The organism is Devosia sp. Root685, from assembly GCF_001427875.1.
GTDB lineage: Bacteria > Pseudomonadota > Alphaproteobacteria > Rhizobiales > Devosiaceae > Devosia.
Window position 1 is genome coordinate 1,135,790 of the sequence record NZ_LMHK01000001.1, and the last position, 112,147, is coordinate 1,247,936.

Below are 112,147 nucleotides of genomic sequence, written 5' to 3' on the forward strand. Positions count from 1 at the left end.
ATACAATTTGCCCGCTTCGATCTTGGAAATGTCGAGCAGGCCCTCGATCAGGCCGGACAGATGCTCGCCCGAGCGCAGGATCGTCTGGGCGGCGCGGCCCACCATGGGGTGCTGCTCCCTTTGGCGCTCCAGCAATTGGGCATAGCCGAGAATGGAATTGAGCGGCGAGCGCAGTTCGTGGCTGAGCCCGGTGACATAGCGCGACTTGGCAAGATTGGCGGATTCGGCGGCTTCCTTGGCCAGTTGCAGCTTGCGGTCGGTTTCCTGATGCGCGTCGATTTCATCGATCAGGAGCGCGGTATGGCGGCGCGCCTCTTCTTCGGCAAATTCGCGGCTTTCGTGATTGAGCACAAAGAGCCAGACCACGATGCCGGTGATGATGAAGAAGACGACGAAAATCTTGCCCAGCATCGCATCGATGGCGGTGCGGGCCGTGTGTCCATCGAGCGCGGCCTGATAGTTGAACACCATCAGAATGGCGGCCATCAGCCCGCCCACGATCAGCATCAGGCCCAGATAATGTCCGAGGCGGGTATTGAGCGCCTCGGCAATCGGGGCCGGAAACAGCCTGGTGACGACGCCGGAAAGCTGTTCGCCAAGCCGGGCGCCGGTCTTGCAGCGATCCCCGCAACGGGCATCGAGGGAGCAGCAGAGCGAACAGATGGGCCCGCCATAGACCGGGCACCCTGCCATGTCTTCGGGCTCGAAGCTGTGTTCGCAGACGCGGCAGGCAATGGCTTCGGCATTGGCGGGCGTGATGCTTGAACTACGGGCGATATAGTAGCGCCCGCGGGTGGCGAGAGCGATGATCGGCACGCAGACGAGCGCAGTGATCAGCGCCACATAGGAATAGAGCGCCTCGGCTATCTCGCCGAAAATGCCGAGATAGGACAGCAGCGCCAGCGCCACCGCGATCAGCATGGAGCCGAAGCCGACGGGGTTGATGTCGTAGAGATGGGCGCGCTTGAATTCGATATGGCGCGGCGAGAGGCCGAGCGGCTTGCAGATGACAAGATCGGCGACGATGGCGGCGAGCCAGGCAATCGCCAGGATGGCGTAAAGCCCAAGGATCTGTTCGAGCGCCTTGTAGATGCCGAATTCCATCAGGATCAGGCCGATAAGCACATTGAACACGACCCAGACGACGCGGCCCGGATGGCTATGGGTGAGGCGCGAAAAGAAGTTCGACCAGGCGATCGAGCCGGCATAGGTATTGGTGACGTTGATCTTGAGCTGGCAGACGATGACGAAAATGCCGGTGACCGCGAGGGCGAGTTCGGGGCTTTGCAGCATTTGCCCGAAGACCACGAGATACATCTGGGTCGGCTCGGAGGCGTTTTCGAAATCGATGCCGTGGCGGAAGGCATAGTAGGCGAGGAACGATCCGGCCATGACCTTGAGCCCGCCGATAATGATCCAGCCCGGCCCTGCCCCGATCAGCGCCGCCCACCAGGCCAGCCGGTTCTTGTGCGCCGCGCGCGGCAGGAAGCGCAAATAGTCCACCTGCTCGCCGATTTGCGCCACGAGCGCGAACATGACGGCGGACGCGGCGCCGAACAGCGCCAGGTCGAACCCGCCGCCGACCGGACCCATGAGGCCGCTATAGCCGGTCCACTCGCGCACCGCCGGCATGCTTTGGGCACCAATGAAAACAAAGGGAATGAGTTGCAGCACGATCCAGAAGGGCTGGGTCCAGGTCTGGAAGCGATTGATCAGCGTGATGCCATAGGTGACGAGCGGGATGACCATCAGGGCGCTGACCAGATAGCCGATGGAAATCGGCAGGCCGAAGCAAAGCTCTAGCGCCGTGGCCATGATGGCGGCTTCGATGGCAAAGAAGATGAAGGTAAAACTGGCATAGACCAGCGAGGTAATGGTCGAGCCGAGATAGCCGAACCCGGCGCCGCGCGTCAGCAGGTCAATGTCCACGCCGTATTTGGCGGCGTTGTAGACGATGGGAATGCCCATCAGGAAGATGATGAGGCAGGTGGATAGCACCGCCCAGGCCGTGACCGTGAAACCATAGCTCAGCGTCAGCGCGCCGCCGATGGCTTCGAGCGCCAGAAAGGATGCGGCGCCGATGGCCGTGTTGGCGATGCGGGCGGGCGACCAGCGCCGCACCTTTTGGGCGGTGAAGCGCAGCGCGAAGTCTTCCATTGTCTGGTTGGCGACCCACTTGTTGTAGGTTCGCCGGACCCTGGTGACCTTCGCCTGCGCTGTCATCACTACTCCCACGCATCACCACACCCGCTGCGGCGAAAGCCGGGGCCAACACCGGATCCGCGGTCCAGTCAGCCCCTCTTTCAGCGCAGACCGAGGCGGCGCTTGCCCCACCGCTACCGTTAGCCTCCCCACACTAGGCAGTAAAATCCCGGATCGGAATACGTTAAATGCCCCGTTGAGAAGCATAAGTTCAAAATGCCCAATCCTTGATCAGTTGCAGGCGAATTGCTGCGCCTCAGCCAAGGCAACCAAGGACAGGGCTCACCACATGACTGACGCACCGGCCAACGGCCCCTACACACTCAACCGCCGCAAGCTGCTTGCGGCCATGGCAACCATCCCGGCGCTGGGCATGCTCGGCGGCAGCCGCGCCTTTGCGCAGGACACATCCACGGCCGCCGTCAATACGACCGGCCTTGCCGTGACCGATACCGACGTGACCGTGGGCATTCTCCACTCGGTCACCGGCACGATGGCCATTTCCGAGACGGGCTCGGTGCAGGCAGAAATCCTCGCCATCGAGCAGATCAACGCCGCCGGCGGCGTGCTCGGCCGGCAGATCAAGTACATTCAGGAAGACGGCGCCTCGGACTGGCCGACCTTTGCGGAAAAGGCCAAGAAGCTGCTCGTTCAGGACAAGGTCGCCTCGGTCATGGGCTGCTGGACCTCGGCCTCCCGCAAGGCGGTGCTGCCGGTCTTCGAGCAATATAATGGCATGCTCTACTACCCGACCTTTTACGAAGGTCTCGAGGAGAGCCCCAACGTTATCTATACCGGCCAGGAAGCGACCCAGCAGATTCTCGCCGGCATTGACTGGGTGGTCGATACCAAGGGCGCCAAGAGCTTCTACCTGCTTGGCTCGGACTATATCTGGCCGCGCACCTCCAACAAGATTGCCCGCAAGCATATCGAGATGAAGGGCCTCAAGGTTGTCGGCGAGGAATATTACCCGCTCGAACACACCCAGTTCAATTCGGTCATCAACAAGATCAAATTGACCAAGCCCGACGTGATCTACGCCATTGTGGTCGGCGGCTCCAACGTCGCCTTCTACAAGCAGCTCAAGGCCGCCGGTATCGACCTGACCAAGGAAGCCCCGCTGCTGTTGACGATCTCGGTCACCGAGGACGAAATCCTCGGCATCGGCGGCGAAAACATGGTCGGCGCCTATGCCGCGATGAAGTATTTCCAGTCGATCGAGAACGACAACAACAAGGCCTTCGTCGACGCCTTCAAGGCGCGCTGGGGCGACGGCATCGTTATCGGCGACGTGACCCAGGCAGCCTATCTCGGGCCTTGGCTCTGGAAGGCTGCGGTCGAAAAGGCCGGCAGCTTCGACGTGGACAAGGTGCGCGAAGCCTCGCCCGGCATCGAACTCGCCACGGCGCCGGAAGGCTACGTCAAGGTGCACGACAACCATCACCTCTGGAGCAAGCTGCGCATCGGGCATGCCCGCCTCGATGGCCAATATGACGTGGTTTACGAAACCGCGGACCTGATGGAGCCCGATCCGTTCCCGGAAGGCTACCAATAATCTGACGGCCTCACGACTGAACGGCGGCTCCCCTATGGAGCCGCCCCCATCACTCATCCCGATGCGAGGCTCCGATGATCGGTGACTATACCTACGATCAGTTCTTTTCGATCCTGGCGATGCAGGGCTTTGCCGGGCTGGTCCTGTTTTCCGTTTTCGTGCTCATGGCCCTGGGCCTCGCCATCATCTTCGGCCAGATGGGCGTCATCAACATGGCGCATGGCGAGTTCATGATCCTGGGCGCCTATGTGACCTGGGGCACCGGCCTCTTCGTCACCAATTTCGCGCCGGCGCTATTCCCCATCTACTTCTTTGTCGCCATGGCCCTGGCCTTCTGCGCCAGTTTCACCCTCGGGGTGTTCGTCGAATGGGCGATGATCCGGCATCTCTACAAAAGGCCGCTCGATACGCTGCTTGCCACCTGGGGCCTCAGCCTGATCCTGCAGCAGACCTATCGCTCGGTCTTCGGCGCCCGTGAAGTGGGCGTCACCCTGCCCGACTGGATGATGGGTTCGCTGCCGCTCACCGATATCATCGAAGTGCCGATCAATGGCCTCTTCGTCATGGCACTGACGACGCTCATCGCCATTGCGGTCGCGCTGCTGATGTACAAATCGCGCTGGGGCAAACAGGTACGCGCCGTAACGCAGAACCGCATCATGGCCGGGGCCGTGGGCATCAATACCAAGATGGTCGATCGCATGACGTTCGGCCTTGGTTGCGGCATCGCCGGGGTAGCCGGCTCCGCTTTCACCATGATCGGCTCGACCGGTCCCACGGCCGGCCAGCTCTATATCGTAGATACCTTCCTCGTCGTCGTCTTCGGCGGCGCCGGCAGTCTTATCGGCACCATCGCCTCGGCCTTCGCCATCAGCCAGGCGCAATCGACCATGGAATTCTTCCTCTCCGGGTCCATGGCCAAGGTCCTCACCCTGCTCACCGTGGTCGGCATTCTGATGCTGCGGCCACAGGGCCTGTTCACCCTCAAAATCCGCCGCTGAAAGGAGGCAGTTCCATGTCTTCCACCACCTCCGCTGCACCCCGGACCTTCTTCGGCAAGGATGCAATCGCCTTCATCGTGCTGGCGGCCCTCATCCTCGTCGTTTTTCCCGTGGCGCTCGATATCTTCCGCCTCAATCTCGTCGGCAAATATCTCACCTATGCCTTCGTCGCCGTGGGCCTCGTGCTCTGCTGGGGCTTTGGCGGCATTCTGAGCCTCGGCCAGGGCATCTTTTTCGGCCTCGGCGGCTACTGCATGGCGATGTTCCTCAAGCTTGAGGCTTCCTCGCCGGAAAACACCGCGATCCAGTCGACGCCGGGCATTCCCGACTTCATGGACTGGAACCAGGTGACCGAGCTGCCCTGGTGGTGGGTGCCGTTCAACTCGTTTCCGCTGGCGCTGATCGCCATTTTGCTCGTGCCGACGGCCTTTGCCTATGTGATCGGCGCGGCGATGTTCAAACGGCGGGTGGGCGGGGTCTACTTCGCCATCATCACCCAGGCCGTGGCCGCCATCCTGACCATCCTGATCGTCGGGCAGCAGGGCTATACCGGCGGCATCAACGGCATGACGGACCTGCGCACGCTGCTCGGCTGGGATATCCGCACCGACAGCGCCAAGCTGATCCTTTATTTCGTCAATGCGGTGCTGCTGCTCGGCGTCATCCTCATCGCGCTCTTCGTCAAGAGTTCCAAATTCGGACGCCTCCTCATCGCCATGCGCGACAAGGAAGACCGCGTGCGCTTTTCCGGTTACGACGTCGCCAATTTCAAGATCTTCGTTTTCTGCCTCGCCGCGGCCTTCTCGGCCATCGGCGGCGCCATGTTCGCGCTGCAGGTGGGGTTCATGTCGCCCTCGTTCGTGGGCATCGTGCCCTCGATCGAAATGGTGATTTTCTGCGCCGTCGGCGGGCGCCTGTCGATCTTCGGCGCCGTCTATGGCGCGCTGCTGGTCAACTACGCCAAGACCACCTTTTCCGAGAGCTTTCCCGAACTCTGGCTCTTTGCCATGGGCGGCCTGTTCATCGCCGTGGTCATGGCATTCCCCAATGGCCTTGCCGGCATCTGGAAGAGCCATGTGGAGCCCTTGCTGCCGCGCTTGATGAAACGCCTGCGCCCGCCTGCCATCGTCAGCGCCCCCACCAAAGCCCCAGCGGAATAGGAGCCCTCCATGACCTTCGATACCGAAACGGCACCCAAGGATTTCCTCCTCGCAGTGGAAGGGCTCACGGTCTCTTTCGACGGCTTCAAGGCGGTCAACGACCTCTCCTTCTATGTCGATGAAAACGAAATCCGCGTGATCATCGGCCCCAATGGCGCGGGCAAGACCACGGTGCTCGACCTCATCTGCGGCCGCACCAGGGCCACATCGGGCTCCATCCGCTTTCGCGGCAAGGAATTGACGACGATGAAGGAGCACCAGATCGTCCATGCCGGGGTGGGCCGCAAATTCCAGAACCCGTCGATCTACGAGGACCTGACGGTCTTCGAAAACCTCGAACTCTCGTTTCCGCGTGGCAAGACTGTGTGGGGCTCCCTCGCCTTTCGGCGCGACCGGGAGGTCATCGACCGGGTCGAAGAAATCGCCGAGATGATCTTTCTCAAAGATCATCTCGACACCGAGGCGGCCATTCTCAGCCACGGCCAGAAGCAATGGCTCGAGATCGGCATGCTGCTGATCCAGAAGCCGGACCTGTTGATGCTGGACGAGCCTGTGGCGGGGATGAGCGTCGCCGAGCGCGTCAAGACCGCGGAACTGCTCAACACCATCATCAAGCAGCATTCGGTGATCGTCATCGAGCACGACATGAAATTCGTCGAGGACATCGCCCACCGGGTCACCGTCCTCCACCAGGGCAAGGTCTTGTCCGAAGGCTCGATGGACCATGTCCAGCACGACCCCAAGGTCGTCGAAGTCTATCTCGGACACTAGGAGGCAAGCATGCTCGCAATCGACAATCTGCGCGTTTCCTACGGCCAGAGCGAAGTTATCCATGGGGTGTCGCTCGAGGTGGCGCCCGGCGAAATCGTCGCCATCATGGGCCGCAACGGCATGGGCAAGACGACCTTGATGAAATCGCTCATGGGTATCGTTCCCTCCCGCAGCGGCACTATTCGCGTGGACGGCACCGAGGTGGAGCACGCCGAAAGCTTCAGCCGGGTGAAATCGGGCCTCTCCTATGTGCCGCAGGGCCGGATGATCTTTTCGACCATGACGGTCAAGGAAAACATCGAGACCGGCCTTACGGTCACCGGGGAAAGCCAGGTGCCCGCCGATCTCTACGATCTCTTTCCCGTGCTGCTCGAAATGAAGGGACGCCGCGGCGGCAACCTTTCCGGTGGCCAGCAACAGCAGCTCGCCATTGCCCGGGCGCTTGCGTCGCGCCCCAAAGTGCTGCTGCTCGATGAGCCGACCGAGGGCATTCAGCCCTCGATCATCAAGGAAATGGCGCGCACGCTGCGCCGCATTCGCGACGAGAAGGGCCTCTCCATCGTCGTTTCCGAACAGGTGCTGAGTTTTGCCCTCGATATCGCCGACCGCGTGCTGGTCATCGAGAACGGCGAATTCGTGCACGAAAGCCCGCGCGCGGGCATCGACGGGGCGAAAGTCTCGTCCTTCCTCTCCGTCTGATTTTTCTCTTGTCGCTCTTCCGCACCGCAAACCGCGATCATTTTTGCTGGAAGGGCCTTCGTTTCCAAACCCCAATGAGGACAAAAAGCCATGACCGACACGCTGATCAAGGTCGATCTCAACGAGAGCCCCTATACCAATGAAAAGATCCACAACCGCTGGCATCCGGACATTCCCATGGCCTGCTGGGTCGAGCCGGGCGACGACTTCAAGGTCGAGACCTATGACTGGACCGGCGGGCAGATCAAGAATGACGACGACGCCGCCGACGTGCGCGACGTCGATCTCAAGCAGGTGCATTTCCTGTCCGGCCCGATCGGGGTGAAGGGGGCGCAGCCGGGCGATCTGCTGGTTGTCGATATCCTCGATATCGGCGCCTTCGAAAATTCGCTCTGGGGTTTTAACGGCTTTTTCTCGGTCAATAATGGCGGCGGCTTTCTCGACAAGCATTTCCCCTCCGCGCAGAAATCCATCTGGGATTTCAAGGGCATGTTCACCCAGTCACGGCATGTGCCGGGCGTGAAATATGCCGGCCTCATTCACCCCGGGCTGATCGGCTGCCTGCCCGACCACAAGATGCTCGACATGTGGAATACGCGCGAAAAGAAGCTTTTCGACACCGATCCGGAACGCGTGCCCGCCCTGGCCGCCCTGCCCGACACCTATGCCGCCCATATGGGGGCGCTCAAGGGCGACGCCCGCGAGGCGGCGGCGGCCAGCGGGGCCCGCACCGTGCCGCCGCGCGAACATGGCGGCAATTGCGATATCAAGGATCTCTCGCGCGGCTCGAAGGTGTATTTTCCGGTCTATATCGATGGCGCCGGTCTCTCGATGGGCGATCTCCATTTCAGCCAGGGCGATGGCGAGATCACCTTCTGCGGCGCCATCGAAATGGCGGGCTGGCTGCACATCAAGGTCAGCCTGATCAAGGACGGCATGGCCAAATATGGCATCAAGAACCCGATCTTCCGGCCCTCTCCGATCGCGCCGAAATATGACGATTACCTCATCTTCGAAGGCATTTCCGTCGATGAAAGCGGCACCCAGCACTATCTCGACGTGACGACCGCCTATCGCCAGGCTTGCCTCAACGCCATCGAATACCTGAAGAAATTCGGCTATTCGGGCGCCCAGGCCTATTCGATCCTGGGCACGGCGCCGGTGCAGGGCCATGTCTCGGGCGTCGTCGACATTCCCAATGCCTGCGCCACGCTCTGGCTGCCGACGGATATCTTCGAATTCGACATCATGCCGGGGTCCGATGGACCAAAGAAGCACCTCGATGGGTCCATCGACATGCCTCTTGCCCTCGATCTCTGAAAGGTCACGCCATGGCGATCTACGATTATCAATGCGCCGATTGCGGTCCATTTACCGCAATGCGTCCGATGGCCATGGCGGCGGAGCCCTGCGCCTGCCCCGACTGTGGAGAGCCCGCTCAGCGGGCTTTCTTCAGCGTGCCGTTCATCGCCGGCATGGACCCGGCCAAACGCACCGCGCACGCCACCAATGAAAAGACCCGGCACGAACCCAAGCGCGGGGGATCGGCACATGGGCCGGGATGTTCCTGTTGCAGCGGCGGCAAAAAGGGCCGCTCGACGCTGGTGCGCCCGGACGGTTCGAAGAGTTTCCCCAGCGCCCGACCCTGGATGATCAGCCACTGAAAAGCGTCGCGCGCCTTTGCCGTTCAGCCCGAAATCAAAGCCTCATTGGGCAGGGAAACCTCCCGCAAATGCGGGAGGGTTTCGCCTTGCCGGGGCCGTTGAGCACAGGCAATTGACCACCTAAATGGCTGTCGGGGTTGTGCGCTTGGTTAAAATACGGCAAATTTGGGGACACTTCGGGGGATGCAACGCTGGATCCAAATCTGACGGCACCGACCATCGTACTGTTCGATCTCGATGGAACACTGGTTCATCACGTCAATCCGCGCGTCCTGCAGACGCTGGAATTTCTTGACGATTGCTCGCACCGGGCGGCGCGACTTGTGGCCCGTTTCCGGCTGATGCGCCGGCAATGTGTGGCCGCGCCGCACAAGACACCGAAGCTGCTAGTGCACCGCGCCATTCACCGCGTGCGCCGCAAATCGGTCGAGGAAATGCTGCTGCCCTGCGAGACGCTGCGCTCCGTGCTGGAACGGCTGCGCGCCAATGGCGTGATTCTGGCGGTGGTCAGTAACGGGCTCGGTCGCGGCTATGGCCACGATGTGCTGGAAGCGTTCGATCTCAAGAAGTATTTTTCCGCCTGCGTGTTTCGCGAGGATGTCGGCCGCGGCAAGCCCTGGCCGGATTCGATTCTGGCAGCCCTCGGTGGGCTCAGGCGCGATGTGCGGGCGCGCGACGTCATCTGGTATATTGGCGACCAGCGCAAGGATATCGACGCGGCCATGGCCGCTGCGGCGAGCCTTGCGCGACCCATCGTGCCCGTTGCCCTCGGCCCGCGCGCGGCTCTGAGGGCCGTCGATGGGGATTGCCCGAACCTGCAAATCGCCTGGTCGGCAAATGAGCTGGAGCGGGTGACGGCGGATATTTTCGGGGAACATGAAGAGGCACGCGTGCGCGCGCCCTATCCGGTTGTGTCGGCCTGAACATCCGGGCACGCCCTCGTGGTTCGAGGCTACGCTGCGCTTCGCACCTCACCATGAGGACTACTTGGAATTAAGAGCACTAGAAATCGAAACCCATTTGGCTTGTTGAGGGCGTCTGTGGGATTGGCGCGGAGTCCTGGACGGGCTTATCGGCGCTGACGGTGGGCTTTTGCTTGGGGGTGCGAGGGCGCTTGGGGGCCGCTGGCGCGGCGGGGAGAACTGCATCGGCTGGGGCGGGCAAGGACGCAACGACTGCTACTGGCGCTTCCTCGACGACCTCTTCGGCACTGGCGTCGGCCGAGCGGATGGCTTCGAGCCAGGTTCGGGCGGCATCGAGCCTGGCGGGACGGAAGGCGTAGACGTTTTCGCGGCCCTTTTTCACTTCGGCAACGAGGCCAGCGGATTTGAGCACGCGCAAATGCCGCGAGATGGCGGGGCGGCTGATGGAGAAGGCTTCCGTCAGGACGTGGACCGGGGTGGGGGCCACCTTCAGGATCTCCAGAATCCGGCACCTGGTGGTGTCGGCGAGGGCCGAATAGAGGGCAATCGGGGGTTTGGACTTTCTGCTCATGACATGACGCCTACGTAACAGAGGCGTTACAGGTCAAGCGAGCGCACCCTTTCTTCACCAGAAACGTTGTTGTCCCGTTGAGGATGACATCGGAATGCCTCTTATCGGCAATAGATTGGTCACGTCCTTCGCCGCAGTCTGGCCGCCAAGGAGGAGTTGTCATGAGTTACGCAACGGGTCCGAAATCCTATTCCTGGTGGAGCCGGGAGCAGCGCCCTTTCACGACGGCCGAACTTATTGTCGATGCCGCGGTGCATATTCTGGGGCTCATTGTCGCCATTGCCGCGGGGTCGGTGCTGCTGGCGCTGACCGGCATGCACACGGCGCCCGAGGCTTTTCCCGCCCTGATCGTTTATGTCGCGACGCTGGTGGCGGTGTTGGGCATATCGCTCGCTTACAATATGTGGCCGGTTTCGCCCATCAAGCGGCACCTGGCGCGGTTTGACCAGGCAGCTATTTTCCTTTTTATCGCAGGGACTTATACGCCATTCCTCGCCGTAATCGGCGGCACGCAGGCGGGCTCAATCATGATGAGCCTCGTCTGGGGCGCGTCGCTGATCGGGGTGGCGCTGAAACTGATCGTGCCGCAGCGCTTTGGGCGGCTGGCGATTGCGCTCTACCTCGCCATCGGCTGGAGCGGCATTGTCGTGTTTCAGGCGCTGGCGCAGGAATTGCCGGGTTCGACGCTGTGGCTGCTGCTTGCGGGTGGCGTGACCTATTCGGCCGGGATTATTTTCCACCTGTGGGAAAAGCTCAAGTTTCAGAATGCTTTATGGCATGTCTTTGTGGTGGCGGGCGCGAGCCTGCACCTTTGGGCGGTGCTTGACTGTATGGTCATTCACCGGCTCTGACGGCGCGTTATTTTGGTTTCTTGATGCGGGGGTGGGTGACGGTGTCGCCCGCCTCGATGCCGAGTTCGACGCTGCGGCCACCGGGAATTTCCAGCACGAACTGCACGGGGCCATCGGAGGGGATGCCGGTCGGGTCGTGGGGCCTTGCATTGACGTGGATATTCTTCACGACCCCTTTGCCGGTGATGAACACCATATCGAGCGGTATGAAGGTGTTGCGCATCCAGAACGAGACGTCGCGGTCGCCCAGGAAATCGAACAGCATGCCGGCGTCGGGGGCCAGTTCCTGGCGGTACATCAGGCCCTGGGCCCGGCTTTCCGGGGTATCGACGAGCTCGATATTGAAGGTGTGATCGCCGGTGGCGCTGTGGATGGTCAGCTTGGATTCGTCGCTGCAGGCGGCGAGCGGCAGGCTCACGGCAATCATGGTTGCCGCGACAGCAAGTGCCCGGAATTGGTGCAACATTGGGTATGCCCCTGTTAGCAGACTGTTACCACCGAGCACCGCTTAATGCGAAGACGGTGCATCACCCCAACCGTCGGGCCGAATTTCGGCGACCATAAGGCCCTTCGGACCATTGCCGTAGCGCACGAGCACAAATTGGCCGGGGCGCAGCTCGGTGATGCCGAAACGGCGCAGCGTTTCCATATGCACGAAAATATCGGGCGTGCCCTCGCCGGCGGAGAGGAAGCCGAAGCCGCGAATCCGATTGAACCACTTCACCTCGAGCCGGACCATGCCCGAACTGGGCTCGACCACGACATGGGTGCGGGGAGCAGGCATTTGTGCCGGATGGCGGGCGGTCGATTCGTCCATGGAGACGATGCGGAAGGCTTGTAGGCCACCGGGGCGATTGAGCGCTTCGACGACGATACGCGCGCCTTCATAGGCGGTCTGATAGCCGTCGCGGCGGAGGCAGGTGACGTGCAGGAGGATATCGGCCATGCCATTGTCCGGCACGATGAAACCGAAACCCTTGCCGGCATCGAACCATTTGATCGAGCCGGTGACCTCGATGGTGTCAACAGCGGCTCCGTCCTGTCGCGCGGACAGGTTTTCGCGCTCACCGTCTTCGGTGTCGTGAGACGGATTCGTGGGATTTCCACTATCGCCGTTAATATTGGCCCCCATGCCGCAACGCCCTTTTGCAACTCCCGTGACCACGGGTACTCGACAATACAAACGCACTCTGTCCGATTCAGTCTCAAAAGTTAAGAAGGTGTTGAGAAATAGTTGTATGAGGCGGGCCCGGTTATCGTTGCGGCCAGCCTCCGGGCTTGTTAGGCCACTTCGGAAACGTGCGAACGGAGGCAAAAAATGAAATATCTGCACACGATGGTGCGCGTCACCGATGTCGAGGCGAGCCTCAAATTCTACCGTGACGGCCTCGGCCTCGAGGAAGTGCGCCGCACCGAAAATGAGAAGGGCCGCTTTACCCTGATCTTTCTGCGCGCGCCGGGCGACGAGGGCGGCGAAGTGGAGCTGACCTATAACTGGGACCCCGAAACCTATACGGGCGGCCGGAATTTCGGCCATCTCGCCTATCGCGTGAAGGATATTTACGCGCTGTGCCAGCATCTGCAGGACATGGGCGTCGTCATCAACCGGCCGCCGCGCGACGGGCACATGGCCTTTGTGCGCTCGCCCGACGGGATTTCGGTTGAATTGATTCAAGATGGCACCCTGCCCCCGCAGGAACCTTGGGCTTCGATGGGCAATACGGGCAGCTGGTAGATTTTGGGGGCTGCTCCTAACCCACGGCGTCATTCCCGCGAAAGCGGGAATCTCTCCGCGCGTCAAAACAGAGATTCCCGCTTTCGCGGGAATGACGCCGTGTTTTTGAGGTGCCACGGCAGTTGAGGTGGAAGTGCAGCATCCCCTCCCCTCTGCAGCAATAACGAATCGCTAACCGTGCTGCTTAGCTTGCGGTTAGCGAAACCCTTCTAATTTTAGCGACTGAACCGTTCGGCCCATTGTGTGTGGCACTTCTGCCACAGAGGGCAAATCGGGAAAGTTGCCATGCCCCATTTTCTTCGCTCAATCCTTGCTATCGGCACCGTCGTCACCGCACTGGCGGCCTGCGTGCCCATGGCCATGTTCGCCAATGGTAGCGGCGCCGGCTATTCCGGCCTCAAGGCCGATTGGGGGACCTATGTCTCCTCCAGCACGGTCAATGCGTTCTGCCTGTCGCCAAAACTGCGCTTGCTGATCTGGGAATTCGAGGGACATTTCGGCAAGAAGGTGGTGATGCAGTCGGGCTATCGCGACAACTATCACAACTCCGCTGCCGGGGGCGCCGACAACTCCTACCACACCAAATGCATGGCCGCGGATTTCTACATTCCGGGGGTCGACAAGAGCCGGCTGATCCAGTTCGCAATGCGCACGTCAGCCGTCGGCGGGCTCGGCTGCTACCCCGGCCGCAACTTCATTCACGTCGATGTTCGCGACCGTCCGCGCGGCTACAATCGTCCCGTCACGTTCTCAGGCTGTTGATAACTTTCGGCTTTTTGAAAAAAGTGCGAAAACTCCAACGAGGGGGTTGCGCATGCGAAAAGCTCCCTCTATACGACACCCAGCGTTGAGCGCGCCCTTCGTCTATCGGTTAGGACGGCACCCTTTCACGGTGCAGAGAGGGGTTCGATTCCCCTAGGGCGTACCACGCTTCTCCCACTTATTGTCGGGAAAGCGGGTTGGCTCAGGCGCTCAACAAAGCTTAGGCGCCCTTCGTCTATCGGTTAGGACGGGACCCTCTCACGGTCCAAAGAGGGGTTCGATTCCCCTAGGGCGTACCAGCCAGTTTTAAGATTTTCCATCATTGAGAATGCGATCATCGCCTGTTGGTGAGATGTTTGAGCCGAATGGCCGCCGTTTGGCAAACGCCAGCATGGTCCGAGCGACCGGAAGGCGCGTTGTCGATTGGTTGCTAGCGACGCAGTTGCGGTCATTGGGTCTGGCGGTAGTTGCCATCCAAAAGCCTGTCACAGGCCATACCGCCCACACCATTGCCTTTCGCTATATCCAAGGCACCGCCGCCAACTCTTGAGACTATTGCAGCGGAAGTCCGATACCTGCCATTGTCGAATGCTTTATTTGCGTTGGACATTGAAGTGGCTGGACCTAGTCGATCTAAAAATCATCATTGGTGGCCGGTAGGTCTTCAAAGCTATTGGTCTGACAGGAATGGCGATGTTTCGTGGATTGACCCTGATGGAAGCGTTGGCAAGAAGAAAAGTGCGAATCGTCAGATCGGCTATAAAATTCATGGCCATACAATGCTTCGCGGAGGTGTCTGGGAGACCAATTTCGAAAGCGATTTTGATATCGACGACCAAGTCCACGACATTATCGCATACCTTAGGCAATTAAGTCCGCTCGGTCACACTCTCTCAGAGTTCATGGCACTACTGCGACTGGGTTTGAAAAAAGACAGAAAGCTCGCCGATCTCTGCAAAATCCACCACATTAGCGATCAGCGCAGCCGCGACCTCCTTCTTCTACTTTACTCGCTTTTGATCCGAAGCCCATCCAACCGGTTCAAGAATGCTTCTTTCCCATCCCACTTTGGCCTGCCCATGAGCGACGATGTGGGAAAGGCGAATATGCGTCAAAGCTACTTGCTAGCCAAAGGGGCTTGCCAGAGTGGGGTCCTGACAAATCGGTTCTTCGTTGTGCTGCATTCCGACTGGAAGAATTTCATCTGCGGAGACGGCTATCTCGATTGGTTGTCCGGCAGCCTGCCGTCAGTGCGTGGGCGCGCACTAATACCGTTGACGCCAAACCTGTGCATCTATGTTTGCACGCCGAGGGTAATGCGAAAAGACCGGAACTGCGCGTCTCTTCGAGCAGCACCTTGGATGGTCGATCAGATCAATGAAATTGTTCAGATTTACTCGAAGGACAAACTATTCTTTCGGGGGCGCAGGCCACAACTTACGAACGAATTCACTAAGCGCCAATTTCTGGAGCACAGCGATTACTCGGTCGATCTCCTCGACATGTTCGACGAAATTGCTGAGCCGAAATCCAAGTGGTCATGGAATCGCTTTGGGAGCATTACCCAGTAAGCGTGGAACCACACTGCAGTGGACGGACACGATCGTCCAATTCTGCCCGGTTTTTCGATATCAGTCGGCTATCAATGCTTTGTCGTCCATAACCGGACTGCCCCCTGCCACCCCATTGCATCCGCTCGACCAATCAGCGTCCGTATTGGAAAGTGGTCATTGCCTCCGTCGGGCTGCCGGCCAATCTTGCGCCGCTTCAGCAATACCGACAGCCTTCAGGTCTTCGACAGCGGTTGCGACAGGTGGAAGCGCTCGTGAGGATCGATGAACTGCTGCCTGTAGTCAGGTGTGCCCGAGGTCAGCTCCCACATTGCGCCGTCGCTGTTTTGTGCTAGGGCAAGGCCAAACAGGAGCCACATATGTCGAACGACAAACGTCACGATGAACAGGTGCGCCTTGCTGGCTGGACCGCTGGCGCATCGGAGAAGGACAAGAATACCAATCCGCATCGCGGCAAGAAGAATGAAGACGAGGCCAATTGGGATGAAGCCTGGGAGAAGGGCTTTGCCGGCGAGGACTATACCGTCTGGTCGTGATAGGGTCGATTTTCATTTAGGAGGGCGCTTTGGCACTTTTTGCCGTGAGCTTCATGCTCGAAGACGGAAGCGACTATAATGATCGCTATGCCGCGTTGACCAAAGCGATCGAGAACGCCGCCGACGGGGACGTCTGGTCGGAAACGTCGTCGTTTTATCTCGTCAACTCGACGCGGAATTCGGTTGGTCTGAAAGACGAGATTACGGCGGCGGTCGAGATGCAGGACGGAGACGTGTTGCTGGTGATCAACCTTAGCAAGACCAAGGGCCACGCGACCAGCGGGGTTGCGAAGAAGGCGCTGTTCAAGAAGTTGATCGATCAGCGCTGAAGCTTTTTGTGGGAGGTGCTGAAACATCGGGGCACGCCCTCGTGGTTCGAGGCTTCACTCCGTTCCGCACCTCACCATAAGGGCTACTTGGGGTAGCCCGTTTCAACCAAATTGCGAAAAAATCTAGAAGCGGCGGGCGGCGCTGGGCGGGGTTTGGCTGATGCGGCTCCAGGCGCGGCGGAGCTGGCGGCTGGAATTGAAGCCGGCGCGCTCGGCGACGCGCTCGATATCGAGGCGGGTTTCGGTCAGCAATTGCTGGGCCAGGGCAAGGCGGAGCTTGTTGAGATAATCGGGGATGCTCATGCCGGTGTGGTCGTTGAACAGGCGACTGAGGTGGCGCGGGCTGGCAATGGCGATGGGCGCGAGGATTTCGAGCGACCAATCGCGGGTTGGATCGGCGGTGATTGCATCCTGCACGCGATGGATGGCGGGGTGAATGTGGTTTCGACCTTCGAGCCAGGGCGATAGCTGCGGATCGGTGCCGGCGCGGCGGAGATAGACAACGAGCTGGCGGGCGACGGCGGCGGAGGTCGCGGGATTGGTGAGGCGGCCGATGATGTGCAGCATCAAATCGATGCCGGCGGTGATCCCGGCGCTGGTATAACGGTTGCCATCTTCGACATAGAGGCGGTTTTCCAGCACTTTCGCTGATGGGGCTACAGCGGCCAGTTCGCCGCAATCGGAGAAATGGGTGGTGCAGTTGACGCCATCGAGCAGACCGGCTTTTGCCGCAAGAAGCGCCCCGGAGCAGATGGAGACCAAGAGGGTTTCGGGCTCGACGACGCGGCGGAGCCAGGCGACGGCTTCTTCGGAGCCGGCATCGAGCGGGTCCGTAGGGTGGCCGGCATGCATCGGCTCTTCGGTGTGGCCGGAGAGGATGATCATGGCGCCCTGCTCTATCGTTTCGGGCAGCGGCTCGATGCCGGAAACGCGGAGGCCGATGGAGGTGGTGACCTCCGGGAGGGCGCCGATATAGCGCACGTCGAACTGCACCTGTTTTTGCAGGCGATTGGCGTAGCGCAGGGCTTCAAGCGGGCCGGCGACGTCGAGCAGCAGCGTCCGCGCCGGCAGGACGACATAGGTCGGGATGCGGCGCGGAACGGGTGTCATGCGGCGGCGGCTTTGGGGGCGCCGGCGAGCGCTTCGGCGATGGTGCAGACCCTGGCGAAGCGGCCGTCGAGCACGGCGGCGGTGCGGACCTTCAGCTCTTCAACGGACCAGGTTTTGCCGGTGGCGTCGGTCAGCGGCATGGTGTGGGTGGCTTCGGTGACATAATCGACCTGCCAGCCGAGGTCGGAGCCGTGGCGCGTGGTGGTTTCGCAGCATTGCTCGGTGCGGATGCCGGAAATGACGAGGCGGCGGATGCCGTTTTCGACGAGGAAAACTTCGAGCGGCGAGCCGACGAAGGCGGAATGGCGCTGCTTGATGAATTCGAGGTCGGGGTTTTCGAGGGTGAGATCGCTGATCGGCGTGACGAAGCCGGAGGCGAGGGAAAAGATGCCCTCGGGCTCGCCATGGAGGACACGGACGATTTTCCAGCCTGCTGCCCGGGCGCCGTCTATAAGAGCCTGCTGGTTCCTGAGGTAGGTGGGGCTGTCGACCTCGTGCCAATTGGCGCGCTGGCGAAAGCTTTCCTGGGCATCGATGACGAGAAGAGCGGTGTCGGTCATTTTTGGACACTCCAATATGCGGGATATGACGCGATCTTAGGCTCTGCGTCGAGGTTTTCGAGGCATGGGCGCGACGAGGAGCGGACAGAAAAGGACATAAGTGCCCTATCATCTCAGGATGGGCCCCGGCCTTCGCCGGGGTGACAATCGGGAGCGGGGATGGTTGAGTGCTCGGATGACAACCAATTTCCTTTTCGATGGTCCCGAGGACGCGCGCTTCACCTTGTTGTTGGCGCACGGGGCCGGGGCGCCGATGGATTCGGCTTCGATGACGGCGGCGGCGAAGGCGCTGGCCGATCAGGGGATCCGGGTGGCGCGGTTTGAGTTTGGCTATATGACCGCACGGCGGACGGGGGATGGGCGCAAGCCGCCGCCGAAAGCCGAGAAGGTGATGCCGGAATTTGTTGCGGCCGTGGACGATCTGGGGCCGACCGACGGGCCGCTGTTCATTGGCGGCAAATCCATGGGTGGGCGGGTGGCCAGCATGGTGGCCGACGAATTGTTCGCGGCGGGAAGGATCGCCGGACTGGTTTGCCTCGGCTATCCGTTTCATCCGCCGGGCAAGCCCGAGCAATTGCGCACCGCGCATCTTGAGGGGCTGAAGGCCCCTGCCCTGATCTGTCAGGGAACGCGGGACGAATTTGGCACGCGCGAGGAGGTTTCGGGTTATGCGCTGTCACCGGCGATCGCGCTTTTGTGGCTTGAGGACGGGGATCATGATCTGAAACCGCGCAAGACGGTTTCGGGGTTTTCGGCGGCAGACCATTTGCGGACGATGGCGGACGCCACGCGGCGCTGGATGGAGGAAGCCGGCTAGCTGCCCGAAATCAGGCGCGTGAAAAAAAGCGGGTGTATTGGAACCGATGCAGGAGCGGTGCGTTGTGTCTCTATCGGAAAGCGATTGAAAATATCGACAACCGATAAACGGCCCCGAAGGTGAAAGCCTCCGGGGCTTTTTAGTGTTCAGGCGACCGCTTTTCGACGGTCAGGCCGGCTTGCGGTATTGGTAAATGCCGACGTCGATGGAGCCTTCGGTAAAGCCGGCTTCGCAATAGCTCAGATAATAGACCCATTTGCGCTTGAAGGTTTCATCGTAACCGAGCGGAGCGATGACCGGCCAGCGTTCGAGGAAGCGCTCGCGCCAGAGTTTTAGCGTCTTGGCGTAGGACAGGCGGAAGGTTTCGACGTTTTCGAGGACGAGGCCGTATTTTTCGCCGAATTCGCGCATCACGGTCTTGGTCAGCAACATGCCGCCGGGGAAAATGTAGCGCTGGATAAAATCGGGGCCGCTGCGATAACCGTCGAAATCCGCTTCGTTGATGGTGATGGCCTGAATGGCGGCGGTGCCGCCGGGCTTCAGGCGATCGTGCACGGCCTGGAAGTAGCTCGGCCAGTTGTCTTCGCCCACGGCCTCGATCATTTCGATGGAGCCGATGTGGTCGAACTGGCCCTCGGTGTGGCGATAGTCTTCGAAAACGAGCGTTGCGAAGGTGTCGAGGCCTTGGCGGGCCAGACGCTCCTGGCCGTATTTGAGCTGCTCGGCGGAGAGGGTGATGCCGCGGAGATTGGCTTGATAATCGCGCGCCACGGTTTCGGCAAAGCCGCCCCAGCCGCAGCCGATTTCGAGCACGGAGGAGCCGGGCGTGACGCCGGCCATATCGGCAACGCGGCGATATTTTGCCACCTGCGCCTGTTCGAGGCTTTGATCGCCGGAGGTGAAAAGCGCCGATGAATAGGTCATCGAGGGGTCGAGCCACTGGCCGTAGAAATCATTGCCGAGGTCGTAGTGCTCGGCGATGTTTTTCTTGGAGCCTTCGAGCGTGTTGCGGCGCGACATGTGGTAGTGCAGGTCCGTCGCGGCGCGGCGGAAGAAGCCTTTGCCGGCGCTCTCGAACATGTCGCGGTTTTGCAGGAAGAAGCGGAACAGCGCGGTGAGGTCATCGACCTCGATATCGCCATTCATATAGGCGGCGGCAAAGCCAACCGTGCCGCGGCGCATGGCCTCGGTGATGACGTTGAAATTATTGATCCGCAGGACCGCGTGTTCGCCCGTCTTGGTATTGCCGATGGTCCGCGTGCGGCCATTGGGCAGGATGACGGTTACGGCTCCGAATCTGGGGTGCCCGACCAGGGCAAAGCCGATTTTCTCGACGAGAAAGGAGGCAAAACGCGTCCAGAGCGTTACGCCGGTCTCGGTGTGGTCTACAGCTGTTTTACTCATTGCGCCGCTACATCCAACCTTCGCGAAGCGGGCCGGAGCGAGCAAGGCAAGATGCACAGCTCCGACCGCTGGGACGTCCCCTTGAGCCGAAGCAGTAGTGCTTCCCAGTGGATGCCCATCAATAGTTTAACGGGCATTAAGGGATATGCAAGCAGCAGTTTGATGGGCGTCGCTGAAGCGGCGGCAACAGGATTTGCGGCCGAAAAGAGCTGATGAAAGCGGCTGAAACGATGATTCCGGGAAACAGGCCAAGCGATTGAAAAGCCTTGGTTCCCCATGTTGCCGAAAGCATTGGATGAAGCACGCACGTCACTATCCCTCGCGTAGTCTCAAACAGACTACGAGGCGAGTAACGCATTGGATCAGATAGAGTTTCCGCGCTAACGCGGAATCCGGGCGATATCTGTCAGGCGGAACTGGACCTGCTCGCGGCCCTGATAATGATCGAGCGAGAGACTGCCGGCAAAGTGGAGCGGGTGATCGGCATCGCGCAGCAGGATATCGCCGAGGGGCGTGCTGGCGGCGCGGAAGGCGATGGCCTTGAGCTTGGCGCCGTCGTCGGACGCGAGGGTGAAGCTGACATGGCCGCCCTTGCCGACCACCTGGGCAAAGCGCGCCTTGTGAGCGGGAAAAGCAAAAACGGGGCCGGGATTGCCCGAGCCGAAGGGGCCGGCGCGCTCGATATTGTGGAGGAGATCCACGGTGGCGCCGCGGGCGGTGAGCGCGGCGTCGATCTTGAGGGCGGAGGCGGCGCGGGCCGTGGTGACGCTGCCGCTTAGCCGGTCGGAGATGAAGGAGCGGAAGGGGCCGAGATCGCCGGGGCGCAGGGTGACGCCGGCTGCCATGGCGTGGCCGCCGCCTTTGGGGATCAAGCCTGCCTCGACCGCGGCGATGACGGCGCTGCCGAGATCGACGCCGGGCATGGAGCGGCCGGAACCGGTGCCGGTGCCATCGGGATTGAGGGCAATGGCGAAGGCGGGGCGATCGAAGCGCTCCTTGAGGCGGGCGGCGACGAGGCCGACGACGCCGGGGTGCCAATTGGCGGAAGCGAGGACGAGGATGGGCGGTCCCTCGCCTGCTCCGATTTCGGCCGCGGCGACGGAGGTCGCTTCCTCGACGGCTTCCACTTCGATGCGCTGGCGCTCGGTGTTCAGCTCGTCGAGCTTTGCCGCGATGACGAGGGCCTGGTGCTCGTCATCGAGCGCCAGAAGCTGGGTGCCGAGGGCGGCGTTGCCGATGCGGCCACCGGCATTGATGCGCGGGCCGATGAGAAAGCCGAGGTGATAGGGATTGAGCGGGCCGCTGACGCGCGCGGCAAGGGCCAGGGCGGCCATGCCCTGATTATCGCCGCGGCGGGCAACTTCGAGGCCGCGGAGGACGAAGGCACGGTTGAGGCCGACAAGGGGCACGACATCGCAGACGGTGCCGAGGGCGACGATATCGAGGAATTTCAGCAGATCCGGCAGGCCGGTATCGCCGCGCTGACGCAGGGTGCGGTTGGTGGCGACCAGCACCATGAAGGTGACGCCGGCGGCGCAGAGATAGCCGAGGCCCGAAATGTCGTCGGGGCGGTTTGGATTGACCAGCGCCGTGGCGGGCGGCAGGTCGTGATCGGAAAGGTGATGGTCGATGACGAGGACATCGGCGCCGCGGGATCGGGCATGGGCGATGGGCGCGTCACTGGTGGTGCCGCAATCGAGCGTGATGATGAGCGAGGCGCCGGCATCGATCAGCTTGTCCATGGCGGCGATATTGGGGCCATAGCCTTCGAAGATGCGGTCGGGGATATGCACCTGTGGCGTCAGGCCGAAATGGGCGAGATAGCGCACCATCAGGGCGCAGGAGCTGGCGCCATCGACGTCGTAGTCACCGAAGAGAGCAATGGACTCATTGTCGGCGATGGCACGGGCGAGCCGGTCGGAGAGATCATCCATGGCCGTCAGCGTCGATGGATCGGGCATCAGATTGCGGATGGTGGGCTCGAGATAGGCCTGGGCGCCGTCAATATCGACGCCCCTGCCCGCGAGAATCCGCGCCAGAATGTCGGAAATGCCGGCGCGCTGGGCGATGGCGGTGGCCATGCGGGCGCCTGATGTGTCGAGCCTATCGACCCAGGCGCGGCCGAGGACCGACTGGGTGACATCAAGGAAGTTGCGGCGCGTTTCCAGCATGGGCTGGTGTTAGGCGATTTGGCGGAGGGGGGGAAGGGGTAGTTGCAGGCAGCGGCGACACGACCTCGTGGTTCGAGGCTGCGCTACGCTTCGCACCTCACCATGAGGTCTCAGATGGATCGCCTTTCAGCGCGCATGCCTTGCCTTGATCCAGCGGGTGGTCTGGCTCCAGGAGCGCATGACGACGGTGGAGGTTTCGACCCATTGGCGGCGGAGTTTTACGCCTTCGATGAGGGAGCCGTCGGTGATGCCGGTGGCCGAGAAGAGGACGTCGCCGGAGGCGAGGTCGCCCACATTGTAGATGCGGTTGGGGTCGGTGATGCCCATTTCGCGGGCGCGGGTGCGCTTGTCGGGGGTGTCGAGGATGAGCTTGCCCTGCATCTGGCCACCGATGCAGCGGAGGGCAGCGGCGGCGAGGACGCCTTCCGGAGCGCCGCCGGAGCCGAGATAGATATCGACGCCGGTATCTTCGGTGTTCACCGCGTGGATAACGCCGGCAATGTCGCCATCGCTCAAAAGTTTTACCGAGACGCCGGCCATGCGGAGTTCTTCGAGAAGGCCCGCGTGGCGCGGGCGATCGAGGACGATGGCGGTGATTTCGGAGACGGGCACGCCCTTGGCCTTGGCCAGAGCCTTGACGTTTTCGGTGGCGGACCACTCGATATTGACGGTCTCGGCGGGGTATTCGGCGCCGATGGCGATCTTGTGCATGTAGACGTTGCGGGCAACGTTGAGGAGGCCACCGCGTTCGGCCATGGCGAGGACGACGAGGGAATCGGGCTGGTTCTTGGCGCAGAGGGTGACGCCTTCGAGGGGATCGACGGCGATATCGACCTCGGGCCCCTCACCGATGCCGGCGGGCTGGCCGACATAGAGATCGTCGCACTCGAATTCTTCGCCCTCGCCAATGACGATGCGGCCGGCGATGGAAACGCGGTCGAGTTCGGCCCGCATGGCTTTTACGGAGGCCTCGTCGGCGGCTTTTTCATCGCCCTTGCCGCGCCATTCGGCGGCGGCGATGGCGGCGCGCTCGGTGACGCGCACCATTTCGAGGGTCAGCGAGCGATGGAGGTGCGCCGGCGATTTGCCGTCATCGGCCTTGCTGAGCTTCATTTTTTCTCCCGGTGCCCGACACCGGAGGGTGTCAGAGCGTCTCGATGCGAATGAGTTGCGGTTCGCCGACTATGAAGCCGTCCGCAGCGATTTGCGCAAGCGCTTCGCGCACGGATGATTCCAAAGTCTGTTGGGTAATCATCACGACGGTGCGCGTGGACGAGCCATCTGATGCCATTGCCTTGGCAGCAAGATCGGAACGCTGAATGACCGAATCGATGGAAATCGACTTTTCGCCCATGCGCGTGGTGATGGCGGCGAGCGCGCCGGGTACGTCCTTGGCGGCGAGGCGGAGATAGAAACCGCCCTCATGGGCGCGGGCGGGCGCCTCGCGATAGGGCAGCAATTCGTCGCTCGGCACGCCGAGCGGGGGTACGCGGGTGCCGCGGGCGATGTCGAGAATGTCGGAAAGGACCGAGGACGCGGTGGGCGGGCCACCGGCGCCGGGGCCGGCGAGGAGAAGCTCGTGCACGTGGTCGGTTTCGAGCGCAACCGCGTTCATGACGCCATCGACGCCGGCTATGGCCGAGCCTTTGGGCACGAAGGTGGGGTGCACGCGCTGCTCGATGCCGTTTTCGGTGCGCTCGGCAATGCCGAGAAGCTTGATCTTATAGCCGAGGTCGGCGGCGACCTGGATATCGTGCTGGGTGATGCGCGAAATGCCTTCGATGCGCATCTTGTCGGGCGCGATCTCATAGCCGAAGCAGAGCGTGGCGAGGATCGAGAGTTTGTGGGCGGTATCAAAACCCTCGACGTCGAAGGTCGGGTCGGCTTCGGCATAGCCGAGCGCCTGCGCATCCTTGAGGCAATCGCCAAAGGAGATGCCTTCATTGCCCATGCGGGTCAGGATGTAATTGCAGGTGCCGTTCATGATGCCAAAGACCTTGGCGATGCGGGCGGAGCCAAGACCTTCGCGCAGGGTCTTGATGACGGGAATGCCGCCGGCAACGGCGGCTTCGAAGCCCAATTGGGCGCCGGATTCCTCGGCGAGTTTGGCGAGCAGCACGCCGTGTTTGGCGAGGAGCGCCTTGTTGGCGGTGACGACGGGGCGGCCCTTTTCGAGGGCGGCTTTGACCGCGGCGAAGGCCGGACCATCTTCGCCGCCGATGAGTTCGACGAAGAGATCGATGCTGTCGGATTTGGCGAGGGCGACCGGATCGTCGAACCACTCGAGGCCGGAAATATCAATGCCGCGGTCGCGGGAACGCGAGCGCGCGGCAACGGCGGTGACCTGCAATTGGCGACCAAGTTTTTTGTTCAGCTCGGCGCCGTCTTTTTGCAGGATGCGCACGAGGGTGGCGCCGACATTGCCGAGGCCGGCAACGCCGATGCGGAGCGGGGTTTGCGTTTCCGTTTCGCCGAATTCGGCCATGGCTTTGAGGATGCGCGCGCGCGTTTCGCTGCGCGGCTCGCGGCCATCGCGCAGGTCGAACACGAAGAGCGGATCGCCCGCCACGATGCGGCCGAAACGGGTGGGAGTCCAACCGCGGGCGGAGATGAAAGATTCGACGGATTGGCGGAAGGACTGAATATCGCTCATGGTGGGCGACATGTGCATAGGAACTTGCCTAGAGGTCAATAGGATTTTTGGCCCGTATCGCCCGGTAGCGCGACAAATACAACGGGTTATGGCCGGCGGGCGAGGAGGACCATGGCTTCGTAGTGGTCGGTTTGCGGAAACATGTCGAAGAGGCGGATGCGCTGCGGCGTGTAGGAGGGCAAAGCGGCGATGTCCCGGGCGAGGGTCACCGCGTTGCAGCTTGAGTAGATGATCGTCGGGGCAGCGGTCGCCTCAAGCGTGGCGCAGAGTTTTTCGCCGAGGCCGCGCCGGGGCGGATTGACGATGACTGCGTCGGGCGTGGGGCCAGCCGCCAAGGCGGTGGCGTCGCCGACGGAGAAGGTTACGTCGGTGAGCCCGGCTTCGCTGGCACTGAGGCGGGCCGAGTCGACCGCTGGGGCGCTGAGTTCGACGCCGTGGACGCGGCGACCGGGGGCGGCGACATGGAGGGCGAAGCCCCCTACCCCACAGTACAGATCCAAGATCGACTGCGCGGCAAGTTCGTCGATCCACTCTTTGGCCTGGAGGTAGAGCCCCTGGGCGATCTCGGTGTTGGTCTGGAAGAAGCTGGCGGGGCGCAGGTGCAGGACGGAAGTGCCGAGGCGCATGGGGAGCGTTTCGCCGCCGTGGAGGGTGATCTCCTCATCGCCTTCAAGGACGGCCTTGTGTTCGGGCAGGAGATTGGCGGTGACAACTGCAAGCTGGAGTAGATCGGTCAGGAGGCCGGGTAGATGCTTTTTCATGCGGCCGAGCGCTTCGGTCGAGCGGAGCACGAAACGCAGCATCAACTGGCCATCGGCGGATTCGGTCAGCAGCACATATTTGAGCTCGCCGCGGCGGTTGGGAACGTCGTAGGGCGCGATGCGGACGCGGGAGATGTAAGTCTTGATGGGCTCAAAGGCGGCGCGCAGACCGGGCGCGAGAATGCCGCATTCGGTGAGATCGACGCCGTGCTGGGTTGGATCCAGGATGCCGAGAGTGGGCGCCTCGGGCGTGCCGCCGGCGACCATTTTTGCCTTGTTGCGGAAGCCATCGAGGCGGCTGGCCATGGGCGGAAGCCAAAGGGCATCCGGCCACGCGGCAAGCAGATTTTGGGCGTGCTCGACCTTGGCGGCGAGTTGGGCATCGTATGGCGTGCCCATGAGCGTGCACGAGCGGCAGACGCCTCTATCGTAGTAGAAGCATTGCATTGCGGCGCTCAGATCTGCGTGCACGCGGCTATTCCATTGTGTCGAGGAGGCGGGACGCCGCCCCCTCGAAGCGCAAACTACTTGGTTGCAGCCGTGAGCGGCAACACGTTGCTCTGGTCGCCTTTGCTCCCAAGGAGCTTCTTGATGTTGCGGGCGGCCTGGCGGATGCGCTGTTCGTTTTCGACGAAAGCGAGGCGAATGTACTGGTCGCCATATTCGCCGAAGCCAACGCCCGGCGCGACGCCAACGCCGGTCTCCTGAATGAGAAGTTTGGCGAATTCGAGCGAGCCGAGATGGGCGAACTGGGCCGGAATCGGGGCCCAGGCGAACATAGTGGCCTTTGGCACAGGGATATCCCAGCCGGAGCGGCCAAAACTTTCGACGAGGACGTCGCGGCGCATCTTGTAGACCTTGCGGACTTCCTCGATGACATCATCGGAGCCGTTCAGAGCCGCCGTGGCTGCGACCTGGATGGGGGTGAAGGCGCCGTAGTCGAGGTAGGATTTTACGCGGGCCAGCGCAGCAATGAGGCGTTCGTTGCCGACGGCAAAGCCGACGCGCCAGCCGGGCATGGAATAGGTTTTGGACATGGAGGTGAATTCGACGGTGATGTCGATGGCACCGGGCACCTGCAGCACCGATGGGGGTGGCGCGTCTTCGTCAAAATAGATCTCGGAATAGGCGAGATCGGACAGGATGAAGATGTCGTTGGCGCGGCAATACTTGACCACCTCGGTGTAAAAATCGAGGTCGGCGGTATAGGCGGTCGGATTGGCCGGGTAGTTCAGCACCAATGCGATGGGCTTGGGGATCGAGTGCCGCACGGCCCGGTCGAGCGAGCGCATGAAATCTTCGTTGGGATCGGCGGGCATGGAGCGGACGACACCGCCCGACATGATGAAGCCGAAGGAATGGATCGGATAGGTCGGATTGGGCACGAGCACCACATCGCCGGGGGCGGTGATGGCCGAGGCCATATTGGCAAAGCCTTCCTTGGAGCCCAGGGTCGCGACGATCTGGGTATCGGGATTGAGTTTTACGCCGAAGCGGCGGCCATAATAGCTCGCCTGAGCCTTGCGGAGGCCGGGAATGCCGCGGGAGGTGGAGTAGCGATGGGTGCGCGGATCCTTCACCGTTTCCTGGAGCTTGGCCACGATGTGCTCGGGCGTCGGCATATCCGGATTGCCCATGCCGAGGTCGATCACGTCGACGCCTTCAGCGCGGGCCTTGGCCTTGAGCGGATCGATATGGGCAAAGACATAGGGGGGGAGACGGCGGATTTTGTGGAAGTCGGCGCTCATTTTTTCCTCGGAAGGTCTCTGTGAGACCCTGAACTGTCGCGACGCGCGGTGAGCGCTGCGCCATGATGCGGCGCATATTATCGCGGAATTATGGTTTTGAACGGGTTAAAGGCCCCATTTCGGGACCAAACGATCTATTCGGCTCTTCCCGGCCACACATTGGCCACGCGGGAAGAGCTATCGGGCGCTTGCCGCCGCGGCGGCAGCAGGTGCCGCCACAAGGGCAGCAGAAATCACCTTGCCGGCGAGACGTGCTCGAACCAATGCAACAGTGAATGGAGACACCATGTCTCTTGCCCTTCGAAGGTCGTTTTTGTAAGAAATGCAACAATCGACAGGCCGTTCATAATTCCTCTGCAGGGTCTTGTAAATGGCCCGAAGCGGAACAACCTTCGGGCATAGCGGCGTATGATGAGGTTCCACACTTGAAGCGCATTGCCCTGGTGACGATCGGCACGCAAGGCGACGTTCAACCCTATATTGCGCTTTCGCTGGCGCTGCAGGAACGTGGCTATAACGTCGCCCTCGGCGCAACCGAGGAATTTGAAGGCCTGGTGACAGGCTATGGAATCGAATTTCAGTCTCTCGGACCATCGATCCAGTCGTTCCTCAAGGAAACGCGCTTCGAAAATGCGATGAGCAGTTCGATGCTCATCAATGGCCCGTGGATGCTCAAGCAGGGTCAGCAGATCATCGACACGGCCGCCCGCTCGGCCTGGCGCATGTGCCAAGGCGCGGAAGCGATCATCGTCAACATGAACACCAGCTTCGGCATCGATATTGCCGAGGCGCTGAAAGTGCCCGCGATCATGACGGCGCTGCAGCCGATGAGTTCGACGAGCGAATTTCCGCTTTCGATGTATTACGTCGCGGACGATCTTGGGCCGACGCTCAACAAGCTCTCCTATACCGCTGCGACCATGCAGCAGGCCTATTGGAACCTGCCGCGCAACCGGCTGCGGCGCGAGCTGATGGGGCTCGAGGCGCGTAATATGGGCGGGGTTTTCACCAATACCGATGGTTCGCCGCTGACGACGCTCTATGCCTATTCGACGGCCGTAAGCCCACGCCCGCGCGACTGGCTGAAAACGGCGCTGGTGACCGGCTACTGGAACCTGCGCGACCGCAGCCACTGGGAGCCGACGCCGGAATTTGAGGCGTTTCTTTCGGCGGGCGAAGCGCCGGTCTATATCGGGTTTGGCTCGATGCCGTTTGGTGCCGAGCGCAATACGCGGATTTTGAAAGAGGCCGTGGAGCTTTGGGGCGGGCGGGCCGTGGTGGCACGCGGCTGGGGCGGGATCGATCCGCGCGATCTGCCCGATACGATTTTTCCGATCGAGAAGGCGCCGCATGACCGGCTGTTCCGCTATGTGAGCGCGGTGGTGCACCATGGCGGGGCCGGTACGACTTCGGCGGGACTGCATCTGGGGCGGCCGACCTTCGTCGTTCCGCAGGCCATGGACCAGCCCTATTGGGGGCGGCGCGTCTATGAACTCGGGTGCGGGCCGAAGGCGATCCGGCTGCGCAAATTGACGGCGGAATTGCTGGCCGAAGCGCTGGCCGATCTCAACAGCAATGAGTCTTACCGGCGCAATGCTGCGCTCGTGGCTGAAAAGCTCAGGAGCGAGGACGGCACAGACAAGGCGATCAAGGTGATCGAGCGCGTGATGGCCAATTTCGTGCCCAAGGCTGCCAAGGTGGCGCGGAAATCCAAGGCCAAGAAGCTTTCGCTCAAGAAGGCTGTTTAGTGCCGACCCGCTGAGTGTGGGTGCTGAGGTATTTCACCTCCGCTTCGAGCTGTTCCAGCCGCTCCGCCATCGCCTTGTTCCGCGCGGCAGCGCGATTCTCGAAGGCCTCGATGCTCCGCTTCAGGTCGGAGACACTATCGTTGGGAGCATAGGGCCGGCTTTCGGCAATGGCGAGAATAACGGTGCCCTTGGCGACGAAAACGCCACCAATGCCGGCAAGGATCAGCGCCCATTGCGTGAAGTCGGCCTGACCCATGGTGCTGAGCCAAGCCGCAATCGCGGCGCCAGCAGCGGCCGACGCTCCGATCACATTGGAGACCATACCCAAGGTGACCGCCTTACGACGGACGTCCCACGCTCCACGCAAATCAGCCATTATCATTCCTTCTCAAGGGGTCAGGGATTTTTCCTTAGACAAGGAATCCGGTCAATTGAGGAGAAGTTCCAACTGGGCCAGCGTGATCGTCCGTAGCAATGAAAAAAGGGGAAGGCATGGCCTCCCCCTTTGATCGGCATTATCGGTGCGGCGATTACTGTGCCGGAACGGCCTGAACATCGTCGAGAGCGTCGATGCTTTCGCCGCGGTCGTAAGTGGCCTGATCGAGAATACCTTCGCGCTTGGCGACGATGGTGGGGATCAGGGCCTGGCCGGCGACGTTGACGGCGGTGCGGCCCATGTCGAGGATGGGGTCGACGGCGAGCAGGAGGCCGACGCCTTCGAGTGGCAGGCCGAGGGTCGAGAGCGTCAGGGTCAGCATGACCGTGGCGCCGGTGAGGCCGGCCGTGGCGGCCGAGCCGATGACGGCGACGAAGGCGATCAGCAGATAATGCTCGATGCCGAGGGAGATGCCGAAGAACTGGGCGACGAAGATGGCCGAGATGGCCGGATAGATGGAGGCGCAGCCATCCATCTTGGTGGTGGCGCCGAGCGGGACAGCGAAGGCGGCGTATTCACGCGGCACGCCGAGGTTCTGTTCGGTGATGCGTTCGGTGACCGGCAGGGTGCCGATGGAGGAACGCGACACGAAGGCGAGCTGGATGGCCGGCCAAGCGCTTTGGAAATAGCGGATGGGGTTGAGGCCATGGGCCTGTAGCAGGACCGGATAGACGACGAAGAGCACGATGGCGAGGCCGATATAGATGGCAGCCGAGTACCAGCCGAGCTGGGCCAGCGCGTCCCAGCCATAGACGGCGACAGCATTGCCGAGGAGGCCGATGGTGCCGATGGGCGTCAGGCGGATCACCCACCACAGAACCTTGTGGATGACCTTGAGGAACGAGCGGGTGAAGGCAATGAACGGATCGGCGGCCGGGCCGACGCGCAGGGCGGCAATGCCGACGACGATGGAGATCACGAGGATCTGCAGCACGTTGAAGGAGAGGCTGGTGGTCGCGCCGCTATCGGACACGCGGGTGGACGCCTGAAGGCCGAAAATGTTCGAGGGGATCAGGCCCTTGAGGAAATCGAGCCAGGAGCCAGTGGACGACGGCACCTTGGCAGCTTCGGCCGCGACTTCGGTATTGAGGCCGGGCTGGATGATGAGGCCCAGGGCAATGCCGATAATGACGGCGATGAGCGCGGTGATGGCGAACCAGAGAAGGGTCTGCCAGACGAGCTTGGCCGCGTTATTGAGTTCGCGCAGATTGGCGATGGAGGCGACGATGGCGGTGAAGACCAGAACCGGCACCAGGGCGCGCAACAGCGACACGAAAGACGAGCCGATGGTGGCGAGGGTCTGGGTCAGCCAATTGGCATTGCCGGCGGCGTCGGGGCCCATATTGCGGGCGACGAAGCCTAGGAGGAGGCCGATGGCCATGGCCGCGAGGACCTGGAAGCCGAAACTGGCGTAAAACGGCTTGGGCGCTTTGGGCGCGCGCGCCGCGGAAACGGACGTGGGAGACATGAGGTGACCTTTCGGCTGGCAGGTCACTTGCTCAAAACTTAAGCGTAATGCCCGCAGATTGGCCAAACCATACGCCCGCCACGGTTTTATCGCAGCGCATGCCGTTCCATTTCTTGCCGCGTTAGAAGAATTTTCTCATTCTGTTTGCGGAACGAGGGAATAGAAGTTGTCAGGCGCGGTTTACGGCCAGAGTCACAAGGCCGGCGAAGAGCGGCAAGGCGACGAGACTCACGGCGAAGGCAAGGGCCAGAATGCCGGGGCCGGCATCGAACCAGGCCAGCTCGGCCACCCCTGCCCCGGCCAGCGCCGCGACGAGGCCGCTGGAACGATGCACGATGAGCCAGGCGCGGTCGGAGCGGATGGGCCAGGGCATGCGAAGGCCACCATAGCTGTGGCGTTCGGCATGGAAGAGTACGAACCCCAAAAGGACAAGCACGGCGGCGAAAAGGAAGCCGATGCCCCGGATAACATCGAGGTCCGAGCCGATGCCCATGAACAGCAGACCAAACTGGTAGGCGGCGGGCACGGCGAGAAGCAGGCTTAGGGCCGGATCGAGAATGTGCCGGACCTTGGCCATGTGATTTCGCGTGAGGGCGCGGCCGAGGGCGAAGAAGGCGAGCAGCGATACGGCCTGGACGATGGGGGCGACGGCCAGCGCGGTATTACGCGGCCAGAGCCAGTCGGCGTCCGAGCCATGCCAATGGGCGGGGAAGAGGAAATCGGCCGGTACGCGCAGGATGGCGACGGCCGTGATGGAGAGCGTCACCGAGAAGATCAGGAGGTGGAAGCGGGTGACGAGGCTGGGCATGTGCGAGGGGGGTTCAGGTAGAGTGCTGGCAGTATTGATAGATCGATACCCCTCATCCGCCCTACGGGCACCTTCTCCCACAAGGGGAGAAGGGGAGATCGCGGCTCCCGGGTTTGAGCTTATCAAACCCCAATCCGGGCAAAAAGAAAGGGCCGGTTGCCCGGCCCTTTCCACGAATTTGGGTTTGAAGCTTAGCGCTTCGAGAACTGGAAGGAGCGGCGGGCCTTGGCCTTGCCGTACTTCTTACGTTCGACGACGCGGCTATCGCGGGTCAGGAAGCCACCCTTCTTCAGGGTCGGACGCAGTGCCGGCTCGAAGAAGTTGAGGGCCTTGGAGATGCCGTGACGAACGGCACCGGCCTGACCGGACAGACCACCACCGGCGACGGTGACGTTGACGTCGTACTGGTCGAGACGGTCAACAGCCACGATCGGCTGCTTGACGATGAGCTGGAGCACCGGGCGCGCGAAATAAGCTGCGAATTCGCGGCCATTCACGGTCACCTTGCCCTTGCCTGGCTTGATCCAGACGCGAGCGACGGCGTTCTTGCGCTTGCCGGTGGCATAGGCGCGGCCGAGGGAGTCGAGCTTCTGCACGTGGACCGGAGCCGAGGAGGCAGCGGGAGCAGCAGCGGTGGTGCCCAGGGCTTCGAGAGAGTTGATGGTTTCAGCCATATTACTTCACCCGGACGTTCTTGGAGTTCATCGCGCCGACGTCGAGCTTGCTCGGGTTCTGCGCTTCGTGGGGGTGCTCGCCGCCAGCGTAAACACGCAGGTTCTTGAGCTGGGCGCGGGTCAGCGGGCCGCCCGGCATCATGCGGCGGACGGCATTTTCCAGAACGCGGTTCGGGAAACGGCCTTCGAGGAGCTCGCGAGCGGTGCGGTCCTTGATGCCACCGGGGTAGCCGGTGTGCCAGTAGAAGCGGTGCTGATCGAGCTTGCGGCCGGTCAGCTTCACCTTCTCGGCATTGATGACGATGATGTTGTCACCCATGTCCATGTGAGGCGTGAAGGTGGCCTTGTGCTTGCCGCGCAGACGCGTAGCAATGATCGAAGCAAGACGACCCACGACCAGCCCTTCGGCGTCGATGAGGATCCACTGCTTTTCGATCTCGCTCGGTTTTGCCGAGTAAGTGGTCATTGTTGAAATCCCTAGAAAACTCTGGTTTGTGACCCCATCCAAAAGGACGGATCACAGGTTTCGGAGGGGTCTCTAAGGGGGATTCTCCATGTCGTCAAGCGACTTTAGAAAGCCTTGCAATTTCAATGACTTATGGATGCGGTATCATATTACCGCATTCACAGGACACCGGAGATTCCCGCTTTCGCGGGAATGACGCGGTGGTTGGTGTCGGCCCGTGTTCCTATCGAACCCGGCGCATGTCGGCGATATAGGCGGCTGTGGCGCCGGCGAGCATGAAGGCCAGGGACTGGTGGCCGACGGCCAGCGAGATGGGGACGCTGGCGAGGAGGGTTGCGATGCCGAGGCCAACCTGGAGCAGGACCAGGATGCCGATGCGCGGTAGCCAGCCGTGGACGCCGCCAAAGCCACCATCTTTGGAGCGGCGCCAGACCAGGTAGGCGATATAGGCGACGATGACATAGGCGATGCCGCGGTGGATGAATTGCACCGTGAGGGCGTTTTCAAAGAGATTGCGCCAGGCCGGGTCCATGACGAACAGGCCCTTGGGGATGATGGCGCCATCCATCAGCGGCCAGGTATTGTAGCCCATGCCGGCGTCGAGACCGGCGACGAAGGCCCCTGCCCCGATCTGGAAAATCAGGAGTACGTCCAGGATGATAGCGGTGGTCAGGTGCCAGGAATTGACGCGACCGAGGACGCGGCCGGGCTCGATGCTGCGCGCGACATAAATGAGCGCGACAAAGAGCAGCGAGGCGGCGCAGAGGTGGGCGGCGAGGCGGTATTGAGAAACGGAGGTCAGTTCGGAAAGACCTGAGGACACCATCCACCAGCCCAGAAAGCCCTGGAAGCCGCCGAGAATGAAGAGCGTAAACAGCGGCAGCGCCAGATTGCGCGACAGGCGCTTCTGGAAGAGGAAAACGGCGAAGGGGACAATGAAGATCAGCCCCAGCGTGCGCGCGAGGAGGCGGTGAAACCACTCCCAGAAGAAGATGTATTTGAAATCGTTGATATCCATCCAGGAATGGACGAGCGAATATTGTGGAATCTGCTGGTAGGCTTCGAACTCGGCCTGCCACTGGGCGTCGTTGAGCGGGGGAATCGTCCCCGAGATCGGCTTCCAACTGGTGATGGAAAGACCCGATTCCGTTAACCGCGTGATGCCGCCGACCACCACGATCAGCAGGACAAAGCTAGCAAGCGCGTAAAGCCAGATGCGGACGGGCCGAAGAAGGTCGCTTGCGTAGCTGATCTGTCCGGGTGCGGCATTGTGCTGAGGGGTCACGACGATATTCCGGTATCGATGGGGCTGGCGGAGTGGTAATGCCACCCTTGCTCCGTCGCAACAGTCCAGATGCCGCACATGACCCAAAGCAATCGCAAATTGATCGGCGCGCTTTTGTGCGTGGCTTCCATCGTGGTCTGGGCGTGCCTCGCCACATCGGTCTATCTGGCGTTTCCGCCGGAGCTTCCGTGGTATGTTCTTATTGTCTATTTTATCGTGGCGGGCATGGGCTGGATGTTTCCGGCCATGGCGATCATTCGGTGGATGGCGAAGCCGGACTCCGCCCGATAAAGGCCCCCTCACCCGGCGCTGCGCGCCGACCTCTCCCCCAAAGGGAGAGGTGAAGAAGGGCTCAGCCAGTCAGCTTGCCCAGCACCGTGAAGATGCCGCCACTCGCGAAGACGTCGACGTAGCGCTCGGACTGGAAGTAGCCGTTGAGCGAGACGCGGGGGAGCGCGGTGAGGGTTTCGAGGTGGTGGGGGTAGAGGCCGCCGGGGCGGGTGGTGACGGCGGTTTTGAAGCCGAGGTCCTTTGCCAGTGCGAATTCCCTTGGGCCGCAGGAGAGCGGGCCGCCGAGTGGATAGGAGAAATGGCTCGGGCGGATGCCGAACTGGGCCTGGATCACTTCAACTGATTGCAGCATTTCCTGGCGGGCTTCGTCTTCCGGGAGTTTTGCCAGTTCACAATGGTGCACGGTGTGGGCGCCGATGGTGCAGAGCGGTTCGCCGGCAAAGAGGCGCAGCTCCTGCCAGTTCATGATCAGGTCGCGGCACTGCTTTTCGAGGTCATAGCCGTAGTTGTGGCAGAACTCGGCGAGGAAGGCGCGGCGCTGGGGCTCGGGGAGTTTTCTGAGGTGCCAATAGAGGCGGTTGAAGGCGTCCTTCTTTTGCGCCGTGGTTGATGTATCGACATATTCGACCTCGCCATTTTCGGTGAAGGCGACGGCCTCCTGGCGCGCGATGATGTCTTCGATGGCCTGCCACCAGAGTTCGCCGACACCATCCACGAATGCGGTGGGCACATAGAGCGTGAAGGGCGCTTCGTGGCGGAGGAGAATTGGCAGGGCGTATTCGAGATTGTCGCGATAGGCGTCATCGAAGGTGAGGACGACAAAGGGCTTTGGCTTTTTGGGGGCGGCAAGGCGTTCCACGGCTTCGTCGAGGGTGACGATATCGATGCCGATGTCGCGGACGCGCTCGATAACGTAGTCGAGGAAATCGGGGCGGATTTGGAGGATCGCGTTGGGGGAGAAGGCTTCGGGGGCTTCCGGCAGCACGCGGTGCAGCGTGAAGATGACGCCGCGCGAGCGGGATAGGGCACGCGACAGGGCCGGCAGGCGGGAGAGCCAGAGCAGTTCGAAGGCGGCGCGGATGGCGGCGTATTTCATGGGAACTTCGCCTTTCGCGGATAACTACCGAGGGTCAACTGCAGGGCTCCAGTAGCCCTCATGGTGAGGTGCGGAGCGGTAGCGTAGCCTCGAACCACGAGGGCGTGGCACTCGGGCATCGGGGCACGCCCTCGTGGTTCGAGGCTTTGCGTGCGCAAAGCACCTCACCATGAGGACTACTGGGGCTACTCGAGCCACTGTGGCTACTGGGACCACTGGGCTACTCGAGCTATTGGGAAGGCCCAGGACAATCGCGTCAGGCCGCAACGGCGTCTTCCAGGGCCGAGATTTCTACGCGGGGCAGGCCGGCTTCGAGGAGTTGGCGGCGGAGGGTTTCGGCGGTTTCGGCGTCTTCGTCTTCGCTGGTGACGAGCACGATGCGGCCGCTGAGATCGGCGAAGACCGGCAGGGTTGAGCGACCGCCGACGCGGCCGGTGAGGACGATCACGACTTCGTAGATATCGCCGAGCGCTTCGATGAGGATGGAGGGCTTGGCGGAGGTACGGTCCACGCTATCGCCCTGCCCCCAGGCCACTTCGGCAAAGCTCTGGTCGGCGGACTTTTGGACGACATCGCCGAAGCCGGCCTGGCCGGTGCTGAGATCGGAGAGGCCCGGCGCGTCGCCGGTGCGGCCGCTACCGGCATCGACCAGCACGACGCTGAGGCCTTTGGCGAGGGCATCGGCGGCGAGTGCGTCGGCCATGCGGCGCGCGGGTTCGCGGTTGCCGTGATCGGCAAGCAGCAACAGGTGGGTCTTGCCGAGGACAAGGTCGGCAGCGAGATCGGCGTAGCGCACCATGCCGGTGACCTGGCGGGGTGACTGGGGGCGAATGGGCGTGACGGCGACCGGGCTTGGCGCCGGGGCGGATTCCATGGCAGCGCGGGCGGCGTCGCGCTGGGTGCGGCGGTCGGCCAGTTCCTGGAGGAGACGGCGGGCGCTGTCCGAAGCGGCCTGGGCCGGATCGGGTTCGACATAGGCGAAGGCGGCTGGTCGAGCGGGCTCTTCGTAAAGAGGCTCTGGTTCGACTTCATCGGCCAGGGGCTCATCGTAAGGGGGGGCTTCGGCGTAAGCCGGTTCCTCCTCATAAAGCGGAGCGACGGGTTCTGGCTGCGTGACGACGGCAGGTTCCTGGCGGCTGGGACGTTCCCAGGCATAGGGCTCGATGGGGCTTAGGGCGCGGCCGGACATGAGTTCGCCAAAGACGACAGCGCCGAACTGCACGGCGAAGGTGACGATGCCGACACCGGCAAGGATCAGCGCGGTTTTCGGGAAAGCGGGCGTGACGGAGGGCGCGGCTTCGGTGACGACGCGCACGTCGGGCAGCGCAGAGCCGGCATCGGCGCGGGACGAGGCTTCATTATAGCGCAGGAGATAGGCTTCGAGCAGGTCGCGCTGCGCCTTGGCCTCGCGCTGCAGGCTATCGAGGGCGACGGTATCTTGCGTGGCCGTCGAGGCGGTTTGCTTGAAACGGCTGAGGTCGGCCTGAAGCGAGGCTTCAAGATCGGCTTCGACCTGAGCTTCGGCTTCGAGGGCCGAGGCGACGCGATAGCCCTCTTGGTTGATACGGTTGTCGAGTTCGGCGATCTGGGCATTGAGGGCCCGAATACTGGGGTGGTTCGACAGGAGCGTGGCGGAAAGCTGGGCAAGCTGGCCTTGAAGGCGGGCTTTTTCCTGGCTCAACTGCTGCACGACGGCCGAATTGCGGGCGTCGGCGACGCTTTCGATGGGCTGACCGCGTTCGAGGAGGCCACGAATGACCGATGCACGCGACTGCGCCGTGTTCTTGCGCTCCTGAGCGGACGTGATCTGGGTCGTGATAGTCGAGAGCTGCTGATCGAGCAGGCTCGTATTGTTGGCGCCGACGTAGAGATCGTTATCGACGCGATATTTTGCTACGGCAGCTTCGGCACTGCTCACAACGGTGCGGAGGCGCTCGATTTCCTGGCGGAGCCAATCGGAGGCTTCGGCGGTGTCGGAAAGCGAAAGCTGGGCGCGGCGCGCGACATGCGCTTCGGCCACGGCATTGGCGATGTCGGCGGCCAGCTGCGGGTCGGTCGAGCGCACCAGAATGGAAATGATGCGCGAGTCGCGCTGCTGGATCACCGTCATGCGATCGTAAAGCGTATTGATGACGCGTTCGTCCACGCTGATGGGGGTCGAGCCGCGGCCAAGGAGCTGCATGACGACGCCGAGCGGAGAGAAGCCGGATTGGCTGCCGTTGAATTCGGGTTTTGAGCGCAGATCGAGCTTGTCGATGACGCCGAGGAGCGTGTCGCGCGACTTTATCAGTTCGATCTGGCTGGAAACGACGCTGGCATCGCCCGATGTGCTTGATGGCGCCTGCTCGTTGGCCGAGCGCGTATAAACATTGGAGCGCGGCTCGACGAGGATCGAGGCCGAGGATTCATAGAGCCGCGGCAGCATGGTGAGGACGAGGAACGCGGCCGCAAGAACCAGCAAGGTGACGATGATAATGCGCGGCAGGCGCCTGCCGACCGCGGCAAGCACCGCAGTCACGTCAATTCGCGCATCGCGCATTGTCGGGGCATAGTCGCTCACGGCAAATCCTCATCATGCAGAAGCACTATTGGGCTTTCGTGGTCAAAAATCGGTTAATCGCCGCAGCAAATTCGGAGCAAGCTTGTCCGGCATAAGCAAAATCTTAACCATGACAGGGAATGCTGGGGGTCACTCAAAACGCGCGGATTGACCATGCGCTGGCTGCCCATTCTCGCCTTCACATTGATGATACCGCTTGCGGGCTGCGCCACGACGCGGCCGGGAAGCTATTTCGTCGAGCCGACCGGCCCCTATACGCTCGACACGGGCGATGTGGTACGCGTGTCGGTTTATGGCGACCAAGAGCTGAGCAATACCTACCGGGTCAGCGATAGCGGGGCGATCGCCTTCCCGCTCGTGGGTCAGGTGCAGGTGCGCGGACAGACCACCAGCGTTGCGGCTTCGCGCATCGCCGGGGCTCTCGCCAATGGCTATCTGCGCAACCCCAATGTAGCAATGGAAGTGGCCGAATACCGACCCTTCTTCATCCAGGGCGCGGTGCGGACGTCCGGGCAATTCTCCTATGTTCCGAACATGACCGTGCGTGCTGCCATCAGCACAGCCGGTGGCTATACGGAAACGGCGGATCGTAACCAGGTGACGGTCTATCGTCGCCAGGGCAATGAAATGGTCCGCGGCCCGGCCGACCTCGACTTCCCCATCTATCCCGGTGACACGATCGTCATTTCCGAACGCTGGTTCTAAGCGGAATGGAGCGGCCCCTGCGCATCTTGCAGGTCATGCGCGCGCCCGTAGGCGGGCTGTTTCGGCACGTCGCGGATTTGACGCGCGGGCTAAGTGCGCGTGGGCATAGTGTCGGGCTGATCGTTGATTCATTGTCCAGCGATGCACAGACCGAGCGGCGGCTCGATGCGATCAGGGAATTTGCCGATCTTGGTGTGCATGCGATGCCGATGCCGCGCGTTTTGGGACGCGGCGATCTTTCGACGCCCTTTGCCGTGCGCAAATTGGCGCGGGAACTGTCGGTGGATATTCTCCATGGCCATGGGGCGAAGGGGGGCTTTTATGCTCGTCTGGCCCATATCGGGCGCAAGCGGCCGGTGGCATTTTATACCCCCCATGGCGGGGTGCTGCACTTTTCGGCGCGATCCAGCAGCGGCAAGGCGTTTCATTGGCTGGAGCGGCGCCTGCTCGGGGAAACCGGGGCGATCATTTTCGAGAGCAACTTTGCCCGGGACACCTATAGCCGGTTGATCACGCCGCCAACCTGCCGGACGGAGATCATTTATAACGGGCTCGATGCCGGTGAGTTCGAGCCGGTTGTCATCGCCGAGGACGCGGCGGACTTTGTGTTTGTCGGGGAATTGCGGGAGCTGAAGGGGATTTTTCCGCTGGTCGAGGCCATGGTGGGGCTGAGGCGGACGGATGGAACACCGGCTACGCTGGTGATGGCGGGCGATGGTCCGCAGCGGACGGAGCTGGAAGAGCGGATCGCGGCGCTATCGCTTACGGGGCGGGTGAGGTTGGTTGGGTCGCAGCCGGCGCGGGCGGTTTTTGCACAAGGTCGGGTCGCGGTGCTGCCATCGCTGGCGGAGTCCCTGCCCTATGTGGTGCTGGAGGCGACGGCGGCGCAGTTGCCGGTCGTGACGACCGATGTTGGCGGCATTCCGGAGATTTTTGCCGGGACGGCGGAAACGCTGGTGCAGCCGGGCGATGCCGAAGCGCTGGCGGCCGCAATGCAGGCTACTCTCGACCGGCCGGAGGTGGCGCGGGCGGAGATGCAGGTGCGCCTGAAACGGGTGGCGACCGAGTTCTCGCTGGCGACGATGGTCGGGCGAATCGAGGCGCTCTACCGGGACGTGCAGGGAAAAGGCTAAGGACCCGCTTCACCTGATATAAACGCATTGCGCGCATCATCCGGCCGAGCGTGAGTGAGTTTTCCGGTAGCGTGCGATGTTTCGTGTCGATCCTAAACAGGCCATTGCGGACCATGCCGCGCGTCAGCCCGATGGGGATGGCGCCGAACAAACTCTTTCCGCTGCAGCCACCGAAATTGCCGGCCGGCCGGTAGAGCGCACCTATTCGGGCACCATCATTGTGGGCGTGGCGCAGGTTGTCGAAGGTGTGCTGCTGGCCATTCTTGGCTATGGAATTCATGCTGCCTATGTCGAGCGCGGTCAGGAAGGTTTTTACCTGCTCGTGACGCTGGGGGCGTGCCTAGCGACCAATATCGGCCTCAACCTGTTGCGGGCGCACCGTATCACCACCTACCGGCGCGTGGTCGGGCAGTTTGGGCGCGTGCTCGCGGTATGGCTGACCGTGATGGCGGTGGTGACCGCCGCGATCTTCTTTTTCAAGGCGGGCGATATGGTTTCGCGCGTCTGGCTCCTCAGCTGGTTCCTCTCGGGCGCGGCGCTGCTGATCGTTTACCGGCTGGGACTGCGTTTCCTCGTGCAGCGCTGGACCGATCTCGGGCGCCTCAAGCGCCGCACCGTCATCGTTGGCGGCGGGCGCGATGCGGAAGTTCTTATCGAGCAGATCACCAATGGCGCCGACAAGGATATCGAACTGCTGGGGCTGTTCGACGATCGCTATGACGAGCGTTCGCCTGACTCGGTGGCGGGGCTGGCAAAGCTCGGAAAAGTGTCGAGCCTGATCGAATTTGCACGGGTGACGCCGGTAGACCTGGTGATCGTTTCAATGCCGCTTTCAGCCGAAAAGCGCGTGCTCGATATGCTCACCCAGCTCTGGGTGCTGCCGGTGGATATCCGGCTCTCGGCGCATATGAGCAAACTGAAATTCACCGACCGGGCATACTCGTATGTCGGCGGCGTGCCAGTGCTGGACATGGCCGACCGGCCGATTTCGGACTGGAACCTTGTCTTCAAGTGGGTGTTCGACAAGCTCGTGGCGATCACGGCGCTGATCCTTCTGTCGCCGATCATGATTGCGACTGCCATTGCCATCAAGCTTGAGAGCAAGGGGCCGGTTTTCTTCGTGCAGAACCGGCATGGGTTCAACAACCAGCTGATCCGCATCTACAAATTCCGCTCGATGCGGACCGATATGCTCGATGCGGGTGCGACCAAGCTCGTGACCAAGGGCGATCCGCGCGTGACGCGCGTGGGCAAATTCATCCGCAAGACGTCCATCGATGAATTGCCGCAGCTTTTCAATGTGTTGAAGGGCGAACTATCGGTGGTGGGACCGCGGCCGCATGCGCTGCAGGCCAAGGCCGCCAACCAGCTTTATTATGAGGCCGTGGAAGGTTATTTCGCACGGCATCGCGTCAAGCCGGGCATGACCGGCTGGGCGCAAATCCATGGCTGGCGCGGCGAGACCGATACGATCGACAAGATCATGCAGCGCGTAAATCACGATCTCTACTATATCGAGAACTGGAGCCTGCTGCTCGATCTCTACATCGTGCTGATGACGCCGGTTTCCCTGATAGCCAAGAGCGAGAACGCCTATTGAGCGTCTCCGGCACATTCGATGCCGCGCTCGGATCGAAGTGGGCCGGCGCTGATTTCGTCCGCCAGCGGGCGCTAAAGCTGCTCGATGGCGTGGTGGCACTGTGGATTTTTGCCGGCGGTGTCGTGCTGATCGAGCCATCGCCCTATGAGGTGATGTTTCTGGCGGTGCTGCCGGTGGCGATCATGGCCGGCATCGGGCTCTATCGCTCGACATTCGGGCTGCTGGCGATCATGCTGTGCTTCACGCCCTTTGCGCTGATTGCGGCCATGCAGGTGCGGTTTACCCCGATCAGCGAGGCGCTGATCTTCACGGCGGTGACGATCTTCTTGATGCTGACGAGTTACTTCGTCGCCAACTATCTCGCCGAATCCACCGAGAGGCGCATGCGGGTGATTGTGCGCGCCTATACGGTGATTGCAGTGATCCTCGCCATCATCGGGACGCTGGCCTATCTGCGGCTCATGCCGGGCGCGGATCTGTTCCTCCGCTATGACCGTGCCAAGGCGACATTCAAGGACCCGAACGTCTATGCGCCGTTTCTGGTGCTACCGGCGATGTTTGCGCTGCAGCGGGTTTTGCTGGGGCGCGGCTGGCAGGCGCTGATTGCGGCGGGAGTGTTTTTCGTGCTGTTCGTCGGGGTGTTCGTCAGCTTCTCGCGCGGCGGCTGGGGGCATTTTGCGGCGTCCTCGCTGATCACGCTTGTACTGGTTTTCCTGCTCGAAGCGGGGGCGCGGGACAAGGTGCGCATCCTTCTCATGACCCTGATCGGGGCGGGCATGCTGGTTGTGGCGTTGGGCGGGCTGTTGTCCGTGCCAGCGGTTGCCAATTTCTTCGAGCTGCGCGCGTCCTCGCAGAACTACGATACGGGCGAAACGGGGCGGTTCGGGCGGCAGGGCTATGCGCTGGAACTGGCGCTGGATAATCCCTGGGGGATTGGGCCGGGCGAGTTCCGCAACCTCCGCATCATCGAAGAGCCGCACAACGTCTACATCACCGTCGTTCACGTTTATGGCTGGGGCGGCGGACTGCTCTACTATTTGCTTGTTATCGCCACGCTCTGGAAAGGCACGGTCATGCTGCTGCGCCCTTCCCCCTATCGGCTGATGGCGATACCGGTCATGGCGACGTTCACGATGGTCGTTGCCGAGTCTGCCATCATCGACTCCGACCACTGGCGGCATTTCTTTTTGTTGATCGGGATGGTCTGGGGGCTTTCGACCGCCATCGCCAACGAGCACCGCGTTTCGGCGCGCCGCGCGCAAATGCTGGTCTAAATGCAAAAAGGCCGCGATGTGATCGCGGCCATGCATTCGAACTTTTGGTGAAATGGTCGGAGCGACAGGATTTGAACCTGCGACCCTTTGTCCCCCAGACAAATGCGCTACCAAGCTGCGCTACGCCCCGACTGCGCGGAGACATAGACAAACAGGTGTTTTGACGCAACCCTGATTTTTCCGAGAATGAACACAAAGGGCGATTTGCGTGTGGAAGCGCACATGGCCTCGACGAGGAGACGCCCGCTTTGCCTACCCGGCTCGTGAAAATACTCGGGCATCGCGTTGCGCCACCGCGCTTCGTGCTGTTCGCCGCAATCCTCGTGCTGCTGCTGCTTCTGACAGTGCTGGCCGGGATCGAACCGCAGATCGGCGTTCTGGCCAGTTTCGACGTGGCAACGCTGGTTTTTCTCGCTTCGGCTTTGCCTCTGCTGAACGACGATGTGGCGATGATGCGCTCGACGTCAGCGGCGAACGATGCCAATCGCGTTGGCCTGCTGGCGATCACGCTTCTGGTTTTGCTTGTCGTGCTTATCGCGGTGGGAACGCTGATAGCGCACTCGAACGCATACTGGATCGAGGTGCCGCTGATCCTGGGTTCGCTGGTGCTGGCCTGGGTGTTCGCCAACACCGTTTTTGCCTTCCACTATGCCCATCTCTACTACCAGCAGCGGGAGGGGCGGGATTGGGCAGGGCTGAACTTCCCCGGTGGTGCGACGCCTAACTATTGGGACTTCCTCTATTTCAGCTTTACCCTGGGCATGACCTTCCAGACCTCGGATGCCGTGATCGAGGGGGCCAATATGCGCCGGATCGCGCTGGCCCATGGGGTTGCGGCATTCCTCTTCAATCTCGGCATTCTGGCTTTCGCGATCAATACGGTGGGCAGCCTCTCGGGCTAGGGGCGGCCATGGGGCTTACGTCATCACCAGATGCACACCCGCCCCCACCGACTCTCACCCCGGGCATGACCCCGGGCCCATCCCGAGATCTCAAGATGGGCCCCGGCCTTCGCCGGGGTGACAACCGAGGGTGGGGATGTTCAGAGGGACGCGAGCCGGCTCAACTTCGCTTGATCTTTTCCATCGCCTTGCCCTTGGCCAGTTCGTCGATGATTTTGTCGAGATAGCGAAGTTCGCGCATCAGGGGATCTTCGATGTCTTCCACGCGAATGCCGCAGACGACGCCCTTGATGAGGGACCGCGACGGATTCAGGTGCGGGGCATGGGCGAAGAAATCTTGGAAGGTCGTCTTCTTTTCCAGTTCCTCGTCGAGGGTCTGCTGGCTGTGCCCGGTCAGCCAGCAGATGAGCTCGTCGACCTCGGCCTTGGTGCGCCCCTTCTTTTCCGCCTTGGTGATGTAGTGCGGATAAACGCTTGCGACGCTGATGGAGAAGACGCGGTGATTGGCCGAGGTTTTCATGGCTTTGCCTTTCAGTCGAAGAGCGGCGCCAGGGTCATTTCAGGCACCTTTACCAAACCCTTGTCGGTGATGCGGATTTCCGGGATGACCGAGAGCGGGATGAGGTTGAAGCCCATATAGGGAATGGTGCAACCGACCTGCTGCCAGGCCTTTTTCAGCGCCTGGTTTTCGGCGGCGACTTCGTGGACGCGCTTGTCGGACATGAGGCCGGCGACCGGAAGGGCGACGAAGGCCAGCACCTTGCCGTTTTCGACCACGGCGATGCCGCCATTGGCGGCTTCGATGGTTTTGAGGGCGAGCTGCATGTCGGCTTCGTTGGTGCCGGCGAGGATGATGTTGTGGCTGTCGTGGCCGACGCTGGAGCCGACGGCGCCGTTCTTGATGCCGAAATCATGGAGGAGGCCATAGGCGATGCCGCCATTGGACTTGCCGTGGCGCTCGATGACGGTGACGAAGCTGAGATTGTCGCGTTCGAGGATGGTTTCCCAGTCATTGGCGGGGGCGATGTCGATCTTGCGGTGCGGCAGGATGATGCCGGGCATTTCGATGCCGATGGCATTGGCGGTGACGGCGCCGCTCGGCAGATCGGGGACGAGCTTGATCGATTTGGGCAGGTGAACGGTGCTGTAGGCCGCGTCGGGGTAGCGGTAGCGCTGGTTGAGCGTGTCTTCGAGCAAGGGGGTGACCTTGCGGTCTTCGACCATCAGCGCGCCGCCGTACCAGGTGTTGACCGGCTTCAGGTCATCGTCGAGGAGGACGAGATCGGCACGGCGGCCGCCGCCGAGGCCGCCGATTTCATCGCCCATGCCGAAGCGGGTGGCGCCGTGGAGCGAGCCCATGGACCAGGCCTGTTCGGGTTTGACGCCGCAGCGGATGGCTTCGCGAACGACCCAATCGAGGCCGAAGCTGAGGAGATCGTCGGCGTCGCGATCGTCGGTGCAGACGCAGTAGCGCTTGTGGCTGGCGCCGAGTTCGGTGATCGGCTTGATGGCTTCGACGATGGAATTCCAGGGCGTGGCCGGATTGCCGCCACGGAGGAAGACCCAGATGCCGGCATCGACGAAATCGTCGGAGATGTCGCGGTCGATGGCTTCATGCGTGTCGGTGACGCCGGCCGCCGCGTAGGGAGCGACGAATTCGCGGCCATAGATGTGGCCGGAGACGGGACGGCCGCGCTTGAGGGCCTCGGCGATGATGGCGTGACTGCGCGGATCGCCCATGGCGACGGGCACAAAATCCATTTTTTCGCCGAGGGCGACGGCTTCGGGCCACTTGTCGAAGAGGGCGCCGATCTTTTCGGGAGTGAGGTCACCGCCGGCGGTTTCGAGTTCGGGCGAGGTCGCGGGGACGGTCGACGGGACGGTGAGGAAGATCGAGAGCGGGGCGAGGCGGGCGTCTTCGAGCATGGCCTCGACGCCGGCCACGTCCATGACATTGCCGATTTCGTGGCTGTCGCAGAAGATCGTGGTGGTGCCGTTTAGGAGGGCCGCCTCGGCATAGGCGCAGGCGGTGACCATCGAACTTTCGATGTGGATATGGGGATCGACGAGGCCGGGGGCGATGATGCCGCCCTTGGCGTCGTAGAGGGCTTTGGGGGCCGGGGCGGATTTGTAGGAGCCCGCAGGTTTGACGGCGGCGATGCGGCCGCCGGAGAGCCAGATTTCCTTGTCGGTAGAGATGCGCTCGGAATAGGTCGAGAGCATGCGGGCGCCGGTGATGACGAGATCGGCAGGCGCCCTGCCCCCGGCGACGGCGGCGAGGTTGGTGATCTGGGTGTGGAGCGGGGACACGGAAAAGCGGGTTATCGCCATGGTTCAGGCCTTCGAGAAAGCGTGGAGGATGCGCACCCAGGAGCGAATGCCCTTATGGAAGCTGGAGAGGTCGTATTTTTCGTTGGGGCTGTGGATGCGGTTGTCGAAGCGGGCAAAGCCGATGAGGAGGCTGTCCATGCCGAGGCGTTCCTTGAATTCGCCGAGGATGGGAATGGAGCCGCCGGTGCCAGCGAGTGCGGTTTCGCGCCGCCATTCTTCGGTCAGGGCGTGCTTGGCCTTGTTGAGCAGGACGCCATCGAGCGGCATGGATTGGGCGGCGGCGGTACCGTAGGCCTTGAAGGTGACCGAACAGTCGGCGGGAATGCGGGCGCGGACGAAATCGCGAAAAATTTCGCGGATGCGGTTGGGGTCCTGACCGTCGACGAGGCGGAAGGAAATCTTGGCGCCGGCCTTGGCCGGGATGACGGTCTTGAAACCGTCTCCGGAATAGCCGCCCCAGACGCCGTGGACTTCTGCCGTCGGGCGGGCCCAGACCTGTTCGAGGACGGAGCGGTCTTTTTCGCCGGCGGGAATGGAGAGGCCGATATCGCCGAGGAATTTTTCGGCGTCGAAGGGCAGACGTTCCCATTCGGCCTTGTTGGCGGCGGGGAATTCGGCGGCGCCGTCGTAGAATCCGGGAATGGCGACGCTGCCGTCTTCGCTGCGCAGCTGGCCGATAATGGTGGAAATAAGCTGCACGGCATTGCGGGCGGCGCTGCCGAACATGCCGGAATGGAGATCGCGGTCGGCGGTCGTCACCTCGAATTCCTCGGAGACGAAACCGCGCCACATGGTGGTGATTGCCGGGGTTTCGCGATCCCACATATCGGTGTCGCAGACGAGGATGGTGTCGGCGCGGAGATCATCGGCATTGGCGGCGAGGAATGGCCCGAGGGAGGGGGAGCCGGCTTCTTCCTCGCCTTCGAACAGCATGGAAATGCGGATGGGGAGGCTGCCGGTGACGGTTTTCCAGGCGCGGCAGGCTTCGATGAAGGTGAGTAGCTGCCCTTTGTCGTCGGAGGCCCCGCGGCCGGTAATAAAAGTTTCGCCATCGGGCTGGGGGACGAGGGAGGGTTCGAAGGGCGGCGTATTCCAGAGGGCCAGGGGATCAACCGGCTGCACGTCGTAATGGCCGTAAAAGAGCACATGGGGGCCGGGCCTGGCCGGGCCGTGGCCGACGACCATGGGGTGGCCTGCCGTGTCGCGCACCGTGGCGTCGAAGCCGAGGCCGGTGAGTTCATCGCGCAGCCATTCGGCGGCGCGGCGGCAATCGGCGGCATATTGGGGCTCGGTCGAAACGGAGGGGATGCGGATCAACTCGAACAGGCGTTCGAGGCTGGCGTCGAGTTGCTGGTCGGCTTGGGCGAGAACGGCGTCGAGTGTGGTCATCGGTGAAACTGGCTTGGTGTTCGCGGCATCGTGGGAGGCAGGGTTCGAACGGCAGATTGGTAGAATAGAATAGCGTTTGCAATGACAAACGTCCGCTGTGGACAGGCCGTCTCACCCTTCCACATGGCGGACCATTCATGAATTCTGCTCACAAGGTCTGGTGCATTTTTGTGGATTATCGCGGGACCGGGAAGGCCTATGCTGTTGGTGGAAGGTGGCTGGCGATGCGCGGGCCGCCGATATGCCGCATGGCCTTTTGGAGGAACCAAAATGAAGACGCGTATTCTTGGCAAAGGTGGTCTGGAAGTTTCGGCGATCGGTCTTGGCTGCATGGGCATCAGCCAATCTTATGGCGTGCCGCTGGAGACGGCGGAGGGCATTAAGCTGATCCGGGCCGCTTTTGAGCGCGGGATTACCTTCTTCGATACGGCGGAGGTCTATGGCCCGTACAAGAACGAGGAAGTCGTCGGGGAGGCGCTGGAGCCGATCCGCAATCAGGTGGTGATTGCCACAAAGTTTGGTTTCGACATCGAAGGCGGCGGCGCGCCGGACAGTAGCCCCGAGCGCATTCGGCAGGCAGTGGAGGGTTCGCTTCGGCGGCTGCGGACGGACTATATCGACTTGCTCTATCAGCACCGCGTGGACCACAAGGTGCCGATGGAAGACGTTGCCGGGACGGTGAAGGACCTGATCGCCGAGGGCAAGGTCAAGCACTTTGGTATGTCGGAAGCCGGCGTTGCCAATATCCGCCGAGCCAATGCCGTGCTGCCGGTGGCGGCGCTGCAGAGCGAATATTCGCTGATGTGGCGGGAGCCGGAAGCGCAAATCATTCCGGTGCTGGAAGAGCTTGGTATCGGCTTCGTGCCCTTCAGTCCGCTCGGCAAAGGGTTTCTCACCGGCACGATCGACGCCAACACCACCTTTGGCGAGAAGGATTTCCGCAATACCGTGCCGCGCTTCGATAGGGATAGCCGGATTGCCAATCAGGCGCTGGTCGAGACGGTGACGCGCATTGCGGGGGATAAGAAGATCACCCCGGCGCAACTGGCGCTTGCCTGGGTGCTGGCGCAGAAGCCGTGGATGGCGCCTATTCCGGGCACGACCAAGGTGAGCCGGCTTGAGGAGAATATCGGGGCGACCGAGGTCGAACTCAGCGCGCAGGAATTGGCGGAGATCGAAGCGGCCGTGTCAGGCATCGCCATTCAGGGCGATCGATATTCTGCGATGCATCAGGCGCGTATCGACAGATAAAAACTAACTCAGCCGCAGCATGTGGTTGTCGAAGAGGAAATCGAACTGCTGCTGGGGCCGTTCGGCCCCGGCAATGCCGATCATTTCGCCCTTGCCGCTGGTGGCGATGAAGCCTGTGTGATCAGCGGCGAGGCCGCACCCGTTGCGGAGGGTTTCGACGAGGACGGGGCGTTTTTGTTCGGCGTCGATGGCGACGAGAAGGTCGCCTTCGGGGGAGGAGACGGCGATGGTGTTGCCATCGGCGGAGGCGGCGACGGAGCCGACATAGTTGCGGAGATCGCGAAGCGTGTCGGTGGGAAGTTCGATGAGGCGGATTTCCCCGTCCATGGTCGCGTAGCCGACAAGTTGAGGGCTTTCGCTCGGGGCGCCTTTATATTGGCAGCCGAACCAGACGCGGTGCTTACTATCCACCGCCATGTGGCGGATGGAGAGTTGGTGGAGTCCGGTTTCTAGGCGTAGCTGGCCGACCAAGGTGCCGTCACGGCGGTCGATGAAGACGACCGAGGGGTCCATGGTGTCGAGGTTGAGTTCGGCGCGGCCGTAATCGGGGTGGGTTTCGATGCCGCCATTGGCGACGACGAAGGTTGTTCCATCGGGCATGAGCAGCATTTCATGCGGGCCGGTGCCGTAGGTGGGGAATTCGCCGATGCGGCGGAATCCATCAGCGGCGTCGTAGATGCCGATGACGCCCTGGGCGGCTTCGAAATCGCTTTCGGTGGCGTACAGAAGGCGGCCATCGGGGGAGAAGACGCCGTGACCGAAGAAGTGGCGGCCTTCCACGCTGGTGAGGGTTTGCGGGGCGGCGTGGCCTGAGGGATCGAAAATAACCGCAAAGGTACCGGGCTGGCGGGCGAAGACGACGCCCCTGCCCGCTTCGCGGCTGATGGTGATGTCGTGGCCGCGATCGGGGAGATCGATGGTGGAGATGACGTCGCCGCGTTCGCCCATGAGGACGGCGCCATATGCGCCGGCTGCGGTCTGGATGGAGCTGGCGAAGACGAGGTCACTGGTTTCGAGAGCGAGGATTTGGCGCGGGGCGAGGCTGGCGAGGAAACCGGCGCCGGCGGATTTTAGGAAGGCGCGGCGCTGCCACATGTCAGTCTCCATCCAATGACGAAAAACCGACGCTGAGGCCGAGCGTGGCGGAGAGGTCTTCGCCGATGAGGCGCTGGAGGTCTTGGGTTGATGTCACGAGGTCGGCGAGCGCGGCGGCTTGGACGGGGTCGGTGACGGCTTGGTCGACGGGCGAGGTGACGGCGGCGATGGCGGTTTCGGCGCGATCGAAGGCAGCGGTGATTTCGGCGGCAAGCGCGGGGTCGGTGACGACGCCGGAGAGTTCGACCAGCGAGCGCAAGCTGCGGATATTCGCTTGGAGCATGGGGAGGGTCTGGTTGGAGCGCCAGAAGAGGGCCAGTTTCGGATGGGCCTTGCCGTCGCCCTTGGCGATGAAGGGGTTTATCCGGGTATCGCGCACCGCTTCGATGCCGTGGGAGACGAGGCCGACAATGGCTTCGAGGGATTCGGTGGTGGTGCGATAGTCGGCATAGGCAGGATTGGGCTGGGTCAGGCGCTGGGCGATGCCTTCGGGGTCGGCCCAGCCGGCGGCGATTTCACTGGCCATTTCTTCGAGGTTTTTGGCGATTGCGGCGCCATAAACGCAGCGGAAGGCGCCGTCCGATGTGGTCAGGGTTTCAAAGCCGGTGCCGAAGAGGACGAATTCGAGGGCGCCAAAACCCTGGAGCGCGACGCTCTTAGCCTGGAGGCCGGGTACGGTGGCGGCGGTGAGGTCGGCTTCGGCGAGGAGTTGCTGGACCTGGCGGAGGCCGATGCCTTTGCGGTCGGGGAAGAAGAGAATGCGGTCGGCGCGGTTGGCTTCCATGAGGGGGCCGACGCGGAGGAACTCTATGCGGCCATAGGCGGTGGCGGCGGTTGCGAAGGCCTCTTGAGCGCCGGTCAGATCGCCGTTTTCGCAGAGGACGTACATGGCCTTTGAAAGCTCGGCAGTGCGGATGGCGAAGGCTTTGGTCTGGGGGCGGATGACATTGGTGACGCTGGAGCGGAGCATTTCGGAGGGGGAAATGATCTGCGCACTTACCGGAGTGATCAGAAGCAGCGCGGCCAGAATAGTCGCAAAGAAGCGCATCAGAGGGCACCCAGGAAGGTCAGGAGATCGGCACGTTGTTTGGCCGTCATAGCGGCGAAGGCATCTCGCGACGCCTGCGCTTCGCCGCCGTGCCAGAGGATGGCTTCGGTGAGGTTTCGGGCGCGGCCATCATGGAGGAAGAATGTATGGCCGGAAACGGTTTGGGTGAAGCCGAGACCCCAGAGTGGCGGGGTGCGCCATTCAGTGCCGGTAGCCTGGCCCTCGGGGCGGTGATCGGCGAGGCCTTCGCCCATGTCGTGGAGCAGAAAATCGGCATAAGGCCAGATCAGCTGGAAGCGATGGGCGGGGTTTTCGGCTGTCTTGCTGGTGACGAATTTGGGCACGTGGCAGCTGGCGCAGCCGGCGGCGTAAAAGGCTTCCTTGCCGGCGAGGACGGGCGCGCTTTTGACATCGACGCGTTCGGGGACGCCGAGGGTCTGGGCGTAGAAGGTGACGAGATCGAGGACGGGATCGGGGGCTTCGCTCACGCCGAGGCGGGCTTGTTCGCCTGTGGGCATGGCGAGGCATTCGGGCTGGTTTTCGGTGCAATCGCCGTGGGGAAGATTGACCAGCGGGGTTGAAATGCCGATGTCGCCGGCAAAGGCGGCGGCGGACTGGCTGCGGATGGTGGCCATGCCAGCCTTCCAGCCGAAACGGCCGAGCATGACCGTGTTGGTTTCGGGGGCGACGGTCCAATTGGGGCGGCCGGAAATGCCGTCATTGTTGGTGTCGTCGGGGTCGGCATTGGCGAGGATGTCTTCGGCGGGGATGTTTTCGACGAGGCCGAGGCCGATCATGGGATTGGCGAGGCGGGGGGAGAGCATGACGTTGTCGGCCAGCGGACCGTAGGCGAGATCGGCGACGGAATATTTTGGGGCGCGGAGAGTGACCACGGTGCCATCGCCGAGGGTCACGGGAAGATCGGTGTAGTCGATGACCATGCGGCCTTCGGCGGCTAGGCCCGGTACGGCGAAATCCTGCAACTGGGTGCCATAGGTGGGGTCGCCGACTTCGCCAGCGATAACGCCGTCCATGGCGAGGCGGGTGTCGGGTTCCTTGGGCGGGACCGAGAGGCGGAGGAACATCGAGACGTTTTCGGCTTGGCCTTCGAACGGCGGATGGCCGCGGCCGTCCTTGATGTGGCAGCTCTGGCAGCCGCGGGCATTGAACAGGGGCCCGAGGCCATCGGAGGCCTGGGTGGAGCTGGGGGAACTGACCCAAATTTTGCGGAAGAGCGCATTGCCGAGCTTGAACTGTTCTTCCTGCTCGAAACTCAGGTTGTCCTGAAAATGGCTGAAGGAGTCCTGGTTGACCGAGAGGCGGGTCGTGCCTTTGCCGGCGGGGTTGGTTTCGAAATTTTCGGGTTTTGTGAAGTCGGTCGTGGGGGCGGTGACGGCGCGGACCCGGGCGAGGTCGTCGCCAGTTACGTCGGTGCGGATGCCGAAATCCTGGGCGAAAACCATGCCGCCCATGAGGAGGGCAATGAGCGCGAGAGTGAGACGGACTTGCATGATGGAACCAGACCATTTCACGTTTAGCTGACGCAAAGTAGGCCTCATGGTGAGGTGCGAAGCGCAGCGCAGCCTCGAACCACGAGGACGTGCCGGGATGAGCAAAGCGCCACGCCCTCGTGGTTCGAGGCCCCGGGTCAAGCCCGGGGCACCTCACCATGAGGGCTACTGGAGCAGCGGGATTTTACTCGAACACAGCGTCCGGATTGGAGAGCGAGTCGCTGTCCTCGATGGTGACATCGGCGAGTTGGAGGAGCGCGACGGCGCGTTCGATGCCGCGGGTCTGGGCGATGAGGCCGTCGATGGCGGCCTGGACCACCGCATTGCCTTCGACATTGCCTTCGCCGATCTGCTGGTCATAGGCTTCGCCGGCTTCGGCGCGGTCAGCCATAACGTGCATCTTGCTCAGGGTATCGGCGAGGAGACCCTTGATCTCGGTGTCGAGCGCGGCGTCCTTGGCGGCGATGACGTCGGAAAGCGAGGGGCCTTCAATCACGGTGCCGTCAACGCGGGTGTATTTGCCGAGATAGACGTTCTCGATGCCCTGCGCGTCCTGCAGGTGGGAGATGTGGGTGTTGTCGGAGAAGCAGTCGTGCTCTTCTTCGGGATCGTGGAGAAGAAGGCCGAGCTTCATGCGCTCGCCGGCGAGTTCGCCGAAGCTGAGTGAGCCCATGCCGGTGAGAATGGCGGAGAGGCCAAGCTCGGGGAGCGCGGCGCGGGCGGCGCCGGTTTCGGTCCAGTTGCCGACCATTTCTTCGAGATCGGAGACCAGAAGGGTCGAGGCGGCCTTGAGGTAGGCGGCGCGGCGGTCGGCGTGGTCGGCGGTCGAATAGTCGGTGAAGGGGCGGTTACCGGCGCCGGGGCCCGTGCCGTTGAGGTCCTGGCCCCAGAGCAGAAATTCGATGGCGTGATAGCCGGTCGCGACGTTGGATTCGACGCCGGCGGCTTCCTGAAGCTCGGTCTGGAGGAGTTCAGGGGTGATGTCCGTAGCATCGACTTCGGTGCCGTCGATGATGATCTTTGGATTGGCGATGACATTGGCGACATAGAGCGCGTTGCTGTCACTTTCGGTGCCGTAGCCGGCATCGACATAGTCGATCAGGCCTTCATCGAGCGGCCAGGCGTTTACGCGGCCTTCCCACTCATCGACGATCGGATTGCCGAAACGGAAGGCTTCAGTCTGCTGATAGGGAATGCGGGCGGCCTTCCAGGCGTCGCGTGCAGCAGCGAGGGTTGCTTCGCTGGGGCCGGCGATCAGCGCGTCGATGGCGGCGTCGAGGGCCTTGGCGGTGGCCAGGGAATCTTCGTAGCCGGCCAGCGCGATATTGGCGTAGTTCGCCAGCACATCGGCGTCACTGGGCGCTTGCGCATAGGCGGCGACGGGCGCGACCGAGAGAGCGAGTGTTAGGGCGAGACCGCGCAATGTGCGCTTGCCAATAGAAAGCATCAGCCATTCCTCCGGGTGAAAGCTGGAAAGGTGAGTACGCCCCTCACATTAGTAAATCAACTGCCGATGGACATGGCCTTAGGTTCAAATTAGACAGGGCACATCAAGTTTAGAAAAGCGGCCCTGGGCCGCGGTGTGCGAAATGACCGATAGATTGCCGCTCGTGATCGGAGCGCTGCTCGCCCTGGGTTTCAGCAACCCCATTTCAGCGCAGGAAGGCCCGATCGTGGTCTATAATGCGCAGCACGAAACGCTGGCGCAGGAATGGGCTACGGCCTTTACGGAGGAGACCGGCATTCCGGTGATCATCCGGCAAGGGTCGGACCTTGAGGTCGCCAACCAGATCCTGCAGGAAGGCGCCAATTCGCCGGCCGATGTTTTTCTGACCGAGAATTCGCCCGGCATGGCGCTGGTGGACAAAGCTGGGCTGTTCGAGCCCCTGCCCCAGGACATTCTCGACCAGGTACCGGCCCAGTTCAGGCCGGCTGATGGCAATTGGACCGGGATCGCAGCGCGCTCAACGGTGTTTGCCTACAATACAGACAGGCTGAGCGAGGGTGACCTGCCCAAAACCATGGCCGAGCTGGCCGAGCCCAAGTGGCAGGGTCGCTGGGCGGCTTCGCCGAGTGGCGCGGATTTTCAGGCGATCGTCGCGGCTTATCTCGTGCTCGAAGGCGACGAGGCGACGCTCAAATGGCTCGAAGGCATGCAGGAAAACGCCGTGATCGTGCGCGGTAATCGCGCGGCGCTGGCGGCGGCCAATAATGGCGAAGTCGATGGGGCGCTGATCTATCACTATTACTGGTTCGGCGATCAGGCTGGGACCAAAGAAAGCAGCGGCAATACCAAGCTGCACTATTTTGGCAATCAGGACCCCGGCGCCTTTGTGTCGATTTCTGGTGGTGGTGTGCTCAAGTCGAGCCAGCACAAGGACGAGGCCCTGGCTTTCCTGCGGTTCGTGACGGGCAAGGGGCAGGACGTGCTGCGCGATGGCACGTCGTTCGAATATGCAGTTGGCGTCGATCACGAAGCTAATGCAGCGCTGCCGCCGCTTGCAGGTCTTGATGCCCCGGAGATCGATCCGACGCAGTTGGATACGGTGAAGGCTGCCGAGTTGATGACCGAGGCTGGGCTGCTCTAGTCCCATGGCAGTGTCCGCCGATCTTGCGGCAGCAGAAGCGACAAAAGTGCGTCGCGCGGCTGGCCGCATCAGCCATCCGGTGATTTTGGGCGCCGCTACCCTGACGGGGCTGCTGAGCCTTCTGCCGCTGGGTTTCGTCGTCTATATCGCGACGACGAGCGGCTGGGGCACGATTGCCGATCTGGTGTTTCGACCCAAGGTTGGTGGGCTGCTGGTCAATACGCTGACGCTGATGGCGCTGGTTCTGCCGCTCTCGGCAGTGTTGGCGGTGGCGCTGGCCTGGCTGGTCGAGCGGACGGACCTGCCCTTTGCACAGCTTTGGTCGTGGCTGGTGATCGCGCCGCTGGCGCTGCCGGCCTTTGTGCACAGCTATGCCTGGAATGCCTTCATGCCGCGCTTTCATGGGCTTGGGGCGGCGGTGCTGGTATCGATCCTTGCGTATCTGCCGTTTCTCTATCTGCCGGTGGCTGCGCAATTGCGGCGGCTCGATCCGGCACTGGAGGAGACGGCGCAATCGATGGGCAAGCGGCCGGCGGTCGTGTTTTTCCTGGTCGTTTTACCGCAATTGCGGCTGGCGATCATGGGCGGCGCGCTGTTGATCGGCCTGCATTTGCTGGCCGAATATGGCCTGTTCGTGCTGACGCGGTTCGACACGTTTGCGACGGCGATCGTCGATCAGTTCCAGTCTGCCTATAGCGGGCCTTCGGCCAATCTGCTCGGCGGCGTGCTGGTGTTGCTGTGCCTTGGCCTGTTGGGGCTGGAAACGGGGCTGCGCGGGACCGAGCGATATGCGCGCGTCGGCGCTGGCGCGGCGCGGCGGCGGGGAAGACTGTCGCTTGGGAAGTGGCGGTTGCTGGCGCTGTTGCTGCCGCTGATTTTCGCAGCGCTGTCGCTGGCTGTGCCGGTGCTGACGCTGGCGCGGTGGCTGTGGAGCGGTGGCGCGGTCATTTGGCGGTTCGATTTTATCATGCCGGCGCTGGGGCAAACGGCGATGCTGGCGCTGGCCGGGGCCATCCTTACCACGCTCGCGGCGGTGCCCATGGCCTGGCTTTCGGTGCGGGCGCCCGGACGGGTGCAGAAAATTCTCGAGGCCAGCCATTCCTATGTCGGCGCCCTGCCCGGCGTGATCATTGCGCTGGCACTGGTGACCATAACAGTTCAGGTGGCGCTGCCGCTTTATCAGACGGTGGCGACGCTGATTTTTGCCTATGTGCTGATGTTTCTGCCGCGCGCGCTGGTGGGGCTGCGAACCAGCATCGCCCAGGCGCCGGTGGAGCTGGAACGGGCGGCGGCGAGCCTGGGGCGACCGCCGATCGCGGCCATCTGGCAGACGACTGTCCGGCTGGCTGCGCCAGGCGCCATGGCCAGCGCGGCGCTGGTGGCGCTCGGGATCACCACGGAGCTGACGGGGACGCTGATGCTGGCGCCCAATGGCACGCGGACGCTGGCCATGCGCTTCTGGTCTTATACGAGCGAGCTCGACTTCGCCTCGGCGGCGCCCTATGCGCTGCTGATGATCGTTCTATCCATTCCCCTCGTCATCATGCTGCACATGCAATCCGACCGCGTGGAGCAAGCCTGACCATGCTCGAACTTTGGGGCATCAGCAAAAGCTATGGCGACCACAAGGGCGCGAGCGGGGTCAGTCTGTTTGCGCCATCGGGAAGCCGCACGGTCATTGTGGGGCCTTCGGGCTCGGGCAAGACAACGCTGTTGCGGCTCATTGCCGGCTTTGAAGCGCCGGATGCGGGCACGATCACTCTTAATGGCCGACAGTTGGAGGGGATACCGCCGCACCGGCGCAATATCGCCTATGTGGCGCAGGAGGGCGCGCTGTTCCCGCATATGAGCGTGGGCGACAATGTGGGCTTTGGCATTCCCCGGCAGGCCACGGATCGGTCTCGACGGGTGGAGGAACTGCTCGAGCAAGTCGGGCTTCCGGCTGAATTCCGCAATCGCCGCCCACACGAGCTTTCAGGCGGGCAGCAGCAACGCGTGGCGCTGGCGCGCGCGCTCGCACAACGGCCGGACCTGATGTTGCTCGATGAGCCGTTTTCGGCGCTCGATACGGGTCTGCGCGAGACTATGCGCACCATGGTCGGCGATGTGCTGCGCGATGCCGGTATCGCCAGTATTCTGGTGACACATGACCAGGCCGAGGCCCTGGCTTTTGCCGATCATCTCGTGGTCATGCGTGACGGGCGCGTAGCCGATGCGGGACCGCCACAGCGGCTTTACGCGCGGCCGGCCGATATCGAGACCGCGCGGTTTCTCGGCGAGGCGATCGTGCTGGCATCAGTGATCCATGGCGGAGTTGCCAAGACGGCGCTCGGCGATGTGCCGGTGCTGCAGGATGATGCTGAGCGGGCCGATGTGCTGGTACGACCAGAGCAGATCACGGTGGCGGCAGAGGGCAACGGAGCGTTGGGGCGGGTCCTGCATCGGTCCTATCGCGGGGCGCAATGGCGGCTCGAAATCGAATGCCGGGATGGCGGTTTGCCTGAACCGTTTTCGGTGGACGTGCCGGCCTCGCTCGACCTCCGGCCGGGCGATCCGGTACGGCTGAGCGTCAACAGCGAAGCCTACGTCTTTCCACGCTAAAGCCGCGCTACGCCCTTGGTCATGCCATCCATGAGGGCCTGTTCAAGGTCCATCTGTTCGAGCACTTCGCGCAGCACCATGTCGTCGAGTTCCTGGGCATCGCGGGCGGCGATCAGCCGTTGGCGGCGGGCGTCGAGCAGCAGTTGGCCAAGCTGGAAAGCCTCCTTGGGATCAAAGCCCCACCCGCGTTCCTCGGCCTCCTCCTGCTCCTCTTCGGCGGAGGAGCGATCGGCGCGTTTGGCCATGGCGTCAGCGAGACGCTGGGACCGGGGCGAGGTGTGGGTAAGGCGGAATTCCTTCAGCGCGTCGGTATTGGCCTCATGCGCCAGGCGGCGCGCCAATTGATGCTGGCGTTCGGCATAGGCCTTGTCGTCGGCATCTTCGAGGCTGAGGCGTTCGATGAGCCAAGGCAGGGAGATTCCCTGGACAAGAAGGGTGGCGATGGTGACGAGGAAGGCCAGCGCGATGATGGCCTCGCGGTAGGGGAAAGAATCGCCTGAGACCGTCATAAAGGGAATACCGGCAGCGGCCGCAAGCGTGACGACGCCGCGCATGCCGGTCCAGGAGAGGACCGCGTTTTCCTTCCATGTCAGCGGGGTTTCCGGCGTGGGAGGCGGACGGCGCCCGGGCCGGCGGCGGGGCTCGGCGAGCCTTTGCACGATGGCGCGGTGGCGACGCCGGGCCAGGATTGCCGTCGCAAAGACCCAGGCGAAACGCACGGCGACTGTGGTGAGGAAAATGGCGACGCCGGCAAGCAGCAGGTCGCTGATATCGAGCCCCGCATCGAAGGCATCGTCGATGACAAAGCGCAGTTGCAGGCCGATATAGGCAAAGACGAAGGTTTCGAGCAGTGTGTCGATGGTGCGCCAGAACTGGCGTTCCTGCATACGCTCTTCGTACCCCGACTGGGTGCCGTGATGGCCGAGGGCAAAGCCGGCGGCGACGACGGCAAGAACGCCCGAAGCGTGCAGTTCTTCGGCCACGAGATAGGCCGCGAAGGGCACGATGACCGAGATGACGGTGGCGAGGGACGGATTGGCGAGGCGCCGGCGGGCGAATTGCGCGCCTTGGCCGATGACGAGCCCCAGCAACACCCCCACCACCGCGGCGTAGAGGAAATAGAGGGCGGTGTTGTCAATGAAGGCATGGGTGCCGGCCGTACTTGCCACCGCCACGGCGAGGAGGGTCAGGGCGGCCGCGTCATTGATGAGACTTTCGCCCTTCAGCACCGTCATCAGGCCCGATGGCAATCCGGCCTTGCTGCCGATGGCGATGGCTGTGACCGCATCGGGCGGCGCGACGATGGCGCCGAGAACCAGGGCCGCGGCGATCGGCATGCCGGGCACTGTCCAGGTCGCGACCAACGCCACGGCAATAGCGGAGGCAAAGACCAGAAAAACGCCGAGATTGACGATCGAGCCCAAGCGCTTGGCAAAGCTGGTGAAGGAAAAATCGGACGCCGCGGAAAAGAGCAGCGGCGGCAGCACGATGCCGAGGATGATTTCAGGCTCAAGCTCAAGACGGTGCAGGCCGGGAATGAACGAGGCACCGAGGCCGACAATGGCCACCAGCAAAGCGGGCTGAAAATTGCTGCGTTCGGCAAAGGCGGTGATGCCGATGGCAATGATGATGACGATGAGGATTTCGGCGAACATGATGGCTCCCGGACGCGAACCCGTCTCTCGCTGCGGCGGGGCGGTAAGGCCCACTAAAGCAAATCCGAGGCGGTTGCAGCTAGGCCGTGAGCAAATCCGCTAATTTTGGCGGAGCTAGGGTCGGCCGCGGCGAATGTGCCCTGCCCGCACCGCGCCTCCGACCAAGGTCGTACTTCCATATTCTGTCGGCAGAATTAAGGATATTGACGCCCAATCATCAATGTGGTGAGGTTTATGGGCATAATCTGTCGACAGTTTTGAGCGCCACGGGAAGAGACGGCATGATGCCGCAAAACGAGCGCTCGGGAGGATCAGAATGAAGTTTTCGAAGACGCTTGCGGCTCTGGCCATGACGGCTGCCCTGGGCACTGGCGCTGCCAGCGCTCAGGTTAATGTCATGCTGCCCGCCAATCCCGGCGGCGGCTGGGACGGCACGGGACGTCAGGCGTTCCAGGCGCTTAACGATGCCGGCATCTATACCGGCGGCGTCAATTTCACCAATACCGGTGGCGCCGGCGGCACCGTGGGCCTCGCCGAATTTCTTGGCACGTCCACTGGTCAGCCCGATGCGCTGGCAGTGTTCGGCGCTATCACCGTGGGCGCGATCAAGCTCAACAATTCGCCGATCAATCTGGCTGAATTCCGCCCCGTTGCGCGCCTGACCGCTGAATATCTGGTGATCGCGGTTGCGGCGGACTCGCCGTACAACACGCTTGCCGACCTCGTTGCAGGCATCAAGGCCGATCCGGGCGCTGCAGCTCTCGGCGGCGGTTCGGCCGGTGGCGTCGACCATATCTCGCTCGCGCTGCTGGCCCAGGCCGGCGACATTCCGGTCGCCGATCTCAACTATATTCCGCAGACTTCGGGCGCTGAAACCGTTACCGCTATCGTCAACGGCACGCTGGTGGCCGGCGTTTCGGGTACGTCCGAATTTGCCCAGTTTGCCGAACAGGGTCGCATCAAGCTTCTTGGCGTGACTTCGGCCGAGCGCCGCCCTAACCTGCCTGACGTGCCGACCTTCCACGAGGCCGGCTATGATGTCGAGATGGCCAATTGGCGCGGTATTCTGGCCGCTCCCGGCGCGCCGGACGACAACTATGCCATGTGGGTCGAGAACTTCACCAAGCTCTCGCAGAGCGATGCGTGGAAGGCCGTTCTCGCGGCGCAGGGCTGGGAAGACTACTTCCTCGCCGGTGACGAATTCGGCGCCTTCATTGCCGAAGAAACCGAACGTCAGGGCCAGATCCTCAAGGACGCCGGCCTTGTCAACTGACGGGAACAACACGACCGAAGGGGGCAGCCAGGCGGCTGCCCCCGCTTCGCCAAGACCCTACTGGATCGGCGTGGGCCTGATGGCGATGGGCGCGGTGTGGCTCTATGCCGGCTTCGGGCTGCCGCAGGGTGCGCGCTATGCCGCCGTGGGCCCTGGGCTTTTCGTCACCCTTGCCGGCGCGGGGCTGCTCGTTCTCGGTGCCATTCTCGTGCTGCAAATCTGGCGGGGCGAGAGTTTTGAGGCGCAGGATGCGGAAGACGCCGACGGCGCGACCAAGATGGATAAGCGGGCATTTTTGACTGCCCTTGTCGCCGTCGCCTTGCCGATCGGCACCATGGGGCCGCTCGGCATGCCGTTTACCGCGACGCTATCCTTCATGCTGGTCGCCAATGCCTTCGGCTCGCGCCGCTGGTGGCTCGACCTTATTTGCGGCCTCGTGCTCGCCTGCGCCGCCTGGTTCCTGTTCAAGCAGCTCGGGCTGCAACTGGGCCGGTTCTTCCCGCCTCTGGGAGTGTAAAACGTGGAAACTTTCGAGCTTCTGCTGCATGGCTTCAGCGTGGCGCTGCAGCCGACAAATCTCATGTGGGCGCTGGTCGGCTCGGTGCTCGGCACAGCTATCGGCATTTTGCCCGGCATCGGCCCGGCGCTGACCATTGCGCTGCTGCTGCCGGTGACCACGGCGCTCGCTCCGACGTCCGCCTTCATCATGTTCGCCGGCATTCTCTATGGCGCGATGTATGGCGGGTCGACGACATCGATTTTGCTGAACACGCCGGGCGAAGCGGGGTCGATGATGACCGCGCTCGAGGGCAACAAGATGGCCCGCGCGGGCCGCGGCGCGGCTGCGCTGGCGACGGCGGCAATTGGGTCGTTCGTGGCTGGCACGATTGCGACGCTGGCGCTGACCTTTGCCGCACCGGCCGTTGCGGAACTGGCGTTCTACTTCAAGCCGACGGACTATTTTGCCATTACGGCGCTGGCGTTCTGTTCGGTCGCCGTGGTTATGGGCACGTCGCGTACGCGCGGGTTTGTGTCGCTGTTCCTCGGCATCGCCATCGGTGTCATCGGCATCGATACGATGACGGGGCAGCCGCGCCTGACTTTTGGGAATATGCAGCTGTTACGCGGTATCGCGTTGACCGTGGTGCTGGTGTCGCTCTTCGCGGTTGGTGAAATCCTCTATGTCGCCAGCCGATATCGCTCGACGCCGGGCGTGATGGCGCCGATCAAGGGCCAGCTCTGGATGACCAAGCAAGATTTTGCACGGTCGTGGAAGCCATGGCTGCGGGGTACGGCAATCGGGTTCCCAATGGGGGCCCTGCCCGGCAGTGGTTCGGAAATTCCGACCATGCTCAGCTATACGCTGGAGCGGAAGCTGACCAAGCATCCCGAAGAATTCGGCAAGGGCGCCATCGAGGGTGTGGCCGGGCCGGAAGCGGCGAACAACGCGGCCGCCGCCGGTATTCTTGTCCCGCTACTGACGCTGGGGCTGCCGACTTCGGCGACGGCGGCGGTGCTGCTGGCGGCGTTCCAGAATTATGGCCTGCAGCCGGGACCGTTCCTGTTCACGTCCAATCCGGCGCTGATCTGGGGGCTAATAGCTTCGCTCTATGTGGGCAATGTGATGCTGCTGGTGCTCAACCTGCCACTGGTGGGGATCTGGGTGCAGCTGCTGCGCATTCCGCGGCCGCAGCTTTATGCGGGCATTCTGGTCTTTGCCATGATCGGCGTCTGGGGCCTCGCGGGGTCATGGATGGACCTGACCATCATGCTTGTCGTCGGCCTCGCCGGCTACGTGATGCGGGTTTATGACTTCCCCATCGCGCCGGTGCTGATCGGGCTGATCCTCGGGCCGATGGCAGAAACGCAGCTGCGGACGGCGTTGGCCGCCGGCCAGGGCAATCCGATGGTTCTCGTTTCGACGCCACTCTCGGCCATTCTCCTCACCCTGGCCGTGCTGCTGCTGGCACTGCCAATTCTTCTCAAGCGCCTGCGCGCCAACGCCTAAAGCCTGAATAGGGAACTCTTCTGAACATGAAGACCTACGACGTAAAAGTTCATCCGTCCGCCGCCAACCTTCCGCGCGAGAGCCAACTTGCCTGGCACATTGCCGAGTTTGCCGCCAATTGCGGGCCGCTCGATGCTGATGTGACCGAGATGATCGCCTGCCGTATCGTCGATAATGCCAGCGTTGGCCTTGCGGCCATCAATCGTGCGCCGGTTGCCGCGGCGCGCGCCATGGCGCTGGCGCATCCGCGCAAGGGTGGCGCGACGGTTTATGGTCTTGGCAGCGGTGTTCGTGTCGATGCGGAGTGGGCAGCCTGGGCCAATGCCACGGCGGTGCGCGAACTCGATTTCCACGACACGTTCCTTGCCGCCGACTATTCGCATCCGGGCGATGCCATTTCGCCGCTTGTTGCCGTGGCGCAGCAGTTGGGGCTCGATGGCGCCGCTTTGGCGCGCGGCATTGCGGTTACCTATGAGGTGCACGTTGCTCTCGTGAAGGCGATTTCGCTGCACAAGTACAAGAAGGACCATGTGGCGCATCTGGCGCCGGCAACCACGGCCGCCATTGGCGCCATGCTGGGTCTTTCGACGGAAGTCATCTTCCAGGCCGTCAACCAGGCCGTGCATCTGAGCTTTTCGACCCGCCAGTCGCGCAAGGGCGAGATCAGCTCGTGGAAGGCCTATGTGCCGGGCTTTTCTGGCAAGCTGGCCATTGAATGCGTCGATCGCGCCATGCGCGGCGAGGCTTCGCCTTCGCCGATCTATGAAGGCGAAGAGTCGGTGTTGGCCTGGATGCTGGGCGGCAAGAACGAGGCCTATCAGGTGTCCCTGCCCGCCCCTGGCGAAAGCCCGCGCGGCATTATGGAAACCTATACCAAGGCGCATTCGGCCGAATATCAGGCGCAGGCGCTGATCGATCTTGCGATCGACCTTTCGGGGCAGATTGGTGATCTTTCAAAGGTCAAGGATATCCTCCTCGAAACCAGCCATCACACCCACAACGTGATCGGCACCGGCGCCAATGATCCGCAGAAGATGGATCCGGAAGCATCGCGCGAAACGCTCGATCACTCGATCATGTATATTCTCGCCGTCGCGCTCGAAGATCGCAAATGGCACCATGTGGACTCCTATACGCGCGAGCGGGCTCGTACGCCCTCGACGGTGGCGCTCTGGCACAAGATCAGGACCGTGGAAGAACCGTCCTGGACCACGCGTTATCTCGATCCCAACCCGGACAAACGCGCTTTTGGCGGCAAGATCGTGGTTACGCTCGATGATGGTCGCGTGATCACCGGCGAACGCGCCGTGGCTGATGCGCACCCGAATGGCGCCCATCCCTGGACCTGGCCGGATTATGCCGGCAAGTTCGAAAGCCTGACCAAGGGCGAACTTTCGGACGCCGAGCGCAAGGCTTTCCTCGATGCGGCCAAAGGCTTTGCCGGGCTCGCTGCGGGCAAGCTGGATGTGCTGATTCCGGCGCTGCCTGCGGGCCAGGTCGTGCCCGCCAAGCCGACTGGCCAAGGCATTTTCGACCACGGCCTCTAGGGCAGAATAGCTGGATCGCGCCGCTTTGCGTGGCGCGATCCTTGCGCTATGGAGGCCGAACTTTGGACTGCAACCACGCTGGAACATGATGGATCAGGACGCGGAGACAATCGAGATCGCCGACGACGTTCTGCTGACCGATCAGTTGTTCGAGCAGTTGAGCGAGGCCATCGTCGTGGGCACTCTCGCTCCCGGCACCAAGCTCAGTGAGCCGCGCTTGGCCGCGCAATATGGCGTCAGCCGCGGACCACTGCGGGAGGCCATTCGGCGGCTTGAAGAACGCAAGCTGGTTACGCGTGCACCCCGGCAGGGTGCGCGCGTCGTCGTGCCGACGCCGGGCGATGCGCTGGAGCTTTTTACCATTCGCGAAGTGCTGGAAGGGCTGGCGGCACGGCATGCGGCGGAGAACGCGACCGATGCCGAGATCGATCAGCTTCGCGCCATGCTGGCGCACCACCGCGATGCGCTCTCGAAGCCCGATGCGATGGTCTATTGGCAGGCCACTGCCAATTCGGATTTTCACTTCATGATCGCCCGGATCGGTCGCAATCAGCACCTGTTCGATCTGCTGTGCGGCGAATATTACACGCTCTTCCGGCTCTATCGCATGCAGCACCGCATCGTGCCCGGCCGTGCGCAGCGGGCACTGGCAGAGCATGAACGCATCGTCGAGGCGATTGCCGACCGGGATGCGGAGCTATCGGAAATCCTGATGCGCCGGCACATTGCCTCGGCCCGCGTCGGGCTCATCGCCCAGGCGAGCGCCTGACACCAGATTTGCCTCCGCTGCGGGAAAATCCGCGAGACGGGTCGGCAGGCAGGCGTAGAATTGAGCCAGTTCTGGTTCGACCTTTTCGGCCAGTGCCCGGCAGTGCTGGAGCAGGGCGTCGTCGAGCACGCCGCTGGTGAGCGCCGAGAGCAATTCGGTGTGGCTCGTCAGTAGCGCCTCGAAGGCTGCACTGGATTTTACGGCTTCACCGCCCACCAGCAGCTTTATCGGTTCGCGACCGGACATGCCCTTGAGTTCGACCCAGCCGGCATCGAGGAAGGCGAGGTTTTGCGCTTCGGCGGCCATTTCGGCCGTGGCGAGGATGCTGTAACCCACCGATTTGCAGGCGCCTTCAATGCGGCTGGCGACGTTGACAGTGTCGCCGACGCAGGAATAGTCGAAGCGTTTTTCAAAACCCATATTGCCGACCAGCGCGGGGCCGGTGGCGATACCAATGCCGATATGGATGGGGTCGTCGCTGCCGCGGTTGAGGTCACGCAGCGCTGCACGCATGGCGAGAGCCGCCTCGCCGGCGAGCAAAGCGTGGTCCTTCTCCTCGGCTGGGGCATTCCAGAAGGCCATGACCGAGTCGCCCATGAATTTATCGATGGTGCCGCGATGGCGAATGATCGCGCCGCCCAAGGCGGCGAAGAGGCCATTGAGAATGCTGACCAATTGGTCCGGCGTTGTCCGTTCAGCCAGGGCCGAAAAATTGCGCACGTCGGAAAACATCACGGTCAATTCGCGCACATTGCCGCCGAGGCGGAGGAGGCTTTGATCGGCCTCGATCTGGGTCAGCACCGAGGGTTCGACATAATAGCCAAAGGCGCGGCGGATGCGGCGGCGATCGAGGTCGGTGACCGTGAAGCGGAGGAAAGCCATGGTCGCGTAGCTGACGAGGGCGGCAAAGAGCGGGTAGCTGGGGTCGATGAGGAGGCCGGGGTTGGCAAAACTCCACCAGCTGAAGGAGACCGAGGCAGCAGCAACGGCGAGCGACACGCCGAGGCCGACCAGAGGACCGGAGACGACGACGGCGAGGACGATGATGAGGCCGGAAGCGGCCAGCAGCAGCAGTTCGAGGCCTGACACCCAATCGGCGCGGTCGAGGAAGGTCTGGGTAAGAATCTGTTCGAGCGCCTGGAGATGAATGGACACGCCGGGAACGGGAACGCCGAGGGGACTGATACGGATATCGTTGAGGCCGCTGGCGGAGCTGCCGATGAAGACGATGTGGCCTGATATCAATGGGGCGAGCGCGGCATAGTCTTCGCCGAGGAGGTCCGTGGCCGGGATGTAGGTTTCAGGCGGCAATTCGCGATAGTAGAGGCGAAGATCGCCTGTGGGGCCGGTGGGGATAGCGATATCGCCGACCCGGACGGCTTCGACGGTGCGGCCATCTACGGTGTCGCCTATGATGACGAGGGTCGGCACGTCCATGGCGACGCGGAGGGCTTCGACCGAGAGCGTGGGCAAGGCGCCGGAGTCGACGCGCCAGAGCAGTGGCAGGCGTCGCGCCACCCCTGCACCCTGCCGGTCGAGGCTGGCGACGCCGAGGCCGCTGGCGGCTTGCGCAAGGATGGGGAGAGGTTGGGCTGCGCCACCGAGTTCGGGCACGGCGGTGAGTGGGTCGCTGCCGGTAGTGGCAAGGCCGGCCTTTGGCGGGGCGGTGACAGGCAATGCGCTACCATTTTGGGCGAGGCCGAGGATGGTGCGGCCGGCGGCCAGAGTTTTGGCAAAATTCTCGTCTGCGATGCCGGAGGCGCGTTCGGCCTCGCTGAAGAGGATATCGAAGGCGATGGCGGCGGCACCCAGTTCGGTGAGGCGCTCGGAGAGGCGGCCGAGGGTTTCGCGTGGCCACGGCCATTGGCCGACTTCGGCCAATGAGGTTTCGTCGATATCGATGATGCGCACCGGCAGGTCAGCGGGCGCCGAGCGGGGCCGCAATTGCTGGAAAACGTCAAAGCTCGTCTCGCGCACCACCTGGACTGAGTAGGGATCGATCAGGCGGAGCGCCAAGAGTCCGAGAATAACGAGGAGACCCAGAGTAAGCGCCGCAAGCCGCCTGCCCATGGTCCCTGCCCTCAATTAAAGGGCGTGCAGACCGCGACACGCTGCGGCAGGGACGAGCTTGGCCGTATGCGCAGATCGCGCCGGAAATCGCTGGGCGACATGCCGGCGATCTTGCGGAAGAGCTTGTTGAAGGCACTGAGCGAGCCGAAGCCGCTATCCATGGCGATCTGCAGGACATTGGCATCGTCGCGCATCAGCAAGGCCTGCGCATAGGACAGGCGGATGAGATTGACGTAGTCGTTCAGCGTCATGCCGGTGCATTTCTTGAAGACGGTCATGGCGTATTTCGGGTGCACATCGGCTGCCACGGCGATGTCGACCGAGTCGATATCTTCGCGGAAATTGTCGGCGATATAGTCGCAGATACGAACGACGATGGGCGAAATGTGCTGATCGGTGGAGTGGCTGTTCGATCTCGTATGGTGGCCGGAGGACAGTTCGTAGGGCGCGAAGCGGATGCGCTCGATGCGCAGCAGCAACTCGTCCACGGCCATGCTGATTTTCAGGGGATCGCCGGAGCGGACATAGTCGTTCCAGCGGGCGAAATTGACGGGATCGGAGGCGTCAGTGGCTCTGGTAACGAGAGCCGCGCCTTGCATGAGGCCGGCCTGCACCCCTTGGGGGAGCCTGAGCCGAAAGAAATGCACCAGCGGCAGGTGGCCGCCAGCATAAACGAGATCCTCGGAGGCGTCGTCGAGCCGGTGCGGTTGGCCGCCCCAGAAGAGGGCAAGATCGCCGGCACCGAAGCGCACTTCGTAGCCGCTCATGGCATAGTGGGCCCAGCCGCGCACGATGTAATTGACCTCGACCTGCGCGTGCCAATGCGATGCACGCATCAGCAGCGGGGAGGCATGGAACATGTTGAGTTCGGTCGGCAGATGTTCCACGCCGTCGAGGGCCGGCTCATAGTAGCCGCGCTCCACCATCTTACTATCCGCCAATTTGAAATACCCGATAAGAGCGACGGTTTTTGAGGAGTAGATAGCTTAGGTATCGCTCGGCACAAGAGCAAGGGAGGAGAATGCGCGGGATCCGTGGGATCATCCGCGCCTCAAGCGCCTGAAAACGGGCGCCCTGGCTGTGCCGACATGAACAACACTGGGCACCCTGACGAGCTGGGCCGGCCCTTCGCGAGGAAAAGACCATGACCGACAAGAAGATTCGCTGGGGCATTATCGGGCCGGGCAGCATTGCCAAGGCCTTCCGCGGCGGCCTCGAAAACGCCAAGCACGGCGTGCTCGCGGCGATTGCCACGCGCAATCCCAGCAAGCCCAATCTGGCCGTGGATTTTCCGGGCGTGCGCGTGGTTGCAGGATATGACGCGCTGCTGGCCGATAGGGATATCGACGCGGTCTATATCGCGGTGCCGCATACCGGGCACGCCGAATGGGCGATCAAGGCGGCGGAAGCCGGCAAGCATGTGCTCGTCGAAAAGCCGCTGGCGCTGTCGGCGCATGAAATCGACGCGGTGTTCCATGCGCACAAGAAGGCCGGGACTTTTGCGGGCGAGGCCTTCATGTATCGCCTGCATCCGCAGGTGAAGCAGTTGCTCGACCTGATCAAATCCGGCGCTATTGGCGAGGTGCGGATGATCCAGTCGAGCTTTGGTTTTTCGATGGGCAAGTTCCAGCCGCAGCATCGTTTGTTCGCCTCGGCGCTGGCTGGCGGCGGTATTTTGGATGTGGGTGGCTATCCCGTGTCGATGGCGCGGTTGATTGCCGGCGCCGCGCTCGGCAAGCCGTTCGCCGACCCGGTGAAGGTGCAGGGCACCGCAAAACTCAATGAAGAAGGCACCGACGATTGGGCGGCTGCACTGCTGACGTTCGAAAACGGCATTGTGGCGCAGGTGTCCTGCGCGGTGATGGCCAATCTCGACAATGTGCTGCGTATCCATGGGTCGGAAGGCCGGATTGAGGTGCCGGATTTCTGGTTTGCCAATGGCAATCGTGACCAGGGTCTTGGCCGTATCGACATCATCAAGGGTGGCAAGACCGAGACGGTCAGCGTCAACGAGACGGCGCATGTCTATTCGTTCGAGGCCGATGCGGCTTCGCTGGCTATACTCGAAGGGCGGCAGGAATTTGCAGCGCCGGGCATGAGCTGGGGCGACAGCCTTGGCAATGCGCGGGTACTGGATCAGTGGCGTAGGGATGCGGGGATCGAGTACTCGGTCGAGAAATATACCAACCGCCTCAATACGTTGGATAATCGCACGCTTGGGCCGAATACCGGTGTTATTCCGAAGCGCAACATTCCGGGGCTGACGAAACAGGCTTCGGCGGTTGCGCTGGGCTTTGAGGATTTCAAGACCTTCTCATCAGGCGCGATCCTGCTCGATGCGTTCTGGGAAAAGGGCGGCAATATCTTCGATACTGCCTTTATCTATGGCGGTGGCTATACCGAAAAGCTGTTCGGCGAATGGCAGAAGAGCCGTGGCGTGCGCGAAGACGCCGTCGTCATCGCGAAGGGTGCGCATTCCCCGCTGGTCTATCCCGATGTGATCGCCAAGCAGCTGACGCAGTCGCTCGATCGCCTACAGACGGACTATGTCGACGTGTATTTCATGCACCGCGACAATCTTGATGTGCCGGTGGGTGAATTCGTCGATGCCATGGATGCCGAGGTGAAGGCGGGCCGGATTCGTGGGCCGTTCGGTGGGTCGAACTGGACCAAGGAGCGTATGGACGAGGCGATTGCCTATGCCGAGCGCACCGGCAAGACCAAGCCGCAGGCTCTCTCCAACAACTTTGCGCTGGCCGAAATGCTGGACCCGATCTGGGGCGGTTGCGTGACTTCGTCGACGCCTGATTTCAAGCAGTGGCTGATCGATCGGCAGGTGACCAACTTCTCCTGGTCGAGCCAGGCGCGCGGCTTCTTTACCGACCTTGCGGGCCGGGACAAGACCGACAATGAGGAACTGGTAAGGGTCTGGTACAACGAGCAAAACTTTGGTCGCCGTGATCGGGCGATCGAATTGGCCAAGCAGATTGGGCATAATCCGATCCACGTGGCACTGGCCTATGTTTTGGCCCAGCCCTTCCCCAGCGTGCCGCTGATCGGGCCGCGTCGTTTGGTCGAGCTTGAGGACAGCCTCAAGGCTTTTGAGATCAAGCTGACGCCGGAACAGGTTAAGTGGCTGGAAGGCTAAGCTCAATCTGCCAGCAGGCCTCATGGTGAGGCGCGAAGCGTAGCGAAGCCTCGAACCATGGGGGCGTGCCACCGAACATTCGGGCACGTCCTCGTGGTTCGAGGCTTTGCGCTGCAAAGCACCTCACCATGAGGACTACTTGGACAACCGTTTCGGTTGTTCACTTCTCGTAGACAGTTTGTACCCTCTGGCAGCGTTGCAAGGGCAACGTCCCTGCCCTATGTTATCCATCGTGAGATTACGATCTCATGCAATTCTCAGGGCGGGGTGAAACTCCCCACCGGCGGTAAGGCGGCGACGCCAAGCCCGCGAGCGCTTTCGGTTTCGGCCGGAGGGTCAGCAGATCCGGTGTGATTCCGGAGCCGACGGTCATAGTCCGGATGAAAGAGAATGGGTTGGCCAAGCGCCTGATTATGCTCGTGTTTTTGCACGCGCAGAGTTCTGCGTCGCCTTCCCGTAACCCTGGGGAAACTGGTTACGGAAAGGACGACACATGAACCAGATTTCCTCTTCTTCACATACCGGCGCGACTTCGGGCGCTATTTTCATGCTGGTTGCCAGCCTCGCTTTTGCCGGCGCCAATACGCTGCAGGCGGTTCTGCCAACGCCGGCAGAATATGGCGGGTTCGGCATGAGCTCGACGGGTATGGCCTTCTGGCAGTATGTGATCGCCTCAGTTTTGGCGCTGCCGCTGATTTTACGTATTGGTATCAAGAACTTGCGCACCAGCCATCCGCTGGCGCACGAAGTTCGTGCCTTCGTATCGGCGCTCGGCGTGCACGTTTTCGTCTACGGTTTTGCCTCGGGCGTTCCAATCTGGCAGATGGTGACGCTTCTCGCCACCGGGCCGCTGTTCATCATTCTCGGCTCCACCGTGCTTCTGGGCGAAAAGGCTTCCACCGCGCGGATCGGGGCGGCCCTGATGGGGTTTGCCGGCGCGATCATCGTGTCGGGGGTCGGTGCAGATGGCATTACGTGGCAAACCTTTGTGCCGATCGCGGCGGCGGCACTGTGGGCAAAAACAGACATTCTCACCAAGTACCTGACGCAAAAGGGAGAATCCCCGGAAACGCTGACGATTTCGCTGCTGGTGCTCGTTACCCCGAACCACCTGGCTATTCTGTTGCTGGTGACCGCCTTCGCCTGGGCGCTGCCGGCCGGCGCCGCACCCGGCTTTCCGTTTGCGCTGCCAACGGGTACCGGATTGCTGCTGCTTTTGCTGCTGGGCGCCCTGACAGCCGCAGCGCAGTATCTGCTGAGCTTTGCCTATCGCGCCGCGGACGCGACCTTTCTGCAGCCCTTCGGCGATCTGAAGGTGCCGCTCGGCGTGATCGTGGGTTGGGTTGCGCTGGGCCAGGTGCCATCGATCTGGTTCTGGCCCGGTGCCGCGCTCATCATTCTGGCTTCGTTGTTCCTCTATCTCGTGGAAGGTCGCGACCAGTCTTCCAAGCTGGCGACTGCGTAGCATTCCAAACGTAGAATAATTCTTCCAAATTTGACGCCGGCAATGCGATATTGCCGGCGTTGTTATTTTAGGGGGACTCGTATGGACCGGGGAGAGATTCAGGGCGCGCCGAAAAATTTCGAGGCGCTGCGGACACTTATCCTCGAACGGCGGCGCGAATTGCCCAAGCGGCTGGCGCAGGTGGCGGCCTTTGCGCTGGATAACCCCGATGAGATTGCCTTTGGCACGGCGGCGAGTATTGCGACCGATGCGGAAGTGCAGCCTTCGACGCTGGTGCGGTTTTCGCAAACCTTTGGTTTTGATGGATTTTCGGCGCTGCAGGCGGTGTTTCGGGCACGATTGCGGGAGCGTAATTCGAGCTATGAGGATCGGCTGGCGGAGCTGGAAAGTGGGGATGCGGCGCCGGCTGGATCGGCGGCTATCCTCAACTCGTTTATCGCGGCGGCACATCGCAGCCTCGATAATTTGAGTGCCGCAATCGACCCGCAAAAGTTCGAATCCGCTAGCAGACTGTTAGCATCGGCAGGCACCATTCACCTGATTGCGCGGCGCAGAAGTTACCCAATCGCGACATACATGGCCTATGCCCTCTCGCAGCTGAAAATCCGCTGCCAGATTGCCGGGACGGCATCGGGGATCGATGACGATCTGCTGGCTTTGGCCGATGAGGGGGATGCGGCTTTTGCGGTGAGTTTTTCGGGCTATGCACCCGAGACGGTGGCCCAGGCTTCGGCGCTGGCGGCGCGCGGGATTCCGGTCGTGTCGCTGACCGATTCGGCGTTTTCGCCGCTGGCGGAATGTTCGACCGTCTGGTTCGAACTGGTCGAGGCGGATCACGCCGGGTTTCGATCGCTCTCGGCCAGCATGGCCTTTGCCATGGCGCTGGCCGTGGCCATTGCCGAGGAGCGGCGGCGGGGCTGATTTTCTGTGATGGAACAGAAATTCTATATTTGAACTGATTTGGAAGATGTGTTTCAATTCCGTCCGCAAGCACCGCGCGGGAGAATGAAGTGGGCACGGACAAAACGCTCGATGTGATCACCATTGGCCGCGCCTCGGTGGACCTTTACGGCCAGCAGATCGGCACGCGGCTCGAAGATATCGGCAGCTTTGCGAAATCGGTGGGCGGGTGTCCGACCAATATTTCAGTGGGCACGGCGCGGCTGGGGCTGAAATCGGCGCTGATCACGCGCGTCGGCAATGAACAGATGGGGCGCTTCATTCGCGAGCAATTGCAGCGCGAGGGGGTCGAGACCAAGGGGATTGTGACTGACCCTGAGCGGTTGACGGCGCTGGTGCTGCTGTCGGTCGAGAACGATAAATCCTTTCCGCTGATTTTCTATCGCGACAACTGTGCCGACGCGGCGCTGGATGAAGGCGATGTGGACGAGGGTTTTATCCGCTCGGCCAAGGCGGTGCTGGTGACCGGCACGCATTTTGCCAAGCCCAATAGCGATGCGGCGCAGCGCAAGGCGATACGGATTGCCAAGGCCAATGGCGGGAAAGTCGTGTTCGATATCGACTATCGGCCGAACCTTTGGGGGCTCGCCGGGCATGATGCAGGCGATAGCCGCTATATCGCTTCGGATGAGGTGTCCAAGCACCTGCAGACGGTGTTGGCCGATTGCGATCTGATCGTCGGGACCGAAGAAGAGGTGCTTATCGCTTCGGGCGAGAGCGATCTTACGGCGGCGCTCAAAACCATTCGGCGTTTTTCGAGTGGAACTATCGTGCTCAAGCGTGGGCCGATGGGGTGCATTGTTTATGATGGGGCTATTCCGGATGATCTCGAACAGGGGATTGTCGGCAAGGGGTTTCCGATCGAAGTATACAATGTGCTCGGGGCCGGCGACGCTTTTATGAGCGGGTTCTTGCGCGGGTGGCTGCGCGGGGAACCGCATGCGACGAGCGCGACCTGGGCCAATGCCTGCGGCGCCTTTGCGGTGAGCCGGTTGCTCTGCGCGCCGGAAATTCCGACATGGGCCGAACTCTCCTATTTCCTCGAGCATGGCAGCACGGAGCGGGCGCTGCGCAAGGACGAGGCGATCAACCACGTGCATTGGGCGACGACGCGGCGGCGCGACATTCCCAGCATGAAAGCCCTAGCGATCGACCACCGGCTGCAGCTTGAAGATATTGCCGGGGGCGATGCGCAGAAACTGGCGCGGATTCCCGCGCTGAAGGTTTTGGCGGTGAAGGCGGCGGCGCAGGTGGCTGGTGGGCGCGATGGCTTTGGCATGTTGCTCGACGACAAATATGGGCGCGATGCGCTTTATGCGGCTGCCGCCATTCCCAATTTCTGGGTGGCGAAGCCGATCGAATTGCCGGGATCGCGGCCGCTGCAATTTGAATTTTCGCAGGATCTGGGATCGCGGCTGGTGGATTGGCCGGTGGACCATTGCATCAAGGTGCTGTGCTTTTATCATCCGGATGATGCGGCGGATTTGCGCGATGTGCAGATTGAAAAGCTCAGGGCGGCTTATGATGCGGCGCGAAAAGTTGGGCGTGAATTGCTGGTGGAGATCATTTCCAGCAAGCATGGGGCGCTGAAGGACGATACGGCGGCGCGGGCGATGGGCGACGTCTATGCGGCCGGGATCAAGCCGGACTGGTGGAAGCTGGAGACGCAGCCGGGGGTGGAGGCTTGGCGGCAGATTGATGCTGTCATTGAGGCCAATGATCCGTTCTGTCGGGGTGTGGTGCTGTTAGGCTTGGATGCGCCACTCTCGGAGCTGGTGGCGGGATTTGCGGCGGCGAAGACGGCGAAGTCCGTCAAGGGGTTTGCCGTGGGGCGGACGATTTTTGGCGATGCGGCGCGGGCTTGGTTGGATGGGCGGATTGGGGATGATGAGGCTGTGGCGATGATGGCGCAGCGGTTTGCGGGATTGGTTGAGGCTTGGGATGGGGCTTAGCCTTTAGGGCGGTGGGTTCCGGGTAGAACCCCCACCTAGCCTCCCCCTGGTAGGGGGAGGGACGCATCGAGTTTGGCTCGATGTCAGCGCGCCACCGGCAGATCCCTCCCCCTTCCAGGGGGAGGTTAGGTGGGGGTAAGGCACAACAGCCACGCCCGCGTGGTTCGAGGCTTTGCTACGCAAAGCGCCTCACCATGAGGGCTACTGAAATAGGGTCCGATAGGGATCGAGGAATACGAGGAGTGGCCATGAGCCAGAAAACTGTTCGATTGACCATGGCGCAGGCCGTTGCGCGGTTTCTGACGGCGCAGAAGACTGTCATTGCCGGCGAAACGGTGCCGATCTTTGGCGGGGTGTTTGCTATTTTCGGGCACGGGAACGTGGCCGGGATCGGCGAGGCGTTGCATGGTGTCAAAGACACGCTGCCGACCTATCGCGGGCAGAACGAGCAGGGCATGGCGCATGCGGCGATTGCCTATGCCAAGGCCAGCTTTCGGCGGCGGTTCATGGCGGTGACCTCTTCCATCGGGCCGGGCGCGCTGAATATGGTGACGGCGGCAGCCCTGGCGCATGTGAACCGGCTGCCGGTGCTGCTATTGCCGGGCGATGTGTTTGCCAATCGGTTGCCTGATCCGGTGTTGCAGCAGGTGGAAGACTGGGGCGATGGCACTGTTTCGGCCAATGACTGCTTCCGTCCGGTCAGCCGTTATTATGATCGGATCACACGGCCGGAGCAGATCATTCCGGCGCTGCGGCGGGCGATGCAGGTGCTTACCGATCCCGCCGAATGCGGGCCGGTGACGCTGAGCCTTTGCCAGGATGTGCAGGCGGAAGCCTATGATTATCCCGAGAGCTTCTTTGCCGAGAAGGTGTGGAATCAGCGGCGGATCATGCCCGATGCCGATGAATTTGCGACGGCGGCGGCGGCGATCAAGCTTTCCAAGAAGCCCGTCATCATTGCGGGCGGCGGCGTGCTTTATTCGGAGGCGAGCGAGAGTCTTGCGGCCTTTGCCGAGGAGCATGGCGTTCCGGTGATGGAGACGCAGGCGGGCAAGAGCGCCCTGCCCCATGGGCATGAGCTCAATATGGGTAGCGTCGGGGTTACCGGTTCTTCTGCGTCGAATGTGTTGGCGGAAGAGGCCGATGTGGTGATCGCGGTCGGGACGCGGTTGCAGGATTTCACCACCGGATCGTGGTCGCTGTTCAAGAACGAGGCGGTGAAAATCGTCGGGCTCAATGTGCAGCCGTTCGATGCGGGCAAGCACGAGGCGTTGCCGCTGGTTTCGGATGCTCGCGTGGGACTTGAAGCGCTGGATGCGGCGCTGATGGGTTGGCAGGTTGATTCCGATTGGACGCATAAGGCTATGCGGGAAAAGGACAAATGGCTTGAGGCGGCTGACGCCGCGACCGGGCCGACCAATGTCGAACTGCCTTCGGATGCGCAGGTGATCGGGGCGGTGCAGCGGGCGCGGACCAAGGCGACGCTGGTCTGTGCGGCGGGCGGTTTGCCGGGCGAATTGCACAAGCTTTGGAAGGCCAACGCGCCGGGCAGCTATCATCTCGAATATGGTTTTTCGACCATGGGCTATGAGATTGCCGGCGGGCTGGGTGTCAAACTCGCGCGGCCCGAGGACGACGTGGTCGTGATGGTTGGCGATGGCAGCTATATGATGCTGAACTCGGAGATCGTTTCCTCGATCATGCTGGGCGCGAAGCTGACGATCGTGCTGCTGGATAATGCCGGTTATGGCTGCATCAATCGGCTGCAGATGGCGACCGGTGGGGCTAATTTTAACAACCTGCTGCGGGATACGCACCATGTGGCGCTGCCGAACATCGACTTTGTCGCGCATGCGGCGGCGATGGGTGCGGTGAGCCGGAAGGTTGGGTCGATTGCCGAACTTGAGGCGGCGCTGGCGGCGACGGCGGAGGTCGAGCGGACGGTGGTGATTGTGATCGATACCGATCCGCTGGTGACGACCGAGGCCGGGGGGACCTGGTGGGATGTGGCGGTGCCGGAGGTGAGTGAGCGCGGCGCGGTGAATGCGGCGCGTGAGGGGTATGTGAAGGCGCTGCGGGCGCAGCGGATTGGGTGAGCGCCCCCGATCTTCCTTCTCCCCTTGAGGGCGAATTCGGTTGGGATGAGGGGTCCGGGATTTAGTAACAAGCTCCTCTGCGGAGGATAGATACCCCTCACCCTGACTTTTCGCTGAACGCGAAAAGTCGGTCCCTCTCCCTCAAGGGGCGAGGGAAGGTTCGGTGGACGGGGCGAGATTGAGCGCGAATAGGGCGCGGGAGAAAGAATGAAAGCCAAACTTGGGATGTCGCCCATTGCGTGGTGGAACGACGATCTGGTGGAACTGAGCGATGATGTGTCGCTGGAGGAGTGCCTCAGGCAATCGCGGTCGGCCGGGTTTACCGGGATGGAGAAGGGGCGGCGGTTTCCGGATGATCCGGCGGTGATGTTGCCGATCCTGCGCGCGGCCGACGTGACGCTTTGTGGCGGGTGGTTTTCGGGGACGCTGGTCGAGGAAGAGATGGCGGCCAACAAGGACCGTATTCTGCCGATGATCGAGCTGTTCAAGGCCGTCAACGCGCCTTGTATCGTTTATGGCGAGGTTGGGCGTTCGGTGCAGGGCAAGCGCGAGGTGCCGCTGGCGCAGAAGCCGAAGCTGAGCGACGACGAGATGAAGGCTTATGGGCGGAAGGTCACCGAGTTCGGCGAATGGTGCGCCGAGAAGGGCATGCCGCTGAGCTATCATCATCATATGGCGGCTGTGGTCGAGACCGAGCCGGAGCTCGATGCGTTTATGGCGGCTTCGGGGGAAGGCATTCCGTTATTGCTCGATGCGGGGCATCTGGCTTTTGCGGGTGGCGATCCGCTGCGGGCGATTGATAAGCACCATGGGCGGATCAACCATGTGCATGTGAAGGATATCAGGCGCTCTGTGGTCGATGGGCTGGATCGGAGCAAGCAGAGCTTTCTGGATGCCGTGGCGCTGGGGGCTTTTACGGTTCCGGGGGATGGGTCGCTCGATTTTGGCGCTATCGTGCAGCGGCTGGCGGATCATGGCTATGAGGGCTGGTTCGTGGTCGAGGCCGAGCAGGACCCGAAGGCTAATCCACCGCTGAAAATGGCGCAGGTGGGCCACAAGGAACTGATGCGGGTGATGACGGCGGCTGGGTATAGCGTCGAGACGCAAGGTTTTCCGAACGGCTAGGGTTTGCTAGAGCTTGCGGCAACATAAAGGATTGTCGCATGGCTCTGAAGGAAAACGATCTCAACTGGTTTCGGCCCCTGTGGCGGCGCGTTGCTGTCGTCGTGTTTTTGGCCATCTGGCTTGGCTGGGAAGTGCTCTACACCGGCGAACAGCTGTGGATGGTGCTGGTTGGGGCGGCGCTGGCCTATTCGCTCTATAATTTCTTCTATGCCTTTCCCAAGGAAGAGCCAAAGAATGACGAAATCCCCCCTGCTGGTGCGGCCGACGAACAAGACCGGTCGGATTCATGATGTGACGCCTGCTTCGGCGGGCTGGACGCATGTCGGCTTCGGGCTGCATCGGCTGGCGGCCGGCGAGGCCTATGGCGAGGCGACGGAGGAGCGCGAGGTCTGTCTCGTCATCGTCGGCGGCAAGGGGCGCTTTGCCGTTGATGGCGAAGATTTTGGCGAGCTTGGGGAGCGGATGAGCCCGTTCGAAGGGGCGCCGTGGGCGCTCTATGTGCCGGCGGGGCGTAATTGGGCTGTGGATGCGACGACGGACCTGGAGCTGGCCGTGTGTTCGGCGCCGGGCGGCGGGGATTTCCATGCCAAGGTGATTCCGCCGGGGACGCATCCGCGGCTGACGCGCGGCAAGGGCGCCAATGTCAGGCATGTCTATAATATCATGCCCGAGGATGATGGTTCGGCCAATGCGCTGCTGGTGGTAGAGGTGATCACGCCGCAGGGGAATACCTCGTCCTATCCGCCGCATAAGCATGACGAGGACAATCTTCCGCACGAGAGTTTTCTGGAAGAGACGTATTATCACCGCATGAACCCGCCACAGGGGTTTGCGTTTCAGCGCGTCTATACCGACGACCGCAGCCTTGATGAGGCGATGGCGGTGGAGGATGGCGATGTTACGCTGGTGCCGCGCGGTTATCATCCGGTGGCGACGACGGCGGGGTATGATCTCTACTACCTCAACGTCATGGCTGGGCCCAAGCGCGTGTGGAAATTCCACAATGCGCCAGAGCATGAGTGGATGCTGAAGTAGCATCCACTCTCCGCGCCTCACCATGAGGTCTTCTGGGGTCAGTCCAGCATGTTTTCGGGGGCGGAGCCGTCGGTGAGCAAGGCGAACTTGTAGGTTTTGCCGGCGGCGTCGGTGGCCTCGCAGGTATATTGCGCGGGGCCGGATGTGGGATCGCCGGCGAGCATGCATTTGCCTGAGGCATTTGCGTCGACATTGTTGTTGCCGCTGCCGTCTTTGCCTTCGGTGATCTGGTCGATGGCGAGGGCAAGGTTGCCGTTCTCGGCGCTTGCCGTGCCGCTGAGGACGAAGAAACGGCCGGAGGGGTCGTCGGTCCAGATGGACAGATCCATGCGGCTGTCGGTGTAAACGACCTGCAGGACTTCGCCGGCGCAGATGCTGGTGAGGTCCTCGGTTCCGGCCACGAAGGTCTGGCACTCGCCGCGGAGGGTGAAGACCGAGTGCGGATCGGCGTTCTGGGCGGCGGCGGGGGACGTGAGGAGGAGAGCGGGCAGCATGGGCAGGAATTTCATTGGCTCATCGGGGTTTGCATCAATCCCAGACTAAACGGAAAAAGGGCGCCCCGGTGGCGCCCTTTGCTTATTTTTCAAAAACCTCTGGAGGGAGCCCGCCCCTTCAGGAACTGAAATATCGGGGCACGCCCTCGTGGTTCGAGGCTACGCTGCGCACCTCACCATGAGGGCTACCGTTCATCACGAGGGCGACTGTTGCCGTGGGGTCTGCCGTTGCGTCAGCTCAAACGGGGCACACGCTAGCGGCCCTGGAAGACCGATTTGTCGGCCATCACGCCGGTGATTTCGCCGACTTTGACGGCCCTGCCCTCTTTTACGGATTTGAGGGCCGCGTCGGCGAGGGCGAGGGCTATGAGGCCGTCGGTGCCGCTGGGGGAGGCCGGGGATTTTGATTCAACGAAATCGATGAAGCTGCTGATTTCGCGAGCATAAGCCTCGGTGTAGCGGGTCATGAAGAAGTCGTGCAGAGGCGGGCGGGTGTAGCCGGTCGCATTGGCGATTTCGATGGAGACCGGGCGCTGGTTTTCGGCCGAGACGGCGCCCTTACTGCCGTGGACTTCGATGCGTTGATCGTAGCCATAGGTGGCGCGGCGGGAGTTGGAAATCGTGGCGTGCTTGCCGGTGGCCGTCGAGAGCATGACCGAGGCGCTGTCGAAATCGCCGGCGGTGCCGATGGCGGGATCGACAAGGACGGAGGCCTGGGCGGAGACAGTGTCGATCTCTTCGCCGAGGAGGAAGCGGGCCATGTCGAAGTCGTGGATGGTCATATCGCGGAAAATGCCGCCGGAGCGCTTGATGTAATCGACGCCGGGGGCGCCTGGGTCGCGCGAGATGATTGTCACCATTTCGACGTCGCCGATCTGGCCGTCGGTGATGGCTTCCTTGACGGCCTGGAAGTGCGGATCAAAGCGGCGGTTGAAGCCGACCATGAGGGTGGCGGAGGTTTCGTCGACGACGCGAATGCAGGCTTTTACACGCTCGATGTCGAGATCGACCGGCTTTTCGCAGAAAATGGCTTTGCCGGCGCGGGCGAAGCGTTCAATGAGGTCAGCATGGGTGTCGGTGGGGGTGCAGACGACGACGGCATCGATATCGGCGGAGGCGAGGATGGTGTCGATGGTGCGGACGTCGGCGCCGTATTGGGCGGCGATGGCGTTGGCTGCGTCGGCCATGGGATCGGCGACGGCGACGAGTTTCGCCTTGGGGTTGGAGCCGATGGCTTTAGCGTGAACTTTGCCAATGCGGCCGGCGCCGAGCAGGCCAAAACGAACGGTCATTGTGGGGTTCCTCCACCAGATTGTTGGTGGAATGAATAGGCGATTTTTGAGTGGGATGGAATGAGAATTCTAGTCGGAGGTGGCATTTGTGCTTGCCATCCCCCCCCTCCCGGCCTCCCCCATTCAGGGGGAGGTGAAGGGATCGTGGTTGGGGCGAGATGGTGCCACGTCCTCGTGGTTCGAGGCTTTGCTCTGCAAAGCACCTCACCATGAGGGCTACTGGGGGTGACATTTTTTGGGGGGGAACGGGGGCCGCGTTTTTGCGGGGATGACATCGTAAAAGGCCCCCTCACCCGCCGCTACGCGCCTGCCATTCGAGCATAGCTCTCACGGCCTTCTCACTTCAAATCGCTCCAGCGGAGCGATTTGCCCTGCGGGACAGGTCGAAGTCCCCCCAGGGAGAGGTAAAGGGTTCAGTGCTCTCTTGCGCGTTCGAGGATGCGTTTGCACTCCAGCAACTCGCGCAAAACTTCGGAGAGTTTTTCGCGCGATTCTTCGTCGAGGCTGGGATCGGCCGTCATCACGGCTTCTTCGATCTCGGCTTCGTCGGCGGCGGCCTGGGCTTCTTCGATGAGGGGGATGATTTCATCCAGACCCTTGCCTTCGCCGACGGCGATGACGTAGCGCGGACCCTGATCCTTGAGGATTTTTTGGACGCCCTTGATCGTAAAGCCTTGATCGTAGAGCAGGTGACGGATGCCGCGGAGCAGTAGGACGTCTTCGGGGCGGTAGTAGCGGCGGCCGCCGCCGCGCTTCAATGGCTTGATCGTGGCGAAGCGGGTTTCCCAGAATCGCAGGACGTGCTGAGGAAGATCGAGTTCTTCCGCGGCCTCTGAGATTGTCCGGAATGCGTCTGGAGACTTGTCCAAACCGCTCACGCCTCCAGTAAGAAAGCCTTACTTTTCAGAGGCGACCATAGACTTGTTGATTTTGGACTTCAACACGTTGCTGGGTTTGAACACAAGAACCTGCCGCGGGAGGATCGGCACCTCTTCGCCGGTCTTGGGATTGCGGCCAATGCGCTCATTCTTGGAGCGCACCTGAAAGGAGCCGAATGAGGAAAGTTTCACATTGGCGCCGGTGATCAAGGCGTCGGTGATGAGTTCGAGAACACGTTCGACCAATTCGGCCGACTCGGTTCGCGACAGGCCGACAGAACCGTAAACAGCTTCCGCCAGGTCCGCCCGCGTTACCGTCTTCTGCGTCATTCGCACCCCCGTGGTTCAAGACTGGCTTCCCGGGCCAGCGTGATATTTTTTCTTCGTCGTCGCCAGTCTGCCGCCGCAGATTGGCAGGAAAACCTTCCTTCGATCGACGCGGCCAATCAATTTTTCGCCTGGCCTTAACGTCAGGCTCCTCCACCCGGCAGAACACTAACGCCTTGAAACGCTTGAGGTCAATCGGCTCAATGCCCCACTACCAGCGAATGAGCGAGGCCCCCCAGGTAAATCCGCCGCCCATGGCTTCGAGCATGACAAGATCACCCTGTTTGATCCGTCCATCGGCCACGGCAACACTCAGCGCCAGGGGCACGGAGGCCGCAGAGGTATTGGCGTGGACATCGACGGTGGTGACCACCTTTTCGGGCGGCAGGCCGAGCTTGGCCCCTGCCCCATCGATGATGCGCTTATTGGCCTGGTGCGGCACGAACCAGTCGAGATCCTCGACCGCATAGCCGCCCTGTTCGAGCGCCTGGTAGACGACATCGGTGATCTTGCCGACGGCATGGCGGAAGACTTCCTTGCCCTGCATGTGGACATGGCCTGCCGTGCCGGTGGAGGACGGGCCGCCATCGACATAGAGCTTGTCCCAGTGATGACCGTCCGAACGGAGGGCCGAGGCGAGGACACCGCGTTCGGGCTCCCCATCGGCCAGTTCGACGCGCTCGAGAATCATGGCGCCGGCGCCATCGCCGAACAGCACGCAGGTGGTGCGGTCGGTCCAGTCGAGGAGGCGGGTAAAGGTCTCGGCGCCGATGACGAGGGCGCGCTTGGCGAGGCCGTTTTTCATATAGCTGTCGGCCGTGGTAACGGCATAGACGAAGCCCGAGCAGACCGCCTGAATGTCGAAGGCGAAGCCGTGATGCATGCCGAGCTTCATCTGCACCAGGGTCGCAGCGGCCGGGAAGGTGTAATCCGGGGTGGTCGTCGCGACGATGATGAGATCGATGTCGTCGGGTGTCAGGCCCGCATTGTCGAGGGCAGCCCTGGCGGCGGCAACGGCGAGGTCGGAGGTGAACTCACCTTCGGCTGCGACATGGCGCTCCTTGATGCCGACGCGCTGCTGGATCCACTCGTCGGTCGTGTCGACGGTCTCGGCCAATTCGGCATTGGTCAAAATCTTCTGGGGCAGATAGCTGCCGACCCCGCGCACAATTGAACGAACTCTGGTCACGCCGACTTGGCCTCGGAATCGGTAGGCAGCTCGGGAGCTGCGATATGAACTGGGAAGCGACGAACGCTGTCGCTGATCTTGTCGATCAGGCGACTGCGCGCCATTTCGTATGCAAGACCTAAGGCGCTCTTATAGCCGACCTCGTCGGTACCGCCATGGGATTTGATAACAATGCCATTGAGACCCATGAAAACGCCGCCATTGACGGTGCGTGGGTCCATCTTGCGGCGGAGCGCCTTGAGGGCGGAAGATGCAAAGAAGGCGCCGAGCATGCTCATCCAATTGGCCTTGAGCGCGGTGCGGAGATAAGTCGCGACCTGGCGGGCGGTGCCTTCGGCGGTTTTGAGGGCGACATTGCCGACAAAACCTTCGGTGACGACGACATCGACCGTGCCCTTGCCGATATCGTCGCCTTCGACAAAACCATGATAGGTGAAGCCGGCGCCGGAGGCCTGCTGCAGGATCTTGCTGGCCTCCTTGATGTAATCGAGGCCTTTTACTTCCTCGGTGCCGATGTTGAGCAAGCCGACAGTGGGCTTTTCGGAATCAAAGAGCGAGCGGGCGAGCGCGGAGCCGAGAATGGCGTAATCAACCAGTTGGCGCGCATCGGCGCCAATGGTCGCGCCCATATCGAGCACGATGATGTCGGAGCGGACGGTGGGCCAGATGGCCGCGATGCCGGGGCGGGAAATGCCTTCCATGGGGCGGAGGCAAAAGGTGGCCATGGCCATCAGGGCGCCGGTATTGCCGCCCGAAATGGCGACATCGGCTTCGCCGTCCTTGACCGCCTGGATCGCCATCCACATGGAGGAGACGTTCCGGCCTTTTCGGAGGGCCTGGGCAGGCTTTTCGTCCATGGCGATCACTTCTTCGCAGTGACGGACCGTCGACGCAGCCTTGAGCTTGGGGAATTCTTCAAGGAGCGGATCGATCTGCTCCTTGCGGCCATGGAAGATGAAACGGGTGTTCTTGCGCTCGCGCAGGGCGAGGTCGGCGCCATGGATGACCGCGCGCGGGGCGTGATCGCCCCCCATGGCATCCACGGAAATCGTAATAAATTCGGTCATTTCAGCCCGTTTTTCGGCCCGCTTGGGCAGGCATTCCAACATATCCCATAGGGAAGTGGGTGCAAGCCCCGCCCCGGAAGGTTCAGGTTTCGCCCTTGTCCTTGAGCTGACGCAGCGCGGCAAAGGGGCCGCTATCGTCTTCGGTGGCATTGATCCCCAGGGTTGAGAGGTCTTCGCCCTCGCGCCGCGGATAGGGATCGATGGCCAGAGCCAGGGTTTCGATCAGGAGAGCGCTCAAGTCGACCTCCGGCCCATCGATATGATCGGGAAAGTCGTCATCTTCAAGGTCGATGAAAATTTCCTCGGCCCCGGGGGCCGGCGCATGCGCGGTTTGGCCGACGGGCAGGAAGACCCGGTCGACTTCCTCGTCGATGTGCTGGGTGACCGGCTCGAAACTGACGACGGAGGGATGGACGATGCGCGCCTTGAGGCGGCCCTGGGCCCTGAGGCCACCGCGCAGCGGCGCGACGGTCAGTTCGGCGGCGAAGCGCTCGACCGCGATCAGCTTCATCGCCTCGGCAATCTTGGCGCGGGTCGGCTCATTGGCATCGATGCTGAGGGAGCGGCCGGCAGTGGGCAATTTGTCGATGCGAACGATCGCGTCGAAAAGGGGCTCGGGGTGGTCTTTCATGCGGCGGTTCCGAACGTCACAGTGCCGCCGGTGATGGTTTCAACCGGCAGGGCGGCCAGGGCTTGATCCTGCGCGATAAAGTAGTTTGCGAGGGTGCGGGCATGATCCATGGCGGTGTCTTCATAGATATTGCGCGAGAACACGGCGGCCAAGGCTTCCTTGTCGCCGCGATCCATAGCTTCATTGATGGCAGCAAGAAGGCCGAAAAAGAGATTGCCCATCTTCTGGATTTTCTTGGGGACACCCATATCGGTGGCGCCCATTTCGCGCAGCGACTGGTCCATATCCTTGAAGAACAGATCGAACACCGCCTGGCTGAATTTCTTGGTGGTCTCGTTGCCGCGGAGGCGCCGGAACAGCAGCGCCATATGAAGGCTGATCATATCAAAGCGCCCGGTGACCGTGTCGGGCACGCCCCAATCGGCATAGAAGAGCGGTTGCCGGGATTGCGCCACAATGGCCCGATAGACGCCATAAACGGCGTCGGTGGCCGTATTTTTGCGGAACAGACTAGGGATCATGGGATTGCGCTCAGCCTCGGGATGGGTCAAACACATGCAAAGTCAGCCGACCCAATGTCAGCTTGCCAAAAAGCCAGGTTGACAGCTACACATTCCGGCGACCTAAGGGCACGCGCCTTGTTGTCACGCCTATAGTCGAGAGCCATCGGGAAAGTCAAATTCATGCCCATGCGTATTGCTTCCGCTCCCTTCGCACCGATCGCCGCTGCTGCCTTGCTGGCTGTTGCGCTGGCCGCCTGCACGAGCAGCACGTCGCTCGTCACCAAGAGGACGCAGGGCTATGAAATTTCCGACAGCGCCATGCAGCAGATTCGCGTGGGCCAGAGCGAGCAGTTGGTGACGCTGGTGCTCGGTTCGCCGCAGTCGACCAATACCTTTGGCGACCAGACCGCCTGGTACTATGTGCAGACCAAGGTGGCGCAGACCTCGTTCGGGCTGAATACCTCGCTCGAACGCACGGTGCTCGCGGTCTATTTCGACAAGAACAAGAAGGTCGTGGACAAGGCGGTTTATTCGGCTGCCGACGGCAAGGTGGTTGCCATCGAGAACCGCCGTACGCAGTCCTATGGCGAAGATCGCACGTTCATCGAGCAGATTTTGCAGTCGTTCTGAGAGCAGCGGCAGAGAATTGGAAAAGCCCCGGTTTTTTGCCGGGGCTTTTTTTGTTTGAGGGGCGGCGTGAAGGACCCCCGCCTAGCCTCCCCCTGGTAGGGGGAGGGACCGCATTGAGTTTGCCTCGATGCTCGTGGGCCACCAGCAGGTTCCTCCCCCTGACAGGGGGAGGTTAGGTGGGGGTGGCCGGGATCAAGCCTTCTTTTCGAGATCGACGCCGGCTGTGCGGGCGATGGAGTCGAGGGCGGCGTTGACCATGCCGGAGGCGTCTTCTTCGAAGAAGGCGCGGGCGACGTCGACATATTCGGTGATGACGACGCGGGCCGGGATGTCGCGGCGGCGGAGGAGTTCGAAGGCGGCGGCGCGGAGGATGGCGCGGAGCGTTGAATCGATGCGATCGATCGGCCAGTCCTCGGCCAGGGCCTTGTCGATGGCAGGGTCGATTTCGAGCTGGTTCTTGGTGACGCCGCGCACGATCTGGCTGAAAAAGTCGGCATCGGCGGGCAGATATTGTTCGCCCTCGATCTCGCGGCCGAGGTGGAAGGCGCCGAACTGGGCCAGCGTATCTTCCAGCGTCTGGCGGCCCACATCCATCTGGTAGAGCGCCTGAACCGCCGCGAGGCGGGCGGCGCCGCGCTGGTTGGCCGGGCGCGAATTGTTGGGGATGGGGGCGGACGTATCAGTCATTTATGCGTTCAACTTTGCCTTGAGAGCGGCGAGAGCGAGGGCGGCACGGGCGGCGTCGCCACCCCGATCGCCATCGGCGACGCGGGCGCGGGTCCAGGCCTGGCCTTCGTTCTCGACCGTAAGAATGCCGATGCCGAGCGGCAGGGCATCGACGACGGCCAATTCGGCGAGGGCGCGGATGCTCTCGCTGGCGACGCCGACATAGTGATTGGACTGGCCACGAATGACGCAGCCAAGGGCGACATAGCCGTCGTATTTATCGGTTTCGAGAGCCATGGCGACGCCGACGGGCACTTCCATGGCGCCGGGCACGGCGATGACATCGAAAGTGGCGCCAGCGGCCTTGAGGGCGGCGCCTGCACCGGCCTTCATCTCATCGGCAATGCCGGGATAGGCTCTGCCCTCGACGATGAGGAAATGCAGCCCTTCGGCCGAATTGGCCGCGATGGAAAAGCGTTCGCCGTAAGAATCCATAGCCGACGTCCTTATACTTGCTTTTTAACCCCATAGTCCGCCCCGCACCGGCGGGCAAGGCGAGACTGGATCAATCGTCCTCGGACAGAGGCGGATTGGAGTCGGAATCGAGCTCGGCGAGGAAATCGCGGAAATCGTCGGGACCGGCAAAATTCTTGTAGACCGAGGCAAAGCGAACAAAGGCGACGTGGTCGAGGCCTTTTAGGCCGGTCATCACATATTCGCCGATCTGGTCGGAGGTGATTTCGACATCGCCGAGGCTTTCGAGCTGGCGGACGATGCCTGAGATCATGCGCTCGACGCGTTCGGGATCGACGGAGCGTTTGCGCAGCGCGGTATTGACCGAGCGGGTGAGCTTTTCGCGATCGAAGGGGACTTTTCGGCCGGTCTTTTTCACCACCGTAAGATCGCGCAACTGCACGCGCTCGAAGGTAGTGAAGCGGCCGCCGCAGGCATTGCACACGCGGCGGCGGCGGATAGCGCCCGAATCTTCGGTCGGGCGACTATCCTTCACCTGGGTATCGTCATTGCCACAATAGGGGCAGCGCATCGGCTCTATGTCCTCTCATGGCAAAAAGAGATTCCCGCTTTCGCGGGAATGACGCGGGGCGTTTTACCCGTAGATGGGGAAGCGGTCGGTCAGCGTCTTCACCTTGGCGCGGACTTCGGCTTCGACGGCGCCGTTATTGTCATCGCCATTGGTTTTGAGGCCATCGAGCACTTCGATGATCAACTCGCCAATGGTCTGGAATTCGGCAGTGCCGAAACCGCGCGTTGTGCCTGCGGGGGTGCCGAGGCGCACGCCAGAGGTGATGGCGGGTTTTTCCGGATCGAAGGGCACGGCGTTCTTGTTGCAGGTGATGTGGGCCCGCTCCAGCGCCTTTTCGGTCGCCTTGCCGGTGAGGCCCTTGGGACGCAGATCAACCAGCATCAGGTGGTTGTCGGTGCCGCCCGAGACGATATCGACGCCGCCCTTGACGAGGGTTTCGGCGAGCACCTGAGCATTGGCGACGACCTGCTGGGCATAGAGCTTGAACTCGGGCTGCAGCGCTTCCTTGAAGGCCACGGCCTTGGCGGCGATGACATGCATCAGCGGGCCGCCCTGAATGCCGGGGAAAATGGCCGAGTTGATCTTCTTGGCGATGTCTTCATCGTTTGTGAGGATCAGGCCGCCGCGCGGACCGCGGAGGGTTTTGTGGGTGGTGGTCGTCGCGACATGGGCGTGGGGGAATGGGCTTGGGTAAGCGCCGCCCGCAACGAGGCCGGCAACGTGGGCCATATCGACAAAGAGGATTGCCCCGACTTCATCGGCAATAGCGCGGAACTCGGCCCAATCCATGACGCGCGAATAGGCCGAGAAACCGGCGACGATCATCTTGGGCTTGTGTTCGCGGGCAAGCTGACGGACCTGGTCCATATCGACGCGGCCGTCCTGCTTGCGCAGGCCATACTGAATGGCGTTGAACCATTTTCCCGACTGGTTGGGCTTGGCACCGTGGGTCAGGTGGCCACCGGCATCGAGCGACATGCCGAGGATGGTGTCGCCGGGCTGGATCAGCGCCTGATAGACGCCCTGATTGGCCTGGGAACCGGAATTGGGCTGGACGTTGGCGAAGGCCGTGCCGAAGAGCTGTTTGGCGCGCTCGATGGCGAGGGTTTCAGCGACGTCGACATATTGGCAGCCGCCATAGTAGCGCTTGCCGGGATAGCCTTCGGCATATTTGTTGGTCAGCACCGAGCCCTGCGCTTCGAGCACGGCCTGGGAAACGATGTTTTCCGAGGCGATCAGCTCGATTTCGCTCTGCTGGCGACCGAGTTCGTCCTGAATTGCCTTGGCGATTTCCGGATCGGTTTGGGCAACCGCGGCGGAAAAGAAATGGGGAAAGAGCGGGGTAGAATTTGCAGCGCTCATGCGACGATTTCCTCACAAGGGATCAGGGTGACCGGCATGGCGGTGCCTTTATCACGGCGAGTAGCGCGAATCCAAGGCCGATACATTTGTGTCGGATCCATGGGGCTTCCCCTGATCGTGGATGGGTTGCCCAGGCGAGCGGCTCATTGAAGTTCGCGTTTCCCGATGGTTGCCCATCTCTTTCTCGCCAGTCGCGCGAACCAGGCTCTTATGCCGCAAAAGCGGCAGCAGGGAAAGGGGGCGACTTGCCGATCAGCTTGGGGAAAGCGCCCGAACCGCCCCGCGCCGATCGCGACCAAGGCCGAAAAGCCGCAGCAGGCCGAGCCGTTTCAGAACCTCGTAGGCAAGGAGCGGCAGACCGATGCCAGCCAATGTACCCACGATGACGTGAAGCCAGACCGGGCCCCCGCCGAGCCTGACAAGGCCAATGCGGGTCGCGGCTTCCGGGATGACATGCATCACGTAGATCGCCATGGACGTGGCGCCGAGATATGTGGCGAGGGCCATGGGCATGGACGGAATGAGCGGAGCAAAGCCATAGATCATGCCGCAGAAGGCGAGCGTGGCGAGAAGGCTCAAGAAGGTGCCGAGGGGCGCCGGCTGCAGGCCAAAGATGGCGGCGGCGGCCAGGCTGGCGACGAACACCCCTGCCCCCAGCATTCCGGTCGATATGGTTTGCGGCAGGCCGAAGAGATCGCGGCGGGTCAACATCACGCCCGAGAGGAAAAACGGCAGGTTGGCAAAGGCGCCATGGAACAGGTCGGTGCCGGGGAGCATGGGTAGAAGGACGGCTGCCGCAAAGGACAGCACCAGGACGGCCGAAAGCACCTGCGTCGTGGCCCGCACGAGCAGGAGGCACAGGAGCTGGATCAGGAACAGGGCCCAGAGGAACCAGAAAATATCCTTGGGCGGAAAGGGGAAAAGCAGCGCTTCCATGGGGGTAAGGGCATGGCGCGTGGCGACCGGGGCGGCCAGCAGCAGAAAGGCGGCGAGTATCCACGACCAGATCAGCAGCGGATAAAGCAGCGTTTCGCAGCGCTTGAGGATCGAAGCGATGACCCCATCGCGACGGGCGGATTTTTCGAAAAACATGCCGGAGACGAGGAAGAAAAGCGGCATGTGAAAGAGATAAATGGCGGCGTCGATGCCGGCGAAAAGGGGAGCGTCGGTCAGAATATCCGCCTCCCATAGACCGCGCCAGACGTGACCGAAAACGACGAGCACAATGCCAATGCCGCGTGCAGCATCGACCCAATCGAGACGGCCCGTTTCTCTGGTCATACCCATGAGGCTCCTACGTTCCAGAGTTGCCGCCGTGCTGCCAAACGGTATGCGCCCGCCGGGACCGCGCATCAAGCCTTGAAGCCGCAAAAGGTAATCGTAGAGCGCTTCGCAACCACCTGCCCTGTCTGAACATTGATCTGACGATCAGCATTGGCGGGTTTTGGCCCGGGAGTTGAAAAATGATGAAGCTTGCTAGTCTTGTAAGTGGTGTTGCGCTGAGTGGCGTGGTGGCTTTGAGCGCGATCGTTCCCGCGCAGGCTCAATCGGTGACGATGAGCTATGGGCAGCGCTATCAGGTGATCGAAACCTATTGCGACCGTAACCCATGGGATCGCGATTGCCAGGGCTTTTACGACGGCCGCTGGGATGATCGGCAATATAACGATTTCTATTATTCGCGCCGCTCGTCGATCGACAACATTGCCTCGGGCATTCTCGGCTTTACCTTTGGCGCGGCGATCGGATCGATCATTGCCAATGGCAATAATAACCGTGGCGGTGATGTCGTGATCGGGCGGGCCAACAATTACGATTCGCACGTTTCGGCCTGCTATGCCCGTTACCGCTCGTATGACGAACGCACCAATACCTTCATGGGCTATGATGGCGTGCGGCACGAGTGCCGGCTTTAGGCGTATCGACCTGAGGGGCGGACCGGCGGCGGCGTATCCTCCGGTTCGCCCAGCTTGCGCTTGAGTTTTGCGAGAGCGACGCGCTGCATCTGCAGGCGGGACGCGCCGACGGGGGTGATGACGAAGACTTCGGTGCCCGTCACCTCGTCGATCGCAGCGACGCGCATGACCTGACCCATCTGCACGAATTCAAAAAGAACCCCGCCCGACATGGGACCTCCATTGCTGAGAGGAGCTTAGCAGGGATTCGGGGTGGCACGGAGTCGGAAAGATGGGGATGCGGAACCCTCCGAATGGATAGCTTCGCGCCACGCCCTCGTGGTTCGAGGCTACGCTGACGCTCCGCGCCTCACCATGAGGTCTACTGATACAAAAATCCCCGCTTTCGCGGGGATTTTTTCGTTAAGCGTCGAACGCTACTTTGCCCTGTTCGTCGAACTTGTAGACGTCGTCGCGGAAGCTGACGGTGCCTTGGCGGTTGGCCCAGGCGGTGATGTAGGTGGTGTGGATCGGCACGCGGGCCTTGCACTCCACATCGAGGCGCTCGAGCGAGTCGAACGTGCTGTCGACCTTGCTCTGGTCCCAATCGCCATTGTCGCGCAGCAGCCAGTTAACCAGCTGGTTGACGCCATCGACGCGGACGCAACCCGAAGAGTGGAAGCGGGCGTTTTCGCCGAAAAGGGCTTTCGACGGGGTGTCGTGGAGATAGCAATCGTAGGGATTGTAGAAGTTGATCTTGCAGTGGCCCATGGAGTTGGCCGCGCCGGGCTCCTGGCGATACATGTAGTTTACCTGCTGATCGGTGATCGCAGCCCAGTTGATCGAGGTCGGATCAACCTTGTTGCCCGAGCCATCATAGATGAAAATATTCTGCTCGGTCAGGTAGTTGGGGTTTTCCATCATGTACTTGGTCAGGTCCTGGCGGACCAGCGACTTGGGCACGTGCCAGTATGGGTTGAAGTTGATCTGGCTGATCTTGCTGGCCATGATCGGGGTGGCGCGTTCGACGCGGCCGACGACGGCGGTGTGGCGCTGTTCGACCATGCCGTCGTTCACCGCCTCGATGGTGGCGGCGGGAATATTCACCACGACATAGCGCGGGTTGAGGTTGGCGGCCATGTTCTGGACGCGGGTATAATTGAGATAGAGCTGCTGCAAGCGGGTCTGGGCCGGCACGGACAGGGCGTACCAGGTGGCTTCATCGACCTGGCCGTTGACGACGAGACCATGGCGGGCCTGGAAGGCACGCACGCCGGCATCGGTCGGGGCATCGAAAAGTTCGCTGACATTTTCAACGAGCGGCATATCGCCCGAGGAAATCAGGCGGCGCTTGAGCGCGACGGCGGCGCGGCTCGACTTGCCGAGGTTGAGACCATAGGCCTCTTGCGGGGTTTCTTCCCAGCCGCCGGCGGCAACGAAAGGCTCGTATTGCGAAATCGCGAGCTGCAGATTGTAGACCGTGTCATAGGACAGGATCGGCTCATTGGTGGAGATCAGCGCCTGGGCGGCCGCGGTATTGCCACCCTGATCCGCGTCCTTCAGCACCCGATTGCGGGCGAACATGTCCCAGATCGACTCGCCTTCCTGTGCCCTTGCCAAGCTTGGAAGCACTGCGGTGCTCACGCCGGCGATGGCCATGGTCTGCAGAAAGGAACGTCGATTTACCCGCATATCGTCACCCGAAGGAATCTGTCGCCACACTTGTCGCGATTATCATTGCAAGACCCTGCTTCACAACGGCTGTCAACGCCTTGTGAACCATGAGGGCAGCCCCATCCATAGTCGAAGAATGGTTTATAAACCACGTAACCGGGTGCCTCGTCTTTGCGGCACAAATAAGAAACGCCGGCCAATGGCCGGCGTCTCCGCAAAGAGTGTGGCGTGGAGGCAACACAAGCCTACACCCGCATGCTGTTTGATGGACGCGAGGCCCTGCCCCGCTCGCAATCAGAGCTTGTAGAGAATCTGGTCGACCCAGAAGCGTTCGAGACGGGCGAGCGCCTTGTTGAGGTTGTCGAATTCTTCGTCGCCGAGACCGCCGACCTTGTCGATGGATTTCAGGTGGCGATCATAGAGTTCGTCGATCACTTCGGCGACTTCCTCGCCCTTGGGGGTGAGGCGAATGCGGACCGAACGACGATCCGTGCGCGAACGCTCCTGGAAGATGTAACCGGTTTCGACCAGCTTCTTGAGATTGTAAGAAACGTTCGAGCCGAGATAGTAACCGCGCGAGCGCAGCTCACCGGCGGTCAGTTCGCTGTCGCCGATGTTGAACATCAACAGCGCCTGGACCGGGTTGATATCGTCCCAACCCATACGATCGAACTCGTCCTTGATCAGGTCGAGAAGACGACGGTGGAGACGCTCCACACGGGAGACGGCTTCGAGATAGAGGGGCTTCAGACCTACCGGACGGTTCGGGGTAAGGGCCTCAGCTGCGTTCGACTTGATTGCCATTTTTGCCTCACTGTTTTTTCTCTGCGTGCGATTTTTCGCATCTCATGAGGCCAAACTACGACGCCCGAACTAAGATCGCCCTAAACAGCACGCTTAATGGCATCTTACTGGAAAGCAATGAGAATTTGGCTTAACGGTTCGTCACACCGGTGCATAAACTTGTAACCATTACAAGGCGTAAACGGGCGGCGAAGGCTCGCCCGGCGGGCGGGCGGGGCCAACCGCCCGTATGTCGCCCCTCAGGTCCGGAGGGCTTTTGCACCTGCGAGTTTGAGGGCGAAAACAGCGCCGACGGCGAGCGCCTGGGCGATGATCAAGGTTACCCCGATCGCCGTCATTTGAGCCGAATGAAGCACAAGAAGTGCAACACTGAGGAGGACCCAGAGGCCATCGCCGAGGATGTTGGCGGCGAGGGAAGTTGCGTCCGGGCCCGTGGCGGCGCCAATGGCCCAATTGAAGAGTGCCCAGGGCAGCAGAAAAATGCCGGCGCCCAGAAGGACCATGTGCATGGGCGGCCAGCCGATGAGATTGGCGAGCGGCGTGGCGAGGACGAGGAGGCCGACGCCCATGGTGAAGGAGAGGACTGCATCGAGGCGATAAACGAGGCGCGGATCGAGAAGGGTTGGGGTCTCAGCAAGATCGGTCATGATGGCTCTCCGGAAAATCGTGTGGTCGATGCCGGAGAGTGGCGCCGATGAGGTCATGGAGACAATTACTCCCAAGGTAATGGAATTGCGCGGGACGCTGCGGCAGGGTGAGAGCAAGGAGACACGCCATGTTCGAGACGGCTTTGCGCGACTGGCGCAATCAACGGGGGATGAGCCAGATGGCGCTGGCCATGGCAGCGGATGTGTCGGCGCGGCATTTGTCATTTCTTGAATCGGCACGGGCCCGGCCGAGCGCAGCGATGGTGTTGCGGCTTTCCGAAGCGCTGGACCTGCCGCTGCGCGAGCGCAATAGCCTGTTGGTGGCCGCGGGCTTTGCGCCGCACTATGGGGACAATGACTGGTTGAGCCCGCAGATGACCGAGCTAAGGCAGGCGGCGCAATTGCTGCTCAAGGCACATGCGCCCTGCCCTGCCATCGTGCTCGATGCGGCATTCGATATTCTGGAGGCAAATGGGGCAGCGCTGGCGCTGATCGGCGTGGAAGAGTTGCCGCCGACGCGGCTCAATCTCGTCGATCTGGTTTTTGCGCCCGGCGATCTGCGGAGCTCGATTGTCAACTGGGCGGAGGTTGCTGCCTATCTGATGCATCGTTTGCGCGAAGGGGTGCGGCGGCATGGGCCGAGTTCGCCAGTGGCGCGGGTGTTGATGCGGATACGGCGGCATGAGGGGGTGGATGGCTTGAGCCTGCGGCCCGAGGGTGCGCTGGGACAGGTGCTGTTGCCGCTGGAATTTCGGACGGGCGGTCAGGTAACGCGCTGGTTTACGACGGTGACAAGCTTCGGCGCGCCGCAGGATGCGCTGGCCGAGGAAATCACCATCGAGCAGTTTCACCCCGCTTAGGGCGCGCCGGTCAGTTCTGCGATGGCGTAACGGCGGCCTTTCCCGTCTCGGTCAGCCCATAGATGCCTCTGCTCTCGCGCGCGAACCATCCATAGACATTGCTTCTCAGAATGGTCGGCGCTCTCGCGACCAGCGCCTTCAATTGCCTGGGGCTTTGCGGCCCTTCTAGCAACGCGGTCGCACAGAGGATGCAGTCTTGCCGGTATGCGGTCATGATCGGCTTGCCGCGCCCACCGCCTATCTGCGGATCCCCCACGCGCCGCTTGTGCTCGTCGAGAAGCCGGGAGCGTCTTTTGGCGTCGCGGCGAGGGGCCGCGGCGAAGGGCGCAACGATGACATCGACAAAGCCGGTTGGCGAGACGGCAAGAAGGCCGAAGCCCAGGCGCCGACAGAGATTACGGAAACGGGCATCGTGCTCGCGCCCCCGAGCGGTCTTCGAGGCGCTCGCCGCGAGCCAGACTTCGTCGCAAATCGCGGCGCGATTGACGCCCTGCATGACGAGTTCGAGATTGAAGGCCAGCTTCATCTCGCAAACGATGAGGACCGGCGGATCGCCGTCCTTCACGCCGACCAGGTCACAACCGTTGATCTCGCCTTTGACGGCATAACCGGCGCTTTCCATGAAGGCTTTCAGCGGAAGATAGAGGTCGGTCTCGGCCATGGCGCTCGGTTAGGTCTTTGATGCACACGGTTTTGATTTAGCTGAGTCTCAAAGCGTGCGCAGTGGTGGGACCACCGAGGATCGCGTCAATCCGCCGCCTGGGCGCGGGAGAAGCGGAAGCTGAGAGCGAAAATAATGGAGATGGCCGCGAGCAGTACGATGCGGACGGCGAAGCCGAAGGCGGACATGCGGATATCGGGGCTACCGGCGAGATAAAGCGCCAGCTCGGCCGTGGTGGAGCCGACAAGCAGAACGGCGCCCCAGCTGGCCTTGAGCCAGAGGCCGACGCCGGCAAAGAGACGCGAGAGCGAGAAAATGCCGAGCAGCACGAAGCCAGCGGGGCCAAGGACGGCGACGGGGCTGACTGCACCGAGATTGACGCCGAGCAGGCGGCCCGCATCGCTGAGGCCCAGCAACAGGCTCAGCAAAGCGACGATGCGAATATATAGGCCGAGCTGGGGTGATTTGAACGACATGGCTCCTTAGTAGCGAGGCCAAGGGGCTGCGACAAGCGGCGGCTTGGAGGCGGGGGCGGTGGCTGGTATGAGGCAAGTACATAGAGAGCGGTGCGTGTGGCTCCACCCCCACCCTTCCTCCCCCATCAAGGGGGAGGTGTCACCGAATTCGCCATAGCGAATTCGGTTGGGCTGGTGGGTGCCAAATCTACGCAGCAAGGAACAAAAGAATGACGCAGAACTGGGCCAAGCATGACATGTCCTTCCTTGAGGGCCGGCGGCAGCGGCGGTTGCGGCGGACGGCGTGGAGCCGGGATATGGTGCGGGAAACCGAACTGATGCCGCGCGATTTGATCTGGCCGCTTTTTGTGATCGAGGGACAGAACGAGCGCACCCAGATCAAGACCATGCCGGGGGTGGAGCGGCTATCGATCGACCTGATGGTGGACGCGGCGAAGGCGGCGCGGGATGCGGGAATTCCGGCGCTGGCGATTTTTCCCAATACGCCGGACCATCTGCGCAGCGAGGATGCGGTCGAGGCTTACAATCCAGACAATCTGATGTGCCGGGCGCTTTCGGCGATCAAATCGGCGGTGCCCGATATTGGGCTGATTGCCGATGTGGCGCTCGATGAATATTCGAGCGACGGGCAGGATGGCCTGGTGCGGGATGGGGAAATCCTCAACGACGAAACCGTCACGGTGATGGTCAAATCGGCGCTGGCGCAGGCCAGGGCGGGCGCGGATATCATTGCGCCTTCGGACATGATGGATGGGCGCGTAGCGGCTATTCGGGCGGCGCTCGATGCCGAAGGCTTTGAGCATGTGCAGATCATGTCTTATGCGGCCAAATATGCGTCGTGCTTTTATGGGCCGTTCCGCGAGGCGGTCGGCTCGGGCAGCCGGCTCAAGGGCGACAAGCGCACCTATCAGATGGATTATGCCAATTCCGACGAGGCGCTGCGCGAGATTGCGCAAGATATCGAAGAGGGCGCCGATAGCGTGATGGTCAAGCCGGGCATGCCCTATCTCGATATCGTGCGGCGGGCGCGGGACGCGTTCAACGTGCCGATCTATGCCTATCAGGTGAGCGGGGAATACGCGATGATCGAACTGGCGGGCGCCGCCGGGGCGATCAACCGGGATGCGGCGGTGCTTGAAAGCCTCTGGGCCTTCAAGCGCGCCGGGGCGAATGGCATTCTCACCTATTATGCGCTCGAAATGGCGCGGAAGCTCGGGCGCTAAACCGACTCTTCCGGGGCCGCAGCGGCTTCTTCGCGCGCACGTGCGGGGCGGCGGCGGGCCATGGTGGCACTGACGACGCCGCCCGCGGCGACGAGGGCAATGCCACCGAGCGCAATGGCATCAGGTGCGTGGCCGAAGACCAGCCACCCGAAAAGCGCGGCCCAGCCGAGATGCAGATAATTCATGGGCGCGAGAATGGCCGCGGGGGCGTAGCGGTAGGATTGGGTGAACAGGTAATGCCCGAGCCCGGCGGAGACGCCGAGACCGAGGAAGAGAAAAATCTGGAGCACGGTGGGCGGCACGCCATAGAGGGTCCACGGCAGCATCAGGCCGAAAAGGATCGAGCCGACGAGCGCGGTATAGAACAGCATGGTGATGGTGTGTTCGGTGCGCGCCAGGACGCGCGAGAGCAGGTTGTAGGCCACGGCCAGCACCACATTGCCGAGCGCGAAGGCAATGCCCCAGGGATCGAGGCCGCCGCCGGGTCGGGCAATCAGCAGCACGCCAGCAAAGCCCAGCGCCGCGGCGACCCAGGCGCCGGAGCCGACTTTCTCATTCAGGAGCGGCCCCGAGAGAAGAATAACGAGGACCGGGGCAAGGTAGACGATTGCAGTCGCCTCGGCGACGGGCATGCGCTGAAGGGCAAAGCCCATCAGAACCGAGGCGACGGCAAGGCAGCCACCCCGCACGAGAACAAGGCCGGTGCGCGTCGCATGCACCATCGCCCGTCCATGAAACGGAGCGACGATGGCGAGCATCAGCAATGCATGGGTGATGTAGCGGACGGCCATCACGAGGGGCACGTTGTATTCGCTGACCAGCAGCTTGCCGCTCGTGTCGCTGTAGGCAAACAACATGGTCGCCCCGATGATGAAGGCAAGGCCGCGCAATGGCTGATCGGTCAGCGGCGCGGGGGCGGAAGTCGTCGACATGTGGTGTTCCGAAGGGGCGGCGCGGCAGGACGGGCGAGTCGCGAGGGGCGGGATTGCCTGAGGATAGGCCGGAGGTGGACGGAAGCACAGGAGAATTGCGCTCGGGGACTTGCATTGCGGCGGAGTGATGACAATTTCAGGGACATGACTCAGGACTATGCTGCATCCCGCCCCTATCTGCCCGACCCTGCCACCGCGCCGGAGCTGTTCGACGGCGTGCTGACGCGACGCGTCATGGCCTATTTCATCGATCTCGCCATCATGGGCGCGCTGGTGCTGGCCCTGACGATTGCCGGCGCCATCGTGGGCGTCCTGACTTTGGGGCTTGGCTTCGCGGCGCTGGTCTTTGTCATTCCGGCGGCAATCGTGCTCTATTATGGGGCGACGCTTGGTTCGTCGCGGCGCGCCACGGTGGGCATGCAGATGATGGATATCGTCTTGACGCCGACGCGCGGGCAACCGCTCGATGGCTGGATGGCCATCCTCCACGCGGCGGTGTTCTGGCTGACATTCTGGATCTGCTGGCCGATTTCGCTGCTCTTCGCGCTGTTCACGCCACGGCGGCAGATGATCCACGATTTCGTGGTTGGGACACTGATGGTGCGGCGCTCGCCGATGATGCGGCACTGGCAGAATGCGCGCAGAAGCGCATTTTACTGAAATATTGCAGGCGAGTGACGGGAGGGATACACTCGCAGGATTGTAGCCATGGGTCGTAGATGACCGACCAGTCGCCGGAAACCACCCAACTCTTCCTGACCGCAGCCATGCCGTGCCCCTATTTGCCGGGCCACATGGAGCGCAAATTGTTCACGCATCTCAGCGGGCGCAGGGCTTCGGCGCTGCACCATGTGCTCAGCGACAACGGTTTCCGCCGCAGCCAGAACCTGATCTATCGCCCGGCCTGCGAGGGCTGCAATGCCTGCCAGTCGGTGCGAATCGTGGCCGGCGAATTTGCGGCTTCCTCGCGATTCCGGCGGGTTTTGCGCACCAATTCCGACATTTCCATCACCGTGCGGCCGACAACGGCGACGGTGGAGCAATACGAGCTTTTCAAGCGCTATCTCGACTCGCGCCATGCGGGCGGAGGCATGACGCAGATGTCGTATCAGGACTATGAATATATGGTCGAGGATACGCCGGTGCAGTCGGTGCTGGTGGAATATCGCTTGCGCGAGCATCCGGGCGAACCGCTGGTGGCGGTGGCGCTGACCGATGTGATGCCCGATGGGCTATCGATGGTTTATTCGTTCTATGACCCCGAACTGGCGCATCGTAGCCTCGGGACGTTTCTCATTCTCGACCATATCGCGCAGGTGCGCTCGGCGCGGCTGAACTATGTGTATCTGGGCTATTGGGTGAAAGAGTCGCCCAAGATGGCCTACAAGGCGCAGTATCGGCCATTGGAAGTGCAGCGTGGGCATGCCGGGTGGTGCCGGGTCGAGGATTGAGGTTTTTGCCTTTTTACACTCACCCCAAGTAGCCTTCATGGTGAGGTGCTTTGCGAAGCAAAACCTCGAACCACGGGGGCGCCGCGCTGAGACATTGGGGCACGCCCCCGTGGTTCGAGGCACGCCTCTGGCGTGCACCTCACCATGAGGGCTACTGGGCTCTGCAGGTTTGCGTTCGGGCCGTTGGCGCTCACACCACCATATCGAACACGATCAGCCCGTCTCGCCCGCCTTCAAGCGCGGCGACGAGTTTTGCGCCGGCGGTCTTGTGGTCTGGATGGACGAGGTAGGCGTCGCGGGCGGCTTCGTCGGTGAAGTCTATGGTGAAGCCATCGACGAAGCCCTTGTGGAGGCCTTCGGGGGAAACGTTGGGGCCGGAATATAGGGCAAGGAAGCCGGGGACGACTTCACGTAGTGATTCAAGTTCGGCGTAGATGGCGGCGCGCTGTTCTTGCGTTACTTCAGGACGGAAGCGAACGAGGACGCAGTGGCGGATCATTTTCTTGAGTCCTTCTAACGGGTTGGCGCGGGAGGCTGGCGTCAGACTTCTTTGTGTCCGCCGCCCTATCCCTCTACTCGATTGTCACCCCGGCGAAGGCCGGGGCACATCTTGAGATCCCAGGATGGGCCCCGGGTCAGGCCCGCGGTGACATCCGGTGGTCGTTGGGACAGACCCGGCCCTGCGCGCGTAGCGCTCCGGGCGTTCGGGCCTAAAATTGCTCCACTGGAGCAATTTTGCGCGATGCGCGCGGCTACCGGCCCTACGCGCATAGCGCTTCGGGCGTTCCTCCCTTCAATCGCTCCACTGGAGCGATTGCTCGCCTTTGGCGAACGGTCGTCACCCCACAAACTTATTGTTCTTCGGGAAGCCCGTTGGGGGTTGGCGGCCGGCGGTGGCGCGGTCGGCAAGCCAGTCGGTGAGTTCTTCCGTCGGCTTGGAATAGGTGCGGCCCGAGGAGTCCATCCAGGTGAGGCCGTCAGCGGCGTAGAAGGTTTTGATGTCGGAAATGCCGCCATCCTTGTAGCGCTGCAGGCGGACGCCCTTGCCGCGCGACATGGTGGCGAGCTGGGCCAGAGGGAAGACCAGCAGCTTGCGGTTTTCGCCGATGGTGGCGACGCGGTCGCCGTCGCAGGGGACGATGAGGCGCGCTTCTTCGGGCAGCGAGACATTGAGGATCTGCTTGCCCTTGCGGGTATTGGCAACGAGGTCGTCCTCGGGGACGATGAAACCGTAGCCGGCCGAGGAAGCGATGATGCGCTTGGCGCCGGGCTTATAGACGAAGAGCGCAACGATATCCTGCCCCTCTTCCATATCGACCATGATGCGGACGGGTTCGCCCTGGCCGCGTCCGCCGGGGAGCTTGTCGGCGCCAAGGGTGTAGACCTTGCCGCCGGTGGTGAGCATAAGAAGCTTGTCAGTGGTCTCGCAATTGATCGCGAGTTTTAGGCGATCGCCGGTCTTGAAGCCTTTTTCATCGACCGGGGCATTGTGGCCCTTGGGCGCGCGAATCCAGCCTTTTTCCGAGAGGATGACGGTGATCGGTTCGCGTTCGATGAAGGCTTCGGTGATTTCGGCGGCGTCGGCGGTCGGGGCGTCGAAATAGACGGTACGACGGGCGCCGAGCGCATGGGGCGTGGTGCCATCGGCTTCGAACAGCGGATAGGCCTTTTTAAGAGCCTCGATCTGGCGCGAGATTTCGCCCCACTGCTTCTTGTCGGAAGCGAGCAACGCTTCGAGCTTGCCCTTTTCGGCGGTGAGGTTTTCGTGCTCCTTGCGCAACTCGAGTTCTTCGAGTTTACGCAAGGAACGTAGCCGCATGTTGAGGATGGCTTCGGCCTGATTGTCGGTCAGGTCGAAGGTCGCCATCAGGCTCTTTTTGGCATCGTCCTCCTCGCGGATGATGCGGATCACCTCGTCGAGATTGAGATAGGCGACGATATAGCCTTCGAGCACTTCGAGGCGGTTGGCGATCTGTTCGAGGCGATGCTCGGAGCGGCGGACAAGGACGATCTTGCGGTGATCGAGCCAGGCGCGCAGGGCATCCTTGAGGCTCATGACGCGGGGCGTCGTGCCCATGTCGAGGACGTTGAGATTGAGCGGGAAACGCACTTCGAGCTCGGTGAGCTTGAAGAGTTGTTCCATGAGAATGACCGCATCCACCGTGCCGGCGCGCGGCTCGAGGACGAGGCGGATATCGTCGGCGCTCTCGTCGCGTACGTCTTTGAGGAGCGGCAGCTTTTTCGCGAGGAGCAGTTCGGCGATCTTTTCGACCAGACGCGATTTCTGCACGCCATAGGGGATCTGGGTGACGACGATCTGATAGACGCCCCTGCCCTTTTCCTCCTTGTTCCAGACGGCGCGATGGCGGAAGGCGCCGCGGCCGGTTTCGTAGGAGTGGACAAGGGAAGAGCGGGATTCAACGAGGTGTCCACCAGTCGGGAAATCCGGACCACGCACGAGATCGTCCATGCTCGGGGGCGAGGACAGATCGGCGTGGATCAATTCCTCGGTGGTCGTCTCGGGATTGAAGATCAGTTTGAGCGCGGCGTTGCACAGCTCCACCACATTGTGCGGCGGCACGGAGGTGGCCATGCCGACGGCGATGCCGGTCGAGCCATTGGCGAGGAGGTTCGGAAAATTCGAGGGAAGGACGACCGGCTCTTCGTCTTCGCCGTCATAAGTGGGGCGGAAGTCGATGGCATTCTCGGTGATGCCTTCGAGAAGGCGCATCGAGACTTCGGTCATGCGAGATTCGGTATATCGCATGGCCGCGGCGCTATCGCCGTCAATATTGCCAAAGTTGCCCTGGCCATCGACGAGGGGATAGCGGAGGGCAAAATCCTGCGCGAGGCGGACCAGGGCGTCGTAGATCGACTGGTCGCCATGCGGGTGGAACTTACCGATCACGTCGCCGACGATACGAGCGGATTTTTTGTAGCCCTGGCCCGGATCAAGACGCAGCAGCCGCATGGCGTGGATGATGCGGCGATGGACAGGTTTCAGGCCGTCGCGGGCATCGGGCAGAGCGCGCTGGGTGATCGTTGAAAGGGCATAGCTCAGATACCGCTCTTCGAGCGCCTGCTTGAGATCGACGATGCGCTGATCATCGGGCGGCGGGAGGGTATCGGCATCGGACATGCGTGGCTCAATGTTCGGAAGAACGAATCAGGAGCAGAGTATAGTCGAGCCAGTCTGGAAAGGCATGTTTTGCGGGGTTTTACCCCGGTTTCCGCAGGTTGGCCGGGGCAATTTCGCCCCGACCGGTGTGTGAGATCAGTTTTTGCGGAAAGGCACGAATTCGCGGCCGACGATATGGGTCAGCACGGAGTCGTTGGCTATTTCGAGCGAGCGGAAGGACGAGGCATAGATCGGCGAGCGTGGGAGTATCGCAAGCTGATGGTTGCGGCAGAAATGCACGATGTCACAGAAGCCGGGGATCAGCGCTTCGAAGGCGTCGCGGATCTGCTGCGGGCTGGCCTGATCGCTATTGGCGATCTCGTATGTGCTGAAGGCGAAATCGGCGTCGAGTTCGGGCAGAAATTCGGGGCTGAACTCGGCGTCGCCGCTCTTGTCGGTGATGTCGGCGATGACCTGCGGCTTGGAAAAGCCGATGTCATCGAGCACCTGCGACAGAGCATAATAGGTGCGCGAGCCGTTGATATAGCCATCCTTCGGCCAGGGCTGAATGATGGAAACGGAAATATCTTTGGCATTGGGAATGAGGCGGCGGGATTCGGCGATGCGTAGCTCATAGAGCGCCTGCCGGCGATCATATTCGTCCGTCAGATTGGCGGCATCGGCCACGGCATGCATGCGACCGAAATAGTCGAGACCCACGACGTCGATCAGGATAGTCGGAGCAATCTTGCTGAGATTTTCGAGCAGTTTGTCGTCGTTTCCAGCGCGACCAATGATCAGGTCCGGTTCAAGCGCCGCGATCCGTTCCAGATCGATCTCGTTGAAGACGCCGATGAATTCTATGTCGGTGTTCGCATAATCGACGCCGAAGAGGGTGTTGACGGTGCGGATATAGGGCTGACCCTGGTCATCCACTCGACCATGGCTACCGGCGATTTTGTCCACGCCGCCGAATTCGACGAGCGGCAGGGTTATGCTGAGATCGTGGAGCGAGACGATCCGCTGCGGATCGGCCGGGATTTCGACGAGGCCATTGGCGGCTTCAAAGACGCGCGTTTCGGCCGCGGCAAGCGGCAGGGCCATCAAAAAAAGCGCCGCCATGGCGCTCATAAACCTGATCATCGTCAGCTCCGTCGCAATCAAAAACAAAGCTGACTTATCAAATCATGTTAATCCGTCAATCGGTCTTGCTGAAGATATCGACCAAGGCGTCGCGGATCGCGGGCTGTTCGAGCTGTCGCGCGCTCCAGATGTGGCGGCCGAGGAAATGGCCGGTGAGGCGGAAGGCGTTGCGGATGTCGTCTGGGGAGGCATTGCCGCGTTCGTGGAGGAAGCTCGGGAGCGGCAATAAGCGGTCGAGATAGGGTGCGGCGGCGGCGCGGGAGACGGCGCGACCGGTTTTGGGGGAGACGTGGGTCAGGTCGGTCGTGGCGCCGGTGGCGGCGCAGCTATGGAGGTCGAGGCCGAAGCCGAGTTCGTCAAGGAGCGCGAGTTCGAACCGCGCCAAGGCGATGCCGTCGGGCGGGCTGTCGATGAGGGAGAGGGCCTGGCCGAGCAGGCGATCGTGGGGATCGTGCTCGGGCAGGAGGCGCAGGTGGTCGCAGACGAGTTGGGCCAGGTAAAGACGCGTACGATCGGCCATCAGGTCGGCGGCGCGGCCCTGCATGAGTTCGACCGTGAAGGTGCCGAGATGGTCTTCGAGGCGGGCGCGCCAGGTGAGTTGGATGGTGTTGCCGACTTGCAGGGCGGGCGCGAGCTTTGAGGAGCGACCGCCGCGCACCAGGCCCAGCCAGCGACCGCGGCCGGCGACCATGGCCTCGGCAATGAGGCTGGTTTCGCCGTGGCGACGGACGCCAATGAGGAGGGCTTCACCGGTCCATTCCATCAGTCGGATGACTCATCGGTGCTTTGGGCCAAGCGTTGCCGCAAAGTCTGCAGCACTTCCGCCGCGATGGCGATTTTCTCGCTATCGAGACCCGTTGCCAGTCCATCAACCCAAGGGCGTTGCAGTTTGTGAATGGAAGCAACGGCTTGCCTGCCCTGATCGGTCAAACAAACAAGCTTGGATCGGCGGTGATGCGGGTTTTCGCGCAGTTCGACGAGACCAGCTTCGACGAGCTCATTAACGAGGCGCTGCACGCTTTGGCGCGCAAGGCCCATGTCGCGCGCGATGTGCGCTACGGGCTGGGGGGCCGGCGCCATGGCGACCGTGCCCAACACCTGCCAGCGGGCGCTGGTGAGGCCAAGGGGCGCGACGAGTTGATCGCCCGCCGCCACCAGCAGGGCATTGGCGCGAAAAATATCGAGAAACAGGGCGCTGAGCGCCATGGACGAATTCATATTGACAGCACAATACCGATTTGACAGCATACTGTCAATTCAACGGACCAGTTGAATGACTTTGACATGGAGACCAGAGATGAGCACCCCAGCGCAAGCCAAGAATGCTTCCGTTTTTCGTATCGACAGTTTTGCCGTGCCGGCGGAGGCGCGGGAGGCCTTCATGGCGCAGGTGCAGGACACCAAGGATTTTCTGGACCAGCAGCAGGGCTGCCTGCAGAACCTGGTGCTGGAGCACCATTCCGGCGCAGAGCGCTTCAACGTGGTGACGGTGGTTGAATGGGAAAGCGAGGCGGCCTTTGCCAGCGCCAAGACCGCCATGATGGAAAAGCGTGGGATGAGTGGTTTTGATCCCGCCCAGTTCCTCAGCGCTCTTGGCATCGAGGCCAATATGTCGAACTACGCTTCCGTGCTCTGAGGGGCTCAGCTCACTTCTTGTTCTGCGGAAATTCCAAGCCCATTTCCTGATAGCGCTCTGGGTCGTCGGCCCATTTTTCGCGGACTTTGACGAAGAGGAAGAGGTGGATCGGCACCTCGTACATGGCCATCAGTTCCTTGCGGGCTTCGGCCCCGATAGCCTTGATGGTCTGGCCGCCGGCGCCGAGCACGATCTTTTTGTGGCTATCGCGGGTGACGTAGACCACCTGGTCGATCTTGTAGGAGCCATCCTTCTGGATCTTGAAGGATTCCGTCTCGACGGTGGAATTATAGGGGATCTCGTCGTGGACGCGGAGGAAGAGTTTTTCGCGCGTGATCTCGGCGGCGGTGATGGCCATGGTGAGATCGGTGAGGTGATCCTCGGGGAAGTGCCAGGGACCGGGCGGGATATGCTTGACGCACCAGTCGATAAAATCCTGCACGCCGTGGCCTTTGAGGGCCGAGAGCATGAAGGTCGCTTCGAAGCGCAGGCGCTCGTTGAGCGTTTGCGAGAGGGCAAGAAGGCGTTCGTTTTTCACCGTGTCGATCTTGTTGAGGATCAAGACGCGCGGCTGGCGGATGTTTTCGAGGCCTTCGAGGAGGATTTCGATATCGGGCGTGATGCCGCGATCACAGTCGATGATGAAGGCGACGAGATCGGCATCCCCTGCCCCGCCCCAGGCGCTATCGACCATGGCGCGTTCGAGCCGGCGCTTGGGCGCGAAAATGCCGGGCGTGTCGATGAAGACAAGCTGCGCCTGATCAAGCGTCAGCACGCCGCGCACCTGGGAGCGCGTGGTCTGCGCCTTGTGGGTGACGATGGAGACTTTGGTGCCAACGAGGGAATTGAGCAGCGTCGACTTGCCGGCATTGGGCGCGCCGACAAGGGCGATGAAGCCGCAGGAGGTGTTGGCGAGATCGGCGGGTTCGGTCATTGGCGTTCCTTCCAAACCTTCTGGCGCATGAGGAAATCCTCGGCGGCCTTGTGTTCGGCGATTTTTTTCGAGGGGCCGGTCGCCGAGATGCGGTCAAAACCGGCGAGGTCGATGGCGATGGTGAATTCGGGGGCGTGGTCGGGGCCGGTGCGTTCGACCAGCGCATAGACGGGCGGCTCAAGGCCGCGGGCCTGGGCCCATTCCTGGAGGGTGGTCTTGGCATCGGCGCGGTGGGTCTGGCCATCGGCGATGAATTCTTCGAAGTGGCGCTCGATGAAGGTGCGCGCGTCTTCAAGGCCGCCATCAAGATAGATGGCGCCGATAATGGCTTCGGTGACGTCGCCTAAAATGGCTTCCTTTTCGGCGCCGCCGGTGCGCGCTTCGCTCTCACCGAGGATCATTTCGGGGCCGATATCGAGCTGCCGGGCGATGACCGCGCAGGTTTCCTTGCGCACGAGCGTGTTGAGCGTGCGGCTCATCTCGCCCTCATTGGCCTTGGGGAAGCGCCGGTAGAGCATATCGGCCACGATGAGGCCGAGGACGCGATCACCGAGGAATTCAAGCCGCTGATAGGAGCGTTCAACACGCTTGCCTGGCGAAACGGCACTCGAATGGGTCAGCGCGCGAGCGAGAAGGTCCGGATCGGCGAAATGATAGCCGATCCGGACCTGAAGCTGTTCGTGCGTTTTGGTGCGCCGGCTCACGGCGTGGGCGTCGTGTCGTATGGCGGGTTGCCGTAGACGGACTGGAACATGCGATCCCAGCGGACATTGGCCGGCCACTGCCAGACCTGCCACGGCGGCAGGTTATCCCTGATCGAGAAGAAGCGCGCTTCGGCCTTGGCGATCAGATTGACGGCGGGGACGTAGCCGACCTGGGACAGCACGCGGCTATCGGCCGAGCGGTCGCGATTGTCGCCCATCATGAAATAATGGCCGGCGGGCACGACATATTCGGGTGTGTTGTCGAGCGGCGCGTTATCGGAAATTTCCTGGATGATGTGGGTCGTGCCCTCGGGGAAAGTCTCGCGGTAGACCGTGACTTCGCGGGAATCGCCATTGCTGTCGGTGTCGGTTGCCGTGCCGACCGCTTCACGCTCAATCATGGTGCCATTGATATAGAGGCGACCCTCTTTCATCTGGATGCGATCACCCGGCAGGCCGACGATGCGCTTGATATATTCGATGTTCTGCGGAACCGGGCGGAACACGGCGATATCGCCGCGGTTCGGGTCGCGGCCAAGGATGCGATTGGAGATCGGCAGTTCGAAATCGAGCAGCGCGAAATCGCCATAGCGGCCGAGTGAGAAGGAATGTTTGCCATAGCCCCAGACGAATTTGTTGGCGACGAAGTAGTCGCCAATCATCAGTGTCTGTTGCATCGATGCGGTGGGGATGGAAAAGGGCTGATAGAGGAAGAAGCGCAGCACGATGGCGATCAGCAGCGCTTCGACAATAACCACGAAAGTATCCCACCACTCATTGGCGGCGGATTTCTTGACGGGCTTTTGGGCGGATTGGGTCATTGCAATTCCAAGATCAGCGCTGAGGTGAGCGTTAGACGCTTGCCCGTGAAGGGTCAACCGGCAGCGCTTCGATGATGACGAAAGCCTGAGCCAGGCCCGCGTCGTCGGTAATGGTGATGTGGATATGGGGCTCGTGGCCCGGCGGGACAAGTCGCTCCAGGGCGCGCAGAGCGCCGTTGGTGAGTTTCATCGTGGGCTTGCCCGAGGGCAGGTTCACAACGCCCATATCGCGCCAATAAACGCCGGAACTAAGGCCGGTGCCGAGAGCTTTGGAGCATGCTTCCTTGGCGGCGAAACGCTTGGCATAGGATGCGGCGCGCTGAGCGCGGCGATCGGATTTTGCGCGTTCGAGTTCGGTGAAACAGCGATGGGTGAAGCGCTCGCCGTGGCGATCGAGCGCGTGGGCCACGCGATGAATTTCGATGAGGTCGGAGCCGAGGCCGATGATCATTGTTCTTCCCTTTCTTCCTTCTCCCCTTGAGGGAGAAGGTGCCCGAAGGGCGGATGAGGGGTATGGGATCTAGTTACCCGCTCCTCTGCGGAGGAGAGAATACCCCTCACCCTGATTTTCTGCTGAACGCAGAAAATCTGTCCCTCTCCCTCAAGGGGCGAGGGTAGGAACAGAGCGAGGGGAGGCATTTACTTCACGCCCTGAATGCCGCGGCTTCCCGGCTTCACGGCCGGAATGGCGGCGAGTTCGGGCGGGAGTTGGTCTGCGGGATAGGCCGGGACCTTGAATTCGATCAGCGAGACCAGGGGCACGCCAACATCGGCTTCGCCGCCGGAGCGGTCGATGAGGCAGGCGGCGGCCACGACATTGGCGCCGATGGCGCGGAGGGCGGCGACGCATTCGCGGATGGAGAGGCCCGTGGACACGATGTCTTCGACGACGATTACCTTGTCGTCAGGCGAAATCTCAAAACCGCGGCGCAGTTCGAACTGGCCATCCACCCGCTCGGTGTAAAGCGCCGGCAGGCCAAGCTGGCGGGCGGTTTCGTAGCCGGGGATGATGCCGCCGATGGCGGGGGAGACAACCTTGGTGACGCCGGGAACTTCGGCGCGGATCTTATCGGCCAGCGCCTTGCAGAGCTTTTCGGTCTCGGCTGCGTATTGAAAGACCTTTGCCTTTTGCAGGAACAGCGGCGAGCGGAGGCCCGAGGACAGAATGAAGTGGCCTTCGAGCAGCGCGCCACACTTGCGGAAAATATCCAGCACTTCATCTTTCGTCACGGCGCGCACTCCTATCAATCTTGCCGTCCCATTCGAGGGTCGAGATCATGCTCGCTTCCCTCAGACCAGCCCGCTGGACGGCGGAAAGGCCCGGACTGCGCTTGAGCGTTGCCAGAACATCGGTCAATTGCGCAAGGTCGCGGACCTCGATTTCGAAAATCATCTGGTGGAAGTCGGGCGAAATCATCCGCATGACCAGATTGTTGATATTGGCCTCACACGAGGCGATGGCGGAGGAAATCTGCGCCAGTGACCCGGGACGATTGACCGATTCCATCGAGACGACGGTGGCATAGAGTTTGTCTTCAGTGGCCGCGACGTCCCAGCGAACATCGACCCAGGCGACGTCGCCATTGTGCTTTTCGATCAGCGCATCGGAATGGATGGGATAGACGGTGAGCGGAGCATTGGGTTCTAGAATGCCCACGAGCCGATCGCCGGGCACGACCCCCTCCCCCGACATGGCGACGGGGGTGTGGAAATCGAGCTGGGCCAAAGCGGCCTTGGCATTGGGGCCGGCATGCTGGCCACCGGGGACGCGGAACTTGAACTGATCGGTGGCGCGCAGGGCAAACCAGCCATCGGCCATGTCGGCAACCGGCAGATCGAGCTTGCGGCGACGCTTGCGGATGCCCTTTACCTTGGCGAGGGCATTGCCGAGGTCTTCGCTGCCGATCTTGCCTTCGCCCACGGCGATGAGGAATTCGCGCTTGCCGGGCTGGCCAAGCTCTTCGGCGAGGGTCTTGCTCTCGCTATCGTCGAGCATGACGCCTTCGCGTTCGAGCATCATATTGAGCACGTGCTCGCCAAGCGCATAGGCGCGCTGCTGGGACGATTGGCGCACGGCACGGCGGATAGCCGCGCGGGCCTTACCGGTGGCGGCGATGCCGATCCAGTTGCTGGGCGGGCGATGGTTTTGATCGCGCAGGATTTCGACTTCGTCGCCCGAGCGTAGCTGGGTGACGAGGGGCAGGATCAGGCCATTGATCTTGGCGCCGACACAGGTGTCGCCGATATCGGTGTGGAGCGCATAGGCGAAATCGATGGGCGTGGCACCCCGCGGCAGGGCGATGAGGCGCCCGCGCGGGGTGAAGCAGAAAACCTGGTCCTGGAAAAGTTCGAGCTTGGTATATTCAAGGAAATCTTCGGCCGAAATGCCCGAGGTCAGGTGGCTGATCGACTGGCGCAGCGAGCCATAGGCCTGCGATTCCATTTCGATACGGCCGAGATTGGCCGAGGAGCCATCCTTATAGAGAGCGTGAGCGGCGATGCCGAATTCGGCGATGCGGTCCATCTCTTCGGTGCGAATCTGCAACTCGACGCGCTGGCGGCTGGGACCGACGATGGTGGTGTGGATCGAGCGATAATCGTTATGCTTGGGGACCGAGATATAGTCCTTGAAGCGGCCGGGCACGACTTTCCAGGTGGTGTGGATGAACCCGACAGTGCGGTAGCACTCCTCGGTCGAGCCGACGATGACGCGGAAGCCAATCATGTCGGACAGCTGTTCGAGGGCGATCGACTTGCGCTGGATTTTCGAGAAGATCGAATAGGGCGACTTTACCCGCGCTTTGACGCGCGGGGTAATGCCCTCGGCCGAGAGGCGTTCGGTCAGCTCGCGCGTGATGGTGTCGATTGTTTCCTTGTTCTCGGCCTGAAGCTGTTCAAGGCGCTCGATAATCGCGGTGTAGTGATCGGGCTGGAGAATGCGGAAAGATAGATCTTCGAGCTCGTTGCGCATGTCCTGCATACCCATGCGCCCGGCGAGCGGGGCATAGATATCCATGGTTTCCTGCGCGATACGCTGTTGCTTGTCGGCGCGCATATATTGCAGGGTGCGCATATTGTGCAGGCGATCGGCGAGCTTGACCAGGAGAACGCGGACGTCCTGGCTGATGGCGAGTAGGAGCTTTCTGAGGTTTTCGGCCTGCGCTTCCTCGCGGCTGACGAGATTGAGGCGTTCGATCTTGGTCAGGCCATCGACGATGGTGGCGATCTCGGGGCCAAAGATCTGGTCGATTTCGGCGCGGGTCGCGTCGGTATCTTCCACGGTATCGTGAAGCAGGCCGACGGCAATGGACGCGTCATCGAGTTTGAGCTCGGTGAGGATGGCTGCGACTTCGAGCGGGTGGTTGAAATAGGGGTCGCCGGAGGCGCGCTTTTGCGAGCCATGCTTCTGCATGGCGTAGACATAGGCCTTATTCAACAACTGCTCGTCGGCGTTCGGGTTATAGGCCTGAACGCGTTCGACGAGCTCATACTGACGCATCATGGAAGTCGCTGCTCTCGGAAGATTCCATACTTAACGCGTTGAATGAAAATGGGAAGAGACGGAGGAGCAGTTTCAATGTGACGACGGAAAAAACCGAAGACCTCATGGTGAGGTGCGCAGCGAAGCGTAGCCTCGAACCACGAGGGCGGGCGAGTGGAGACCAAGGTGCCACGCCCACGTGGTTCGAGGCTTTGCAAGAGCAAAGCACCTCACCATGAGGGCTACTGCAATAGCTGCCGGGGCCAGCCCAAAACAAAAACACCCCCGGCTTTCGCCGAGGGTGCTTGATATTCACACGACCGGACTTTTCAGTCGTCGCGGCGTTCCGGCGGAGCGAGGCTCTCGATGCCGCGGAGGAGTTCTTCTTCGCTGATGGTGTCGAAGTTGATCGAGTCGTCGTCGCCGGCGCTCTCGATGAGCGGGGCGGCATGGCTTTCGGGCTCGTCGACTTCCACATACTTCTGTAGCGAGTGGATCAGATCTTCATGCAGATCATCAGGGGAAATGGTGCCATCGCCGATTTCACGCAGGGCAACGACGGGGTTCTTGTCGTTGTCGCGAGAGACCGTGATCTGGGCGCCGGAGGAAATCATGCGCGCACGGTGAGCGGCCATGAGCACGAGGTCGAAGCGATTGTCGACCTTTTCGATGCAGTCTTCAACGGT

108 protein-coding genes, 3 tRNA genes and 2 riboswitches (2 of these 113 cut by a window edge) are annotated in these 112,147 nt (G+C 62.0%); of the genes, 48 read left to right on the forward strand and 63 right to left on the reverse strand.

Going from position 1 to position 112,147, the window contains the following annotated elements:
• Nucleotides 1-2,223, reverse strand: partial view of an ATP-binding protein gene (locus tag ASD83_RS05460; protein ID WP_056308658.1) — the 5' portion only. It extends 951 nt beyond the left edge of the window; the window shows 2,223 of its 3,174 coding nt (coding positions 1-2,223); it begins with the start codon at nt 2,221-2,223; its stop codon lies beyond the left edge, outside the window.
• A 268-nt stretch (nt 2,224-2,491) separates the two neighbouring features.
• Between ASD83_RS05460 and urtA the strand changes: the two genes are divergently transcribed.
• The 8 genes from urtA (at nt 2,492) to ASD83_RS05500 (ending at nt 9,975) form a co-directional block, all read left to right on the forward strand.
• Nucleotides 2,492-3,757 carry an urea ABC transporter substrate-binding protein gene (gene urtA, locus ASD83_RS05465; protein WP_056308660.1) on the forward strand — a complete coding sequence of 422 codons (1,266 nt, stop codon included), beginning with the start codon at nt 2,492-2,494 and terminating at the stop codon, nt 3,755-3,757.
• Between the two features lie 74 nt (nt 3,758-3,831).
• The gene (gene urtB, locus ASD83_RS05470) at nt 3,832-4,758 is read left to right on the forward strand and encodes an urea ABC transporter permease subunit UrtB (RefSeq protein ID WP_056308662.1); all 927 of its coding nucleotides are present in this window, start codon (nt 3,832-3,834) and stop codon (nt 4,756-4,758) included.
• A 14-nt stretch (nt 4,759-4,772) separates the two neighbouring features.
• Entirely contained in the window at nt 4,773-5,918 is a 1,146-nt protein-coding gene (gene urtC / locus ASD83_RS05475) for an urea ABC transporter permease subunit UrtC (protein WP_056308664.1), read from the forward strand.
• Between the two features lie 9 nt (nt 5,919-5,927).
• Nucleotides 5,928-6,689, forward strand: coding sequence for an urea ABC transporter ATP-binding protein UrtD (urtD, locus tag ASD83_RS05480; RefSeq protein ID WP_056308665.1), 762 nt, complete (start codon nt 5,928-5,930; stop codon nt 6,687-6,689).
• Between the two features lie 9 nt (nt 6,690-6,698).
• Entirely contained in the window at nt 6,699-7,388 is a 690-nt protein-coding gene (urtE, locus tag ASD83_RS05485; RefSeq protein WP_056308667.1) for an urea ABC transporter ATP-binding subunit UrtE, read from the forward strand.
• A gap of 90 nt (nt 7,389-7,478) precedes the next feature.
• A complete protein-coding gene (gene fmdA, locus ASD83_RS05490; RefSeq protein ID WP_056308669.1) occupies nt 7,479-8,708 on the forward strand; it encodes a formamidase in 1,230 nt (409 codons plus the stop codon).
• An 11-nt stretch (nt 8,709-8,719) separates the two neighbouring features.
• Complete coding sequence (locus ASD83_RS05495; RefSeq protein ID WP_056308671.1) at nt 8,720-9,052, forward strand: FmdB family zinc ribbon protein; 333 nt, start codon at nt 8,720-8,722, stop codon at nt 9,050-9,052.
• Between the two features lie 137 nt (nt 9,053-9,189).
• On the forward strand, nt 9,190-9,975 hold the full coding sequence (locus ASD83_RS05500) for an HAD hydrolase-like protein (RefSeq protein WP_056308673.1): 786 nt from the start codon (nt 9,190-9,192) through the stop codon (nt 9,973-9,975).
• Between the two features lie 79 nt (nt 9,976-10,054).
• Here ASD83_RS05500 and ASD83_RS05505 read toward each other — a convergent pair whose 3' ends face one another.
• Nucleotides 10,055-10,546, reverse strand: a complete 492-nt coding sequence (locus ASD83_RS05505; RefSeq protein WP_056308676.1) for an ArsR/SmtB family transcription factor — start codon at nt 10,544-10,546, stop codon at nt 10,055-10,057.
• Between the two features lie 161 nt (nt 10,547-10,707).
• Here ASD83_RS05505 and trhA point away from each other — a divergent pair, with 161 nt between their 5' ends.
• Nucleotides 10,708-11,397 carry a PAQR family membrane homeostasis protein TrhA gene (gene trhA / locus ASD83_RS05510; protein ID WP_056308678.1) on the forward strand — a complete coding sequence of 230 codons (690 nt, stop codon included), beginning with the start codon at nt 10,708-10,710 and terminating at the stop codon, nt 11,395-11,397.
• A 7-nt stretch (nt 11,398-11,404) separates the two neighbouring features.
• On the opposite strand, the gene ASD83_RS05515 is transcribed toward trhA, so the two are convergent.
• Together ASD83_RS05515 and ASD83_RS05520 are read right to left on the reverse strand one after the other, a co-directional pair.
• Nucleotides 11,405-11,863 (reverse strand): DUF192 domain-containing protein, encoded by a 459-nt coding sequence (locus tag ASD83_RS05515; RefSeq protein ID WP_056308679.1) that lies wholly within the window; start codon nt 11,861-11,863, stop codon nt 11,405-11,407.
• 42 nt (nt 11,864-11,905) lie between these two features.
• Nucleotides 11,906-12,529, reverse strand: a complete 624-nt coding sequence (locus ASD83_RS05520; protein WP_082560969.1) for a cold-shock protein — start codon at nt 12,527-12,529, stop codon at nt 11,906-11,908.
• A gap of 186 nt (nt 12,530-12,715) precedes the next feature.
• Here ASD83_RS05520 and ASD83_RS05525 point away from each other — a divergent pair, with 186 nt between their 5' ends.
• The 7 genes from ASD83_RS05525 (at nt 12,716) to ASD83_RS05550 (ending at nt 16,330) form a co-directional block, all read left to right on the forward strand.
• On the forward strand, nt 12,716-13,132 hold the full coding sequence (locus ASD83_RS05525) for a VOC family protein (RefSeq protein WP_056308681.1): 417 nt from the start codon (nt 12,716-12,718) through the stop codon (nt 13,130-13,132).
• Nucleotides 13,133-13,417: 285 nt separating this feature from the next.
• Nucleotides 13,418-13,894 (forward strand): YcbK family protein, encoded by a 477-nt coding sequence (locus tag ASD83_RS05530; RefSeq protein WP_056308683.1) that lies wholly within the window; start codon nt 13,418-13,420, stop codon nt 13,892-13,894.
• A 91-nt stretch (nt 13,895-13,985) separates the two neighbouring features.
• Nucleotides 13,986-14,060, forward strand: a tRNA-Glu gene (locus ASD83_RS05535).
• Between the two features lie 58 nt (nt 14,061-14,118).
• A tRNA-Glu gene (locus tag ASD83_RS05540) sits at nt 14,119-14,193 on the forward strand.
• A 282-nt stretch (nt 14,194-14,475) separates the two neighbouring features.
• Complete coding sequence (locus ASD83_RS05545) at nt 14,476-15,465, forward strand: hypothetical protein (protein ID WP_210168344.1); 990 nt, start codon at nt 14,476-14,478, stop codon at nt 15,463-15,465.
• Between the two features lie 359 nt (nt 15,466-15,824).
• Nucleotides 15,825-16,001, forward strand: coding sequence for a hypothetical protein (locus tag ASD83_RS20890; RefSeq protein ID WP_156385762.1), 177 nt, complete (start codon nt 15,825-15,827; stop codon nt 15,999-16,001).
• Between the two features lie 29 nt (nt 16,002-16,030).
• Complete coding sequence (locus ASD83_RS05550) at nt 16,031-16,330, forward strand: hypothetical protein (protein WP_056308688.1); 300 nt, start codon at nt 16,031-16,033, stop codon at nt 16,328-16,330.
• Nucleotides 16,331-16,453: 123 nt separating this feature from the next.
• On the opposite strand, the gene ASD83_RS05555 is transcribed toward ASD83_RS05550, so the two are convergent.
• Nucleotides 16,454-17,440: a GlxA family transcriptional regulator gene (locus ASD83_RS05555; protein WP_056308691.1), complete on the reverse strand. Its 987-nt coding sequence runs from the start codon at nt 17,438-17,440 to the stop codon at nt 16,454-16,456.
• A complete protein-coding gene (locus tag ASD83_RS05560; RefSeq protein WP_056308694.1) occupies nt 17,437-18,000 on the reverse strand; it encodes a cysteine hydrolase family protein in 564 nt (187 codons plus the stop codon). The genes ASD83_RS05555 and ASD83_RS05560 overlap by 4 nt, the downstream gene beginning before the upstream one ends.
• A gap of 175 nt (nt 18,001-18,175) precedes the next feature.
• Here ASD83_RS05560 and ASD83_RS05565 point away from each other — a divergent pair, with 175 nt between their 5' ends.
• A complete protein-coding gene (locus ASD83_RS05565) occupies nt 18,176-18,817 on the forward strand; it encodes an alpha/beta family hydrolase (protein ID WP_056308696.1) in 642 nt (213 codons plus the stop codon).
• Nucleotides 18,818-18,985: 168 nt separating this feature from the next.
• On the opposite strand, the gene ASD83_RS05570 is transcribed toward ASD83_RS05565, so the two are convergent.
• From ASD83_RS05570 to ASD83_RS05595, 6 genes are all read right to left on the reverse strand, one after another.
• Nucleotides 18,986-20,221, reverse strand: a complete 1,236-nt coding sequence (locus ASD83_RS05570; protein WP_082560970.1) for an SAM-dependent methyltransferase — start codon at nt 20,219-20,221, stop codon at nt 18,986-18,988.
• Nucleotides 20,222-20,601: 380 nt separating this feature from the next.
• On the reverse strand, nt 20,602-22,392 hold the full coding sequence (gene recJ, locus ASD83_RS05575; RefSeq protein WP_056308699.1) for a single-stranded-DNA-specific exonuclease RecJ: 1,791 nt from the start codon (nt 22,390-22,392) through the stop codon (nt 20,602-20,604).
• A 126-nt stretch (nt 22,393-22,518) separates the two neighbouring features.
• Nucleotides 22,519-23,505: a class II fructose-bisphosphatase gene (gene glpX / locus ASD83_RS05580; RefSeq protein WP_056308700.1), complete on the reverse strand. Its 987-nt coding sequence runs from the start codon at nt 23,503-23,505 to the stop codon at nt 22,519-22,521.
• Nucleotides 23,506-23,536: 31 nt separating this feature from the next.
• Entirely contained in the window at nt 23,537-24,877 is a 1,341-nt protein-coding gene (locus ASD83_RS05585; protein ID WP_056309905.1) for a homoserine dehydrogenase, read from the reverse strand.
• Between the two features lie 254 nt (nt 24,878-25,131).
• Complete coding sequence (locus ASD83_RS05590; RefSeq protein WP_200946461.1) at nt 25,132-26,277, reverse strand: methyltransferase domain-containing protein; 1,146 nt, start codon at nt 26,275-26,277, stop codon at nt 25,132-25,134.
• Nucleotides 26,278-26,330: 53 nt separating this feature from the next.
• Nucleotides 26,331-27,554, reverse strand: a complete 1,224-nt coding sequence (locus tag ASD83_RS05595) for an LL-diaminopimelate aminotransferase (RefSeq protein WP_056308704.1) — start codon at nt 27,552-27,554, stop codon at nt 26,331-26,333.
• A 425-nt stretch (nt 27,555-27,979) separates the two neighbouring features.
• On the opposite strand from ASD83_RS05595, the gene ASD83_RS05600 reads away from it, so the two are divergent.
• A complete protein-coding gene (locus ASD83_RS05600) occupies nt 27,980-29,302 on the forward strand; it encodes a glycosyltransferase (protein ID WP_056308706.1) in 1,323 nt (440 codons plus the stop codon).
• Here ASD83_RS05600 and ASD83_RS05605 read toward each other — a convergent pair.
• The 6 genes from ASD83_RS05605 to ASD83_RS05630 form a co-directional block, all read right to left on the reverse strand.
• Nucleotides 29,286-29,678, reverse strand: coding sequence for a hypothetical protein (locus ASD83_RS05605; RefSeq protein WP_156385764.1), 393 nt, complete (start codon nt 29,676-29,678; stop codon nt 29,286-29,288). The genes ASD83_RS05600 and ASD83_RS05605 overlap by 17 nt on opposite strands.
• 154 nt (nt 29,679-29,832) lie before the next feature.
• The gene (locus ASD83_RS05610; RefSeq protein ID WP_056308710.1) at nt 29,833-31,206 is read right to left on the reverse strand and encodes a dicarboxylate/amino acid:cation symporter; all 1,374 of its coding nucleotides are present in this window, start codon (nt 31,204-31,206) and stop codon (nt 29,833-29,835) included.
• Nucleotides 31,207-31,375: 169 nt separating this feature from the next.
• Nucleotides 31,376-32,014: a hypothetical protein gene (locus ASD83_RS05615; protein ID WP_056308712.1), complete on the reverse strand. Its 639-nt coding sequence runs from the start codon at nt 32,012-32,014 to the stop codon at nt 31,376-31,378.
• Between the two features lie 191 nt (nt 32,015-32,205).
• Nucleotides 32,206-32,688: a 30S ribosomal protein S9 gene (gene rpsI / locus ASD83_RS05620; RefSeq protein WP_056308713.1), complete on the reverse strand. Its 483-nt coding sequence runs from the start codon at nt 32,686-32,688 to the stop codon at nt 32,206-32,208.
• 1 nt (nt 32,689) lies between these two features.
• Nucleotides 32,690-33,154 carry a 50S ribosomal protein L13 gene (gene rplM, locus ASD83_RS05625; RefSeq protein ID WP_056308715.1) on the reverse strand — a complete coding sequence of 155 codons (465 nt, stop codon included), beginning with the start codon at nt 33,152-33,154 and terminating at the stop codon, nt 32,690-32,692.
• A gap of 223 nt (nt 33,155-33,377) precedes the next feature.
• Nucleotides 33,378-34,439 (reverse strand): COX15/CtaA family protein, encoded by a 1,062-nt coding sequence (locus ASD83_RS05630; protein WP_056308717.1) that lies wholly within the window; start codon nt 34,437-34,439, stop codon nt 33,378-33,380.
• A gap of 78 nt (nt 34,440-34,517) precedes the next feature.
• Here ASD83_RS05630 and ASD83_RS21100 point away from each other — a divergent pair, with 78 nt between their 5' ends.
• Complete coding sequence (locus tag ASD83_RS21100) at nt 34,518-34,730, forward strand: DUF2842 domain-containing protein (RefSeq protein ID WP_162249125.1); 213 nt, start codon at nt 34,518-34,520, stop codon at nt 34,728-34,730.
• Between the two features lie 61 nt (nt 34,731-34,791).
• Here the strand turns inward: ASD83_RS21100 and ASD83_RS05640 are convergent, their stop codons facing one another.
• On the reverse strand, nt 34,792-35,826 hold the full coding sequence (locus ASD83_RS05640) for a polysaccharide deacetylase family protein (RefSeq protein ID WP_056308720.1): 1,035 nt from the start codon (nt 35,824-35,826) through the stop codon (nt 34,792-34,794).
• A 256-nt stretch (nt 35,827-36,082) separates the two neighbouring features.
• On the reverse strand, nt 36,083-38,386 hold the full coding sequence (locus tag ASD83_RS05645) for a GumC family protein (protein ID WP_156385768.1): 2,304 nt from the start codon (nt 38,384-38,386) through the stop codon (nt 36,083-36,085).
• A 153-nt stretch (nt 38,387-38,539) separates the two neighbouring features.
• Here ASD83_RS05645 and ASD83_RS05650 point away from each other — a divergent pair, with 153 nt between their 5' ends.
• From ASD83_RS05650 to ASD83_RS05665, 4 genes are all read left to right on the forward strand, one after another.
• On the forward strand, nt 38,540-39,091 hold the full coding sequence (locus tag ASD83_RS05650) for a polysaccharide biosynthesis/export family protein (RefSeq protein WP_056308724.1): 552 nt from the start codon (nt 38,540-38,542) through the stop codon (nt 39,089-39,091).
• Nucleotides 39,092-39,126: 35 nt separating this feature from the next.
• The gene (locus ASD83_RS05655; protein ID WP_162249126.1) at nt 39,127-40,224 is read left to right on the forward strand and encodes a glycosyltransferase; all 1,098 of its coding nucleotides are present in this window, start codon (nt 39,127-39,129) and stop codon (nt 40,222-40,224) included.
• Between the two features lie 76 nt (nt 40,225-40,300).
• Nucleotides 40,301-41,824 (forward strand): undecaprenyl-phosphate glucose phosphotransferase, encoded by a 1,524-nt coding sequence (locus ASD83_RS05660; RefSeq protein WP_056308727.1) that lies wholly within the window; start codon nt 40,301-40,303, stop codon nt 41,822-41,824.
• Entirely contained in the window at nt 41,821-43,098 is a 1,278-nt protein-coding gene (locus ASD83_RS05665) for an O-antigen ligase family protein (RefSeq protein WP_056308729.1), read from the forward strand. The genes ASD83_RS05660 and ASD83_RS05665 overlap by 4 nt, the downstream gene beginning before the upstream one ends.
• A gap of 53 nt (nt 43,099-43,151) precedes the next feature.
• Here the strand turns inward: ASD83_RS05665 and ASD83_RS05670 are convergent.
• Nucleotides 43,152-43,228, reverse strand: a tRNA-Pro gene (locus ASD83_RS05670).
• Between the two features lie 118 nt (nt 43,229-43,346).
• Between ASD83_RS05670 and ASD83_RS05675 the strand changes: the two genes are divergently transcribed.
• Nucleotides 43,347-44,000: a DUF1345 domain-containing protein gene (locus ASD83_RS05675; protein WP_056308731.1), complete on the forward strand. Its 654-nt coding sequence runs from the start codon at nt 43,347-43,349 to the stop codon at nt 43,998-44,000.
• Nucleotides 44,001-44,160: 160 nt separating this feature from the next.
• Here the strand turns inward: ASD83_RS05675 and ASD83_RS05680 are convergent, their stop codons facing one another.
• The 3 genes from ASD83_RS05680 to ASD83_RS05690 are packed head-to-tail and all read right to left on the reverse strand — an operon-like array spanning nt 44,161 to nt 47,720.
• On the reverse strand, nt 44,161-44,520 hold the full coding sequence (locus tag ASD83_RS05680) for a DUF2200 domain-containing protein (protein WP_056308733.1): 360 nt from the start codon (nt 44,518-44,520) through the stop codon (nt 44,161-44,163).
• An 11-nt stretch (nt 44,521-44,531) separates the two neighbouring features.
• On the reverse strand, nt 44,532-46,331 hold the full coding sequence (locus tag ASD83_RS05685) for an adenine deaminase C-terminal domain-containing protein (protein WP_056308735.1): 1,800 nt from the start codon (nt 46,329-46,331) through the stop codon (nt 44,532-44,534).
• A gap of 3 nt (nt 46,332-46,334) precedes the next feature.
• Nucleotides 46,335-47,720, reverse strand: coding sequence for a M20/M25/M40 family metallo-hydrolase (locus ASD83_RS05690; protein ID WP_056308737.1), 1,386 nt, complete (start codon nt 47,718-47,720; stop codon nt 46,335-46,337).
• A 270-nt stretch (nt 47,721-47,990) separates the two neighbouring features.
• Between ASD83_RS05690 and ASD83_RS05695 the strand changes: the two genes are divergently transcribed.
• On the forward strand, nt 47,991-48,971 hold the full coding sequence (locus ASD83_RS05695) for an aldo/keto reductase (RefSeq protein WP_056308739.1): 981 nt from the start codon (nt 47,991-47,993) through the stop codon (nt 48,969-48,971).
• Between the two features lie 3 nt (nt 48,972-48,974).
• Here ASD83_RS05695 and ASD83_RS05700 read toward each other — a convergent pair whose 3' ends face one another.
• From ASD83_RS05700 to ASD83_RS05715, 4 genes are all read right to left on the reverse strand, one after another.
• Entirely contained in the window at nt 48,975-50,066 is a 1,092-nt protein-coding gene (locus tag ASD83_RS05700; RefSeq protein WP_244489111.1) for a DUF1513 domain-containing protein, read from the reverse strand.
• Nucleotide 50,067: 1 nt separating this feature from the next.
• Complete coding sequence (locus ASD83_RS05705; protein WP_056308743.1) at nt 50,068-51,114, reverse strand: imelysin family protein; 1,047 nt, start codon at nt 51,112-51,114, stop codon at nt 50,068-50,070.
• The gene (locus ASD83_RS05710; protein WP_056308745.1) at nt 51,114-52,625 is read right to left on the reverse strand and encodes a di-heme oxidoredictase family protein; all 1,512 of its coding nucleotides are present in this window, start codon (nt 52,623-52,625) and stop codon (nt 51,114-51,116) included. The genes ASD83_RS05705 and ASD83_RS05710 overlap by 1 nt, the downstream gene beginning before the upstream one ends.
• A gap of 184 nt (nt 52,626-52,809) precedes the next feature.
• Nucleotides 52,810-54,063, reverse strand: coding sequence for an imelysin family protein (locus ASD83_RS05715; protein ID WP_413813488.1), 1,254 nt, complete (start codon nt 54,061-54,063; stop codon nt 52,810-52,812).
• A 151-nt stretch (nt 54,064-54,214) separates the two neighbouring features.
• On the opposite strand from ASD83_RS05715, the gene ASD83_RS05720 reads away from it, so the two are divergent.
• Genes ASD83_RS05720 through ASD83_RS05730 form a run of 3 tightly spaced genes read left to right on the forward strand, consistent with a single transcriptional unit; the run spans nt 54,215 to nt 57,814 of the window.
• Nucleotides 54,215-55,213 (forward strand): iron ABC transporter substrate-binding protein, encoded by a 999-nt coding sequence (locus ASD83_RS05720; RefSeq protein ID WP_056308748.1) that lies wholly within the window; start codon nt 54,215-54,217, stop codon nt 55,211-55,213.
• Between the two features lie 4 nt (nt 55,214-55,217).
• A complete protein-coding gene (locus ASD83_RS05725; protein WP_056308750.1) occupies nt 55,218-56,795 on the forward strand; it encodes an ABC transporter permease in 1,578 nt (525 codons plus the stop codon).
• Nucleotides 56,792-57,814, forward strand: coding sequence for an ABC transporter ATP-binding protein (locus tag ASD83_RS05730; protein WP_056309908.1), 1,023 nt, complete (start codon nt 56,792-56,794; stop codon nt 57,812-57,814). The genes ASD83_RS05725 and ASD83_RS05730 overlap by 4 nt, the downstream gene beginning before the upstream one ends.
• Here ASD83_RS05730 and ASD83_RS05735 read toward each other — a convergent pair.
• Entirely contained in the window at nt 57,811-59,469 is a 1,659-nt protein-coding gene (locus tag ASD83_RS05735) for a Na+/H+ antiporter (RefSeq protein ID WP_056308751.1), read from the reverse strand. The genes ASD83_RS05730 and ASD83_RS05735 overlap by 4 nt on opposite strands.
• 316 nt (nt 59,470-59,785) lie before the next feature.
• On the opposite strand from ASD83_RS05735, the gene ASD83_RS05740 reads away from it, so the two are divergent.
• From ASD83_RS05740 to ASD83_RS05760, 5 genes are all read left to right on the forward strand, one after another.
• A complete protein-coding gene (locus tag ASD83_RS05740; protein WP_056308753.1) occupies nt 59,786-60,742 on the forward strand; it encodes a tripartite tricarboxylate transporter substrate binding protein in 957 nt (318 codons plus the stop codon).
• Nucleotides 60,732-61,259, forward strand: coding sequence for a tripartite tricarboxylate transporter TctB family protein (locus ASD83_RS05745; protein WP_244489112.1), 528 nt, complete (start codon nt 60,732-60,734; stop codon nt 61,257-61,259). Before ASD83_RS05740 ends, ASD83_RS05745 begins: the two co-directional genes overlap by 11 nt.
• Before the next feature lie 3 nt (nt 61,260-61,262).
• Complete coding sequence (locus ASD83_RS05750) at nt 61,263-62,750, forward strand: tripartite tricarboxylate transporter permease (protein ID WP_056308758.1); 1,488 nt, start codon at nt 61,263-61,265, stop codon at nt 62,748-62,750.
• 26 nt (nt 62,751-62,776) lie between these two features.
• On the forward strand, nt 62,777-64,297 hold the full coding sequence (locus tag ASD83_RS05755; protein WP_056308760.1) for an MmgE/PrpD family protein: 1,521 nt from the start codon (nt 62,777-62,779) through the stop codon (nt 64,295-64,297).
• 85 nt (nt 64,298-64,382) lie between these two features.
• Nucleotides 64,383-65,066: a GntR family transcriptional regulator gene (locus ASD83_RS05760; RefSeq protein WP_056308762.1), complete on the forward strand. Its 684-nt coding sequence runs from the start codon at nt 64,383-64,385 to the stop codon at nt 65,064-65,066.
• Here the strand turns inward: ASD83_RS05760 and ASD83_RS05765 are convergent.
• Both ASD83_RS05765 and ASD83_RS05770 read right to left on the reverse strand, forming a co-directional pair.
• The gene (locus ASD83_RS05765) at nt 64,995-67,136 is read right to left on the reverse strand and encodes a CHASE2 domain-containing protein (RefSeq protein ID WP_056308764.1); all 2,142 of its coding nucleotides are present in this window, start codon (nt 67,134-67,136) and stop codon (nt 64,995-64,997) included. The two genes, ASD83_RS05760 and ASD83_RS05765, sit on opposite strands and share 72 nt — an antisense overlap.
• Nucleotides 67,137-67,147: 11 nt before the next feature.
• Nucleotides 67,148-68,062 (reverse strand): helix-turn-helix domain-containing protein, encoded by a 915-nt coding sequence (locus ASD83_RS05770; RefSeq protein WP_056308766.1) that lies wholly within the window; start codon nt 68,060-68,062, stop codon nt 67,148-67,150.
• Between the two features lie 218 nt (nt 68,063-68,280).
• Between ASD83_RS05770 and ASD83_RS05775 the strand changes: the two genes are divergently transcribed.
• The 8 genes from ASD83_RS05775 to iolB all read left to right on the forward strand — a co-directional run bounded on the left by ASD83_RS05775 (nt 68,281) and on the right by iolB (nt 78,917).
• Entirely contained in the window at nt 68,281-70,284 is a 2,004-nt protein-coding gene (locus ASD83_RS05775; protein ID WP_056308768.1) for an aldo/keto reductase, read from the forward strand.
• Between the two features lie 249 nt (nt 70,285-70,533).
• Nucleotides 70,534-70,680: riboswitch (FMN riboswitch) on the forward strand.
• 97 nt (nt 70,681-70,777) lie between these two features.
• Nucleotides 70,778-71,749: a DMT family transporter gene (locus ASD83_RS05780; protein WP_056308769.1), complete on the forward strand. Its 972-nt coding sequence runs from the start codon at nt 70,778-70,780 to the stop codon at nt 71,747-71,749.
• An 81-nt stretch (nt 71,750-71,830) separates the two neighbouring features.
• Complete coding sequence (locus ASD83_RS05785) at nt 71,831-72,670, forward strand: MurR/RpiR family transcriptional regulator (protein ID WP_056308771.1); 840 nt, start codon at nt 71,831-71,833, stop codon at nt 72,668-72,670.
• 89 nt (nt 72,671-72,759) lie between these two features.
• Nucleotides 72,760-74,661 carry a bifunctional 5-dehydro-2-deoxygluconokinase/5-dehydro-2-deoxyphosphogluconate aldolase gene (locus ASD83_RS05790; protein ID WP_056308772.1) on the forward strand — a complete coding sequence of 634 codons (1,902 nt, stop codon included), beginning with the start codon at nt 72,760-72,762 and terminating at the stop codon, nt 74,659-74,661.
• Between the two features lie 248 nt (nt 74,662-74,909).
• The gene (iolD, locus tag ASD83_RS05795; protein ID WP_056308774.1) at nt 74,910-76,757 is read left to right on the forward strand and encodes a 3D-(3,5/4)-trihydroxycyclohexane-1,2-dione acylhydrolase (decyclizing); all 1,848 of its coding nucleotides are present in this window, start codon (nt 74,910-74,912) and stop codon (nt 76,755-76,757) included.
• 207 nt (nt 76,758-76,964) lie between these two features.
• A complete protein-coding gene (iolE, locus tag ASD83_RS05800; protein ID WP_056308776.1) occupies nt 76,965-77,882 on the forward strand; it encodes a myo-inosose-2 dehydratase in 918 nt (305 codons plus the stop codon).
• A gap of 38 nt (nt 77,883-77,920) precedes the next feature.
• Nucleotides 77,921-78,172 (forward strand): hypothetical protein, encoded by a 252-nt coding sequence (locus ASD83_RS05805; RefSeq protein WP_056308778.1) that lies wholly within the window; start codon nt 77,921-77,923, stop codon nt 78,170-78,172.
• On the forward strand, nt 78,117-78,917 hold the full coding sequence (gene iolB, locus ASD83_RS05810) for a 5-deoxy-glucuronate isomerase (RefSeq protein WP_056308780.1): 801 nt from the start codon (nt 78,117-78,119) through the stop codon (nt 78,915-78,917). Before ASD83_RS05805 ends, iolB begins: the two co-directional genes overlap by 56 nt.
• 38 nt (nt 78,918-78,955) lie before the next feature.
• Here the strand turns inward: iolB and ASD83_RS05815 are convergent, their stop codons facing one another.
• From ASD83_RS05815 to ASD83_RS05850, 8 genes are all read right to left on the reverse strand, one after another.
• Nucleotides 78,956-79,426: a hypothetical protein gene (locus ASD83_RS05815; protein WP_056308782.1), complete on the reverse strand. Its 471-nt coding sequence runs from the start codon at nt 79,424-79,426 to the stop codon at nt 78,956-78,958.
• A 239-nt stretch (nt 79,427-79,665) separates the two neighbouring features.
• Nucleotides 79,666-80,703, reverse strand: coding sequence for an inositol 2-dehydrogenase (iolG, locus tag ASD83_RS05820; RefSeq protein WP_056308783.1), 1,038 nt, complete (start codon nt 80,701-80,703; stop codon nt 79,666-79,668).
• Nucleotides 80,704-81,116: 413 nt separating this feature from the next.
• A complete protein-coding gene (locus ASD83_RS05825; RefSeq protein ID WP_056308785.1) occupies nt 81,117-81,572 on the reverse strand; it encodes a MerR family transcriptional regulator in 456 nt (151 codons plus the stop codon).
• A 27-nt stretch (nt 81,573-81,599) separates the two neighbouring features.
• Entirely contained in the window at nt 81,600-81,911 is a 312-nt protein-coding gene (locus ASD83_RS05830) for an integration host factor subunit alpha (protein WP_035081618.1), read from the reverse strand.
• Between the two features lie 208 nt (nt 81,912-82,119).
• Nucleotides 82,120-83,097 (reverse strand): beta-ketoacyl-ACP synthase III, encoded by a 978-nt coding sequence (locus tag ASD83_RS05835; protein ID WP_056308787.1) that lies wholly within the window; start codon nt 83,095-83,097, stop codon nt 82,120-82,122.
• On the reverse strand, nt 83,094-84,164 hold the full coding sequence (plsX, locus tag ASD83_RS05840) for a phosphate acyltransferase PlsX (RefSeq protein ID WP_056309910.1): 1,071 nt from the start codon (nt 84,162-84,164) through the stop codon (nt 83,094-83,096). The genes ASD83_RS05835 and plsX overlap by 4 nt, the downstream gene beginning before the upstream one ends.
• Before the next feature lie 82 nt (nt 84,165-84,246).
• Entirely contained in the window at nt 84,247-84,795 is a 549-nt protein-coding gene (locus ASD83_RS05845) for a YceD family protein (protein WP_056308788.1), read from the reverse strand.
• Nucleotides 84,792-85,316, reverse strand: coding sequence for a ubiquinol-cytochrome C chaperone family protein (locus ASD83_RS05850; protein ID WP_056309912.1), 525 nt, complete (start codon nt 85,314-85,316; stop codon nt 84,792-84,794). Before ASD83_RS05850 ends, ASD83_RS05845 begins: the two co-directional genes overlap by 4 nt.
• Before the next feature lie 162 nt (nt 85,317-85,478).
• Between ASD83_RS05850 and ASD83_RS05855 the strand changes: the two genes are divergently transcribed.
• Nucleotides 85,479-85,928 (forward strand): outer membrane protein assembly factor BamE, encoded by a 450-nt coding sequence (locus tag ASD83_RS05855; protein ID WP_056308789.1) that lies wholly within the window; start codon nt 85,479-85,481, stop codon nt 85,926-85,928.
• 192 nt (nt 85,929-86,120) lie between these two features.
• Here ASD83_RS05855 and nusB read toward each other — a convergent pair whose 3' ends face one another.
• The 5 genes from nusB to ASD83_RS05880 form a co-directional block, all read right to left on the reverse strand.
• Nucleotides 86,121-86,615 (reverse strand): transcription antitermination factor NusB, encoded by a 495-nt coding sequence (gene nusB / locus ASD83_RS05860; protein WP_056308791.1) that lies wholly within the window; start codon nt 86,613-86,615, stop codon nt 86,121-86,123.
• Entirely contained in the window at nt 86,616-87,089 is a 474-nt protein-coding gene (gene ribH / locus ASD83_RS05865) for a 6,7-dimethyl-8-ribityllumazine synthase (protein WP_056308793.1), read from the reverse strand.
• Between the two features lie 70 nt (nt 87,090-87,159).
• Complete coding sequence (nrdR, locus tag ASD83_RS05870) at nt 87,160-87,639, reverse strand: transcriptional regulator NrdR (protein WP_056308795.1); 480 nt, start codon at nt 87,637-87,639, stop codon at nt 87,160-87,162.
• Between the two features lie 63 nt (nt 87,640-87,702).
• The gene (gene glyA / locus ASD83_RS05875) at nt 87,703-89,001 is read right to left on the reverse strand and encodes a serine hydroxymethyltransferase (protein WP_056308797.1); all 1,299 of its coding nucleotides are present in this window, start codon (nt 88,999-89,001) and stop codon (nt 87,703-87,705) included.
• 121 nt (nt 89,002-89,122) lie between these two features.
• A riboswitch (ZMP/ZTP riboswitch) is annotated at nt 89,123-89,206 on the reverse strand.
• 47 nt (nt 89,207-89,253) lie between these two features.
• The gene (locus ASD83_RS05880; protein WP_162249127.1) at nt 89,254-90,282 is read right to left on the reverse strand and encodes an acyltransferase family protein; all 1,029 of its coding nucleotides are present in this window, start codon (nt 90,280-90,282) and stop codon (nt 89,254-89,256) included.
• Nucleotides 90,283-90,464: 182 nt separating this feature from the next.
• Between ASD83_RS05880 and ASD83_RS05885 the strand changes: the two genes are divergently transcribed.
• The gene (locus ASD83_RS05885) at nt 90,465-90,917 is read left to right on the forward strand and encodes a BA14K family protein (RefSeq protein ID WP_056308801.1); all 453 of its coding nucleotides are present in this window, start codon (nt 90,465-90,467) and stop codon (nt 90,915-90,917) included.
• Here ASD83_RS05885 and ASD83_RS05890 read toward each other — a convergent pair.
• From ASD83_RS05890 to ASD83_RS05905, 4 genes are all read right to left on the reverse strand, one after another.
• The gene (locus ASD83_RS05890; protein ID WP_056308802.1) at nt 90,914-91,129 is read right to left on the reverse strand and encodes a DUF6898 family protein; all 216 of its coding nucleotides are present in this window, start codon (nt 91,127-91,129) and stop codon (nt 90,914-90,916) included. The two genes, ASD83_RS05885 and ASD83_RS05890, sit on opposite strands and share 4 nt — an antisense overlap.
• Nucleotides 91,130-91,319: 190 nt before the next feature.
• The gene (locus tag ASD83_RS21445; RefSeq protein WP_082560974.1) at nt 91,320-92,588 is read right to left on the reverse strand and encodes a L,D-transpeptidase family protein; all 1,269 of its coding nucleotides are present in this window, start codon (nt 92,586-92,588) and stop codon (nt 91,320-91,322) included.
• Nucleotides 92,589-92,864: 276 nt separating this feature from the next.
• A complete protein-coding gene (gene ldtR / locus ASD83_RS05900; protein ID WP_056308806.1) occupies nt 92,865-93,374 on the reverse strand; it encodes a transcriptional regulator LdtR in 510 nt (169 codons plus the stop codon).
• 239 nt (nt 93,375-93,613) lie between these two features.
• A complete protein-coding gene (locus tag ASD83_RS05905; RefSeq protein ID WP_156385772.1) occupies nt 93,614-94,021 on the reverse strand; it encodes a hypothetical protein in 408 nt (135 codons plus the stop codon).
• Between the two features lie 128 nt (nt 94,022-94,149).
• Between ASD83_RS05905 and ASD83_RS05910 the strand changes: the two genes are divergently transcribed.
• Nucleotides 94,150-94,881 carry a helix-turn-helix domain-containing protein gene (locus ASD83_RS05910; protein WP_056308809.1) on the forward strand — a complete coding sequence of 244 codons (732 nt, stop codon included), beginning with the start codon at nt 94,150-94,152 and terminating at the stop codon, nt 94,879-94,881.
• A gap of 10 nt (nt 94,882-94,891) precedes the next feature.
• Here ASD83_RS05910 and ASD83_RS05915 read toward each other — a convergent pair whose 3' ends face one another.
• Both ASD83_RS05915 and ASD83_RS05920 read right to left on the reverse strand, forming a co-directional pair.
• The gene (locus tag ASD83_RS05915) at nt 94,892-95,542 is read right to left on the reverse strand and encodes a DUF2161 domain-containing phosphodiesterase (protein WP_056308811.1); all 651 of its coding nucleotides are present in this window, start codon (nt 95,540-95,542) and stop codon (nt 94,892-94,894) included.
• Nucleotides 95,543-95,628: 86 nt separating this feature from the next.
• Nucleotides 95,629-96,018, reverse strand: coding sequence for a hypothetical protein (locus ASD83_RS05920; RefSeq protein WP_056308813.1), 390 nt, complete (start codon nt 96,016-96,018; stop codon nt 95,629-95,631).
• 209 nt (nt 96,019-96,227) lie between these two features.
• Between ASD83_RS05920 and hemB the strand changes: the two genes are divergently transcribed.
• Nucleotides 96,228-97,241 carry a porphobilinogen synthase gene (gene hemB / locus ASD83_RS05925; RefSeq protein ID WP_082560975.1) on the forward strand — a complete coding sequence of 338 codons (1,014 nt, stop codon included), beginning with the start codon at nt 96,228-96,230 and terminating at the stop codon, nt 97,239-97,241.
• On the opposite strand, the gene ASD83_RS05930 is transcribed toward hemB, so the two are convergent.
• On the reverse strand, nt 97,238-98,173 hold the full coding sequence (locus ASD83_RS05930) for a DMT family transporter (RefSeq protein WP_056308815.1): 936 nt from the start codon (nt 98,171-98,173) through the stop codon (nt 97,238-97,240). The two genes, hemB and ASD83_RS05930, sit on opposite strands and share 4 nt — an antisense overlap.
• A gap of 144 nt (nt 98,174-98,317) precedes the next feature.
• On the opposite strand from ASD83_RS05930, the gene ASD83_RS05935 reads away from it, so the two are divergent.
• Both ASD83_RS05935 and ASD83_RS05940 read left to right on the forward strand, forming a co-directional pair.
• Nucleotides 98,318-98,833 (forward strand): RDD family protein, encoded by a 516-nt coding sequence (locus tag ASD83_RS05935; protein ID WP_056308817.1) that lies wholly within the window; start codon nt 98,318-98,320, stop codon nt 98,831-98,833.
• 59 nt (nt 98,834-98,892) lie between these two features.
• Entirely contained in the window at nt 98,893-99,624 is a 732-nt protein-coding gene (locus tag ASD83_RS05940) for an arginyltransferase (RefSeq protein ID WP_056308819.1), read from the forward strand.
• Nucleotides 99,625-99,814: 190 nt separating this feature from the next.
• On the opposite strand, the gene ASD83_RS05945 is transcribed toward ASD83_RS05940, so the two are convergent.
• From ASD83_RS05945 to ASD83_RS05965, 5 genes are all read right to left on the reverse strand, one after another.
• Nucleotides 99,815-100,123, reverse strand: a complete 309-nt coding sequence (locus tag ASD83_RS05945; protein ID WP_056308821.1) for a Dabb family protein — start codon at nt 100,121-100,123, stop codon at nt 99,815-99,817.
• A 339-nt stretch (nt 100,124-100,462) separates the two neighbouring features.
• Nucleotides 100,463-102,763 (reverse strand): DNA topoisomerase IV subunit A, encoded by a 2,301-nt coding sequence (gene parC / locus ASD83_RS05950; RefSeq protein WP_056308823.1) that lies wholly within the window; start codon nt 102,761-102,763, stop codon nt 100,463-100,465.
• Nucleotides 102,764-102,898: 135 nt separating this feature from the next.
• On the reverse strand, nt 102,899-103,885 hold the full coding sequence (locus ASD83_RS05955) for an ABC transporter substrate-binding protein (protein ID WP_156385774.1): 987 nt from the start codon (nt 103,883-103,885) through the stop codon (nt 102,899-102,901).
• A 55-nt stretch (nt 103,886-103,940) separates the two neighbouring features.
• A complete protein-coding gene (recO, locus tag ASD83_RS05960) occupies nt 103,941-104,648 on the reverse strand; it encodes a DNA repair protein RecO (protein ID WP_056308827.1) in 708 nt (235 codons plus the stop codon).
• Nucleotides 104,648-105,091, reverse strand: coding sequence for a MarR family winged helix-turn-helix transcriptional regulator (locus ASD83_RS05965; protein ID WP_244489113.1), 444 nt, complete (start codon nt 105,089-105,091; stop codon nt 104,648-104,650). Before ASD83_RS05965 ends, recO begins: the two co-directional genes overlap by 1 nt.
• Nucleotides 105,092-105,182: 91 nt before the next feature.
• Here ASD83_RS05965 and ASD83_RS05970 point away from each other — a divergent pair, with 91 nt between their 5' ends.
• Complete coding sequence (locus ASD83_RS05970; RefSeq protein ID WP_082560976.1) at nt 105,183-105,521, forward strand: antibiotic biosynthesis monooxygenase family protein; 339 nt, start codon at nt 105,183-105,185, stop codon at nt 105,519-105,521.
• 10 nt (nt 105,522-105,531) lie between these two features.
• Here the strand turns inward: ASD83_RS05970 and era are convergent, their stop codons facing one another.
• The 7 genes from era to rpoZ form a co-directional block, all read right to left on the reverse strand.
• Nucleotides 105,532-106,455 carry a GTPase Era gene (gene era / locus ASD83_RS05975; RefSeq protein WP_056308832.1) on the reverse strand — a complete coding sequence of 308 codons (924 nt, stop codon included), beginning with the start codon at nt 106,453-106,455 and terminating at the stop codon, nt 105,532-105,534.
• Nucleotides 106,452-107,159, reverse strand: coding sequence for a ribonuclease III (gene rnc, locus ASD83_RS05980; RefSeq protein ID WP_056308834.1), 708 nt, complete (start codon nt 107,157-107,159; stop codon nt 106,452-106,454). The genes era and rnc overlap by 4 nt, the downstream gene beginning before the upstream one ends.
• Complete coding sequence (lepB, locus tag ASD83_RS05985; protein WP_056308835.1) at nt 107,156-107,980, reverse strand: signal peptidase I; 825 nt, start codon at nt 107,978-107,980, stop codon at nt 107,156-107,158. The genes rnc and lepB overlap by 4 nt, the downstream gene beginning before the upstream one ends.
• Nucleotides 107,981-108,011: 31 nt before the next feature.
• A complete protein-coding gene (gene acpS / locus ASD83_RS05990) occupies nt 108,012-108,431 on the reverse strand; it encodes a holo-ACP synthase (RefSeq protein WP_056308837.1) in 420 nt (139 codons plus the stop codon).
• 188 nt (nt 108,432-108,619) lie between these two features.
• Complete coding sequence (pyrE, locus tag ASD83_RS06000) at nt 108,620-109,210, reverse strand: orotate phosphoribosyltransferase (RefSeq protein WP_056309916.1); 591 nt, start codon at nt 109,208-109,210, stop codon at nt 108,620-108,622.
• Nucleotides 109,197-111,482: a RelA/SpoT family protein gene (locus ASD83_RS06005; protein ID WP_056308840.1), complete on the reverse strand. Its 2,286-nt coding sequence runs from the start codon at nt 111,480-111,482 to the stop codon at nt 109,197-109,199. Before ASD83_RS06005 ends, pyrE begins: the two co-directional genes overlap by 14 nt.
• 308 nt (nt 111,483-111,790) lie before the next feature.
• On the reverse strand, nt 111,791-112,147 hold the 3' portion of the coding sequence (gene rpoZ, locus ASD83_RS06010; protein WP_056309918.1) for a DNA-directed RNA polymerase subunit omega. The gene runs 12 nt beyond the window's last position; only the last 357 of its 369 coding nucleotides appear in the window; the start codon falls outside the window, past its right edge; the stop codon is at nt 111,791-111,793.

Excerpts from the sequence above, each read along its gene's own strand:
- urtA (WP_056308660.1), top strand. The coding sequence starts at position 2,492 with ATGACTGACGCACCGGCCAACGGCCCCTACACACTCAACCGCCGCAAG.
- urtB (WP_056308662.1), top strand. The coding sequence starts at position 3,832 with ATGATCGGTGACTATACCTACGATCAGTTCTTTTCGATCCTGGCGATG.
- urtC (WP_056308664.1), top strand. The coding sequence starts at position 4,773 with ATGTCTTCCACCACCTCCGCTGCACCCCGGACCTTCTTCGGCAAGGAT.
- urtD (WP_056308665.1), top strand. The coding sequence starts at position 5,928 with ATGACCTTCGATACCGAAACGGCACCCAAGGATTTCCTCCTCGCAGTG.
- urtE (WP_056308667.1), top strand. The coding sequence starts at position 6,699 with ATGCTCGCAATCGACAATCTGCGCGTTTCCTACGGCCAGAGCGAAGTT.
- fmdA (WP_056308669.1), top strand. The coding sequence starts at position 7,479 with ATGACCGACACGCTGATCAAGGTCGATCTCAACGAGAGCCCCTATACC.
- ASD83_RS05495 (WP_056308671.1), top strand. The coding sequence starts at position 8,720 with ATGGCGATCTACGATTATCAATGCGCCGATTGCGGTCCATTTACCGCA.
- ASD83_RS05505 (WP_056308676.1), bottom strand. The coding sequence starts at position 10,546 with ATGAGCAGAAAGTCCAAACCCCCGATTGCCCTCTATTCGGCCCTCGCC.
- trhA (WP_056308678.1), top strand. The coding sequence starts at position 10,708 with ATGAGTTACGCAACGGGTCCGAAATCCTATTCCTGGTGGAGCCGGGAG.
- ASD83_RS05515 (WP_056308679.1), bottom strand. The coding sequence starts at position 11,863 with ATGTTGCACCAATTCCGGGCACTTGCTGTCGCGGCAACCATGATTGCC.
- ASD83_RS05520 (WP_082560969.1), bottom strand. The coding sequence starts at position 12,529 with ATGGGGGCCAATATTAACGGCGATAGTGGAAATCCCACGAATCCGTCT.
- ASD83_RS05525 (WP_056308681.1), top strand. The coding sequence starts at position 12,716 with ATGAAATATCTGCACACGATGGTGCGCGTCACCGATGTCGAGGCGAGC.
- ASD83_RS05530 (WP_056308683.1), top strand. The coding sequence starts at position 13,418 with ATGCCCCATTTTCTTCGCTCAATCCTTGCTATCGGCACCGTCGTCACC.
- ASD83_RS20890 (WP_156385762.1), top strand. The coding sequence starts at position 15,825 with ATGTCGAACGACAAACGTCACGATGAACAGGTGCGCCTTGCTGGCTGG.
- ASD83_RS05555 (WP_056308691.1), bottom strand. The coding sequence starts at position 17,440 with ATGACACCCGTTCCGCGCCGCATCCCGACCTATGTCGTCCTGCCGGCG.
- ASD83_RS05560 (WP_056308694.1), bottom strand. The coding sequence starts at position 18,000 with ATGACCGACACCGCTCTTCTCGTCATCGATGCCCAGGAAAGCTTTCGC.
- ASD83_RS05565 (WP_056308696.1), top strand. The coding sequence starts at position 18,176 with ATGACAACCAATTTCCTTTTCGATGGTCCCGAGGACGCGCGCTTCACC.
- ASD83_RS05570 (WP_082560970.1), bottom strand. The coding sequence starts at position 20,221 with ATGAGTAAAACAGCTGTAGACCACACCGAGACCGGCGTAACGCTCTGG.
- recJ (WP_056308699.1), bottom strand. The coding sequence starts at position 22,392 with ATGCTGGAAACGCGCCGCAACTTCCTTGATGTCACCCAGTCGGTCCTC.
- glpX (WP_056308700.1), bottom strand. The coding sequence starts at position 23,505 with ATGAAGCTCAGCAAGGCCGATGACGGCAAATCGCCGGCGCACCTCCAT.
- ASD83_RS05585 (WP_056309905.1), bottom strand. The coding sequence starts at position 24,877 with ATGGCCGAATTCGGCGAAACGGAAACGCAAACCCCGCTCCGCATCGGC.
- ASD83_RS05595 (WP_056308704.1), bottom strand. The coding sequence starts at position 27,554 with ATGAGCGCCGACTTCCACAAAATCCGCCGTCTCCCCCCCTATGTCTTT.
- ASD83_RS05605 (WP_156385764.1), bottom strand. The coding sequence starts at position 29,678 with ATGGCTGATTTGCGTGGAGCGTGGGACGTCCGTCGTAAGGCGGTCACC.
- ASD83_RS05610 (WP_056308710.1), bottom strand. The coding sequence starts at position 31,206 with ATGTCTCCCACGTCCGTTTCCGCGGCGCGCGCGCCCAAAGCGCCCAAG.
- ASD83_RS05615 (WP_056308712.1), bottom strand. The coding sequence starts at position 32,014 with ATGCCCAGCCTCGTCACCCGCTTCCACCTCCTGATCTTCTCGGTGACG.
- rpsI (WP_056308713.1), bottom strand. The coding sequence starts at position 32,688 with ATGGCTGAAACCATCAACTCTCTCGAAGCCCTGGGCACCACCGCTGCT.
- rplM (WP_056308715.1), bottom strand. The coding sequence starts at position 33,154 with ATGACCACTTACTCGGCAAAACCGAGCGAGATCGAAAAGCAGTGGATC.
- ASD83_RS21100 (WP_162249125.1), top strand. The coding sequence starts at position 34,518 with ATGACCCAAAGCAATCGCAAATTGATCGGCGCGCTTTTGTGCGTGGCT.
- ASD83_RS05640 (WP_056308720.1), bottom strand. The coding sequence starts at position 35,826 with ATGAAATACGCCGCCATCCGCGCCGCCTTCGAACTGCTCTGGCTCTCC.
- ASD83_RS05650 (WP_056308724.1), top strand. The coding sequence starts at position 38,540 with ATGCGCTGGCTGCCCATTCTCGCCTTCACATTGATGATACCGCTTGCG.
- ASD83_RS05655 (WP_162249126.1), top strand. The coding sequence starts at position 39,127 with ATGCGCGCGCCCGTAGGCGGGCTGTTTCGGCACGTCGCGGATTTGACG.
- ASD83_RS05660 (WP_056308727.1), top strand. The coding sequence starts at position 40,301 with ATGTTTCGTGTCGATCCTAAACAGGCCATTGCGGACCATGCCGCGCGT.
- ASD83_RS05680 (WP_056308733.1), bottom strand. The coding sequence starts at position 44,520 with ATGAAAACCTCGGCCAATCACCGCGTCTTCTCCATCAGCGTCGCAAGC.
- ASD83_RS05685 (WP_056308735.1), bottom strand. The coding sequence starts at position 46,331 with ATGGCGATAACCCGCTTTTCCGTGTCCCCGCTCCACACCCAGATCACC.
- ASD83_RS05690 (WP_056308737.1), bottom strand. The coding sequence starts at position 47,720 with ATGACCACACTCGACGCCGTTCTCGCCCAAGCCGACCAGCAACTCGAC.
- ASD83_RS05695 (WP_056308739.1), top strand. The coding sequence starts at position 47,991 with ATGAAGACGCGTATTCTTGGCAAAGGTGGTCTGGAAGTTTCGGCGATC.
- ASD83_RS05700 (WP_244489111.1), bottom strand. The coding sequence starts at position 50,066 with ATGTGGCAGCGCCGCGCCTTCCTAAAATCCGCCGGCGCCGGTTTCCTC.
- ASD83_RS05705 (WP_056308743.1), bottom strand. The coding sequence starts at position 51,114 with ATGCGCTTCTTTGCGACTATTCTGGCCGCGCTGCTTCTGATCACTCCG.
- ASD83_RS05710 (WP_056308745.1), bottom strand. The coding sequence starts at position 52,625 with ATGCAAGTCCGTCTCACTCTCGCGCTCATTGCCCTCCTCATGGGCGGC.
- ASD83_RS05720 (WP_056308748.1), top strand. The coding sequence starts at position 54,215 with ATGACCGATAGATTGCCGCTCGTGATCGGAGCGCTGCTCGCCCTGGGT.
- ASD83_RS05725 (WP_056308750.1), top strand. The coding sequence starts at position 55,218 with ATGGCAGTGTCCGCCGATCTTGCGGCAGCAGAAGCGACAAAAGTGCGT.
- ASD83_RS05735 (WP_056308751.1), bottom strand. The coding sequence starts at position 59,469 with ATGTTCGCCGAAATCCTCATCGTCATCATCATTGCCATCGGCATCACC.
- ASD83_RS05740 (WP_056308753.1), top strand. The coding sequence starts at position 59,786 with ATGAAGTTTTCGAAGACGCTTGCGGCTCTGGCCATGACGGCTGCCCTG.
- ASD83_RS05755 (WP_056308760.1), top strand. The coding sequence starts at position 62,777 with ATGAAGACCTACGACGTAAAAGTTCATCCGTCCGCCGCCAACCTTCCG.
- ASD83_RS05760 (WP_056308762.1), top strand. The coding sequence starts at position 64,383 with ATGATGGATCAGGACGCGGAGACAATCGAGATCGCCGACGACGTTCTG.
- ASD83_RS05765 (WP_056308764.1), bottom strand. The coding sequence starts at position 67,136 with ATGGGCAGGCGGCTTGCGGCGCTTACTCTGGGTCTCCTCGTTATTCTC.
- ASD83_RS05770 (WP_056308766.1), bottom strand. The coding sequence starts at position 68,062 with ATGGTGGAGCGCGGCTACTATGAGCCGGCCCTCGACGGCGTGGAACAT.
- ASD83_RS05775 (WP_056308768.1), top strand. The coding sequence starts at position 68,281 with ATGACCGACAAGAAGATTCGCTGGGGCATTATCGGGCCGGGCAGCATT.
- ASD83_RS05780 (WP_056308769.1), top strand. The coding sequence starts at position 70,778 with ATGAACCAGATTTCCTCTTCTTCACATACCGGCGCGACTTCGGGCGCT.
- ASD83_RS05785 (WP_056308771.1), top strand. The coding sequence starts at position 71,831 with ATGGACCGGGGAGAGATTCAGGGCGCGCCGAAAAATTTCGAGGCGCTG.
- iolD (WP_056308774.1), top strand. The coding sequence starts at position 74,910 with ATGAGCCAGAAAACTGTTCGATTGACCATGGCGCAGGCCGTTGCGCGG.
- iolE (WP_056308776.1), top strand. The coding sequence starts at position 76,965 with ATGAAAGCCAAACTTGGGATGTCGCCCATTGCGTGGTGGAACGACGAT.
- ASD83_RS05805 (WP_056308778.1), top strand. The coding sequence starts at position 77,921 with ATGGCTCTGAAGGAAAACGATCTCAACTGGTTTCGGCCCCTGTGGCGG.
- iolB (WP_056308780.1), top strand. The coding sequence starts at position 78,117 with ATGACGAAATCCCCCCTGCTGGTGCGGCCGACGAACAAGACCGGTCGG.
- ASD83_RS05815 (WP_056308782.1), bottom strand. The coding sequence starts at position 79,426 with ATGAAATTCCTGCCCATGCTGCCCGCTCTCCTCCTCACGTCCCCCGCC.
- iolG (WP_056308783.1), bottom strand. The coding sequence starts at position 80,703 with ATGACCGTTCGTTTTGGCCTGCTCGGCGCCGGCCGCATTGGCAAAGTT.
- ASD83_RS05830 (WP_035081618.1), bottom strand. The coding sequence starts at position 81,911 with ATGACGCAGAAGACGGTAACGCGGGCGGACCTGGCGGAAGCTGTTTAC.
- plsX (WP_056309910.1), bottom strand. The coding sequence starts at position 84,164 with ATGACCGAATTTATTACGATTTCCGTGGATGCCATGGGGGGCGATCAC.
- ASD83_RS05845 (WP_056308788.1), bottom strand. The coding sequence starts at position 84,795 with ATGAAAGACCACCCCGAGCCCCTTTTCGACGCGATCGTTCGCATCGAC.
- ASD83_RS05850 (WP_056309912.1), bottom strand. The coding sequence starts at position 85,316 with ATGATCCCTAGTCTGTTCCGCAAAAATACGGCCACCGACGCCGTTTAT.
- ASD83_RS05855 (WP_056308789.1), top strand. The coding sequence starts at position 85,479 with ATGCCCATGCGTATTGCTTCCGCTCCCTTCGCACCGATCGCCGCTGCT.
- nusB (WP_056308791.1), bottom strand. The coding sequence starts at position 86,615 with ATGACTGATACGTCCGCCCCCATCCCCAACAATTCGCGCCCGGCCAAC.
- ribH (WP_056308793.1), bottom strand. The coding sequence starts at position 87,089 with ATGGATTCTTACGGCGAACGCTTTTCCATCGCGGCCAATTCGGCCGAA.
- nrdR (WP_056308795.1), bottom strand. The coding sequence starts at position 87,639 with ATGCGCTGCCCCTATTGTGGCAATGACGATACCCAGGTGAAGGATAGT.
- glyA (WP_056308797.1), bottom strand. The coding sequence starts at position 89,001 with ATGAGCGCTGCAAATTCTACCCCGCTCTTTCCCCATTTCTTTTCCGCC.
- ASD83_RS05880 (WP_162249127.1), bottom strand. The coding sequence starts at position 90,282 with ATGACCAGAGAAACGGGCCGTCTCGATTGGGTCGATGCTGCACGCGGC.
- ASD83_RS05885 (WP_056308801.1), top strand. The coding sequence starts at position 90,465 with ATGATGAAGCTTGCTAGTCTTGTAAGTGGTGTTGCGCTGAGTGGCGTG.
- ASD83_RS05890 (WP_056308802.1), bottom strand. The coding sequence starts at position 91,129 with ATGTCGGGCGGGGTTCTTTTTGAATTCGTGCAGATGGGTCAGGTCATG.
- ASD83_RS21445 (WP_082560974.1), bottom strand. The coding sequence starts at position 92,588 with ATGCGGGTAAATCGACGTTCCTTTCTGCAGACCATGGCCATCGCCGGC.
- ldtR (WP_056308806.1), bottom strand. The coding sequence starts at position 93,374 with ATGGCAATCAAGTCGAACGCAGCTGAGGCCCTTACCCCGAACCGTCCG.
- ASD83_RS05905 (WP_156385772.1), bottom strand. The coding sequence starts at position 94,021 with ATGACCGATCTTGCTGAGACCCCAACCCTTCTCGATCCGCGCCTCGTT.
- ASD83_RS05910 (WP_056308809.1), top strand. The coding sequence starts at position 94,150 with ATGTTCGAGACGGCTTTGCGCGACTGGCGCAATCAACGGGGGATGAGC.
- ASD83_RS05915 (WP_056308811.1), bottom strand. The coding sequence starts at position 95,542 with ATGGCCGAGACCGACCTCTATCTTCCGCTGAAAGCCTTCATGGAAAGC.
- ASD83_RS05920 (WP_056308813.1), bottom strand. The coding sequence starts at position 96,018 with ATGTCGTTCAAATCACCCCAGCTCGGCCTATATATTCGCATCGTCGCT.
- hemB (WP_082560975.1), top strand. The coding sequence starts at position 96,228 with ATGACGCAGAACTGGGCCAAGCATGACATGTCCTTCCTTGAGGGCCGG.
- ASD83_RS05930 (WP_056308815.1), bottom strand. The coding sequence starts at position 98,173 with ATGTCGACGACTTCCGCCCCCGCGCCGCTGACCGATCAGCCATTGCGC.
- ASD83_RS05935 (WP_056308817.1), top strand. The coding sequence starts at position 98,318 with ATGACTCAGGACTATGCTGCATCCCGCCCCTATCTGCCCGACCCTGCC.
- ASD83_RS05940 (WP_056308819.1), top strand. The coding sequence starts at position 98,893 with ATGACCGACCAGTCGCCGGAAACCACCCAACTCTTCCTGACCGCAGCC.
- ASD83_RS05945 (WP_056308821.1), bottom strand. The coding sequence starts at position 100,123 with ATGATCCGCCACTGCGTCCTCGTTCGCTTCCGTCCTGAAGTAACGCAA.
- parC (WP_056308823.1), bottom strand. The coding sequence starts at position 102,763 with ATGTCCGATGCCGATACCCTCCCGCCGCCCGATGATCAGCGCATCGTC.
- ASD83_RS05955 (WP_156385774.1), bottom strand. The coding sequence starts at position 103,885 with ATGATCAGGTTTATGAGCGCCATGGCGGCGCTTTTTTTGATGGCCCTG.
- recO (WP_056308827.1), bottom strand. The coding sequence starts at position 104,648 with ATGGAATGGACCGGTGAAGCCCTCCTCATTGGCGTCCGTCGCCACGGC.
- ASD83_RS05965 (WP_244489113.1), bottom strand. The coding sequence starts at position 105,091 with ATGGCGCTCAGCGCCCTGTTTCTCGATATTTTTCGCGCCAATGCCCTG.
- ASD83_RS05970 (WP_082560976.1), top strand. The coding sequence starts at position 105,183 with ATGAGCACCCCAGCGCAAGCCAAGAATGCTTCCGTTTTTCGTATCGAC.
- era (WP_056308832.1), bottom strand. The coding sequence starts at position 106,455 with ATGACCGAACCCGCCGATCTCGCCAACACCTCCTGCGGCTTCATCGCC.
- lepB (WP_056308835.1), bottom strand. The coding sequence starts at position 107,980 with ATGACCCAATCCGCCCAAAAGCCCGTCAAGAAATCCGCCGCCAATGAG.
- acpS (WP_056308837.1), bottom strand. The coding sequence starts at position 108,431 with ATGATCATCGGCCTCGGCTCCGACCTCATCGAAATTCATCGCGTGGCC.
- ASD83_RS06005 (WP_056308840.1), bottom strand. The coding sequence starts at position 111,482 with ATGATGCGTCAGTATGAGCTCGTCGAACGCGTTCAGGCCTATAACCCG.